Origin of the sequence: Paraflavitalea speifideaquila (genome assembly GCF_032395985.1) — a bacterium.
Lineage (GTDB): Bacteria > Bacteroidota > Bacteroidia > Chitinophagales > Chitinophagaceae > Paraflavitalea > Paraflavitalea speifideaquila.
In genome coordinates this window covers 3,773,299-3,886,137 of record NZ_CP135920.1, presented here as the reverse complement: position 1 = coordinate 3,886,137, position 112,839 = coordinate 3,773,299, and the positions used below count along the sequence as shown (strand labels likewise).

At 46.4% G+C, this 112,839-nt stretch carries 146 protein-coding genes and 4 pseudogenes (1 of these 150 only partly in view); 58 read left to right on the top strand and 92 right to left on the bottom strand.

Annotation, left to right across the window (positions count from 1 at the left end; all coding sequences use genetic code 11):
- Nucleotides 1-441: the 3' portion of a cation:proton antiporter gene (locus RS881_RS26395; RefSeq protein ID WP_315823835.1), read on the top strand. 807 nt of this gene lie to the left of the window's left edge; 441 of the gene's 1,248 nt are visible here — the last part of the coding sequence; the start codon falls outside the window, past its left edge; the stop codon is at nt 439-441.
- Nucleotides 442-451: 10 nt separating this feature from the next.
- On the opposite strand, the gene RS881_RS26390 is transcribed toward RS881_RS26395, so the two are convergent.
- The 3 genes from RS881_RS26390 to RS881_RS26380 form a co-directional block, all read right to left on the bottom strand.
- Nucleotides 452-604 (bottom strand): AraC family transcriptional regulator, encoded by a 153-nt coding sequence (locus tag RS881_RS26390; protein ID WP_315823834.1) that lies wholly within the window; start codon nt 602-604, stop codon nt 452-454.
- A 29-nt stretch (nt 605-633) separates the two neighbouring features.
- A complete protein-coding gene (locus tag RS881_RS26385) occupies nt 634-846 on the bottom strand; it encodes a hypothetical protein (RefSeq protein WP_315823833.1) in 213 nt (70 codons plus the stop codon).
- A gap of 65 nt (nt 847-911) precedes the next feature.
- Entirely contained in the window at nt 912-1,283 is a 372-nt protein-coding gene (locus RS881_RS26380) for a DUF6597 domain-containing transcriptional factor (protein ID WP_315823832.1), read from the bottom strand.
- 28 nt (nt 1,284-1,311) lie between these two features.
- Between RS881_RS26380 and RS881_RS26370 the strand changes: the two are divergent.
- Nucleotides 1,312-2,642: pseudogene (locus tag RS881_RS26370) on the top strand (sulfatase family protein).
- Here the strand turns inward: RS881_RS26370 and RS881_RS26365 are convergent.
- Together RS881_RS26365 and RS881_RS26360 are read right to left on the bottom strand one after the other, a co-directional pair.
- Nucleotides 2,633-2,992, bottom strand: a complete 360-nt coding sequence (locus tag RS881_RS26365; protein ID WP_315823829.1) for a SnoaL-like domain-containing protein — start codon at nt 2,990-2,992, stop codon at nt 2,633-2,635. The pseudogene RS881_RS26370 and the gene RS881_RS26365 sit on opposite strands and share 10 nt — an antisense overlap.
- Nucleotides 2,993-3,290: 298 nt before the next feature.
- Nucleotides 3,291-4,271 (bottom strand): bile acid:sodium symporter family protein, encoded by a 981-nt coding sequence (locus tag RS881_RS26360; RefSeq protein ID WP_315823828.1) that lies wholly within the window; start codon nt 4,269-4,271, stop codon nt 3,291-3,293.
- 283 nt (nt 4,272-4,554) lie between these two features.
- Between RS881_RS26360 and RS881_RS26355 the strand changes: the two genes are divergently transcribed.
- The gene (locus RS881_RS26355) at nt 4,555-4,830 is read left to right on the top strand and encodes an NmrA family NAD(P)-binding protein (protein WP_315823827.1); all 276 of its coding nucleotides are present in this window, start codon (nt 4,555-4,557) and stop codon (nt 4,828-4,830) included.
- A gap of 55 nt (nt 4,831-4,885) precedes the next feature.
- Complete coding sequence (locus RS881_RS26350) at nt 4,886-5,365, top strand: Rossmann-fold NAD(P)-binding domain-containing protein (protein ID WP_315823826.1); 480 nt, start codon at nt 4,886-4,888, stop codon at nt 5,363-5,365.
- Between the two features lie 60 nt (nt 5,366-5,425).
- Here the strand turns inward: RS881_RS26350 and RS881_RS26345 are convergent, their stop codons facing one another.
- The 3 genes from RS881_RS26345 to RS881_RS26335 all read right to left on the bottom strand — a co-directional run bounded on the left by RS881_RS26345 (nt 5,426) and on the right by RS881_RS26335 (nt 6,524).
- Entirely contained in the window at nt 5,426-5,764 is a 339-nt protein-coding gene (locus RS881_RS26345; protein ID WP_315823825.1) for a DoxX family protein, read from the bottom strand.
- Between the two features lie 179 nt (nt 5,765-5,943).
- Nucleotides 5,944-6,141, bottom strand: a complete 198-nt coding sequence (locus RS881_RS26340; protein WP_315823824.1) for a cyclic nucleotide-binding domain-containing protein — start codon at nt 6,139-6,141, stop codon at nt 5,944-5,946.
- A gap of 194 nt (nt 6,142-6,335) precedes the next feature.
- On the bottom strand, nt 6,336-6,524 hold the full coding sequence (locus tag RS881_RS26335; RefSeq protein ID WP_315823823.1) for a cyclic nucleotide-binding domain-containing protein: 189 nt from the start codon (nt 6,522-6,524) through the stop codon (nt 6,336-6,338).
- A 100-nt stretch (nt 6,525-6,624) separates the two neighbouring features.
- On the opposite strand from RS881_RS26335, the gene RS881_RS26330 reads away from it, so the two are divergent.
- From RS881_RS26330 to RS881_RS26300, 7 genes are all read left to right on the top strand, one after another.
- On the top strand, nt 6,625-7,002 hold the full coding sequence (locus tag RS881_RS26330) for a helix-turn-helix domain-containing protein (protein ID WP_315823822.1): 378 nt from the start codon (nt 6,625-6,627) through the stop codon (nt 7,000-7,002).
- Between the two features lie 80 nt (nt 7,003-7,082).
- Nucleotides 7,083-7,568 carry an AraC family transcriptional regulator gene (locus RS881_RS26325; RefSeq protein WP_315823821.1) on the top strand — a complete coding sequence of 162 codons (486 nt, stop codon included), beginning with the start codon at nt 7,083-7,085 and terminating at the stop codon, nt 7,566-7,568.
- Nucleotides 7,569-7,793: 225 nt separating this feature from the next.
- A complete protein-coding gene (locus tag RS881_RS26320; RefSeq protein WP_315823820.1) occupies nt 7,794-7,967 on the top strand; it encodes a hypothetical protein in 174 nt (57 codons plus the stop codon).
- A 494-nt stretch (nt 7,968-8,461) separates the two neighbouring features.
- Nucleotides 8,462-8,671 carry a hypothetical protein gene (locus RS881_RS26315; protein ID WP_315823819.1) on the top strand — a complete coding sequence of 70 codons (210 nt, stop codon included), beginning with the start codon at nt 8,462-8,464 and terminating at the stop codon, nt 8,669-8,671.
- 36 nt (nt 8,672-8,707) lie between these two features.
- Nucleotides 8,708-9,616, top strand: coding sequence for a helix-turn-helix domain-containing protein (locus tag RS881_RS26310; RefSeq protein ID WP_315823818.1), 909 nt, complete (start codon nt 8,708-8,710; stop codon nt 9,614-9,616).
- Nucleotides 9,617-9,750: 134 nt separating this feature from the next.
- The gene (locus RS881_RS26305; RefSeq protein WP_315823817.1) at nt 9,751-10,299 is read left to right on the top strand and encodes a carboxymuconolactone decarboxylase family protein; all 549 of its coding nucleotides are present in this window, start codon (nt 9,751-9,753) and stop codon (nt 10,297-10,299) included.
- A gap of 168 nt (nt 10,300-10,467) precedes the next feature.
- On the top strand, nt 10,468-11,463 hold the full coding sequence (locus tag RS881_RS26300; RefSeq protein ID WP_315823816.1) for an alpha/beta hydrolase: 996 nt from the start codon (nt 10,468-10,470) through the stop codon (nt 11,461-11,463).
- A gap of 47 nt (nt 11,464-11,510) precedes the next feature.
- On the opposite strand, the gene RS881_RS26295 is transcribed toward RS881_RS26300, so the two are convergent.
- From RS881_RS26295 to RS881_RS60030, 6 genes and pseudogenes are all read right to left on the bottom strand, one after another.
- Nucleotides 11,511-11,981: an RES family NAD+ phosphorylase gene (locus RS881_RS26295; RefSeq protein ID WP_315823815.1), complete on the bottom strand. Its 471-nt coding sequence runs from the start codon at nt 11,979-11,981 to the stop codon at nt 11,511-11,513.
- Between the two features lie 9 nt (nt 11,982-11,990).
- Complete coding sequence (locus RS881_RS60040) at nt 11,991-12,113, bottom strand: antitoxin Xre/MbcA/ParS toxin-binding domain-containing protein (RefSeq protein WP_350340181.1); 123 nt, start codon at nt 12,111-12,113, stop codon at nt 11,991-11,993.
- Nucleotides 12,062-12,268 (bottom strand): antitoxin Xre/MbcA/ParS toxin-binding domain-containing protein, encoded by a 207-nt coding sequence (locus RS881_RS26290; RefSeq protein ID WP_315823814.1) that lies wholly within the window; start codon nt 12,266-12,268, stop codon nt 12,062-12,064. Before RS881_RS26290 ends, RS881_RS60040 begins: the two co-directional genes overlap by 52 nt.
- A gap of 79 nt (nt 12,269-12,347) precedes the next feature.
- A complete protein-coding gene (locus RS881_RS26285; protein WP_315823813.1) occupies nt 12,348-12,605 on the bottom strand; it encodes a hypothetical protein in 258 nt (85 codons plus the stop codon).
- A 109-nt stretch (nt 12,606-12,714) separates the two neighbouring features.
- A complete protein-coding gene (locus RS881_RS60035; RefSeq protein ID WP_350340251.1) occupies nt 12,715-12,993 on the bottom strand; it encodes an exonuclease/endonuclease/phosphatase family protein in 279 nt (92 codons plus the stop codon).
- A gap of 120 nt (nt 12,994-13,113) precedes the next feature.
- Nucleotides 13,114-13,412 (bottom strand): annotated as a pseudogene (locus RS881_RS60030) (endonuclease/exonuclease/phosphatase family protein); the annotation flags it as partial.
- A gap of 250 nt (nt 13,413-13,662) precedes the next feature.
- Between RS881_RS60030 and RS881_RS26275 the strand changes: the two are divergent.
- On the top strand, nt 13,663-14,751 hold the full coding sequence (locus RS881_RS26275) for a TonB-dependent receptor (protein WP_315823811.1): 1,089 nt from the start codon (nt 13,663-13,665) through the stop codon (nt 14,749-14,751).
- A pseudogene (locus tag RS881_RS60025) lies at nt 14,736-16,126 on the top strand (TonB-dependent receptor domain-containing protein). Before RS881_RS26275 ends, RS881_RS60025 begins: the two are co-directional and overlap by 16 nt.
- A gap of 138 nt (nt 16,127-16,264) precedes the next feature.
- Here the strand turns inward: RS881_RS60025 and RS881_RS26260 are convergent.
- The 7 genes from RS881_RS26260 to RS881_RS26230 form a co-directional block, all read right to left on the bottom strand.
- On the bottom strand, nt 16,265-16,672 hold the full coding sequence (locus tag RS881_RS26260) for a hypothetical protein (RefSeq protein WP_315823808.1): 408 nt from the start codon (nt 16,670-16,672) through the stop codon (nt 16,265-16,267).
- 77 nt (nt 16,673-16,749) lie between these two features.
- Entirely contained in the window at nt 16,750-17,349 is a 600-nt protein-coding gene (locus tag RS881_RS26255) for a tail fiber protein (RefSeq protein ID WP_315823807.1), read from the bottom strand.
- A gap of 8 nt (nt 17,350-17,357) precedes the next feature.
- Nucleotides 17,358-17,582, bottom strand: coding sequence for a hypothetical protein (locus RS881_RS26250; protein ID WP_315823806.1), 225 nt, complete (start codon nt 17,580-17,582; stop codon nt 17,358-17,360).
- Entirely contained in the window at nt 17,582-18,958 is a 1,377-nt protein-coding gene (locus RS881_RS26245; protein ID WP_315823805.1) for a hypothetical protein, read from the bottom strand. Before RS881_RS26245 ends, RS881_RS26250 begins: the two co-directional genes overlap by 1 nt.
- Before the next feature lie 35 nt (nt 18,959-18,993).
- Nucleotides 18,994-19,173 (bottom strand): hypothetical protein, encoded by a 180-nt coding sequence (locus tag RS881_RS26240; RefSeq protein ID WP_315823804.1) that lies wholly within the window; start codon nt 19,171-19,173, stop codon nt 18,994-18,996.
- The gene (locus RS881_RS26235; protein ID WP_315823803.1) at nt 19,170-20,192 is read right to left on the bottom strand and encodes a hypothetical protein; all 1,023 of its coding nucleotides are present in this window, start codon (nt 20,190-20,192) and stop codon (nt 19,170-19,172) included. The genes RS881_RS26240 and RS881_RS26235 overlap by 4 nt, the downstream gene beginning before the upstream one ends.
- 34 nt (nt 20,193-20,226) lie before the next feature.
- A complete protein-coding gene (locus RS881_RS26230) occupies nt 20,227-20,847 on the bottom strand; it encodes a hypothetical protein (RefSeq protein WP_315823802.1) in 621 nt (206 codons plus the stop codon).
- Nucleotides 20,848-21,044: 197 nt separating this feature from the next.
- Here RS881_RS26230 and RS881_RS26225 point away from each other — a divergent pair, with 197 nt between their 5' ends.
- The 4 genes from RS881_RS26225 to RS881_RS26210 all read left to right on the top strand — a co-directional run bounded on the left by RS881_RS26225 (nt 21,045) and on the right by RS881_RS26210 (nt 24,053).
- Entirely contained in the window at nt 21,045-21,470 is a 426-nt protein-coding gene (locus RS881_RS26225) for a hypothetical protein (RefSeq protein ID WP_315823801.1), read from the top strand.
- A gap of 323 nt (nt 21,471-21,793) precedes the next feature.
- Entirely contained in the window at nt 21,794-22,603 is an 810-nt protein-coding gene (locus RS881_RS26220; RefSeq protein WP_315823800.1) for a tetratricopeptide repeat protein, read from the top strand.
- Between the two features lie 5 nt (nt 22,604-22,608).
- Nucleotides 22,609-23,286: a sensor histidine kinase gene (locus RS881_RS26215; RefSeq protein ID WP_315824623.1), complete on the top strand. Its 678-nt coding sequence runs from the start codon at nt 22,609-22,611 to the stop codon at nt 23,284-23,286.
- A gap of 11 nt (nt 23,287-23,297) precedes the next feature.
- Complete coding sequence (locus tag RS881_RS26210) at nt 23,298-24,053, top strand: LytR/AlgR family response regulator transcription factor (protein ID WP_315823799.1); 756 nt, start codon at nt 23,298-23,300, stop codon at nt 24,051-24,053.
- 149 nt (nt 24,054-24,202) lie between these two features.
- Here RS881_RS26210 and RS881_RS26205 read toward each other — a convergent pair whose 3' ends face one another.
- The 11 genes from RS881_RS26205 to RS881_RS26160 all read right to left on the bottom strand — a co-directional run bounded on the left by RS881_RS26205 (nt 24,203) and on the right by RS881_RS26160 (nt 34,606).
- Entirely contained in the window at nt 24,203-24,457 is a 255-nt protein-coding gene (locus RS881_RS26205) for a T9SS type A sorting domain-containing protein (protein ID WP_315823798.1), read from the bottom strand.
- On the bottom strand, nt 24,349-25,623 hold the full coding sequence (locus RS881_RS26200; protein ID WP_315823797.1) for a hypothetical protein: 1,275 nt from the start codon (nt 25,621-25,623) through the stop codon (nt 24,349-24,351). The genes RS881_RS26205 and RS881_RS26200 overlap by 109 nt, the downstream gene beginning before the upstream one ends.
- Nucleotides 25,624-25,802: 179 nt before the next feature.
- Nucleotides 25,803-27,362 carry an Ig-like domain-containing protein gene (locus tag RS881_RS26195; protein ID WP_315823796.1) on the bottom strand — a complete coding sequence of 520 codons (1,560 nt, stop codon included), beginning with the start codon at nt 27,360-27,362 and terminating at the stop codon, nt 25,803-25,805.
- Nucleotides 27,278-27,595, bottom strand: coding sequence for a glycosyl hydrolase family 18 protein (locus RS881_RS26190; protein WP_315824622.1), 318 nt, complete (start codon nt 27,593-27,595; stop codon nt 27,278-27,280). The genes RS881_RS26195 and RS881_RS26190 overlap by 85 nt, the downstream gene beginning before the upstream one ends.
- A gap of 140 nt (nt 27,596-27,735) precedes the next feature.
- On the bottom strand, nt 27,736-28,317 hold the full coding sequence (locus tag RS881_RS26185; protein ID WP_315823795.1) for a glycoside hydrolase family 18 protein: 582 nt from the start codon (nt 28,315-28,317) through the stop codon (nt 27,736-27,738).
- On the bottom strand, nt 28,314-28,478 hold the full coding sequence (locus tag RS881_RS26180; RefSeq protein ID WP_315823794.1) for a hypothetical protein: 165 nt from the start codon (nt 28,476-28,478) through the stop codon (nt 28,314-28,316). The genes RS881_RS26185 and RS881_RS26180 overlap by 4 nt, the downstream gene beginning before the upstream one ends.
- Nucleotides 28,475-28,834: a hypothetical protein gene (locus tag RS881_RS26175; protein ID WP_315823793.1), complete on the bottom strand. Its 360-nt coding sequence runs from the start codon at nt 28,832-28,834 to the stop codon at nt 28,475-28,477. Before RS881_RS26175 ends, RS881_RS26180 begins: the two co-directional genes overlap by 4 nt.
- Before the next feature lie 53 nt (nt 28,835-28,887).
- Nucleotides 28,888-29,019: a T9SS type A sorting domain-containing protein gene (locus RS881_RS60020; RefSeq protein ID WP_350340180.1), complete on the bottom strand. Its 132-nt coding sequence runs from the start codon at nt 29,017-29,019 to the stop codon at nt 28,888-28,890.
- Nucleotides 28,970-31,198, bottom strand: a complete 2,229-nt coding sequence (locus RS881_RS26170) for an Ig-like domain-containing protein (protein ID WP_315823792.1) — start codon at nt 31,196-31,198, stop codon at nt 28,970-28,972. The genes RS881_RS60020 and RS881_RS26170 overlap by 50 nt, the downstream gene beginning before the upstream one ends.
- 199 nt (nt 31,199-31,397) lie before the next feature.
- Nucleotides 31,398-32,984, bottom strand: a complete 1,587-nt coding sequence (locus RS881_RS26165; RefSeq protein WP_315823791.1) for a glycosyl hydrolase family 18 protein — start codon at nt 32,982-32,984, stop codon at nt 31,398-31,400.
- 179 nt (nt 32,985-33,163) lie between these two features.
- On the bottom strand, nt 33,164-34,606 hold the full coding sequence (locus tag RS881_RS26160; protein ID WP_315823790.1) for a carbohydrate-binding protein: 1,443 nt from the start codon (nt 34,604-34,606) through the stop codon (nt 33,164-33,166).
- Nucleotides 34,607-34,992: 386 nt separating this feature from the next.
- On the opposite strand from RS881_RS26160, the gene RS881_RS26155 reads away from it, so the two are divergent.
- The 13 genes from RS881_RS26155 (at nt 34,993) to RS881_RS60015 (ending at nt 43,302) form a co-directional block, all read left to right on the top strand.
- Nucleotides 34,993-35,379 (top strand): rhodanese-like domain-containing protein, encoded by a 387-nt coding sequence (locus tag RS881_RS26155; protein WP_315823789.1) that lies wholly within the window; start codon nt 34,993-34,995, stop codon nt 35,377-35,379.
- A gap of 7 nt (nt 35,380-35,386) precedes the next feature.
- Nucleotides 35,387-35,830 (top strand): LysE family transporter, encoded by a 444-nt coding sequence (locus tag RS881_RS26150; RefSeq protein ID WP_315823788.1) that lies wholly within the window; start codon nt 35,387-35,389, stop codon nt 35,828-35,830.
- 198 nt (nt 35,831-36,028) lie between these two features.
- Nucleotides 36,029-36,337 carry an FAD-dependent oxidoreductase gene (locus RS881_RS26145; protein ID WP_315823787.1) on the top strand — a complete coding sequence of 103 codons (309 nt, stop codon included), beginning with the start codon at nt 36,029-36,031 and terminating at the stop codon, nt 36,335-36,337.
- Nucleotides 36,292-36,801: a phytoene desaturase family protein gene (locus RS881_RS26140; RefSeq protein ID WP_315823786.1), complete on the top strand. Its 510-nt coding sequence runs from the start codon at nt 36,292-36,294 to the stop codon at nt 36,799-36,801. Before RS881_RS26145 ends, RS881_RS26140 begins: the two co-directional genes overlap by 46 nt.
- Nucleotides 36,802-36,880: 79 nt before the next feature.
- A complete protein-coding gene (locus RS881_RS26135) occupies nt 36,881-37,423 on the top strand; it encodes a phytoene desaturase family protein (RefSeq protein ID WP_315823785.1) in 543 nt (180 codons plus the stop codon).
- A 195-nt stretch (nt 37,424-37,618) separates the two neighbouring features.
- Nucleotides 37,619-37,870 carry a hypothetical protein gene (locus RS881_RS26130; RefSeq protein WP_315823784.1) on the top strand — a complete coding sequence of 84 codons (252 nt, stop codon included), beginning with the start codon at nt 37,619-37,621 and terminating at the stop codon, nt 37,868-37,870.
- A 318-nt stretch (nt 37,871-38,188) separates the two neighbouring features.
- Entirely contained in the window at nt 38,189-39,343 is a 1,155-nt protein-coding gene (locus tag RS881_RS26125) for a helix-turn-helix domain-containing protein (RefSeq protein WP_315823783.1), read from the top strand.
- Nucleotides 39,344-39,485: 142 nt separating this feature from the next.
- The gene (locus RS881_RS26120; RefSeq protein ID WP_315823782.1) at nt 39,486-39,917 is read left to right on the top strand and encodes a carboxypeptidase-like regulatory domain-containing protein; all 432 of its coding nucleotides are present in this window, start codon (nt 39,486-39,488) and stop codon (nt 39,915-39,917) included.
- Nucleotides 39,895-40,149, top strand: coding sequence for a TonB-dependent receptor plug domain-containing protein (locus RS881_RS26115; RefSeq protein ID WP_315823781.1), 255 nt, complete (start codon nt 39,895-39,897; stop codon nt 40,147-40,149). Before RS881_RS26120 ends, RS881_RS26115 begins: the two co-directional genes overlap by 23 nt.
- Before the next feature lie 37 nt (nt 40,150-40,186).
- On the top strand, nt 40,187-42,361 hold the full coding sequence (locus RS881_RS26110; RefSeq protein WP_315823780.1) for a TonB-dependent receptor: 2,175 nt from the start codon (nt 40,187-40,189) through the stop codon (nt 42,359-42,361).
- A 125-nt stretch (nt 42,362-42,486) separates the two neighbouring features.
- The gene (locus tag RS881_RS26105) at nt 42,487-42,909 is read left to right on the top strand and encodes a tyrosine-protein phosphatase (protein ID WP_315823779.1); all 423 of its coding nucleotides are present in this window, start codon (nt 42,487-42,489) and stop codon (nt 42,907-42,909) included.
- Entirely contained in the window at nt 42,881-43,228 is a 348-nt protein-coding gene (locus RS881_RS26100; RefSeq protein ID WP_315823778.1) for a tyrosine-protein phosphatase, read from the top strand. Before RS881_RS26105 ends, RS881_RS26100 begins: the two co-directional genes overlap by 29 nt.
- Nucleotides 43,162-43,302 (top strand): tyrosine-protein phosphatase, encoded by a 141-nt coding sequence (locus tag RS881_RS60015; RefSeq protein ID WP_350340179.1) that lies wholly within the window; start codon nt 43,162-43,164, stop codon nt 43,300-43,302. Before RS881_RS26100 ends, RS881_RS60015 begins: the two co-directional genes overlap by 67 nt.
- A 9-nt stretch (nt 43,303-43,311) precedes the next feature.
- Here RS881_RS60015 and RS881_RS26095 read toward each other — a convergent pair whose 3' ends face one another.
- Entirely contained in the window at nt 43,312-43,920 is a 609-nt protein-coding gene (locus RS881_RS26095) for a class I SAM-dependent methyltransferase (RefSeq protein WP_315823777.1), read from the bottom strand.
- Between the two features lie 139 nt (nt 43,921-44,059).
- On the opposite strand from RS881_RS26095, the gene RS881_RS26090 reads away from it, so the two are divergent.
- Nucleotides 44,060-44,311: a hypothetical protein gene (locus RS881_RS26090; protein WP_315823776.1), complete on the top strand. Its 252-nt coding sequence runs from the start codon at nt 44,060-44,062 to the stop codon at nt 44,309-44,311.
- A 378-nt stretch (nt 44,312-44,689) separates the two neighbouring features.
- Nucleotides 44,690-44,947 (top strand): hypothetical protein, encoded by a 258-nt coding sequence (locus tag RS881_RS26085; protein WP_315823775.1) that lies wholly within the window; start codon nt 44,690-44,692, stop codon nt 44,945-44,947.
- A gap of 35 nt (nt 44,948-44,982) precedes the next feature.
- Here the strand turns inward: RS881_RS26085 and RS881_RS26080 are convergent, their stop codons facing one another.
- From RS881_RS26080 to RS881_RS26060, 5 genes are all read right to left on the bottom strand, one after another.
- Entirely contained in the window at nt 44,983-45,705 is a 723-nt protein-coding gene (locus RS881_RS26080; RefSeq protein ID WP_315823774.1) for a DUF418 domain-containing protein, read from the bottom strand.
- A gap of 5 nt (nt 45,706-45,710) precedes the next feature.
- Entirely contained in the window at nt 45,711-45,842 is a 132-nt protein-coding gene (locus RS881_RS26075) for a hypothetical protein (protein ID WP_315823773.1), read from the bottom strand.
- Nucleotides 45,830-46,312 carry a DUF418 domain-containing protein gene (locus tag RS881_RS26070; RefSeq protein ID WP_315823772.1) on the bottom strand — a complete coding sequence of 161 codons (483 nt, stop codon included), beginning with the start codon at nt 46,310-46,312 and terminating at the stop codon, nt 45,830-45,832. The genes RS881_RS26075 and RS881_RS26070 overlap by 13 nt, the downstream gene beginning before the upstream one ends.
- Nucleotides 46,313-46,503: 191 nt before the next feature.
- Nucleotides 46,504-46,701 carry a helix-turn-helix domain-containing protein gene (locus RS881_RS26065; RefSeq protein WP_315823771.1) on the bottom strand — a complete coding sequence of 66 codons (198 nt, stop codon included), beginning with the start codon at nt 46,699-46,701 and terminating at the stop codon, nt 46,504-46,506.
- Between the two features lie 23 nt (nt 46,702-46,724).
- Entirely contained in the window at nt 46,725-47,255 is a 531-nt protein-coding gene (locus tag RS881_RS26060) for a cupin domain-containing protein (RefSeq protein WP_315823770.1), read from the bottom strand.
- 129 nt (nt 47,256-47,384) lie between these two features.
- Between RS881_RS26060 and RS881_RS26055 the strand changes: the two genes are divergently transcribed.
- Entirely contained in the window at nt 47,385-47,903 is a 519-nt protein-coding gene (locus tag RS881_RS26055) for a lipocalin-like domain-containing protein (RefSeq protein ID WP_315823769.1), read from the top strand.
- A 146-nt stretch (nt 47,904-48,049) separates the two neighbouring features.
- On the opposite strand, the gene RS881_RS26050 is transcribed toward RS881_RS26055, so the two are convergent.
- Nucleotides 48,050-48,334: an AraC family transcriptional regulator gene (locus RS881_RS26050; RefSeq protein WP_315823768.1), complete on the bottom strand. Its 285-nt coding sequence runs from the start codon at nt 48,332-48,334 to the stop codon at nt 48,050-48,052.
- A complete protein-coding gene (locus RS881_RS26045) occupies nt 48,331-48,912 on the bottom strand; it encodes a DJ-1/PfpI family protein (protein WP_315823767.1) in 582 nt (193 codons plus the stop codon). The genes RS881_RS26050 and RS881_RS26045 overlap by 4 nt, the downstream gene beginning before the upstream one ends.
- Before the next feature lie 110 nt (nt 48,913-49,022).
- Here RS881_RS26045 and RS881_RS26040 point away from each other — a divergent pair, with 110 nt between their 5' ends.
- Together RS881_RS26040 and RS881_RS26035 are read left to right on the top strand one after the other, a co-directional pair.
- The gene (locus RS881_RS26040) at nt 49,023-49,445 is read left to right on the top strand and encodes a VOC family protein (RefSeq protein ID WP_315823766.1); all 423 of its coding nucleotides are present in this window, start codon (nt 49,023-49,025) and stop codon (nt 49,443-49,445) included.
- Nucleotides 49,446-49,457: 12 nt separating this feature from the next.
- Complete coding sequence (locus RS881_RS26035; RefSeq protein ID WP_315823765.1) at nt 49,458-49,841, top strand: DoxX family protein; 384 nt, start codon at nt 49,458-49,460, stop codon at nt 49,839-49,841.
- A 94-nt stretch (nt 49,842-49,935) separates the two neighbouring features.
- On the opposite strand, the gene RS881_RS26030 is transcribed toward RS881_RS26035, so the two are convergent.
- Entirely contained in the window at nt 49,936-50,670 is a 735-nt protein-coding gene (locus tag RS881_RS26030) for a class I SAM-dependent methyltransferase (RefSeq protein ID WP_315823764.1), read from the bottom strand.
- 136 nt (nt 50,671-50,806) lie between these two features.
- On the opposite strand from RS881_RS26030, the gene RS881_RS26025 reads away from it, so the two are divergent.
- From RS881_RS26025 to RS881_RS26010, 4 genes are all read left to right on the top strand, one after another.
- Nucleotides 50,807-51,274, top strand: coding sequence for a hypothetical protein (locus RS881_RS26025; RefSeq protein ID WP_315823763.1), 468 nt, complete (start codon nt 50,807-50,809; stop codon nt 51,272-51,274).
- On the top strand, nt 51,196-51,789 hold the full coding sequence (locus tag RS881_RS26020) for a radical SAM protein (RefSeq protein WP_315823762.1): 594 nt from the start codon (nt 51,196-51,198) through the stop codon (nt 51,787-51,789). The genes RS881_RS26025 and RS881_RS26020 overlap by 79 nt, the downstream gene beginning before the upstream one ends.
- A gap of 31 nt (nt 51,790-51,820) precedes the next feature.
- Nucleotides 51,821-52,774: a B12-binding domain-containing radical SAM protein gene (locus RS881_RS26015; protein ID WP_315823761.1), complete on the top strand. Its 954-nt coding sequence runs from the start codon at nt 51,821-51,823 to the stop codon at nt 52,772-52,774.
- A gap of 76 nt (nt 52,775-52,850) precedes the next feature.
- Entirely contained in the window at nt 52,851-53,003 is a 153-nt protein-coding gene (locus RS881_RS26010) for a hypothetical protein (protein WP_315823760.1), read from the top strand.
- Nucleotides 53,004-53,441: 438 nt separating this feature from the next.
- Here the strand turns inward: RS881_RS26010 and RS881_RS26005 are convergent, their stop codons facing one another.
- From RS881_RS26005 to RS881_RS25885, 26 genes are all read right to left on the bottom strand, one after another.
- Complete coding sequence (locus RS881_RS26005) at nt 53,442-54,905, bottom strand: RagB/SusD family nutrient uptake outer membrane protein (protein ID WP_315823759.1); 1,464 nt, start codon at nt 54,903-54,905, stop codon at nt 53,442-53,444.
- A gap of 96 nt (nt 54,906-55,001) precedes the next feature.
- Nucleotides 55,002-57,524 carry a SusC/RagA family TonB-linked outer membrane protein gene (locus RS881_RS26000; protein WP_315824621.1) on the bottom strand — a complete coding sequence of 841 codons (2,523 nt, stop codon included), beginning with the start codon at nt 57,522-57,524 and terminating at the stop codon, nt 55,002-55,004.
- 94 nt (nt 57,525-57,618) lie between these two features.
- Nucleotides 57,619-58,392 carry a TonB-dependent receptor plug domain-containing protein gene (locus RS881_RS25995; protein WP_315823758.1) on the bottom strand — a complete coding sequence of 258 codons (774 nt, stop codon included), beginning with the start codon at nt 58,390-58,392 and terminating at the stop codon, nt 57,619-57,621.
- Nucleotides 58,393-58,448: 56 nt separating this feature from the next.
- Nucleotides 58,449-59,180 carry a hypothetical protein gene (locus tag RS881_RS25990; protein ID WP_315823757.1) on the bottom strand — a complete coding sequence of 244 codons (732 nt, stop codon included), beginning with the start codon at nt 59,178-59,180 and terminating at the stop codon, nt 58,449-58,451.
- Nucleotides 59,181-59,495: 315 nt separating this feature from the next.
- Nucleotides 59,496-60,752 carry an IS4 family transposase gene (locus RS881_RS25985; RefSeq protein WP_315823756.1) on the bottom strand — a complete coding sequence of 419 codons (1,257 nt, stop codon included), beginning with the start codon at nt 60,750-60,752 and terminating at the stop codon, nt 59,496-59,498.
- Between the two features lie 257 nt (nt 60,753-61,009).
- A complete protein-coding gene (locus tag RS881_RS25980; RefSeq protein ID WP_315823755.1) occupies nt 61,010-62,266 on the bottom strand; it encodes a YdcF family protein in 1,257 nt (418 codons plus the stop codon).
- A gap of 123 nt (nt 62,267-62,389) precedes the next feature.
- The gene (locus tag RS881_RS25975) at nt 62,390-63,349 is read right to left on the bottom strand and encodes a S41 family peptidase (RefSeq protein WP_315823754.1); all 960 of its coding nucleotides are present in this window, start codon (nt 63,347-63,349) and stop codon (nt 62,390-62,392) included.
- Nucleotides 63,334-63,525, bottom strand: coding sequence for a hypothetical protein (locus RS881_RS25970; RefSeq protein ID WP_315823753.1), 192 nt, complete (start codon nt 63,523-63,525; stop codon nt 63,334-63,336). Before RS881_RS25970 ends, RS881_RS25975 begins: the two co-directional genes overlap by 16 nt.
- A complete protein-coding gene (locus tag RS881_RS25965) occupies nt 63,522-63,839 on the bottom strand; it encodes a hypothetical protein (RefSeq protein WP_315823752.1) in 318 nt (105 codons plus the stop codon). The genes RS881_RS25970 and RS881_RS25965 overlap by 4 nt, the downstream gene beginning before the upstream one ends.
- Before the next feature lie 348 nt (nt 63,840-64,187).
- Nucleotides 64,188-65,378, bottom strand: a complete 1,191-nt coding sequence (locus RS881_RS25960) for a beta-helix domain-containing protein (protein ID WP_315823751.1) — start codon at nt 65,376-65,378, stop codon at nt 64,188-64,190.
- Nucleotides 65,379-65,475: 97 nt separating this feature from the next.
- Nucleotides 65,476-66,015 (bottom strand): T9SS type A sorting domain-containing protein, encoded by a 540-nt coding sequence (locus RS881_RS25955; RefSeq protein WP_315824620.1) that lies wholly within the window; start codon nt 66,013-66,015, stop codon nt 65,476-65,478.
- A gap of 224 nt (nt 66,016-66,239) precedes the next feature.
- Entirely contained in the window at nt 66,240-66,929 is a 690-nt protein-coding gene (locus tag RS881_RS25950; RefSeq protein ID WP_315823750.1) for a hypothetical protein, read from the bottom strand.
- Between the two features lie 92 nt (nt 66,930-67,021).
- Nucleotides 67,022-68,422, bottom strand: coding sequence for a beta-helix domain-containing protein (locus RS881_RS25945; RefSeq protein ID WP_315823749.1), 1,401 nt, complete (start codon nt 68,420-68,422; stop codon nt 67,022-67,024).
- A 94-nt stretch (nt 68,423-68,516) separates the two neighbouring features.
- A complete protein-coding gene (gene porV / locus RS881_RS25940; RefSeq protein ID WP_315824619.1) occupies nt 68,517-69,416 on the bottom strand; it encodes a type IX secretion system outer membrane channel protein PorV in 900 nt (299 codons plus the stop codon).
- A 41-nt stretch (nt 69,417-69,457) separates the two neighbouring features.
- Nucleotides 69,458-69,628, bottom strand: a complete 171-nt coding sequence (locus RS881_RS25935; protein WP_315823748.1) for a hypothetical protein — start codon at nt 69,626-69,628, stop codon at nt 69,458-69,460.
- A gap of 37 nt (nt 69,629-69,665) precedes the next feature.
- Nucleotides 69,666-70,763, bottom strand: a complete 1,098-nt coding sequence (locus RS881_RS25930; protein ID WP_315823747.1) for an MBG domain-containing protein — start codon at nt 70,761-70,763, stop codon at nt 69,666-69,668.
- Nucleotides 70,764-70,792: 29 nt separating this feature from the next.
- Nucleotides 70,793-70,987: a hypothetical protein gene (locus RS881_RS25925; protein ID WP_315823746.1), complete on the bottom strand. Its 195-nt coding sequence runs from the start codon at nt 70,985-70,987 to the stop codon at nt 70,793-70,795.
- Nucleotides 70,917-71,129: a hypothetical protein gene (locus tag RS881_RS60010; protein WP_350340178.1), complete on the bottom strand. Its 213-nt coding sequence runs from the start codon at nt 71,127-71,129 to the stop codon at nt 70,917-70,919. Before RS881_RS60010 ends, RS881_RS25925 begins: the two co-directional genes overlap by 71 nt.
- Before the next feature lie 161 nt (nt 71,130-71,290).
- The gene (locus tag RS881_RS25920) at nt 71,291-72,331 is read right to left on the bottom strand and encodes a hypothetical protein (RefSeq protein WP_315823745.1); all 1,041 of its coding nucleotides are present in this window, start codon (nt 72,329-72,331) and stop codon (nt 71,291-71,293) included.
- Between the two features lie 35 nt (nt 72,332-72,366).
- Nucleotides 72,367-73,098: a hypothetical protein gene (locus RS881_RS25915; RefSeq protein WP_315823744.1), complete on the bottom strand. Its 732-nt coding sequence runs from the start codon at nt 73,096-73,098 to the stop codon at nt 72,367-72,369.
- Nucleotides 73,099-73,191: 93 nt separating this feature from the next.
- Complete coding sequence (locus RS881_RS25910; RefSeq protein WP_315823743.1) at nt 73,192-73,389, bottom strand: hypothetical protein; 198 nt, start codon at nt 73,387-73,389, stop codon at nt 73,192-73,194.
- Nucleotides 73,389-74,435, bottom strand: a complete 1,047-nt coding sequence (locus RS881_RS25905) for a TonB-dependent receptor domain-containing protein (protein WP_315823742.1) — start codon at nt 74,433-74,435, stop codon at nt 73,389-73,391. Before RS881_RS25905 ends, RS881_RS25910 begins: the two co-directional genes overlap by 1 nt.
- Nucleotides 74,436-74,442: 7 nt before the next feature.
- A complete protein-coding gene (locus RS881_RS25900) occupies nt 74,443-76,332 on the bottom strand; it encodes a TonB-dependent receptor (RefSeq protein WP_315823741.1) in 1,890 nt (629 codons plus the stop codon).
- A 54-nt stretch (nt 76,333-76,386) separates the two neighbouring features.
- Nucleotides 76,387-76,566, bottom strand: coding sequence for a hypothetical protein (locus RS881_RS25895; RefSeq protein WP_315823740.1), 180 nt, complete (start codon nt 76,564-76,566; stop codon nt 76,387-76,389).
- A complete protein-coding gene (locus tag RS881_RS25890) occupies nt 76,533-77,369 on the bottom strand; it encodes a FecR family protein (protein ID WP_315823739.1) in 837 nt (278 codons plus the stop codon). The genes RS881_RS25895 and RS881_RS25890 overlap by 34 nt, the downstream gene beginning before the upstream one ends.
- A gap of 130 nt (nt 77,370-77,499) precedes the next feature.
- Nucleotides 77,500-77,919 carry a sigma-70 family RNA polymerase sigma factor gene (locus RS881_RS25885; protein ID WP_315823738.1) on the bottom strand — a complete coding sequence of 140 codons (420 nt, stop codon included), beginning with the start codon at nt 77,917-77,919 and terminating at the stop codon, nt 77,500-77,502.
- A gap of 333 nt (nt 77,920-78,252) precedes the next feature.
- Between RS881_RS25885 and RS881_RS25880 the strand changes: the two genes are divergently transcribed.
- The 4 genes from RS881_RS25880 (at nt 78,253) to RS881_RS25865 (ending at nt 81,434) form a co-directional block, all read left to right on the top strand.
- Entirely contained in the window at nt 78,253-79,359 is a 1,107-nt protein-coding gene (locus RS881_RS25880) for a calcium:cation antiporter (protein ID WP_315823737.1), read from the top strand.
- Nucleotides 79,360-79,526: 167 nt separating this feature from the next.
- Nucleotides 79,527-80,180, top strand: a complete 654-nt coding sequence (locus tag RS881_RS25875) for an AraC family transcriptional regulator ligand-binding domain-containing protein (RefSeq protein WP_315823736.1) — start codon at nt 79,527-79,529, stop codon at nt 80,178-80,180.
- Entirely contained in the window at nt 80,177-80,794 is a 618-nt protein-coding gene (locus RS881_RS25870) for a sensor histidine kinase (protein WP_315823735.1), read from the top strand. The genes RS881_RS25875 and RS881_RS25870 overlap by 4 nt, the downstream gene beginning before the upstream one ends.
- 4 nt (nt 80,795-80,798) lie before the next feature.
- Nucleotides 80,799-81,434 carry a response regulator gene (locus RS881_RS25865; protein WP_315823734.1) on the top strand — a complete coding sequence of 212 codons (636 nt, stop codon included), beginning with the start codon at nt 80,799-80,801 and terminating at the stop codon, nt 81,432-81,434.
- A gap of 135 nt (nt 81,435-81,569) precedes the next feature.
- Here the strand turns inward: RS881_RS25865 and RS881_RS25860 are convergent, their stop codons facing one another.
- Nucleotides 81,570-81,836, bottom strand: coding sequence for a hypothetical protein (locus tag RS881_RS25860; protein ID WP_315823733.1), 267 nt, complete (start codon nt 81,834-81,836; stop codon nt 81,570-81,572).
- A 92-nt stretch (nt 81,837-81,928) separates the two neighbouring features.
- Between RS881_RS25860 and RS881_RS25855 the strand changes: the two genes are divergently transcribed.
- Nucleotides 81,929-82,312, top strand: a complete 384-nt coding sequence (locus RS881_RS25855; RefSeq protein WP_315823732.1) for a DUF6597 domain-containing transcriptional factor — start codon at nt 81,929-81,931, stop codon at nt 82,310-82,312.
- On the top strand, nt 82,306-82,743 hold the full coding sequence (locus RS881_RS25850; RefSeq protein WP_315823731.1) for a helix-turn-helix domain-containing protein: 438 nt from the start codon (nt 82,306-82,308) through the stop codon (nt 82,741-82,743). The genes RS881_RS25855 and RS881_RS25850 overlap by 7 nt, the downstream gene beginning before the upstream one ends.
- A gap of 88 nt (nt 82,744-82,831) precedes the next feature.
- On the opposite strand, the gene RS881_RS25845 is transcribed toward RS881_RS25850, so the two are convergent.
- The 6 genes from RS881_RS25845 to RS881_RS25820 form a co-directional block, all read right to left on the bottom strand.
- Nucleotides 82,832-84,937, bottom strand: a complete 2,106-nt coding sequence (locus RS881_RS25845) for an ABC transporter permease (RefSeq protein ID WP_315823730.1) — start codon at nt 84,935-84,937, stop codon at nt 82,832-82,834.
- The gene (locus RS881_RS25840) at nt 84,862-85,197 is read right to left on the bottom strand and encodes an ABC transporter permease (protein WP_315823729.1); all 336 of its coding nucleotides are present in this window, start codon (nt 85,195-85,197) and stop codon (nt 84,862-84,864) included. The genes RS881_RS25845 and RS881_RS25840 overlap by 76 nt, the downstream gene beginning before the upstream one ends.
- 87 nt (nt 85,198-85,284) lie before the next feature.
- Complete coding sequence (locus RS881_RS25835) at nt 85,285-86,001, bottom strand: T9SS type A sorting domain-containing protein (RefSeq protein WP_315823728.1); 717 nt, start codon at nt 85,999-86,001, stop codon at nt 85,285-85,287.
- Nucleotides 85,998-87,164, bottom strand: a complete 1,167-nt coding sequence (locus RS881_RS25830) for a fibronectin type III domain-containing protein (RefSeq protein ID WP_315823727.1) — start codon at nt 87,162-87,164, stop codon at nt 85,998-86,000. Before RS881_RS25830 ends, RS881_RS25835 begins: the two co-directional genes overlap by 4 nt.
- Nucleotides 87,165-87,225: 61 nt before the next feature.
- Nucleotides 87,226-87,756: a golvesin C-terminal-like domain-containing protein gene (locus RS881_RS25825; protein ID WP_315823726.1), complete on the bottom strand. Its 531-nt coding sequence runs from the start codon at nt 87,754-87,756 to the stop codon at nt 87,226-87,228.
- Complete coding sequence (locus tag RS881_RS25820) at nt 87,753-88,193, bottom strand: hypothetical protein (RefSeq protein WP_315823725.1); 441 nt, start codon at nt 88,191-88,193, stop codon at nt 87,753-87,755. Before RS881_RS25820 ends, RS881_RS25825 begins: the two co-directional genes overlap by 4 nt.
- Nucleotides 88,194-88,531: 338 nt before the next feature.
- On the opposite strand from RS881_RS25820, the pseudogene RS881_RS25810 reads away from it, so the two are divergent.
- A pseudogene (locus RS881_RS25810) lies at nt 88,532-90,149 on the top strand (Na+/H+ antiporter).
- Here the strand turns inward: RS881_RS25810 and RS881_RS25805 are convergent.
- The 17 genes from RS881_RS25805 to RS881_RS25725 all read right to left on the bottom strand — a co-directional run bounded on the left by RS881_RS25805 (nt 90,143) and on the right by RS881_RS25725 (nt 102,717).
- Nucleotides 90,143-90,403, bottom strand: a complete 261-nt coding sequence (locus RS881_RS25805) for a hypothetical protein (protein WP_315823722.1) — start codon at nt 90,401-90,403, stop codon at nt 90,143-90,145. The pseudogene RS881_RS25810 and the gene RS881_RS25805 sit on opposite strands and share 7 nt — an antisense overlap.
- A 10-nt stretch (nt 90,404-90,413) precedes the next feature.
- Nucleotides 90,414-90,986, bottom strand: a complete 573-nt coding sequence (locus tag RS881_RS25800; protein ID WP_315823721.1) for a glycerophosphodiester phosphodiesterase — start codon at nt 90,984-90,986, stop codon at nt 90,414-90,416.
- Between the two features lie 683 nt (nt 90,987-91,669).
- Nucleotides 91,670-91,930, bottom strand: coding sequence for a RagB/SusD family nutrient uptake outer membrane protein (locus tag RS881_RS25795; RefSeq protein WP_315823720.1), 261 nt, complete (start codon nt 91,928-91,930; stop codon nt 91,670-91,672).
- Nucleotides 91,927-93,450: a RagB/SusD family nutrient uptake outer membrane protein gene (locus tag RS881_RS25790; RefSeq protein WP_315823719.1), complete on the bottom strand. Its 1,524-nt coding sequence runs from the start codon at nt 93,448-93,450 to the stop codon at nt 91,927-91,929. The genes RS881_RS25795 and RS881_RS25790 overlap by 4 nt, the downstream gene beginning before the upstream one ends.
- A gap of 69 nt (nt 93,451-93,519) precedes the next feature.
- The gene (locus RS881_RS25785) at nt 93,520-94,503 is read right to left on the bottom strand and encodes a TonB-dependent receptor domain-containing protein (protein WP_315823718.1); all 984 of its coding nucleotides are present in this window, start codon (nt 94,501-94,503) and stop codon (nt 93,520-93,522) included.
- A complete protein-coding gene (locus tag RS881_RS25780) occupies nt 94,500-94,910 on the bottom strand; it encodes a TonB-dependent receptor (protein ID WP_315823717.1) in 411 nt (136 codons plus the stop codon). The genes RS881_RS25785 and RS881_RS25780 overlap by 4 nt, the downstream gene beginning before the upstream one ends.
- Nucleotides 94,911-94,927: 17 nt before the next feature.
- A complete protein-coding gene (locus RS881_RS25775) occupies nt 94,928-96,040 on the bottom strand; it encodes a TonB-dependent receptor plug domain-containing protein (RefSeq protein WP_315824618.1) in 1,113 nt (370 codons plus the stop codon).
- A gap of 51 nt (nt 96,041-96,091) precedes the next feature.
- The gene (locus RS881_RS25770) at nt 96,092-96,607 is read right to left on the bottom strand and encodes a carboxypeptidase regulatory-like domain-containing protein (protein ID WP_315823716.1); all 516 of its coding nucleotides are present in this window, start codon (nt 96,605-96,607) and stop codon (nt 96,092-96,094) included.
- An 85-nt stretch (nt 96,608-96,692) separates the two neighbouring features.
- Nucleotides 96,693-96,932 (bottom strand): DUF4974 domain-containing protein, encoded by a 240-nt coding sequence (locus tag RS881_RS25765; protein WP_315823715.1) that lies wholly within the window; start codon nt 96,930-96,932, stop codon nt 96,693-96,695.
- Nucleotides 96,910-97,782, bottom strand: coding sequence for a FecR family protein (locus RS881_RS25760; protein ID WP_315823714.1), 873 nt, complete (start codon nt 97,780-97,782; stop codon nt 96,910-96,912). The genes RS881_RS25765 and RS881_RS25760 overlap by 23 nt, the downstream gene beginning before the upstream one ends.
- Before the next feature lie 79 nt (nt 97,783-97,861).
- Nucleotides 97,862-98,458 (bottom strand): sigma-70 family RNA polymerase sigma factor, encoded by a 597-nt coding sequence (locus RS881_RS25755; protein ID WP_315823713.1) that lies wholly within the window; start codon nt 98,456-98,458, stop codon nt 97,862-97,864.
- A 539-nt stretch (nt 98,459-98,997) separates the two neighbouring features.
- Entirely contained in the window at nt 98,998-99,783 is a 786-nt protein-coding gene (locus tag RS881_RS25750; RefSeq protein ID WP_315823712.1) for an ABC transporter permease, read from the bottom strand.
- An 82-nt stretch (nt 99,784-99,865) separates the two neighbouring features.
- A complete protein-coding gene (locus RS881_RS25745) occupies nt 99,866-101,080 on the bottom strand; it encodes an FtsX-like permease family protein (protein ID WP_315823711.1) in 1,215 nt (404 codons plus the stop codon).
- Entirely contained in the window at nt 101,052-101,339 is a 288-nt protein-coding gene (locus RS881_RS25740; RefSeq protein ID WP_315823710.1) for an ABC transporter permease, read from the bottom strand. Before RS881_RS25740 ends, RS881_RS25745 begins: the two co-directional genes overlap by 29 nt.
- 444 nt (nt 101,340-101,783) lie before the next feature.
- Nucleotides 101,784-102,143, bottom strand: coding sequence for a 3-keto-alpha-glucoside-1,2-lyase-like domain-containing protein (locus tag RS881_RS25735; protein ID WP_315824617.1), 360 nt, complete (start codon nt 102,141-102,143; stop codon nt 101,784-101,786).
- A complete protein-coding gene (locus tag RS881_RS25730) occupies nt 102,143-102,451 on the bottom strand; it encodes a hypothetical protein (protein WP_315823709.1) in 309 nt (102 codons plus the stop codon). Before RS881_RS25730 ends, RS881_RS25735 begins: the two co-directional genes overlap by 1 nt.
- 119 nt (nt 102,452-102,570) lie before the next feature.
- The gene (locus RS881_RS25725) at nt 102,571-102,717 is read right to left on the bottom strand and encodes a VOC family protein (protein WP_315823708.1); all 147 of its coding nucleotides are present in this window, start codon (nt 102,715-102,717) and stop codon (nt 102,571-102,573) included.
- An 892-nt stretch (nt 102,718-103,609) separates the two neighbouring features.
- On the opposite strand from RS881_RS25725, the gene RS881_RS25720 reads away from it, so the two are divergent.
- From RS881_RS25720 to RS881_RS25670, 11 genes are all read left to right on the top strand, one after another.
- Entirely contained in the window at nt 103,610-104,089 is a 480-nt protein-coding gene (locus RS881_RS25720; protein ID WP_315823707.1) for a histidine kinase, read from the top strand.
- A complete protein-coding gene (locus tag RS881_RS25715) occupies nt 104,050-104,397 on the top strand; it encodes a sensor histidine kinase (RefSeq protein ID WP_315823706.1) in 348 nt (115 codons plus the stop codon). The genes RS881_RS25720 and RS881_RS25715 overlap by 40 nt, the downstream gene beginning before the upstream one ends.
- The gene (locus RS881_RS25710) at nt 104,394-105,110 is read left to right on the top strand and encodes a LytR/AlgR family response regulator transcription factor (protein ID WP_315823705.1); all 717 of its coding nucleotides are present in this window, start codon (nt 104,394-104,396) and stop codon (nt 105,108-105,110) included. The genes RS881_RS25715 and RS881_RS25710 overlap by 4 nt, the downstream gene beginning before the upstream one ends.
- Nucleotides 105,111-105,170: 60 nt before the next feature.
- Nucleotides 105,171-106,514, top strand: a complete 1,344-nt coding sequence (locus RS881_RS25705; RefSeq protein WP_315823704.1) for a CocE/NonD family hydrolase — start codon at nt 105,171-105,173, stop codon at nt 106,512-106,514.
- Nucleotides 106,515-106,556: 42 nt separating this feature from the next.
- Complete coding sequence (locus RS881_RS25700; RefSeq protein ID WP_315823703.1) at nt 106,557-106,871, top strand: hypothetical protein; 315 nt, start codon at nt 106,557-106,559, stop codon at nt 106,869-106,871.
- Between the two features lie 86 nt (nt 106,872-106,957).
- On the top strand, nt 106,958-107,383 hold the full coding sequence (locus RS881_RS25695) for a DUF6157 family protein (RefSeq protein WP_315823702.1): 426 nt from the start codon (nt 106,958-106,960) through the stop codon (nt 107,381-107,383).
- A gap of 320 nt (nt 107,384-107,703) precedes the next feature.
- The gene (locus RS881_RS25690; RefSeq protein WP_315823701.1) at nt 107,704-108,102 is read left to right on the top strand and encodes a hypothetical protein; all 399 of its coding nucleotides are present in this window, start codon (nt 107,704-107,706) and stop codon (nt 108,100-108,102) included.
- A gap of 44 nt (nt 108,103-108,146) precedes the next feature.
- Nucleotides 108,147-108,293 carry a hypothetical protein gene (locus RS881_RS25685; RefSeq protein ID WP_315823700.1) on the top strand — a complete coding sequence of 49 codons (147 nt, stop codon included), beginning with the start codon at nt 108,147-108,149 and terminating at the stop codon, nt 108,291-108,293.
- A complete protein-coding gene (locus RS881_RS25680) occupies nt 108,239-108,460 on the top strand; it encodes a helix-turn-helix domain-containing protein (protein WP_315824616.1) in 222 nt (73 codons plus the stop codon). Before RS881_RS25685 ends, RS881_RS25680 begins: the two co-directional genes overlap by 55 nt.
- A 286-nt stretch (nt 108,461-108,746) precedes the next feature.
- Nucleotides 108,747-109,106 carry an EamA family transporter gene (locus tag RS881_RS25675; RefSeq protein WP_315823699.1) on the top strand — a complete coding sequence of 120 codons (360 nt, stop codon included), beginning with the start codon at nt 108,747-108,749 and terminating at the stop codon, nt 109,104-109,106.
- The gene (locus RS881_RS25670) at nt 109,087-109,716 is read left to right on the top strand and encodes an EamA family transporter (protein ID WP_315823698.1); all 630 of its coding nucleotides are present in this window, start codon (nt 109,087-109,089) and stop codon (nt 109,714-109,716) included. Before RS881_RS25675 ends, RS881_RS25670 begins: the two co-directional genes overlap by 20 nt.
- An 88-nt stretch (nt 109,717-109,804) precedes the next feature.
- Here the strand turns inward: RS881_RS25670 and RS881_RS25665 are convergent, their stop codons facing one another.
- Nucleotides 109,805-110,719: a TolB family protein gene (locus RS881_RS25665; RefSeq protein WP_315823697.1), complete on the bottom strand. Its 915-nt coding sequence runs from the start codon at nt 110,717-110,719 to the stop codon at nt 109,805-109,807.
- A gap of 837 nt (nt 110,720-111,556) precedes the next feature.
- Between RS881_RS25665 and RS881_RS25660 the strand changes: the two genes are divergently transcribed.
- Nucleotides 111,557-111,745 (top strand): hypothetical protein, encoded by a 189-nt coding sequence (locus tag RS881_RS25660; RefSeq protein ID WP_315823696.1) that lies wholly within the window; start codon nt 111,557-111,559, stop codon nt 111,743-111,745.
- The last annotated feature ends 1,094 nt before the right edge of the window (nt 111,746-112,839 follow it).

Genomic DNA, 112,839 nt, shown 5'->3' with positions numbered 1-112,839 from the left:
AATTATGGTAAAAGAACCGCCATGTCGCACACTACCAAAGATTACCTCAATAAATTTTGGGAGCTGATCGATGAGATCATGAATGCCATTCTATTCCTCTTCATTGGGTTTGAACTGTTACTGATCCCCAACCTCAATAACTACTGGGTCATGGGCGGCATCGCCATCCTGGTGGTATTACTGGCCCGCTATATTTCCATCTGGGCACCGGTAAGACTCATCCCCTTTCGCAACAAGTTCAGCAGTGGTACAATTAAAATACTGGTATGGGGTGGATTGAGGGGTGGTGTTTCCATTGCCCTGGCTTTATCCATCGATAATGGTCCTTACAAGCAGGCCATTATTGCCATTACTTACTTTGTGGTGGTGTTTTCCATCGTAGTACAAGGCCTCACCATTGGAAAAGTGGCCAATAAAGTATTATCGAAAGAAGAAGTATAGAACATACCGCTTAGCTGCCGGCCATACAGATCACCGATTGCAGTTTAAGGAACTGAGTGGGGGAAATACCCAGATAATAAGTAAAATCGTGTATCAGGTGGCTTTGGTCGTAATACCCACTGTGGTCAATTACATCAAACCAATCTACCGTATCATCTTTCACATAAACTGCTTGTATAAAGTGCACAGCTTTTAGGAAACGTTGGTAGCGGCCCATCTCTTTGGCACTGTAGCCCAGGTATTTTTATAATTGAGCTGTACACTTCTTTCACTCTGACCGCTTTTATCGGCAATGACCTTGACGGGACTCATGACCGTTTCGGGCAGGCCATCACGAATAATGGTTTCGGAAGCCGGTTCCCGGTCATGCAGACAGGCCGACGAAAAATCCAGGATGTGTTGCACCTTTTGTTCCAATGCCGGCATCTTATTCAGCTCCTGCCACAGGTCAGAAAAACAATGGGTTTTGATCAGCTCATCGGGATTTTTACCAGCTCCTTGCAGGTTTTCAGCGTAGCTCCAAAGAAGCGGTAAAAAGCATCAAACCTGAAATTGACCACCAGTATTTCACTGCCTGGCGCCAATTCATACTCCAGCACCTTCTTCAAAGGCCCCATTACTATGCTCCTGCCCGACAGTAGCGCCCCCTCTTCTCCCAATATGGCGGCAGGATTGCCAAAACTGAATACAAGAATGGTTTGAAAGGTGGGCAACAACTTCTTCTTAACTGGTTGCTCTGTATGATTGGCCGCATAATAGAAATAAGTAAACACTTGCTCCCATTCGGCAGGAATGGGTATGCGCTCGCTAATATATCCGGTATTTTCTAAATGAGCTTCCATCAAGTGCATTTTACTTATAAATTGCAGTATGAAGATAAGCACCTTATTGCTCACCTATATGCTGTTGCTCCAACTTGCTTATGCACAACAGCGGCCCAATATTATCCTGGTATTTGCCGACGATATGGGATATAGCGATCTGAGTTGTTTTGGCAACCCACTGATCAAAACGCCTTTCCTGGACAAAATGGCTACCAGGGGATTAAAGCGACCAATTTCCTGGTGGCTTCACCCACCTGTACCCCTTCCAGGGCCTCCTTGCTTACGGGGCGTTATGCCACCCGGATGAACCTGCCGGTACCCATTGGTCCCGGCGCTCCCAATGGATTACCGGATGAAGAGGTTACCATTGCCGAAATGCTCAAACAGGCCGGTTATCATACCGCGCTCATAGGTAAATGGCACCTGGGAGATACCAAACCCTATTATCATCCCAATGCCCAGGGCTTTGATCAATTTTTCGGCACCCTGTATAGCCATGATTACAGAAGTCCTTATGTGAAGACCGATACGGTGATGAAAATATTTCGCAATCGTACGCCAGAGATCATCCGGCCAGCCGACACCATCCTTACCGAACGGTATGCGCAGGAAGCGATTAAGTATATCAATACCCAGTCAAAGCAAAAGCCTTTCTTTTTATACCTGGCACAAAACATGCCGCACCTGCCCTTGGCAGTACCTTCTAAGTGGGCCGGGCATTCTGCCGCTGGCCTCTATGGCGATGTAGTGGAACAACTCGATGAAAGCCTGCAACGCATTTGGCAGGCACTGGAAGCAAAAGGAATGGCTGATAATACCCTATTCATTTTTACCAGCGATAATGGTCCCTGGATTGGTTTTCCCGACAGGATGGCGGGTGACGGTTATACCCAACCCTGGCATGTGGGTACTACCGGCATTTTCCGGGGCGCCAAAGGCAATACCTATGAGGGTGGTCACCGGGTGCCTTTTATTTGCTATTGGAAAGGGCATACAGCTTCGGGTAAAACCATTACTGATCTGGTTTCTTCACTTGATATATTGCCCAGTATTGCCCAATGGGTGGGCATACCTCTACCCAATGGGAGAACCCTCGATGGGCAATCGGTGACCAGTATATGGGAAGGCAAACCCGCAGTTCCGCACAGGCCCATCTATTATGTACACAACCAGGCGCAGGCTGTACGGGATGGCCAATGGAAATTGCGGATAATGGGTAGCGGCGCCACCGCTACCACCGAATTGTTTGATATGAGCAATGACCCGGGTGAAAAATATAACCTGGCCGGCAAGTTTCCAGAGGTGGCAGCCAGACTGGAGAAGCTTTTGCAAGCCTTTCCGGGTATGACCCCTGATCGGCCGTACCTTTACATATAGAATTGTTCCTCCACGATCTTGCCCTCTTTGACCTGGTACACGCAAAGCTCTTTCATTTGCATGCGGCCATGGCCTTTCATGGTGGCATCCATCACCAGCACAGCAGCAAAAGAATGTTCAGCTACCACCGGATCCGACATGGTGATGCTGTGCATGGTTTCTACCATGGAGTCAAATTTCTTTCCCTTTTCAATAATGGCGGGTAATCCCTTTGTTTCCTTGTCAAACGCAGGGGTAGCTTCCGGTTCGATACTGATGGCATTGGGGGCATATAACTCCTGCTGGGCTTTTCCCCATTCGCCGGTACGGCATATTTTCACCAATTGGTCGGCAATCTGTTGTATGGTCATAACTTGTAGTTTGGAAAATACCCGGCAAAAAGCGGGCCTGACCCTGTTAGGGAAATGAAGGTACCCGGAAAGGCTGAATGCGACATCTATTCAGCAATAATGTATTGTATGATTTTGGTAATTACATCTTCGGTGCCGTCAGGTCTGGAGTATTTAATCTTTACAGGAATGGTGTATTTACCGGGTTTTCCCCTTGGCTATAAAAAGTAGTTTGCGCATGGTTAACGGTGTGGGTTAAGCAACCTAACGGAGTCCTCAATCTTTTATTATGCCGACGATAGCCATCAAAATGTTAAAGCTAAAGATGTTGTTGTTGTCGCTTGGCCATGCCTTGGGCAATAATGCTAACAGCAATGAGCTGCAGCGCATGGTACAGCATAATAGGCAATAACAGGATACCGGTAAGGGAACTGTTTGCAAAGATCACTTTGGCCATCACCGTACCATGAATGATGGACTTCTTGGAACCGCAGAAGGTAGCGGTAATCCTATCTTCCCGATTAAAGTGCAGGAGCCGGGCAATATATCCAATGATAAAATAACCTATAAAAAATAAGACCAGCATACCAACCGCCAGCAACAGCAATTCGACCACCCCCAGGTTGCTGAACATATGTTTGTCAAACGACTCACTAAAGGCAGTATACACAATGGCCAGAATGGTCAACTGGTCAAAATACTTCAACTGTTTATTATATTTACCGGCCACCTTACCCAGCCTGGTGGGGTTGAGCAGCAAACCCAGTACTACCGGCAGCAGTATCTGCAACAGCAGCTTCATAATGATATCACTCATGTCCACGTGCTCATGATTGCCACCGGTAACGATGCTCATCCAAATGGGTGTTATAAAAATGCCCAGCATACTGGAAATGCTCGCATTGAAGATAGCCGCCGGAATATTGCCATTGGCAATAGATACCATCACCACCGAAGAAGAAACGGTAGAAGGCAGGGCCGCCAGGAAGAAGGTACCCAACCACAATACCTGTGTATCACTCCGGTCAAGCAAGGGTCTGATGGTCAGTACCAATAAAGGAAATAGGATAAAAGTACCGGCCTGTACCAGGATATGCAGCCGCCAATTGCTTAAGCCCGCTACCAGTTTATTCCGGTTGAGTTTTAGCCCATAAAAGAAAAAGATCAGGGATACACCAATATTGGCAATAGAGGATATGGAATAAGGTCCGTTGGCCACGCCCGGACCCGGGAATTGGGAGGCCAACACAATAACGCCGATCAGGGAAAGAATGAACCAGTCTAATCCGAAGCGTGCCAAAAATAGGATACCTTATTTGCCATACAGACTGCAAGATACGATGCCAAGGTTTATAATGGTCGCCTCGATGCCTTCCTTCCTCATCGCCCTCCTCATCGCCTTCCTTTTCGTTTTCTTACAATCCCAGGGATCGCACCCACGCTACTTTTACATCATTAATCACACAAAATACTAAGACCATGTCAATAGCAACAACACCCTCCATTTTGATCACCGGCGCTACCGGCACCATTGATCAGCACTTGCTACCCTATTATCCGCCCGCGGTTACACATTCCGGGCTATGGTACGGAATTTGGGCCAGGTAAATGGTCTCGACAAACTCCCCGGCGCAACCATTATAGAAGGCGATTTTAACAATGCTGCCAGTCTCGACGCTGCCCTCCAGGGCATTGACAAAGCTTTCCTGCTCACCAATTCTTCCCAGTTGGCCGAAAGTCAGCAGAAACAATTCGTGGATGCCGCCAAGGCAGCCGGTGTAAGCCATATCGTCAAGTTGTCACAGTGGGCAGCCAGTGCCAGGTCCCCGTACGATTTCTGCGTTACCATGCTGCCGTAGAACAGCACATCATTGAAAGCGGTATACCCTATACCTTTTACGGCCCAATTTATTCATGCAGGGACTACTAGGGTTGAAAGAATACATTGCCACCAAAAGCATCTTCTTTGCGGCTGTAGGAGATGCCACCATCAGCGCAGTAGATATACGGGATATTGCGGAGGTAGCAGCAGCGGCACTAACCGGGAATGGGCATGAAAACAAAATATACAACCTCACCGGACCGGCAGCCATCAGCCATTTCCAAATGGCCGACTACCTGTCGGCAGCACTACACAAAACCATTCACTTTGTTGACACCTCTGATGAAGTGATGCACAGTTCATTGTTGAAAGCAGCCTTTCCGAGGTGGCAGGCAGATGGTTTGATCGAAGATTATGCCCACTATCGCAATAATGAAGCCTCCCTCGTAACGCAGGACGTACAACAAGTAACCGGCCATGCCCCACGAAGCTTTGAGCAGTTTGCCCTGGATTATGCTTCCCTGTTTACAAATACCCCAAGCCCGACAGCCCAACCCCTGCACGCCCATTGAAAAAAGCAAAGGGAGCAGCCCAAGACAGGCCGCTCCCTTTCCAAAGCTATACTTTAGTGTTTAGGTGGTCTTTACTGAAAAATAATAGGTCCAGGCAATAAAAATGATTTGCAGGGGTACCCTTATCCACAGGTAACGCAGCCCTGGTCCGTCAAAAGTGGCTTTCTCGTAATTAACCTGGTGAATAGCAGCATAAATATTAGCCGGTAGCAATAAGACCAAAAACACGATCAAAGCAATACCGGCATACACCCTGACCGATGGGAAAAGCAACGCTATTCCAAGAATGATCTCGGCAATACCAGTCAGGTAGATCAGTTCTTTTTGAAAGGGATAAAACCAGGTACCATAAGCGTCATGCCCTCGGTAAACATAAAATGGCCCAAGGCGGTAAAACAAAACATAACCGCCATTGCCAGGTTGCCGCCAAACGGCAAATGCCAGTTTCCGGTCGTAAGTTTTGAAATGCCCGTACTGATAACAAAAACAGCCAATAATAAATAAAACGGTTTCATTGTTGATTTCTATAATTAGACCACAAAGTTCAACCCAATTGGCAGGCCTAAAAATGATGTATGTTAGGTTCTGGCATGTAATTTCCGGATACGACTTAAACTTTCTGGCTGAATACCCAGGTAAGAAGATAAGTGTTTGACCGATATTTGTTGGATCAATTGCGGGTTTTTCTCCATCAATCGCACATACCTTTCTTCGGCGGTATAAGACAGGAAGTCCATTTCCTTTCTTAACCGCTTCACATATTGCGCTTCTGCCATTAACCTCCCTATTCTTTCCCCACTAGGGTGCTCATTATAAAAATGCTGTAGTGTTTGATACGTAAACTCCACCACTTCCGCATCCTCCAGCCATTCAATAAATATCGAACTGGGTTCGCGCGTGATGAAGGAAAAATAAGCCGTTACAAAATCACCAGCAAACTGAAAGTCTACCGTAAACTCTTTCCCGTCCTTTAAAAATAATTACGTGTCGATCCTTTATTTATAAAATAGATACCATTTTCAACCTGTCCCTCCCGGATGAGGTAGTCTCCTTTCTTAAAACGTTTGAGTTGAAGTTTCCCGGCAAAAGTCGCCCAGTCCTCCTCGCTCAGTTTATGGAGTTGAGATATAGCCTTTCTGATTAGTAAAAATTCATTCATGGTCGATTATTGAAATACATAACAAGGTAAGAACTTATGCGCAACTGTCGCATTCCCCTTCTTTAGGAAATACGCTAATTTTAGGCAGCTTATTACCATTATGACAACCGACAACAAAGTACTGCTGGATGATTATACCTCCCGTATCAACCGGGTGATGGATTATATCGATGCCCATCTTGAAAGTCCTTTGACATTGGATGAACTGGCCACCGTTTCCCATTTTTCCAAATTCCACTTCTCCCGCATATTCTGGGGCCTTACAGGAGAAACGCCCTTTGAATTCCTAAGCCGCCTGCGCCTGGAAAAAGCCGCCTCCTTATTGAACATGCAGGCCCAAATGCCCATCCTGCAAATTGCCCATAAATGCGGCTATACCGACAAATCGGTTTTCTCCCGCAACTTTAAAACGCAGTTTAAAGTTTCACCGTCTGCTTATCGGAAGTCACGGCAACAAAAAGCAATAATAGTCAACTGATCAGCAACAGCAGTCAACAACAACCCAATGGTGCAGCCTACTTTTATGATGGATCACAAACATCAAAAAAGAGGTCAATTATGGAACTAATTCAACAAGTGGAAGTAAAGCTACTTCCTGCTATGACTGTAGCTTATATCAGGCATATAGGCCCATTCCAGGGCGATGGGGCGTTGTTTGAAAGACTGTTCAACAGAATGTATGCCTGGGCCGGAGCACGTGGCCTGATACAGCAGCCAGGCTTCAAAGCCATAGCCGTATATCATGACGATATCTGTGTAACCGATGAAAGCAAGACAAGATTAAGCGTTTGTGTCACAGTGCCACCCGATTTAAACGTGGATGGAGAAATTGGTAAAATGGAGTTGAATCCGGGTAAATGTGCCGTAGCCCGTTTTAAACTACAGCCCGAAGAATTTCCTGAGGCCTGGCGTTGGTTTTTTGGTACCTGGTTCCCTTCCAGTGGCTACCAGCCTGATGACGGAATTTGTTTTGAGATCTATCCAGAACAGCCCACCAACGAAGGGCTCACCGTAGATATCTGCGTTCCGGTAAAACCCCTATAGGTCAAATTTAGCGACTGTATTTAATACATATATGATTGCACATTTACATCATCCATAGGTTGTACCGGGAAGCAAGCGGCTATCCAGGTAGTTTATACCTGCTTTCTGTATACTGAAAACAACGGATTGTACTGTTAAATGCATTTCCTGTAGGGCTTTTGGCTACATTCATAGCTAAATAAACATTTCCATGAAAAATTTCTTCCAATCATTGCAAGCTGCCTCTTGCTAGTGGCAGGCTTTGCCACACCGGCCTCTACTACAGCTACACAGGTACAACCTGTGATCACCGGCGAACCGGAACCACATCCCAACAACCTCTACGTGAAATTGAAAGTGAATGGGCAGACCACCATCCTCTGGTTACTGGTTTTCCTTCCGACACTGTTGGTGATGTAAAAACGATGTAGAAAGTATGGTGGGTTTCTCTATTAATTATTTGTCCTATAAAGGACAGGTCCTGGCCGAACAGGCAACGCTGGCATCCTATGGAATTGGTGCCAATGTTACGCTGAATGCTTATTAAGCAAGTGCGTTTATAGCCAAAAACGCCGCCGGTTTACACCCGCGGCGTTTTTTTGTCCACCTCATTATCTTATCGAGAATATTTCCTTCCGTAGTTCACCTGCCCGGGGCGCACAATAGCTGTAACAAAACCGGACAACCTCAGTTTCTTCATTAGTCATAATTGACTGGCAGCAGGAATTACTTTTGCCATGCTCATTGGGTTGTGGATACAATATGAAACCAGTTTTGATACCTTCCATACCAATGGTAACCGTATAGCCCTGGTATTAAAAAAATACCCTTTTCAACAACCAAAAGAATACCCAGGAAGCTACTCCCCTTCCCTTATATGACGCTTTAAACAACGAATACCCCTCAAAGAGTTTATGTGGCTGGTATTTATCGCCTGCCTGATCGTTTCCCCCTTGGCATTCTGGCTAATGAATGACTGGTTAAATAAGTATGAATACCGGGTTAATATCAGTATTTGGATATTTGCAGGAGTAGGTATCCTGGCCATTGCCTTATTTGCGATTAGCATACAAACCATTAAAGCAGCTTTTGCCAATCCCGTTAAAAGCCTGAAAATAGAATAAGCAATACATACCTGGCTGTGTGCAATAAAGGCCGGGGTGCTGGGCCGCTCTTTTTGCTGTTTGGAGCGAAAGCTATCTATCTTTGGCGGTATGAAGTTGTTTTATAAAGATCTGGTAACTGGCGGCGAATTGCTGCTTACAGAAAAGGAAACCCAGTTTGACCGCTTTTTCTTTACCCGCGACCGGCAGAACAAATACCTTACTATTGTCTGGAATCAGGGCAACGAGCAAGAGGTGGTGATCGATGAAGTGTTGTATACATTTCCTGCCAATACCTTATTGCCCCTGGTAATTAACCAGTCATTCCACTTTGAACGGCCCGACCAGCTTATAGCCTGGCAGTTTAACCGTGAATTTTACTGCATCATGGATAACGACAAAGAAGTAAGTTGCGTGGGCTTCATCTTCCTGGGTTCTGCAGAAACAATGTTCATCCGGCTGGATGAAAAGGAGCACCAGAACTTTACCCGACTGCTGGAAGTTTTTAAAGATGAGTTCGAAAACAAAGACGATATTCAGGGCAGCATGCTACGAACGCTGCTTGTGCGACTAATTATTAAGTTAACCCGGCTGGCCAGGAAACAGTACCTGAACCCTTCCATTCTGGAAGACAATAAAATGGACATTGTACGCCAATACAACCTACTGGTGGAAAACCATTACCGTACCCAACACCAGGTACAATTTTATGCCCAGGAGCTTAACAAATCGCCTAAGACCCTTTCCAATCTATTTTCTCTCTACAATCACAAGTCGCCCTTACAGGTAATACATGATAGAATTACCCAGGAGGCCAAAAGGCTCTTTCACTATACTGATAAGTCAGCAAAGGAGATCTCTGGCGAATTGGGTTTTGAAGACGCGGCCCATTTCAGCCGTTTCTTCAAGAACCAAACGGGCATTCCGCCTTCTGAATTTAAAAGATCTTTCCAGGCAAGGGTCTAAGCTCAGTGGAGGCCTTTTTCCTGGCCAAGGGAAAAATCGACAAGTCTTCGGGAAGTGCGTCCATTTTTAGGGAATCGGAACGGCTGCATTTTTACATCGTCAATTACGACAGTAAAAATCAAAAACAATAAAAAATGAAAACGTTCACAGTTCCTACCAGAGAAGATGTTAGTCCCGCCAACCAGGTATTGTTCGACAACCTGAAAAAGGCCATCGGTAAAGTCCCTAACTTATATGCCACCATAGCTTACTCACAAAATGCATTGGGCACCTACCTGGCATTGCAAGGTGCTAAATCCTCGCTGAAAGCCAAAGAAAGAGAGGTCATCAACCTGGTAGTAAGTCAGGTTAATGACTGTGAATATTGCCTGGCAGCCCATACGGCCATCGGTAAATTAAATGGATTCACGGATGCCCAGATTTCAGAGATCCGATTGGCTTCCGTATCTTTTGATCCCAAACTGCAAGCCCTGGCTGCTCTGACCCAAAGCTTTCTTCAGAACAACGGTAAACCCGATCCCGTATTAACACAAAACTTCTTTACAGTAGGTTATACGGAAGAAAACCTGGTAGATGCTATCGTGGTTATAGGTGATAAGATCATTACGAATTACCTGCATGGCGTTACCAAAATTCCCATAGATTTCCCTGCAGCCCCAGCCCTAATTACCGAGAAAGCATAGACTAAGGTATTGGTGATAATTTGTACAACAAATGCCACGGTTTGTCAATTGAAGAGGCCATAGTGCCTGGCAGTACTTTTGTACTGCATAAGTAATACACCAGGGCAGTGGCCTCTTCATAATACAAAAATCATTATCAATACTTTTAAAACATCAAAATCCTTAGCAATGAGTACTACAACTATTTCCCAGCCAGCAACCATTATCCATTGGTCGGAAGATCCAAGGGTTGATTCGGGCACCAAAGCTTTCCTGAAAGTATTGAACTCGGGTGGCGCTCCGCTGGAAACCCTTTCCAAGGAAGATGCCCGTAATGTGCTGGTAGGTGCCCAGGCTGGTGTAAAGGTAGACCTGTCGGGTATTGAAGAATCCGAGAAAACAATCACTGCCGATGGCTATACAGTGAAACTGAATATTGTTCGCCCGGATGGTATTAATGGAAAACTGCCCGTATTTATTTTTATCCATGGCGGCGGCTGGATCCTGGGTGATTATCCTACGCACAAACGTATGGTACGCGACCTGGTAGTACTTACCGGTTATTCGGGTGTGTTTGTAAACTATACTCCCTCTCCGGAAGCGCAATATCCACAAGCCATTAATGAGATCTATGCAGCTACCAAATGGGTGGCCAACCATGGTGATGAAATTGGCGTAGATGGTACCAACCTGGCCATTGTAGGCAATAGTGTAGGCGGAAATATGAGTACTGTTACCACCATTAAAGCCAAAGAGAATAATGGCCCCAAGATAAAATTACAAATATTGATGTGGCCGCTGGTGGATGCCGATTTTGACAATGGATCTTACCAGCAATTTGGTGAAGACAGGTTTTTAACAAGAAATGTGATGATGTGGATGTTTGATCAGTATACTACCAATCCCAAAGAACGCAAGGAAATTTATGTTTCTCCACTGAATGCTTCTGTAGAACAACTGAAGGGCTTACCGCCTACTCTCATACAGGTAGCAGAAAGTGATATACTGCGTGATGCCGGTGAGGCTTATGGCCGTAAATTGGATTTGGCAGGGGTACCCGTAACTACTATCCGGTACAATGGCATGATCCATGATTTTGGCTTATTAAATGCATTGGCCGACCTTCCCTCCACCAAATCATTGTTTATACATGCAGCAGCTGAACTGAAAAAATACCTGGGTTAGTACACCTACAAAAGCGGGCTTCCTGAACGGGAAGCCCGCTTTTGTATTTATATGGCAGGGCTATTCAAGTTTAATACGAACATCGTAAACAAAGTCCCGGATATCGACGATCTCAAAATAATCACTGTTACGATGCAGTGGATTGAGTACATAATTATATTCCAGGGGATGACAGCGGAAGGAAACCGGATAACTGGGTAAGTGGCATCTTTTAATAAGCGGGTGCCAAAGTCTTTCGTAGAAGAAGAGGCAGGTACAGCTGCCCAGTCTCCAGGCAGGTCTGATTTTCTTAACAGCAGTATACCGTCATCGGGTATTTCATAAGTGGTAATGCTCAGTGCCCGGGGAACCTCATCTACATTGACGTTCACAGTATATTCCAGCACGGCCAGTGCGCGGCTTTCGGCTGTATAAATACAAGGCGTTAGTTTATGATTCCAGCGTCCTCCATGCAACCGGGCGCCTTCGCCAGAGAGATCTTTTGCGTATTTTGTTTTTCCAATCCGGTAAACAACCATATAATAATACTAAGAATAAACGCCATAATCAATACGGCCAATGATATCACGTACTTCCTCCCGACCAAACTGGCTATCCATTAAATCATAGGGGCCTGCCCACCCAATGCCATATTGGGGCGAAACATCCATTTATTGAAAAGGGCTTCATCTTCAAAAACTTCATAGCCATAAGAATAAAGGCTGGCCAGGTCAAGTATACGCTCACTAAGGGCGGGATTGAATTTTTCTGAACCTTTTTTGCTGATGAGGGTAGCCCTGGTAACAGCCAATGCAATTGCCAGCATATCGTAATCGAGGGATGTTTTTTCTTTAAGGCTTTCAAGATCTTTTTGCTGATGCCATCTCGCACAATACTTACTTTTTCTAAGGGGTCATTTGGCTTTCGGGCTTTTGGGTAGCATCCGAAAGTATCGGCTTTCCCAGGCTGCCGCTGCTTACATCTTGGGTTAAAACAACAGGCAGTTTTTGCCTGCTATTGCCATAGGCTACGGCATCTTCATTTAACATATGGGCAGGTGGAGCTTCAGTAGAATATGGCTTAACCTGGGTACTTTTAGTGCTCTTTTGAGGAGGAGCCTGAATGCCTCTTTTTATAGGGCTGGATTTGGTGCGCTTTGCCATAGTATAAATTTTTACTGTACCTAATCCAAATTTACGCTTTTCTTATAGAATAAAAAAATATATTTCCCTGCCCCCATAAAGCCAAAAGGCCCTTATAGGTAAATGGGATTTATGGAAGTCGTAAAATAGCCATTACTGGCAGATGATCGGATGCATATTTTTCATCTATGACCTTATGCGATAATACCGTGAATCCGGCTGAGGGCCTGTAGGCGATGAAATCAATGGTTTCAGATGGATTCTCTACGGGTATGGTAAATCCGCAATCCTGCACACAGGTGCGGGTAAAATGCCGGTCGAGGGTACTAATAACGGCCCCTCCTGCTGTAGCGTTGAGATCGCCCGCCAGGATAACGGCTCCCGTTTCATGTTGAAAATAGTCCGCAATGGCGGCAATCTGTAATAATCGGTTGGTATCACTGCGCTGAGCATCCAGGTGGGTACAGGCAAATACCAGTTTTTCCCATTCACTTCGATATGAGCAGAAGCCAATACCCTTGGCTCACCATTGCTGCCCGCTAAAGTGGGAAGTGGTAACGTAAAGCCTCCTGACAACGCATACTTCGATAAAATAGCCACCCCGTATTGCCCGCCGTCATAGTCAATGGCTCTGGCAAAATAGAAGTTCATTTTTGTTTTTTGCGCCAGCAGGAATGCTTCATTCAGGCCCGACCTTTTAGTATTTACATCCACTTCCTGTAAGGCTACTACATCGGGTTTGTACTTATTGATCACAGCAGCAATGGCATCCAGATCTATAACGCCTGCTTTGGAAGGGGGATTGGCATGGTGGATATTGTAGCTCATAATGGTGAGGTCCTGCTTTTGCCGCCTTCGCTGGCAACTCTATTCATACCACAAGCCGATATGACTAAACAAAATAGCACAAAAAGGAAGGTATTACGTAACTGCATAATGGTTGGTTTTATGATCTCAAAGTTCTGGATGCAATAATATATAATGTTAATTATATGAAAGTCATATCCCCTAAAGTAGGTTTAGTTCAGTATGTCTTTAGATTCTCCTTTTATGTTTGCTACTCTTCAAAACCAAACGCATGAGAAAATGGGTATTTCTGGGAGTATGCCTTTTATTGTGGACGGGTATCCGGGCACAGGAAGCCAGTACTGGGAAAGGGAATGGAAAGGTTACCGGAAAGATAATGGAATCGGGAACGATTACTCCACTTGAATACGCCACCATTACGGTTTTTGACAGGTTATCCGGCAAAACGATAACAGGAACCACTTCCGATAAGGCAGGTCAATTCAGCCTAACTGGCCTGGGCCCCGGCGATTATAGACTGGTAATAGAGTTTATAGGATTCAAACCATTGGAAATACCTGCCGTCCAGGTCAGGAAAAATGAAACGGTAGATATTAAAACCATCAAACTCAACAGGGATCAACAAAACCTGACGCCAGTAACTGTTACAGCACAGACCAAATTGATTGAGAGTAAGATCGACAAATTGGTATTCAATGCCGGGAAAGACCTTACCTCTCAAGGTGGGGTTGCCACCGACCTGCTCAGGAAGGTGCCCCAGGTATCAGTTGATGTGGATGGCAATGTACAATTGGCGGGCAATTCCAGTATTCGCTTTTTAATAAACGGAAAGCCTTCCACCGCCTTCGGCAGTAGCGTGACAGACGTATTGCAATCCATACCAGCCAGCCAGATCAAAAGTATTGAGGTGATCACCAATCCAGGCGCCAGGTACGATGCACAGGGTCTGGGAGGTATCATCAATATCATATTAAAGCAAAATACCGCCAGGGGTATTAATGGTAATCTATCGCTTACTGCAGGAACAAGAATGGAAAATGGCTCATTTAATTTCAATGCACGCAACAAAAATTTCGGGGTCAATGCATTTATAAGCAGTAACGCAAGGCTCACCGTAGCCACCCCTACTCCAGCCTGCGTCAATCAGTTGACACATCCAGCAAAAGCAAAGGAATACTGGGCCAGGATGGAAGTACCCACCTCAAAAGACATGGTATTGAATCTGGTATTGGCTTGGACTGGACTTACAAAAAACAAAACAATTTTACCGCTTCTCTTAATTATAACGTATTTGGCAACAACAACAACGGGCAGATCAATCAATCGCAGGCAACCACCGATTATGTGGGTAATATATTGAGCAAGACATTAAGCCTTAACAGATCAGCCAACTCAAACCGATTCCACAATGTGGATGCAGCCTTTAATTACAAACGAACCTTTAACCGGGAGGATCAGGAACTGGAATTTTCGGTCAATACCAGTATCGGGAGATCAACTTTCCAGTCGAATAATGAGCAGTGGAAGAAACCAGTAGATTCCCTGTTTTACGGTGTTCAAAACCGCAATCCGGGTAAGGAAAACGAAACACAGATCGTACTGGATTATACACAGCCCCTGGCAGAAACAATTATACTGGGTACCGGATTCAAAACTACCTTTATAGACATTAACAGCCATTCGACCGTCCTCAGCTACCAGCCAGGTGATAAACGATACCAATATGACGGTTCTTTATCCAATAGCCTGACCTACCACCAGCAAGTGTATGCCGCTTATGCCGAACTTACCTTTCCAGTGGCAAAGCTATTTGATATAAAAATGGGAAGCCGCTATGAGCGCACAGAAATCAATGCTGACTATTCCGATGCCCAGCAAGCGATTAAAACACCCGGATACAATACACTGGTACCCTCCATTTTTCTCTCTAAAAACTGAGTGATGACCAGGTGCTCAAGCTGAGTTATTCAAAAAGGATTGAACGACCCGATTATGGCGATCTGAACCCGTTTATCAACACCAGCGACCCCAAAAATATCAATGCAGGCAATCCATATCTGCTGCCGGAATTAAGTCATAGAATCGAATTGGGATATAGCTGGGATATGCACAGCTTTGGATCGGTGATGTTTACAGCCTTTTACCGGCACAATATGCAGGATATTCAACCCTACGTTAAATATTATCCTACATTAACTGTGGGCGATTCTATCTATCACAATGTATCCGTAAGCACCCGGGAAAATATTGGCACAGAAAACAATACAGGCATGAACCTATTTGCCGATATTCATCCCACCTCCAAACTGGGCATACGCGGTAATTTATTTATGTTTCACAGGAAGATCATCAATGCCATTGATGTGGGCAACAGCCGTACCAGCTTTAATTATCGCTTCAACCTGAATACCACCTACCAATTCACTTCCCAATTGGCAGCAGAATTTTTCGGTAATTTCAGTTCCGCCCGAAATGAGGTACAGGGGAAATATCCTTCCCTTACCACCTATAGCCTGGCCATTAGAAAACAGTTCTGGAATAAAAAGGCCAGCCTGGCGCTCACGGCAATTAATCCGTTCAATGAATACGTTACCCAAAAGCTTGAAATCGTGGGTCCCAATTTTGCCACCACCAGTATTCGCAAGATCCCCTTCCGGTCTGTGGGGATCAACTTTACCTGGAAGTTTGGATTGCTGGAATTTAAAAAGACAAAGAAGAAGGCAACAATGACATGAATATAGCTCCATAAATTATTCCACTGCCATGAAATGCTTATATTTAAACAAAACACACTATGAAACAGCTGATCTTCTTCCTGCTGATTGGCTTCACGGTACGCGGCCAGGTAATAGGCCCCTCTCTTCCAAAAGCCATCAAATCCACCGAAAAATACCAGCTCCGCCATTATTGACAACCTGAACGGCATTAAAAGTTTGCTCGCCAGCATTGTTGTAATTGATGTAGAGATGGGCAGGATCAACACCATAATAAACCGCCATATAAGCCAGGGCAGCGGACGGATTCCTATCGCTTGTTGGCGACTGGTACCGGTAATTCGCATGCAGGTTGGCCATATCCAGGTTCAGGCATCCGGTAACCTGGTAGATCTTCTGGGCCAATGCCTGCGGGCCGGGCAGATTGAACCCCTGCCCCAGGTCGGCCGTGTTCAATAAATTAGCAACCTGCGCCTTTCCCAGGTGGGTAAGTGCGGCTGCCAATGCAAAAGCGCCGCAACTGTTCGTAGTAGTTTGCACTACATTGTTGTAAGCTGCAAATGACATAGTGTTAAGTTTTAAAAAATGATGAAATCGGATTGGGTCTGATGAGGATCGGTAAAGGGTCATCGAACAGAGTGATGTTACATAAATTTGATAAGGTAGTTTACATATACGTTCTTAGCCCTTGTTTCGGTACTGGTACGTACTCCACCAGGCGGATCAGCCAGGTTATCGGTTGGTGTACCGGACAGCTGGCTGGATACGGCTACCACTGCAGGAGTAGCGCCTTGTCCTGCGGGAGAAGAAGGTGTGGCAGGTTGCTGGTAACTGTGTTGATGTACCTGCAGCGCGTCCTGCTGTATGGACCCCACCTCACTGCTGATAGTACCATTGGCCAATACCCGCTCTCCCGCATCAGGATCGTTCTTCGTGCCCGTACTGGTCATGCGCAGGAAATATCCCCTGTAATCAGGAATATTGAATTGACCAGAAGGCTCACCACCCGTATTATACAGGATGCCAATGGCTGCATACAGCATACCATAATCAGCAATCGCAAGGGTACGCCCGTCGCAAAGCATCCATCCGGCGCTTTCTGTTACGGTACTATAAGCCGATTGCTGCAGCGGGTTGACAGGCGATGTAGCCACCTGACCAGCAAAAGCGATTACTGCGCCCACAGGCATAGTAATGTCCACCGGATAGGGTATACCCGGCGTGTTTGGAAATGGAGGAGTCATAATAATACTTATTTAGATGTGATAAAATTGGGCAAATCGCTTCCTTCCTGTATCACCTGCATGGTAGTGGGCAGGGCTATATGCCATTGCTTTTCTTCCAGCCTTTGATGATGCCAGTGTAAAATACTCTTCAGGCGGGTCGCAATATCCAGTGCATTATAATCAGGGCTGCTGTTTACCGGTATATTAACCGGCACAAAGGGATAAGCGGGCAGCCATATCAAACCCGTCATTAAATAATAAAGTACCTGGAAGTTAAAGTCGGGCCGCACGGGTAAATAAACAGTTGCCGCACCTGCCTGGAGGAATGGCCTGAGAGAATCTTCGCCCCTTGCAGCGCATAATTGTATGGGGCAGGTTGATCATTAAAGCACCAGGTCATCTCATCCCATTCCAGTGCTTGCTCCATAAATTGGCGGTATCCTTGCTCCATCGCTTTTTCCGGGTTGGCTATCCCGCTACCAGTAAGACCTACTTTTTCTGCATACACCTGCAGCAACATCTTGATGCAATTATTGTGCAGTGCCGTTCGCTCAATTGTATTCAACAACAAGGGATTACTTGCCTGATCTTCTCTGGCAAACCGCGTAATCTGCTCATTGTATTGACGCATCAGCACCTGATAGGCTTCAGTAATTTCATTGTATACCGTTATTTTCCATTCATTGACCTTATTATCCGAAACATTACTAACAACAGTGGCCACCAGCACAAAATCTCCTGGTTGAACAGCCGGTACCCCCGGCACCGTTACAGCGGCAACGGCCAATGCTACCTGTGTAATCTCATTTTCCAATAAGATATTACTTTGTTTGGGTGCAGCATTGGTAACAGCAAAAGGAGTAGTGCCTATAATGCCCGTTATGGCCGTAATCAGCGCACCTGCGCCAACCTGCCCTGTTACGGTAGCCGTGGCTGCCCTGTACCCTGTGGGAATAGGAATGTACTTTTCGGTTTCACTTTGCCCCACCGTAACACTGGTGGTTAAGCTGCTTTCAGGAGGCAACAAGGACTTGGTAACCTGGTAATAACTCAGCAGTGCAATATAATTTTCAGGTGTTATATCTGTAAACTTGTTGATCTTTTGTTGTTGTGGGGATAGCGGTTTCTCGAGGTTGGTATTATTCAATGTTTGCTGCGTAGCAATAAAGTCCTTCGCCGGCCTGTCCATATTCAACTGCAAGAGAAAACGGTAACCGTAATTCTCCAGGCTGATGCGGTACACTTTATTGACCCAGCGGTATATACCACGAAAATTTTCCCGTCCTTGCTGGTTATCAAAAATACTGGATTGTGTTTCTTCCTGCTCGCCATACGTATAAGACGTTCTTGACTTTAGCACTGATTCCTGTATGCGGTTGAGGGTTTTATTGAGTATAGTTGTTGCAAAACTATTGGTATTCTCAACGCCGGGCGCTCCCGCAGTAAGGGTCTTTGTAAAGGAGCCATTATAAACAGCCTGCGAAGGCGGTCCATAGGTTACCGTGAAATTGGTATAATTGAACGACTTTGTCAATGCCGCGATCGTCTTTTGCACTTCCGATGCCAATTCATGGGTATTTTCACTGGTTTGATTGTTTTGCTCATTGGCAGTATGCGTATGGTGCACCGATTGCTCGCCTTGGTGGTTGAGTGAACGGCGAACTACTTTTTCTTTTCTCCCTTCAATACGTTCTCTATCTGGGCTATTTCGCCCAAGGTATAAGACTGTAAACGGTACCTGGTCATTTTCAGTTGACCAATGGCATAGGGTTTGATCTGATTGGAGATGAGTGCTACTTCCGCGTAGGATGGTAATGGGAAAAGTGTATTGGGCAAGATCACCGTAGCCTGTAAAAACCGGGCAGGATATGCGGTTCTAAGGGCAAATTGGATATTTCCGATTGGTAGAGCTGATCAATGAGGTTGGTCAACAATAATATCTTATTAATAGCTACAAAGAAATGCTCCTGGTAACCGGCAAAGATGATAAGGGCAAAATAATTTTGCCATACTTCGTCTGTTGAATCAACATAGTTATTGTCCACCAACCAGGCCATATACTCCCCAATACTATCAAAACCTACCATTTCCAGCAATAGATCTACCAATAGGTCAGGCGCATCGGATGCCCGCAGTACATCATAAATAGCCGGGTACTCCCTTATTGGAGCAGGAACATTGTCCAGGCTACCAAAGTACATACCAGTAAAAGGTGATTCGTTTTGCAGAAACTGCAATACAAGTGCCTCCATGCCAGCACGATCATTATTTCCTTTCGGCACCAGCAACATCGTATACAAAGAATTGGCTGTTGTATTTGCCGCATCATAACTTATAAATTGCCAGGGCAGCGGTGCGGTAGCCGAAACAGGCCAGGGCTGTACGTCAATATAGGGAAACAAAGGCGCTCCCAGTGAAATAACAGGCGCCAGGTCTTCGGTATCACTTACGGTCAAAGGGTCCAGCGGAGGTAGTATGGGCCTAACAGGTATTTTTTCATAAGGATAAATAGTAATGGTTCCTTCAAAATGACTTTGTAATGCTTCATTAGGGCTCGATCCATAGTACAGGTTACCAAACAGCACCATCTCACCCTGGCTGATCGTGGTAAGCAAATGGCCATGAATGTATCCTTCAGTTGCTTTGCAGCGCACCTCCTGTTTGTTTTCGCCTGTTAATAATCCACTCATGAGGGCCATTTGGTGATCGGCCGGATAATACAGGTCATAACTGATCACAGGCATATTTTCATCCTGACCAACTGTGGAGTAGTTGAAGGTGGTGACGATCCGGATGGTTTTATTGATCACAAACTCGTGCATGGCATACAATTGAAGGAATGAAGAAAAAGTGGGTGGCATATAACAGCCACCCAGTTAAATTAATATCGATTACTCAGGCATACACAATATTCTCCAGGGTGAATTTGAAGGGTGTAGAACCAGGGCCAGGGCCACCGCCTGTCATTAAGATGTCGGCACTCTTTATACCAAAGAGCGACAGCTCTGTATTGATCTGTGATAAGATGGCAGAGTTCATGACTGTACCTTCTTCAATTTGCGAAACCACCCCGATCCAGATAGAAGGTTTGAACTGGAATACTGCTTTCTGACCTGGCGCAATGCCAGTTTTTGTGGCCAATAACCGGCCATTCTTATAGATATTGGCATCAATAGCCCCCAGATCCAGCGCATTGAGTACTTCTACTTCATTCTGGCTACTGGCCTGACCGCCATACTTCAGAATATCGCCCGACTTGTCCTGTACTACCTGGAATTGTTGCCCGTTAGAAGCGCCCAACTGCTTACTGTAATTACCCCAGCTATCGCTGGATGACACATACATTTCCATGGGATAATTAAAAGGATGGTTCCAACCCTGTCCACAGTTTTGAATAACCATCCAAGCTACTGCCAACTCTTCATAACTAGTAGCCTGGTTCTTCTGGAAAATGACAATTTCAGAATTGTTCCTGTCATTGGACTGGTTAATGAAATTCAATTTAATGTGAGGCATGTCTTTAAATTTAAAAATGGTAAATTAGTTTTATGCAGCATTGTATACCGGTATTGCTTTATCGAAGTTACCACGGCACCATACCTTTTTGCAAACGGATGGCATAAGCGGACAGGTGATGGGAATAAATGGTAAGTTTTTAGCTATAAGATAAAAAGGTATATATTTGAGTATCCCATTACCATAAACCTAAACTTATGTCAAATCCGCTGACCGTGTCCGGTCCTCCGGCCATTAGCTTAATTGCATCTGGATTGGTAGATCGCTTTTCATTAGAGCCACTTGTTGCCATCACCCCCAATGAGACCGATCCAAACTCAAATCTTTTATTGATCCACTTTTACATTCCGGACGGCCCCACACCTAAACTCAATTCCGACTTTAATACAATAGAACACGTACCTACGGACGCAGGTGTCCTGGATTTACGGGTAATATCAATAGATTATGTACGTCCTCCCAGAATGTCCACCACCTTTTCCTTGTGGAAGATCCGTGTTGAATACACGGTTGAAGGGCCTTCAGCGGAGGCTTTATGGGTCAAGCTCATCCATCCTGTATCAGACTTCCCCGTTACTGCCCGTGGCACAGTGACCTCCGTTGCAATAACCAATAATGTATGACCTTTTACCGCTGGCTATCATCAGTAGTAATACTGTTATTTTCATTTTCCCTACGTAGTTCTGCGCAACCCCGCATGCTTCCTGGCATATCATTCAACACCTCAGGCTACAATGCAGCATTTGCCAGCAGAGACCGGCTGATTCTTTATTGCTTATCACAGGCAATACAGATCAATACGCCAACCATTTCCACAATAGCCTGGTAGCGCTACAACTGAACTACTTTGATGAGGCCTATACCTATAGCTTGCAAACTATTTCGGCGCTGGAGGAAAAAAAAAGACAGCACTCTTAATCAATATGCCTATTTTATCAAAGCAAAGGTGCTGTATAACAAACACCTTTACCAGGAATCAATTGCACAGTACCAATTGTTGCTTGACAGGTACGCAAAAGACTCCACCATCCTTTCGCAGATCTATTCCAACATAGGAGAAGCCTACCTGGAACAAGGCAATTACGAAAAGGCACTCTCCTATTTAACCAACTGGCAAAGGCTGTTCCTGACCAATGCCGATTTTGTAAGCACCAAAAACTATTACCACAATAGAGCGCTTTGCCTGTTTCACATGAACAAGTATCCCGAAGCCGAATCGCTCTTCCTGAAAAATATTGATCTGGAAATACAGAATAAGGACTCCTTAGGACTGGCTATTTCTTACATGAACCTGGCCAATTTGTATTACAACCAATTTCTGGACTATAAGGCCATCCCCTATTTTCAAAAATCGCTGGTATGTGCTCAGGCCGCAGGTGATCTGGGGATATTAAAAAACGCCTACCTGAATGCGGCAGTGGTGGATGAGAACCGGAAACTATTCCCTTCCGCACTCGCTTATCGCAAACAATATGAGCGCTTGCAGGATAGCAGCTGGAACCGCGACCAGGTGTGGAAACTGGCTGCCCAGGAACGAAAATTTTCTTTACAGCTCAATGAGAACAAGATCACCCTGATGCAGCAGGAAGCCAACCTGCGCGATGCCGCCTTACAGGCCAGGAGCCGGGAAAGGAACACCTTATTGGTAGCCACTATCATATTTCTCCTTTTCTCGGGATTTGCCTTTTATGCTTACCATGTAAAAGTGAAAACAAGCCGCATCATCAGCCAGCAAAAGACGAGCTCAGTGTATTGAATACGATGAAAGACCGGTTATTCTCCATCGTGGCACATGACCTGCGGTCGCCCGTACATGCTATCAAAACCAATGCAACCAATATTCAGTCGGCTATTAATGATCAAAATACAGAACAAGTACAATTGCTGACCGACCGGCTTTCGCGCACCGCCACCAGCACCTGGAGCCTGCTGGACAATATGCTGCACTGGGCCCTGGGTCATACCAACCAGCTTTTCTTCAGGCCGGAAAAGCTGCATTTGTTAACCATCATCAACCAGGTATGTTACGACTATACACCATTGGCCCTTACAAAAGGTATTACTATTCATAAAAATGTACCTGCCAACATTTTTATCCTGGCCGACCAAACATCGGTCAAGATCATCTTACGCAACCTGCTCGACAATGCTATTAAATACACCCAACCGGAAGGCACTATTTCCATTACTGTCACTCACCTGCCCAATCAATGCAATATACAGTTCAAAGATACTGGTATGGGCATGGATGATCAGGTGCTGGAAGCAGTCACCAATTGCAGCTGGCAACAGATACGGGAAGATACACAAGGCAATAGGAGTACAGGGTTTGGTTTAGAGCTTTGTAAAATGATGATAGACCGTAATCAGGGCGCCTTATCTATCACCAGCGAAAAGGGATCAGGAACTACCATTAATATTACGTTTCCCTTAGCATAAATGACTGCACCATGGAAGCACTAAAAATACTCGTTATTGAAGACAATGAGGCCGATGCAGGAATCATCATGAGTTTATTACAGCAGGCAGGATATAACCTGTGCGGTATTGCCCGCAGCCTGCGGGAAGCCATTCAACTGTTCAACAATACCCAACCCGACCTTTGTATCATAGATATTTACTTGCAGGGCAGGCAGGACGGTATTGAGTTTGCCCGGCAATTGAGCAATCATGAATCCCTAAAGCGCCCTTTTATATTTTTAACCAGCGCCACAGACAAACAAACTTTTGATACGGCCAGGATGACAAACCCTTTTAGTTATCTCCTGAAGCCCTTTAATGCACTGGAATTACAATATGCTATTGAACTGGCCGTGGAGAAGTTTGGCCGGGAAAAAGATGGTTATTTTGCTACCAGTTCAGAACCTGCTTCTATCCTATTACAGGATGTATTCTTTGTAAAACGGGGCAATATACTGGTGAAGATCATGGCTTCGGAGATCAGGTATATTGAAGTCGATGGTAAATATTGCAAACTGGCCTATGGCACCGAAAAGTTTGTGATCCAGAAATCATTGAAACAATTACAGGAACAATTACCCCTTAAAACATTTGTTCGTACACACCGCAATTATATTGTGAACGTCAAAGAGATTGTCAAGATCAATTTGCAGGATCATGAGCTGGTATTACAAGATGGCAACACCCTGGCCTTCAGCCGCCGCTACCTCGATGAATTGACACAGGCTTTCAGTGTATTGAAATAGGAAAGAGGTCAGAATTCAGAAGAAATACAAGATCTCGATCCAATATAAAAGCTGGCATCATAATACAAAAAACAGAATCCAGGAGCAAAAAACGCAGTATTCCGCGCAAAAAAGCTCCTGTATGCTGTTTCCTGTATTCTGGTATTCCCCTACTTCACAAATCGCTTCGTAACCGACTTACGATCTTTGGTATAAATGAGTGTATAGGTACCTGCCGTAAGCCTGGATACATCTACCCGGTTGGAAACCGGTTTACCACGCAACACCTGCCTGCCCGACATATCGTATACCTGAACTATACCGCCCGACAGGTCTTCTCCCGATACGATATACAGTTCGTTGCGTACAGGGTTGGGATATATCTCCAGTCCTTTGATGCCCGCAACAGCCTCATCCTGCGCCACCCTGGCGCTAAGGGGGTGGACGCCTGTGCATTGACAGTTACCGTAGAAGCTACCACTAACGAGGAGGCTTTGTCATTCCAACTATCATTTACCAGGCAATCGTCATCAGCTGTTTTTACCAGCGTTGTACCACCAAAATTATCATCCCAGTACAAGGTTACTTTATAACCACTTTGTACCCGAATAGAGGAAATATCATCATTGAGTATGCCTTTTGCCTGCAATTGTGCCAGGGTATAGCTGCCAGGCACCAATGGCACTGCATATCCACCATAACTACAATCCTTATATACTGTCACCGCCCCATCGGGATAGGTAAATGGGAAATCAATACGGGCCTGGTTGAACTGCGTTTCATAGGTAGCCGGCCAGCCAAAGGCGGTGGTAGCCATGGGTTTCAGGTTCACACCGGCAGCCCCACTCCAGAAATGGACAAACTCGCCCCAGTTCATACTACGGCTATAAGCGCTGCCCGATTTAGGGAAATACTGCGCCAGTAAGGTAAAATACCTGTTCAGCGTTTGCGTGCCGCCATAAGCATTGTATATAGGGTAAAACCAATCGCGGAACCAATAGGTATTGGCCCGGGGAAAACTGCTGGTGCCATTGATCATCAGGTTGTACCAGCGGGTTACATCACTCGTCCTGCCCAGGCCACGGTACACATCATAGATAAATATCTCGGCCCATTTACTATCGCCCCAGATACCAAATGCCGGCGAATTTTTAATGCCCTTGCTGGCGCCTTCCACAATATGCGCCACCTCATGGGTTACGATGTCAAGGTCATTACCCGCCCCACTGGTCCAGGGGCCGGGACCTACATCGATCACGTTCCGGTTATCGTGGCTCGCATCAAAATACGTGGAGGGGTGACCGCCACTGTATTTATTGGTGTGAAATACGGCAAATAGATGAGGATCACTACCAAAGGCGCCATAGATCGATTTGGTATAGCGCCATACATCACCTGCAAAGCTATAGGGCCAGGTAACTGAGGCACTCACATCATTGTCGTAATAGACGGCTACATCATTGTCGTAAAACTTCCTGTTCAACAACTGGTTATGTTCAAACCAATGCTCCTGCCAGGTAGCAGGGGGTGTTTGCGCGCTAACTACGCTGGCGAGGCAAAGTGAGAACAATAAAAAGGAAAACTGTTTCATAATGAGAATGGTTGAATGGTGAATAATGATGCTATGACAAGTGAGACAACCGCCACCATTAGTATAGGAAGGAAAAAGGTGGGCCACTCTGCGGCGTTGCATTCGCGGCGCAGCAGAGAGACTCACCTTAAAGGGGCCTGGCTTAACTAAAGACATTGATTCTATAGGCTCGTTTCCCCTTACTTCACAAATCGTTTAGTGATCACCTTCCCTTCTTTCATAAATACCAGCGTATAGATGCCTGGCGCCAGGGCCCATACATCTACCTGGTAGCTGGCCGCTCTGGCAGGTATTACATGACGGCCATTGATATCCAGTATCCGGATAGTGGCGCCAATAAGCGACTCTCCGGTTCGGATATTCAGTTGGTTGCGTACTGGATTGGGAGCGATGCTTAATCCACTACCTTCCGCAACATCATCAGCGCCTGCTTTGCCAATAGCTGTTTTGCTGCCTGCTGTGAGACCTGAACCGCAAGTACCCATTGTTTTCCACCACCATTCTGCCGTGCCCGGTGTTACATTGTACAGGTTATTGGATTGGCTTTGATACAATACATTGTTGTACACCACCAGGTCGCCATTGTTGTATATTTTGGGATAAGGCTGGTAAGCAGCTACACCCGTACAGTTCACACCTCCACCTGTAGTGGTTACAGTGATATTTACTGCAGCAGAAGTTGTTACCGCACCAGCATTGTCGGTGGCACGGGCAGTAAGGGTATAAGCACCGGCGGTTACATTGGTCCAGCTATAGCTGTAAGGGCTGCTGGCATCGGTACCCAACAACGTGCTGCCATTGTAAAAAGCAACCTGTGTTACAGCACCATCTGCATCGGCAGCCGTGGCCTGAATGGTAATAGATGCCGGCGCCGTAAAGCTGGCATTGTTGGCAGGTGCTGTAACGCTTACCGTGGGCAATGTATTACCACCGCCACCGCCACAATCGCGCACATAAGCCCAGGGTTTGCCATCGCCTGTATTAAGATCGGGCTGATTGCCTTGTGTCCACCATTTGGCCTGGTACACTTTGTTATTGTACACTACCAGTGCACCGCCATTATAAGGAGTGGTAGCATTCCAGGCAGGTATACCACTGCAATCACCTCCACCGGAGCTCACCGTGATAGTTACTGCAGAAGAGGTAGTAACGCCTCCCGCATTGTCGGTAGCCCTGGCCGTAAGACTATAAGTACCATTGCCTACATTGTTCCAGGCATAGCTGTAAGGACTGGTAGCATCGGTACCCAACAAAGTGCTGCCATTATAAAAGGCCACCTGCGTTATAGTACCATCAGCATCAGCGGCAGTAGCCTGAATCACGATGTTGGCAGGAGAAGTAAAACTGGCATTATTGGCAGGTGCCGTAATACTTACCGTAGGTGGAAGATCGCCACCCGTTACCGTAACATTGACCACACCCGATGTAGTCACAGCGCCTGCATTGTCAGTTGCTCTGGCTGTGATGGCATAACTACCATTTCCAACTCCATTCCAGGTATAGCTATAAGGGCTGGTAGCATCCGTACCCAGTAAGATACTGCCGTTATAAAATGCGACCTGCGATACCGTTCCATCCGCATCAGCCGCCGTGGCCTGAATGGCAATACTGGCTGGCGCCGTAAAACTGGCATTGTTCGCAGGAGCAGTGATACTTACCGTGGGCGGTATATTACCCGGCCCCCGGTAGCAAAAACCGCATTGATCTTGTTCACAAGCGGATGGGTAGTATTGGGACAATAGATAAGCTTACCTTTTGGCACCGTACTACTGGTCATATTGGTCATATCGCCATATACCTGCCAAATGATCACACCGGCCAATCCATTGTCCTTGATGTATTGCGCCTTCTCTCCTACCGAACGCTCATTGTCGTAGCTCAGGAAATAGTTGCCCTTTGTTTTGTAAGGCACTTTGGCCACATCATCCCAATGATCTGTCCAACCCGAACCAGCGCCGGTTGATAATTGGATGATGGCATAATTGGGGGTTCCGTCCCATAGGTCTTTGGCCCAATTGGTATAATCAGCGCTAGTCTGGATCGGACCGTCGGGCTGTACAGTCTCCGCCCTTTTTACAGTAGTACCATTCAGGGTCGCAGCCGCTGCAGTTACTACCCCCGGCCATAAAAGGGGGCACCAATATTTACCTTACTCATATTTACACCCAGTTGACGAAGTGCCTGTACGGTAGCATGGATCGAAAAGCCGCTGTATTCGGCGCCCGGATAATCATACAAGGGTGAATTGTGTCCGGCCTTATTCGACCAGCCACCATTGAAATCATAGGTCATCATGTTTAAATAGTTGAGTGTATTGCTCAACCGTGGCCAATCAAAACCCTGCAACTTGGAGGTGGAAGCCGAGAAACAGGAGGTCATGAGCCTGGAGGGACCGATGGCAGTGCGTACCTGCTCCAGCAGAATGGCAAAATTGGTATAGTCCGCAGCACTGTAATGTTCTATGTTCATACCTGCATCATTGGGATACTCCCAATCGAAATCAATACCATCAAATCCCATATTGATCAACTTCTGACAATCGGCCACAAACTTTGCCCGTTTGGTAGCATCGGCAGCAACTTCCGGATAATGTTTACACATACTCCAGCCACCCACCGAGGCCAATACCTTTACCCCTTTCTGGTGCGCCAGTTCCAGAATACCAGGCGCCCCACCCTGCTTGTGGATATTCAAGGGAAAGTGCCCGTTTCATTCGTATTCACATTCCGCCATCCACTGCCTTCATTGCGGTATCCTTGCTGGTAAGCATAACTGCCATCCGGAATATAATAGAGCGTTTCCAATTCCCCGTTGATGAGGTAGAGGTCCCAGCTACTATAAATATCAGTATTCAATAAGGGAGCCGGCGCCTGAACTGCCCCCACCTGGTAGATATTCTTATTCCTAAAATCGCCACTGTGCAACGAGCCGTCTTGCGCCACCCCAAAAAAAAGGAAAAATTAAGGATGGTGTATTGGGAGTAATCTACATTCAGTTGATTGTACCCGCCCTTGGGCACCAGGTTGGCCACTTCCTTCCAGGCATCCCATTGGGTGATGTAGCCTATCACTTGTTTGCTGTGCTGCTGAGTAGTAGCAGGCACTGTTGGACTTACCTGTGCAGTGAGCAGGCAGGTATGGAACAGGCATAGGCAGCACCACACCAGGCGCTGCAGCCGGCTTGATAGATAACGTTTCGCATTGCTAAGCATATTGTATATTTTGATTATTTTGGAAATCTTGTTGAGAATATCTTTACTCCCCCTCACTTCACAAACTGCTTCGTAATCACTTTTTCTTTCTTCGTAAACACCAGGGTATACATACCAGGCGCCAGGAAGGACACATCAATCCGGTAAGTGGCAGCCTTTGGCGCCAATACCTGTCGGCCATTCATATCCAGTATACGGATAGTGGCGCCGGCAAGGTCTCCCCGTACGAATATTCAGTTGGTCACGAACAGGATTGGGCGACAAAGTGAGCCCGGCCTCTTTCTCTATTTGGTCGGATACCATTTTATTGATGGCTGATTTACTGGAAGACAGCAAGCCAGTTCCACAAGTACCCATTGTTTTCCACCACCATTCTGCTGTACCCGGTGTTACATTGTATAAGTTATTGGATTGACTTTGGTACAATACATTGTTGTACACCACCAGGTCGCCATTGTTGTATATTTTGGGATAGGGCTGGTAAGCAGCTACACCCGTACAGTTCACACCTCCACCTGTGGTGGTTACGGTAATATTGACTGCACCAGAAGTTGTTACCGCACCTGCATTGTCGGTAGCACGGGCAGTAAGGGTATAGGCACCGGCGGCTACATTGGTCCAGCTATAACTGTAAGGGCTGCTGGCATCGGTACCCAGCAATGTGCTGCCATTGTAAAAAGCAACCTGCGTTACAGCACCATCTGCATCGGCAGCTGTAGCCTGAATGGTAATAGAAGCCGGCGCCGTAAAGCTGGCATTGTTGGCAGGTGCTGTAACGCTTACCGTGGGCGCTGTATTACCTCCACCACCGCCACAATCGCGCACATAAGCCCAGGGTTTGCCATCGCCCGTATTGAGATCGGGCTGATCGCCTTGCGTCCACCATTTAGACTGGTACAATTTATTGTTGTATACTACCTGTGCGCCGCCATTATAGGGAGTGGTAATACTCCAGGCAGGAATACCATTACAATTGCCTCCGCCTGACCCCACCGTGATCGTTACAGTGGCCGAAGTGGTTACCGCTCCGCCATTATCAGTAGCCCGTGCAGTGAGGCTGTAGGTGCCATTACCTACATTATTCCAGGCATAGCTGTAAGGACTGGTAGCATCGGTACCCAACAAAGTGCTGCCATTGTAAAATGCTACCTGCGTTATAGTACCATCTGCATCAGTCGCATTTGCCTGGATAGTAATATTAGCAGGTGCTGTAAAGCTGGCATTGTTTGCAGGCGAGGTAATACTGGCTGTGGGTGGTATATTACCAGGATTGGAACCGGAGAAGTAATTGTAAAAGTTGGTCACAAAATCATCATTATTCGTTTTATCCCAGTTTACCGACCAGGTCATAATACCCCGCAGGCCGGGATAACCCGCAGGTTTCCGGAGTATGTATTGTCCGCCAAAAGAGATGCCCTTCATCAGGTAGTTGAGTGCTTGTTTCACACTAGCGGGCGCCAGGTGTCCACCCGAAGGAGCAGCCGCCGGTACAGCGGGTAAACCAAACGCAACCTGGTCTTCGCGCAAGGCAGGGAAATTCATACCCGTACCTGCTACCGGAAAACCATAGAGCAGCATCTCGGTCATCGCCACAATAAAATCGGGGGTAGACTGGAAATAGACCTTATTGTCCATACCCATGACCGAACCCGTATTATAATATTGCGGGTGGATAAAGGTCAATTCATTGCGCAAGCCATCGATCAGGGGCAGGTAGGCGCCCACCAGCGGAGCATAAGTAGCCCCATACGCAGTTTGTACATAATACGTTTCCGGCGCCATCGTCAGCCAGCAATCCTTGCCCTGCCCTTTCCGGTAGTTAATGATCTCTTTCGCAGCAGCGATCATATTGACTACTTTGGGTGTGGTAGGACTGGTGAAATTATTATCTCCATTATTCAACTGGAGCGATAACCCGCCTTCAATGTCTATATCAAACCCATCGAAGTTGTACTGGTCCAGCAGCGATTTCATAGAAGTAACGAATGCCTGTTTCTGTGCAGCAGATGTCAATACAATTGTTCCATTTTGCCCACCGAGTGATAGCAATACCTTCCTGCCCTGGGAATGAAGGAATTGGATATCCGAAATAAAATCTGCCGTACTGATGTTTTCAGGAGCAAAACTAATGGTGGCATAATCGGCAGCACTGCTGCCAAAAGCTACCTGTATCACATTGTACTGGGGGTTCACATCCCGCAAGCGGATATAAGGTGGCGAACCGGTGGTGGAACCCCAGTTGTGCCAATAACCTACGATCACTTTGGCAGGGGTAACCTGTGCGAGGAGGGGCGGTGGCCCTCCCAATAATACAAATAGTAAGAGGAGGCATGATAGCCAATACGTGACTGTTCTTTTTCGCATAAGAAGGTTTTTAAATAAAAAAAGAATATAGTACCCAGCCTATAGCATCCGGAACGTAATACAGGCCACCGTGCACAAGCAGTTCCATACACACTTGTTGCTGTACACTGTATCTCCTATATTATATATTGAATGCTATTTGCTGAATACTATATTCTCCTGCTGAATCCTGAACACAGGATGCTGTATGCTGTCTCCTCTACTTCACAAACTGTTGATGCGTTACTTTCCCTTTCTTTGAAAAGATCAGGGTATAGATCCCTGGCGCCAGTGCCGATACATCCAATTTATAAGTAGCAGCCCTGGGGGCAATTACCTGTCGCCCGGCTATATCTACTACCCGCAGGGTGCCACCGGCCATATCTTCTCCGGCTATAATGTTCAGTTGGTCTTGTACGGGGTTGGGATACAATACCCATTTTCCAGAAGGAGTTGTTTCAGCAGCTTCCTTCGCTGCCGGGGTATTGCCTTGCGTAGCAAGCCGTGCGCCGGAAGGCCTGGTTATTTTAATCCAGTTCAGGTTCCAGCCGCCGGCTTGTGCAAATACGCCTACATTGTAAGTACCGGCCGTTACGTTCACATTATGCGTAATGGTCGTCCAGTTTTGCCAGCCACCGGTAGAAGGTACTGCCAAAGCACCCAGCTGAATAGCACCTGCATTCAGGTCAAGCGATAAGGTGCCACCGCCACTCAAACTGGCCACCCGGTATTCGACCTTATAGGAACCAGTAACCGGGAAGTTGATATTGTAAAAGGCCATCCAATCATTCGCATCAATCCAACCCACATTTTGTCCGCCACCTGCATCCGTACAGTTTTCAACTTGTACACCCAACATGCTGTTATAGCTTTCGGCCTGTATCGTGATGGTACTGCCACCGCCACCGGTTCTTTGTACCACCACTTCATTGATAGCCGACAATAATGAATTAGCGCCCGTAGCATCCTGCGAAAGCTCCCACATCATTATACCATTGCCCTGATCAAAGGCCAGGTTGGTCTTACTCTTGATCGTGGGTATTCCATTATACCCTACGCCACTGAATACATCGGCATTGGGACTGGCACCTCGGGCTAGCAGGGCTGCAAATGATTCCCAGGAAGGCCGGCCATAGAAAGGAACACCCAATACCACTTTTGAAGCAGGCAATCCCCTGCCCTTCCAGTAATTGATGGATTGAGTAGCATAACTATAAGTGGAATGATCAAAATTATTGGCATCATAAGCCATCAGGTTCAGGAAGTCAACCACATTGAACACACTGTTCAATATGCTTGATCCATTGATGGCTACTACCGCAGCAGTGAGCAACTTGCCCCGGTTGTGCATTTCGGTAGACAGCTGTTGCATCAGCGTTGCGTAATTGTTGGCCGATGTACCGTTGTCGGGATATTCCCAATCAATGTCAATACCATCAAGATTGTACTGGTTTACAAAATTGATCAAATTGTTGACAAAGGCGTTGCGGTAACTGGTATTGGCAGCCAGGCTTTCAAAAGCGCCATCATCGCCGTTGTTCCAACCGCCCACGGCAATTAGCACTTTCTTGCCATTGTTATGTGCTAAGGTTACCAGGCTTTGCAGCTTGGAAGGGTTTTCGATGGCCTGTAAACCACCGGTAGAAGTGGGCAGCAAAAAGGCATAATTGATATGCGTGAGTTTGCTGTACTGAATAGAATTAACACTGCCGGCCCAGGAAGGCATATAACCTACCACTTTAAATTGGGCCATGGTTAATTGAACGCTCAAAAACAAAAGGACAAAAAAGATAGTTGACTTCTTCATGTTATGATTTTTAAATGAGAGAATACGGGATCCTGGATTCAATACTCCTCCTGCCAGGCATGCGGTTAGCCATCCTGTGAAAACAATCGTTTTCCAGGAGACCCTTTTCCCTTCCGGTGGAAAAAAGTCTTTGGCTTACGCCTGGTCCAACAAGTTTGATACAGGACTCAGCAATTCACTTACTTAACAAATCTTCGTGTGATCGTCTTTCCGTCTTTGGTAAATAACAGTGTGTACACCCCGGTTGGGAGTTTCGCTACATTGACCCGGTTGGTAACCGTGGATGAGGTCATCACCTGACGGCCCATGAGGTCATAAATGCGGAGCAATCCTCCAGCGAGAGGTTGGTTTGTAGTAATTCTTAATTCATCCCTTACAGGATTGGGGAATAGTTCAAAATTGACATCCCCGGTAGCTGTTTTGCGTTCATTATCAGTCGTAGTGTTAGATGCTATTCGTGCCGCCCCTTGACGGGTAATGCGTATCCAGTTCAGGTTCCACCCAGCCGCCTGGGCAAAGACACCTACATTATAAGTACCGGCATTGACATTCACCGTGTGGGAAATCGTAGTCCAGTTTTGCCAACCACCAGTAGAAGGTACATTCAAGGCGCCCAACTGAATAGAGCCGGCATTCAGGTCAAGTGATAAACGACCACCGCCATTCAGACTGGCCACACGGTATTCAACCAGGTAGCTGCCCGTGGTGGGGAAATTGATATTATTATAGGCCATCCAGTCATTCGCATCGATCCATCCAACATTCTGTCCACCACCTGCATCCGAGCAGGCTTCCGTTTGCACCCCCAACATAGCACTATAACTCTCGGCCTGAATGGTTATGCTGCTGGGCGGGTTGCTGGTTTGCTGGTATACCCGCACATAGTCTACATACATATTGGCAGGCAGGGCGCCATTGTTCACCGTAAAACCAGGCCAGTTGCCGCCAATGGCCATATTGAGAATAAGAAAGGCATTATTGTGGAACTCACTGGTACCATTGACGCCATTCAAAATATTGGCCTCATGGAATTGAACTCCATCAACAAACCATTTGATAGAAGCCGCCGTCCATTCAATGGTATATACATGAAAACCAGTTACACTTACCGCGGTATTACCGCCGTAAGAAGCATAGTTATTATTGGGGTCCGACCAGTGAATGGTACCATAGGTACGCTGTTCCGTATTCACATGCTCCATAATATCAATTTCCCCACAGGCAGGCCAGCCGGCCGTACCTATATTATCGCCCAGCATCCAGAAAGCCGGCCATACGCCCTGGAAGGCAGGCATGGCTATACGGGCTTCTATTTTCCCATACTTCCAGGATTTGCGACCCTGCGTTTTCATACGTGCTGATGTGTAATTCATGCCGCCAAAACTTTCATTGCGGGCTGTGATCACCAACTGCCCATTTTGGACCGTAGCATTCTGACTGCGATAATATTGCAGTTCATTGTTTCCCCAGCCACCAGAGCCGGTGCCGGTCTCAAATACCCAGTCGGGTCCAATACTATTGGTAAACTCATCCTGCCATACCAATTGCCAGGTTTGTGCATTTCCAGGAAGGGTAAGGAATAAAGCAAACAATAAACTTCCGAAGTGTGTAATTCTTTTCATAAGCAAGGTTTTAATGATTGATGAAATAAAATAGCAGACAGGCAAGTTACAAACTTCTGTGTACTAGTTCCCGTTAGTAGTCATTATGTAATGGTATTTTGTATGTTTTTTTATGCACATCGTAGAATCACTACTCAACTTTAGTAGTAGCCGCAATAGCCTACAACCATTACTAATCAACGATAGTACTTCAATGATGTGATCAGTTATCACCCACCTACTACTACATTACTACTTCATCACCATTAGCTACCATAAGCCGCCTACGTCACTGCTTAGGCAACCCATTGTTACACAATACTCATTGGTTATACAATTGCTCCAATTCACGTATCTTTGACAAGGAACAAGCGAAAAACTAAGTACATATCCCAAACTGCGTTTTCATGAAGCAATTATTCAAAGCATTTATCCTTTTGTTTGTATCTGGCACTGCAGCCGCACAAAACAAGACCACCGTAGCGCCGGCCCAATTTGAAAAGTGTCTGCAGGCCAAAGGCGTTCAGCTACTGGATGTAAGAAGACCGGAAGAATTCAAGGAAGGACATATCAAAGGGGCCGTACTGGCCAACTGGCAGGACGAAAAGCAATTCCAGGAACAAGTTGCCAAACTCGATAAAAGCAAGCCAGTGTATGTGTATTGCCTGGCCGGTATCCGTGGCGACAAAGCAGCCAACTGGCTCGTCAAGAACGGATTTACCGCCGTAATAAACCTGGAAGAGGGTATCAAAGCATGGAAAGAGGCAGGCAAACCAATCGAAGTGGGGCATTGATCGAACCATGAGCGCATTCATCAATTTCCTGCTGTCATTTACTTTCAGCTTCACAGGATCACTTACACCCGGCACTGTCAACCTTAGTTCCGTACAATTAGGGCTCGACAACAAGGCTTACCTGGCCTGGCGATTTGCCTTGGCAGCAGCCATCATGGAATATATTTATGCATTCCTGGCCGTTACCTTTGAAAAGATCATTACTTCGTCGCCCATCATAGTACAGAATTTCCACCTTATTGCGGCAATCGTCATGCTTACCCTGGGTATATTGAATATCCGGTCGGCCTCTAAACCTACTAACCTGTCCATACGCCTGCAAAACAGCGGCTTCCGCCGGGGCTGGTACTTGGGCTCCTCAATCCACTGGCCATGCCCTATTGGATTGGTATTACCGCCTACCTCAAAAGCCAGCATTGGATCAACTTATCCACCCCCTGCAATTACATAGCTTTTTATTGGGCGTATCGACAGGAGTATTTACTTTACTGGTATTGGTAGCCTACCTTGCAAGTAGGGTAATGAAACTGTTGCGTGAAAATCAGCTGATCAAAAGATCCCGGGCTACCTGATGCTGTTACTGGGCATTTATGCCCTGATACGCTATATCGTATTGCTTTTATCCCCTTCCACGTAATATCTTTGGATTATGGAAAAGAAGGACTATGATGCCATCGTTGTCGGATCCGGCCCCAATGGACTATCAGCCGCCATCACCCTGCAACAGCGTGGCCTGTCGGTATTACTGCTGGAAGCCAGGAACTCCATTGGCGGCGGTATGCGTACAGAAGAATTGACCCTTCCCGGCTTTTACCACGATGTATGTGCCGCCATCCTTCCCATGGCTGCCACTTCGCCCTTTTTGCCACCCTTCCCTTACAACAATATGGACTGGAATATATTTACCCTGCTGTGGCAGCCGCCCACCCCTTCGAGGATGGCAGCGCTGCCGTATTAAAGCCGTCTCTCCAGGAAACCGCCCGGTTATTGGGCGTAGATGCCGGCGCTTATCTGTCGCTGATGAAACAGGTAGTGGAAGATTGGCCTTACATTGCCCCTGACATCCTGGGGCCTTTCCATTTTCCAAAATACCCCATGCGTATGGCGCGTTTTGGACTGAAAGCCTTGCCTTCGGCTGCGGCCATCGCCAAAAGGTTTACCACCGAAAAAGCCAAAGGGTTGTGGGGAGGTATGGCCGCACATGCTATCCAGCCACTCACCAATTATGCTACTTCGGCCATCGGACTGGTATTGTCGGCCGCAGGCCATTTATATGGATGGCCCGTTCCCAGGGGCGGCACCATTTCTTTGGCCCATGCACTGACCCGGTATTTTGAGGTCCTGGGTGGTAAAATACAAACAGGCTTTACCGTACAAACGCTTGCGCAACTCCCTCCGCACATGCTGTATTGTTTGATATAACCCCCAAACAATTGATGGCCATTGCAGGCGATCAGTTCAGCCCCTCTATAAATGGCAACTAAACCGCTATCGCTATGGCATGGGCATCTTTAAAGTCGATTGGGCACTGAATGGCCCCATTCCTTTTACCGCACCTGAATGCAGGGAGGCGGGCACGGTACACCTGGGCAACACGTTTAAAGAGATAGCTGCCGGTGAACAGCTGGCCGCCAATGGAGGGCATCCCCAACGTCCCTTTGTATTACTGGCACAACAAAGCCTGTTCGACAGCAGCCGGGCGCCTGCCGGCCAGCATACCGCCTGGGCCTATTGCCATGTACCCAATAGATCTACTGTGGATATGACAGGCATCATTGAAGCACAGGTGGAACGCTTTGCACCAGGCTTTAAACAAACCATCCTGGCCAGGCATACCTTCAATACGGTACAATTACAACAGTACAATCCCAATTATATTGGTGGCGATATCAATGGTGGCATTATCGACCTGGGCCAGGTGTATACCCGCCCCGCACTTCGCCTTTCACCCTATAAAACCTCCGCCAGGGGCCTCTATATCTGCTCTTCCTCTACCCCGCCCGGGGAGGCGTACATGGCATGTGCGGCCATCATGCCGCCCTGAAAGCCCTCCGCGACGTATTTAAAATAAGCTAATACACCCTCTCTTACACCCTGACCATCAACGACTAAATCCATCAGCCCCTTACTCCCCGCCTCGCGCCTGGCCTAAAAACTTAATATTGGAGCTTGAACCCATCTATTATCTTTATGTTATCCTTATATTATCATTTTGTAAATTGTAAACAAATCACTTCACATGTCCACCAGTAAGCACACAGAAGCGCAGAGCAATCATTCCAGGAAATCTACCCGTAAAGAGATCGGTCTTCAGTTAGCCAGTGCATTGAATAACCTGAAAGAGACCCTCGGAGAAAAGAAATTTGAACGCCGTATTAAAAAAGCAGCCCGTTTATTGACTGCCGGTATCAAAACAAAGCCTGTAAAAAAGAGAAGAAAGGAAAGGGAAAAACAAAGACCAACCAGTCCAACAAAGCTAAAAAAGCCGTAGCACCCAAGGCAGTAGCGGAATAGTAAACTGATTCCCAAACTACCGTTTTCCCCAGAGGCAGGTTACCATGCCCACACTTGTTTCCGTATTTGAATAGCAGACCGCCGCTCCCCTCATAACAACTGTACCAGCATCAACGAAAAATCATACATAGTTTACCTCCGATAGCCAGTAGGGTATCGATGGTAGGGTTGTTGTTGCCCACTCCTGCTTCCTATCAAAAAAGGCCTGTTAACCCATAGGTAATATTACTCCGATAGCTTTGTTGGGTATGGAGTATATCATTATCATAGGTGCTTTCCAGGCATTACTGGCACTTTGCCTGTTCGTTGTCTACAGGCAAAAAAGCCTGCCGACAACCTACTTACCTGGATACTGATCTGCCTTTTCACACATTTATCCATTAAGTTCTTCATCTATGCAGCCTCGGGAAATACCCTCCTCAAAACGGGCTTCAATACTTTCATAGACCTGGGCTATGGTCCATTATTGTGGATGTATGCGCGGAGAGTACAGTATGATCAATACCGCCCCGTACAACATTGGTATTTATTATTGCCCATGTTTGCAGCAGCCGTCATGTATACTGCAATTGCAGTGAAATTGATGATTGATCCCGCCGGTGTAGTCAACTGGTTATTGGTATACAATGAGGTATCCCAATACCTTATCGTTGCCTGTATGACGGTATTCCCCCTGCTAAGCCTACAAGTAAGCCGCCAATTACCCACCTTCTGGAAAAGCGAAAAACAATTGATCAAAAAAATAGCCTTTTGCTTTCTACTGATACCAGTAATATGGATTGTTACCAATATTATCAATGCCCTTCAAATAGCCGATGGGCCTTCCTTGAACATTGCCATTCGCATTATTGCCTATTCCAATATGCTGGTCATCTGTTTGTTCATCATCCAATACCGGTTGGAAGTACGCAGTTTACTAAATAGTACAGCCGCCCCTGAACAGCTACCCGCCTCCCTCACGCACTTCCCTATGCCGGCAGTATTGATCGAAGAAAAAGAATCGTTGATCCTAACAATACAAGCCGCGGCGCTACCTACCGAAGAACAGGATCAACCTGCCCAACGCAGATCTACTTTAACCACCTTGCAACAACAAGCAATTGCTGTGAAGCTGTTGACCATGATGGAGGAGAAAAAAACCTATACTGATCCAGAGCTCACCCTGGAGAAATTATCTTCCCTCCTCAAAACTCCCCGCCATCATCTTTCTGAAGTATTGAATCAGCACCTGCACCAAACATTCTATCAATACGTTAATGATTACAGGATCAGGGAAGTATTGCACCTGCTAGACCGTTGCCGCCAGCAACAAGTAACCCCAATATACTTTCACTGGCCTATGATGCAGGCTTCAATTCCAAGTCATCCTTTAATCAGTACTTTAAAAGACCACCGGACATACGCCTACCGAATACCTGAAGCAGCCGGGGAAAGTAGAAACAGGAAATAACATTGGCTTAATACCCACAACCTATTGACAGTCAATTTCTGTAAGTGCAAATGGACACATTGATTCCGGTACAGGTACGGTTCCGCCGGAATGGACGTTCACCTGCCTGGCCAATTGCAGCTTTGCCGGAAATTCTTTCTTCATGAGCATGCAACTAAGAACTAACTGTCGATTTGTATTCCTGCTTTTGTTGTGCTGCGTCGGGACCGTTTTCTCCCTGGAGGCGCAAACCATCAAAGGCATTGTATCGGGTAAGGACGGACAATTGCCCGGCGCCACTATCCAAGCGCCTGCTATCAAAAGATCAGCGTCGACCGACCTGAATGGGGCTTTTACACTTTCTCTTCCAGGTGCCGGGAAAATAACCATTACCATATCTTATATCGGTTATGAAACCAAAACAATGGACATCAACGTCCATGACGGTGTAACCAATGCCGGCATTATTGAACTAAGTCCCGCCCAAAGTGAACTGGGTCAGGTAGTGATCAAAGGCACCATGGCCCCTTCGCAGGCAAAAAGCCTATCACATCAAGAAAAATGCCCTGGCCATGATGGATGTACTGGCTGCTGATGCCATTGGCAAATTGCCCGATCGCAATGCTGCCGAAGCTGTACAGCGCATGCAGGGGGTAGCAGTAGCCAGGTATCATGGTGAAGCCGATGCCGCTACAGTAAGAGGAACACCTTTTGCCTGGACATCTACCATGTTTAACGGAAGCCGCCTCCCAGCTCCAATGTACTGGGTAATCGTTCTTCAGTTCTGGATGCAGTACCTTCTGAGATCATTCAATATGTACAGGTAGCCAAGGCCCTCACCCCCGACTGGGAAGGAGATGCCATTTGCGGATCCGTCAATTTTATTACCCGCACAGCGCCGGTAAAAGACAACTCAATGCCAGTATAGCCGGCGGTTACAATACATTTTCAAAGAATGGCACTTACAATGCCTCGCTGGTATATGGCGACCGTTTCTTCAACAACAAACTGGGTATCATACTGGCCGGCGCTATCTGGGACCGCCAGTGGGGAACGGATAGTTATGATGTAAGCTACAATACGGGCCTTGCCAACCCCGTACAACAAAAGTCTATCAACACCATTATGTTTAAACGCTATATGGGCAAACGACAAACCTATGGCGCCAACCTCGGACTGGAATATGCCTTCAACCCTTCCCATAAATTATTCTTCCGGGGATTGATGGATAAGTTTAATGATATACGCCCTGTTTATGAATCTTATATTGACTATACCAATAGTCGCTACCAATACAATTATCGTTACTCACACTACCAGACAAAACTTAATGGTGCAGAGTTTGGAGGCGAACACCAACTTACACAACGCCTGAAGCTGGATTGGTCGGTAAGTGATTATATATCCAGGTATTTCCTGGAAACGCCGCCCACCAATGGCAATAAGGGTTTACCCATTGCCACCTTCCGGCAAAAGATCACCGGAGGATTCGACAACCTGTCCGGTGATGGTAAGAGATATTGGGGTTTTGATTCGCCCGATGGCATTGGTGGCGATCCCCTTCAATTTAATGCCGGTTTAAAGAACAGCGGCGAGGTAATGGATCCTAGCAAGCTTACTTTGCAACAATTGGTAATAGCTCAGTTGGATACGAAAGAGGAAGACAAAACAGCCCAGCTGAACCTGAAAATAAACGCTACATCAAAAATAATCCTGAAATTTGGCGGTAAATACCGCCACAAATACCGGGAAAGCACATTTGGCTCCAACATGGTGTACCTACCAGGAGCGGCCCTGGGAATTCCCAACTCACCAGCCTTATTAGCCCTCAATAAACTGAACCGTGCCGATTTCCCCATGGGACATGGCTTCTTTAAAGAAATGGACGGCAATTACAATCAATACATTGTTGATCCGCTTTCCAAACAACAGTTGTTCGACCTATACCATGCCGATACACTGCGCAAGTATGGCTTTAGGGACCTGACATCGGCCGGTAACGCAACCAACTATTATACGGGTACTGAAGATGTACTGGCTGGCTATGCGATGGCAGAGGTAGACCTTACTGAAAAATTGAAACTGGTAGGCGGTGTACGTAATGAATACACCAGTTTTACATTGAATGGATCAAAGGCCACTACCATGGGCACACCTGCCACCACCACCATTACTCAGGTAACCGTCAAAAACAATTACAATGCCCTCCTGCCCATGGTACACCTCAAGTACAATTTGAACAAGCAGATCAATATACGCGCCGCCTTTACCCGCACCTTTGTACGCGCTAATTTCAATGATATGACGCCGGGAGAGTCGGTCGATAATACCAAGACACCCATCAACATTACCAAGGGTAATCCAGACCTGAAACCCACCTTTGCCAACAATTTTGACCTGATGGGTGAATATTATTTCAGCAATATCGGGTTATTATCCGGCGGGGTATTTTATAAACAGATCCAGGATGTGATCTTTAGTGACAAGGTTTTCTATACCGAAGGCGGCAACAACTATGTACTCACCCAATCGCGCAACCTCGATAATGCACGCCTCTACGGATTTGAAGCAGGCATTAACAAACGCTTCAATTTCCTGATAGGCTTCTGGGGTGGTTTTGGGGTGGAGTTCAACTATACCTGGATCAACAGCGAAGTAAAAATACCCCGGATGGTAGGCAGTAACAGGGTAATGGATAAAACCAGCCTGCCCAACCAATCCAGAAACCTCTTCAATGCCATTCTATTTTATGAACGCAACGAGGTAATGGTACGCCTGGCTGGCAACTACCGCGGGCAATCGGTAGAAACAATCAACCAGCAACCAGGCCCCGACTTCTACACCTGGACGGATAAGAATTTTACCCTGGATGCCTCTGCCACCATCAGTATTACCAAACACCTGAAAGCGTTTGTCGAACTAAACAACCTCACCAACGAACCATTGCGCACTTATATGGGTGATAAACGCCGCGTTACCATGACCGAATGGTACGGCCTGAGAGGTCAAGGTGGTATCCGCTGGGATATTATTAAATAGCATACAACATACAGAAGCAGGAAATCATTCTCCAGGCGCAGGTATGCAGCCCCTGCCTTATGCGTCAGCGTACTTGTGCCCGCAAAACAAACGATTCACGATTCATAACTAACAAACACACTATCATGAAACAACTCATTGTCATCACCATCTTCATACTCCCTTTGTTAGCCACCGCACAATTGGCCGACAGTTCCAAACGCCTGGTTCCCATGCAGGACGCCTTAAATTTCAGGGATGCAGGCGGTTATACCACACAAAATGGTAAACAGGTGGTTTGGGGTAAAGTTTTTCGCAGTGCCGATATCAGCAAGCTCACGGACACCGACCTGCAGTTGATGGCCGGTAAACATATTTATACCGTCATTGATTTTCGCGGTGTTAAGGAATCTGCAGCGGCGCCCGATAAGTTATTACCGGCCACGGATTATACTTTATGCCCGGCCGGTAGCGATGGCCTGCCGGATATGAGACAAATCGCTCAATTGATAAAGCAGGGTGGTTTCCTGGAAAAGTTTTATGGAGCGACCAGTCTCCCCCTATTATAGCGACCGGTATAAACCTTTATTCCAAAAATTGTTGGCATTGCCCGATACCGCAGCCATCTTGTACCACTGTACCGGTGGCCGCGATAGAACCGGTATGGCATCGGCCTTGTTCCTGTATGCCCTGGGTGTGCCGGAATCGACTATTGAAGCTGATTTTACCGCCTCCAATATTTACCTGGTACCCATGCACATCCGCATGTACCAGGGCATATCGCAGGGTATGGGGTTGGATATGGCAACCGTTAAAAGGAAATGGAACTGCGCCCGGAACTCCTCCATATTTTCTTTGGCGCTATTAAAAGTAAATATGGCACGGTAGAACATTTCCTGGAGCAGGAACTCGCTATGGGCAGTAAAGAAATAGCCATGTTGAGAAAGAAATATACGAGATAGATCAACCTCCTACTTTTTCTGCACACACCAGGTAGTCATACACCGTGCATTTTGCACATTGGTGGTTTTTATAGGCTCATAAAGTATCCCGAATTCTTCGGTATACTTTATGAGCATTTGTTCATTCACCAAAAATCGTTCAGACCCGTCTGGCAATAAATAACGGCTATTACCCAACGGTTTTACCAGTGTTTCCAGTCCAATATCCGAAGCCAACCGGGCAAAAAAGTATCCGCCTGGCTTTAACACCCTGAACATTGACCGCAACATCTTGTCAAATTGATGTTCATCTTTTGCAAAGTGTAATACAGCGCTGCAGATAACGAGATCGAATATGGCGTCACCGTACGGCAGCTCTTCTGCATTGCCTACCACAAAATTGTCCAGTGAGTTAGCAGGAGCAAGTACTATTGACAATTCCTTAACCGCATCCACTGCCCGGGGATCGGCGTCAATGCCAAATACCTCAAAACCATTACGCAAGAAGTAAAACAGGTTACGCCCACCACCACACCCTACGTCCAACACTTTTTGAAGGTGGTCGTACCGGCCCTTTAACAATTGGTCAAACAGATAAATATCAATATTGCCATAAATTTCCCTGAGCGTATTCCTCATATATGAAATTTAAATAAAACAAATTAAGTACAAAAGAAGAAAAATTAGCAAATACCGTATGTAAGACGGATCCTATTGGCCTCCCACTGCTAAAATACTGCAGTCATGTATGTTAACTTTGGGTACAAAGCCCTTTTACATGAGAAAGTTGAAACCCCTCATTTTATCCATCGCCGTTGTATTGGTGGTGGGAGCAGCCCTGGCCGCCAAACGCGTAAACGCTTGTCCACAGCCGGAATATTACAAAGTGGGCAACAATTACTTTCCCGCAGGTATTGAAGGAATAGATTACGACTGTGAGATAGGTACTGGTATTTGCACCTATTATTATGATCAGTCATTTGGCCAATACCGCCCTTGCAAACCGGGCCAATACAATGCGCTCAGATAAAGCACCTCCCCCTCAAATGAAAAAAAGTAAAGCACCTCGCTCTATCGATTGCTGTCATACTGGTTGTCGGCGCAAGCCTGGCAACCAATACAAAAAACCCATGCACTGACCTGCAACTTTACTACAAAAGAGATTCTCTTTATTATCCCGTCGAACCCGGATATAAATGCATAGAATCACCTGGCAAGATCTGCACCTGGTACAAAGACCCGGAGACCCAACGCATGCTTCCTTGCGAGCTGGGATTATATGTTTGGACCGGCTATCCTAAATCCATACACGATTAGTATTTCTAATAGTTTACTTCTGGTCACATCCTGCCACTGCAGGATTATTGCAGTACCTGTTGTTACCTTCAGCGACTAAAAACTTTATCACATGAGAAAAATAAAGGCTATTATGCTATCCATTGCCGTTATAGCGACAGTGGGAGCCGCCCTCGCTACTAATTCAAAAGCTCCCTGTAGCAGTTTGCCACAATTCTACAAAAGCGGCAACAACTTTTATCCCGCGGGCACCGAAAACTACGACTACGTATGTGAATTCAACCATTTTGGTACCTGCACGTACTATTATGATGCGGCTACCAACACCTACAAGCCCTGTAAGTCAGGTAGGATCTTGTGGCTTAGGTAGTACCGGCAGCCCATCGGAACACGTTAACATTACCATTACTCCCCATGCGCATTGGCGCCTTTGCGCATGGGTTGTTTTTTCCAATAGGTTAAACTGCGCCACAACCATTCAAAAGGGCCGAAGTGGAAATAGCGCAGCCACAGGTGGCTCCAGATGATCTGCACCAACCATACGGCCAATACAAAATAGTATACCTCTACCCGTTGTAATTTGCCATACATCCCAAGGCCAATACCATAAAAATAGATACCTCCAATGATCGATTGGGTGAGGTAGTTAGTAAAAGCCATTTGACCTACCGGCCGCATCAGGTTGAACAACCAGCTTACCCAGCCCGACTTATAAAGCAAGATGATAAAACCCAGGATGCCCAGCGAACGGGCTAAACGCGATATCGTATACAAGTCAAAAACATCGTGTTTAGCAATTTCATACCAATTGAATTGGTATTTGATCAACGGTTGTATTCTAACCCAGGATAGCCATATCCCAACGCCCAGACCTGCAATCGTCATGATCCAATAAACTTTGGCCGAAGCTTGTCCCGTAAGCACTCCCATCTTAAAGAGGGCCATACCCAGGAACATAAATGAAAGTACATCCCATATATTGAGGTAGATGAACCTGGCAATGAAACCCATGTAGAGATCCCCGCGGTACTCATACAGGTCTACCCAACTGCCCATTGTTTTCCGGATGGATCTCTCGGCCCTTTTTAGCTTTTTTTCCTGCGTACTCCTTTCCTTGAAATCCTTCATAGCCGTCAGGCCCTCTTTTGATCCTCCGTCAGTTTGGTCTTGGTAGTATCTAGGGAGGCAATTTTTTCGCCCTTGGTAATGATGGATTTTTCCTTGTACAGGTCCCTGCTTTCCCGGCCCAGCATCAGCAAAAACATATACCCGCTGCTATCAGCAGGCACTTACCCGATAGCCTGCGAAAGGTAAACAGGATCATACCCAGGCAGGCATAATCAAATAAGATATCGCCAAACCACAACAGTAACCATACATCCACCAGGCCAAAGACCATGAGCCACAACTGCCGGCGCAGAAAATAATCTGCCGGCCAGGTACCTTGCAGCTTTTTTTCGGCACGGCTGGTAAATAGGATAACACCCGCACCAAACAACATGGAAAAGATGGCCCGTTGGGTACCCTCTGGTATCAGGTTCACAAAATACCATACCTGAAAATTGACGCCCTGCTCATTCCATACAGAAGGGTCTTGGCCTACAGAAGAAGGAAGACTGAAGCCGGGAATATTCATCAATAAAATACCAAGGATAGCAAAGCCGCGAAGAGCATCCATAATACCAATTCGTTCCGATTGGCTTACGGGTGCGGCCAGGGAGGCAGCAGTAGTCATTAGATAAGGTTTGTGGTGGTTTAATGGTGGTAACGGCAAGCAATAATGCCCGCCGAACCGGGATAAGGGAATAAGATACTGAATTTTCCTTTAATTCCTATTGCCCTTTGTCTTTATTGCAACCGCAAACTGTTGATCGGAATATTTAAGCCGGCGCAAATTGCTTTCTATAGGCCGTAGGGCTCATTCCTTTATACTTTTTTGAATAGCCTGTTCAAATGGCTTTCATCAGTAAACTGAAGTTCGGCGGCTATTTCTCCGATCCGCCTATCACTGTGCAGTAACCGGGCTTCAATTAACCGTAATTTGTAATGCGTGATGTATTGTTGCAAAGTTTCGCCGGTTTGCTTTTTGAAATAACGCCCCAGGTAATGCAGGGAAATGCCCAACTGCTTACAGATATATGGTGCCTTTAATTTTTCCGGGTCACCAATATGCAGTTGTATATACTGAAGAATATCCAGCACCACCTCCCCGTATTCTCTTTTACTTTTTTAGGCAATTTCAACGCAATATTCCTGGCCACCACCATGATCAGCGTATTAACAATTTGCTGTATGATCTTGTGGTGGTACAATTGCTCCTGCTCCATTTCCTTCACAATACTTTCAATCAATAAGGCTACCATTGGCTTGTCTACTTTATTCTTTAAGATACACCCAGGCCGGTGGCTGGCATTCTGCAAAATAAACTCCATCCGTTGTATCCAGTCATTGTCATGGCCCGCCTTTGGTTGTACATATTGATTGCTGAAGTGAAGAAAGAAGAACTGGGTGGTAGTGCCAATCGTGAAGGAATAACTATCCTCAGGCGTTATTAAAAACAGGTTGCCTTTTCGGTATTGAAAACTAAGATCGTTTGTAATTTGCAGGCCTGTTCCTTCTGCTATGTAAATTAAAGTGAAGTAATTATTGCGGTAGGTGGTGCGTGGAAACTGGTCCATCCGTTTGTACTCAGTTCAAAAGGCAGGTATAGTGACTCCTTCATCATACCTGAAATTACTGATTTAGTGCAAAAATGTACAGGAAACCAGACGGGCAGCCCACCTAATTTTATAGCACAAATCAACTACATGCAAAAAATACTGGCCCTGCTCCTGTTTACATGGATTACCTTAACGGCATTTACCCAACAACAAGACCGGCCACACCCGCGCTACTCCTCGCCACATCCATTAACAGGCACCTGGACCCTCGTATCCGTGGCCAATATCTATCCCGATAGCAGCAGGATATACCCTTATGGTAAAGACCCAAAGGGCCTGCTGGTATTCGATGAACAGGGCAATTATGCCATCCAGATCCTGCAAGCAGGAAGGCCCTCCATTGCATCCGGAGATAAGAACAAAGCTACTCCCGAAGAATACGCCGCCCTGGTACAAGGCAGCAATGCCCATTTTGGCCACTATACCATCAATGAAACTGATCAAACCATCAGTTTCCGGATTGAGCATGCCAGTTTTCCAAACTGGGAAGGCACCCTGCAAAAACGCAAGTACACCTATACTGGCCAGGACTTAAAATATGTAGTTACCCAAACCACCCAGGGCGGACAGGCCGTTGTTGCCGAAGTAGTGTGGAAGCGATTGTAGGATTAAGCATATAACGGGCAACGAATAAGGGGCTTGAATACTTTTACTCCCTGGTATATTTATTCCGGTATTCATTAGGCATCATCCCTGTTATCTTTTAAACAGGTCACGAAAGGTCTTTATGTCAAGATATCCTACATCATACATCACTTCATTAATGGATTTTCTGCCCGTTTCCAGTTGCTTTTGGTGGCTTCTATCTTTACCCGTTGTATATATTCTACTACAGTATTGTTGGTGGCCAGTTTAAACCGGCGCTCAAAGGTCCGGCGACTGATATTAACCTTATCCGCCAGTTGATCAACCGTTATTTTCCCCGCATAATGTTCCTCAATGTATTCTTGTGCTTGCAGAATTGGTTCATCTTCATGGTACTTTTGTCCATTAAAGATGATAAAGGGCGATTGATCCCTGCGCTCCAGGTCGATCACAAAAACTTGGCCGTATGGATAGCGATCTCACGCGTCGTATACTTTTCTACCAGGTACAACAGCAGGTTCCAGTAGGCATTGTTACCCCCACTGGAATACAACCCATTCTGATGCGTCATTACCTTTTCATCCACCAGTTTCACCTTCGGATAATAATACCTGAACTCGTTGGCATAAGCCCAATGCGTAGTACATTGCTTGTCTTTCAACAAACCTGTATAGGCCAATAAAAAAGCACCCACACAAAGGCTGGCCACTTCAGCTCCCTGCTTGTAACGGTCAGCGATCCAGGGAGCAAAATCCTTATTCAAATACGTATTGCCTACTGCATCTCCTGTCATCGAGGGTATAATGATCAGGTCCGTTTCCTGTACTTCATCCAGCACTTTATCGGGTTTAAGCACAAACATTTCACTACCCGGCGCCACTTCCTTCGACAAGCCTACCAACTGCACTTTGAATAAGGGCTTTTTGCTGGCCTTCTTCAACAAGCCATTAACCACTTTAAATAGATAATCCGTGTCGGCAACAGCCGCCACCACACAGTTCTTAAGCGCTAAAACAGATATCGTAACCATCCTTAAATGTAATACAATTACCTGGCGCAATACCCCCTTAATATTGTCGGATTACCACTCCTTCCCATAGGATTATTGCCACTACTTTTATTTCAACAAACAAAACAATTATGATCAGCATCAATCCTTATTTGAATTTCCTGGGCAATACGGAAGAAGCGATGAATTTTTACAGACCTGTATTTGGCGGCCAGTTTGCAGCACTCGAACGGTTTAAAGACAGTCCCGGTTATGAAAAGATGCCGGAAGAAGAATGGGAGAAGATTATGCACATTCGCCTGCCCATGGGACCTAAAGATGTGATCATGGCCACCGACGCCCTCGCTTCCATGGGTCAGACGCTTACAAAAGGTAACAATTTTTATATCCGCGTGAGTACAGAAAGTGAAGCGGAAACAAACAAGTTTTTTAAAGCGCTTTCCGCAGGCGGCACCCTCGAAATGCCCCTGAACAATACCTTTTGGGGCGCCTATTGCGGCATGTGCACCGACAAATTTGGCATACAATGGATGATCAATTTTGACCTTCCCTAAACAACCTGCAACATGAAAAAGATAAATACATTCTACTGGATATGCACCGGCCTGATAACACTCGCCCTTGGCGCAGGCTCTATATTAGAGCTCTTTTCCAATAAAGATGCCACACAGCCGTTTATTGACCTTGGCTATCCCACCTATTTGGCACCTTTTCTTAGCTTGGCCAGGTTGTTGGGTCTTGCTGTAATTCTTGTACCGGGCTATCCGCGCCTTAAAGAGTGGGCTTATGCCGGATTGGCTTTCGATATGATCGGCGCCCTGTATTCACATTTGGCCCTGGCCAAACCTGCCGTGTTGTTTATCGGCATCATTTTACCCCTACTTTTCCTGATCGGCTCTTACATCCTGTACCATAAGAAGTTAGCACTGGCGCTATCCGGCAGATTTTGACCACGCCAGAAAATTTCGATCTCATGACATCAGCCAGCAATAATATTTGTAAGTAAACTTTGAATCCATCGAATGGATTTGCCGGCACAAAACATCATAGCACCTTTGGCTGATTTTTTGCTAAAACGAGTATGGAATAACCACCAAGGGTTTTACTGCAAAATCTCTGATTTATCCTGAACACCAATTTACGTGCACCGTTTACTATTTTTTGCTTGGTGTTTATTACTTCAAAGGTAGGCTCTGTATACATTTTGTCTATTATGGTAAAGCCATTGTCTTCCAAAATGCTTAAAATAAATTCTTCGGTAAAATTGTGAATATGTCCCACTCGTTTTTTAGATTCGATCAGCATCTTTTCCCTAAATAGGCTCCATACGCTCATATCCAGCGGGATATGAAAGATGGTGTGACTGCTTTTGTTTGCAATGCTTCTAATAAAGGCAAAATAGTTTTCAATATGCTCAATGACATCAATCACCAGAAGCAGATCGAAAAAGCTGTTGTCGCTGGCATCGGTTATATCTTTCCGTGCAAACTTTATCTTATCTGTTTCCTTTTGGGTCGCAATCTTTATCGCTTGTGCAGAAATATCATAACCTATTAGGCTGGTTATTTCGGGCATCGACTTGCCAAGCAATACCAGTATTTCGCCGCTGCCACAGCCCACTTCACACACTGTGTTAAGGGGTATCTTATTGCTTTGTAACAGCGTAATAATCTTACCTGTTTTAAAAGGTCCATCTTCCTCATGCCAGTTGGGATTATTGGCCAGGTAGGTATCGTCATTGTAAATATCTGGCATAGCTTTACCATTATTGACCTGCAATAATAGGCAAAAATATCTTTTTCTTTAGTCAGATCACTCATATCGAAAAGGGAACTACCACAATAACAATTTGCTCTGCCAACCTCACATCGTCAACACCAGCTTTTTCACCTAATTTTGTCCCAAATTCCATGATTTGAGTGCTACTGTGTTTTTGCTGACGCCGCCTTTTACGCAACTGAATACGCCCTACCCGGCAACAGCTTACCTGAAGGGATTTCTGAACACCCGCAACATAACGGCTTTCCAGACCGACCTGGGCATCGAAGTCACCCTGGCCCTCTTTAGCCGCCAGGGCCTCCAGGAGTTGTTTACGCGCATCAACAACCAACCGCCAGCAGCACTATCAGACAATATTACCCGCATCATCGCCCTGCAGGAGGATTACATCAGCACCATTGATGATGTCATACACTTTTACAAGGCCACAACCCTACCCTGGCCCACCGCATCTGCAAACGCGAGTTCCTGCCCGAAGCCAGCCGCTTTGCGCAACTGGAAGACCTCGACTGGGCCTTTGGCTCCATGGGCAATCAGGACAAAGGCAAGCACCTGGCCACCATGTACCTGGAAGACCTCTCCGACCTCATCCGTGAATGTGTAGACGAGCATTTTGGCTTTAGCCGCTATGCCGAACGCCTGGGCCGGTCGGCCAATACTTTTGATGAATTGCATGCCGCTTTGCAGAAAGAATACACCTATATCGACCAGTTATTGATCAACCTGCTGCAAAAACATATTGAAGCGGTTCAACCCAAACTGGTAGCCATCTCCGTACCCTTTCCCGGCAACTTATATACCTCCCTGCGCTGTGGGCAGTGGATCAAACAACACCATCCCGGCATCAAAGTGGTGATGGGTGGTGGTTTCGCCAATACCGAATTGCGATCCCTCTCCGACGCCCGGGTGTTTGAGTTCTATGATTTCATTACCCTCGATGATGGAGAAGCGCCTATCGAAAACCTGGTGCACCATATTGAAGGAACAAAAACCATTGAAGAACTGAAACGCACTTTCACCCTCGTTGATGGTGCCGTTACCTATTTCAACAACAAAGCCTGCACCGATTACAAACAAGGGCAGGTAGGTACACCGATTACAGCGATTTTTCCTGGATAAATACATATCGGCCATTGAAGTAGTAAACCCCATGCACCGCATGTGGAGCGATGGCCGCTGGAATAAGCTTACCATGGCGCATGGCTGCTATTGGGGTAAATGTACTTTCTGCGATATCTCACTTGATTATATCCGCCTGTATGAACCCATTGCCGCTTCGCTCTTGTGCGACCGTATGGAGGAGATCATCGCCCAAACAGGTCAAAATGGTTTTCACTTTGTGGATGAAGCCGCACCACCCGCACTGATGCGGGCCCTGGCACTGGAGATAATAAAACGTAAACTGGTAGTAAGCTGGTGGACGAATATCCGCTTTGAGAAAAGCTTTACCCGCGACCTCTGCCTACTGCTCAAACGTTCGGGCTGCATAGCCGTATCCGGTGGACTGGAAGTAGCCAGCGACCGCCTCCTGGAACTGATCCAGAAAGGTATTACCGTTGCCCAGGTGGCCCAGGTAAACCGCAACTTTACCGAAGCTGGCATCATGGTACATGCTTACCTCATGTATGGTTTCCCTACACAAACAGCCCAGGAAACGATTGATTCCCTCGAAATGATCCGCCAGCTCTTTGCTGCCGGCATCCTGCAATCTGCCTTCTGGCACCTGTTTACCATGACCGCCCATAGCCCCGTAGGATTAGAACCTGAGAAGTTCAATGTACGCAGGGAAAATAACCTCACCGGCAGCTTTGCCAACAACGACCTGGTACATATTGACGACTCCGGCACCGACCATGAAACATTTAGTTATGGCCTTAAAAAGTCATTGTTGAATTATATGCATGGCATTGGACTGGAAGATCCCTTGCAAAAATGGTTCGATTTCAAAGTACCCAAGACCAAGGTAACACCCGATTATATTGCCAAAGTATTGACCGAAGATCAGTATACCGCATCCCGCCCTACCACCAAAATTGTATGGCTGGGCAAACAGCCAGCGGTAGAGCATTTTACCAAATCGAAAAAGGCAATAGCTGGGAAATGACCTCCCTCACTTTCCAGGATAAAAGGAAAAATACAGCATCAGTGTAGATCGTGAACAAGGTGATTGGCTGGCCACCATGCTCAACCAATTATCCATCACCAATCCCAAAACACTCACCTTGCAGGAAGTAATGGACAGCTACCGCGCCGCCGGATTGGAGGATTTTGAATTGTTTTGGGATAATAAACCCGTCAATACCTTACACAAAGTCGGGTTGTTGAAGTTGTAAAGAAACATCCTACTTCCCTCAAATTCAACAGTTTAAAAAGCCAGGTGAAATACATACCTCACCTATTCTTCAGCCTCTCTTAATATCCTCATTGTCAGCCAAAGTACAAGGTAAAAGGTTCCCTCTCCAGGCAGAGGAGCCATAGGCCATCGACTTAAAGCCAACAACCTACCAATAGGGTAAGGTGAGCCCTGTACAACCTTATCAAGATAGTCAGATATTACGTATATATTCCGTATATATCACGTATATAATACATATATGATACGTTCTTGTAAAGGGACGGAATATCTACGAATTGTCTAACTATTGTATACCTTTTATAATCGTATTATCTCTGGTTTGCACCAGGAAATCCTGAACATACTGGATGCCTTCTAAACGGAAAGGGGCAGCCCGCCTTAGCGAGATGCCCCCGTTTTTAGAGGTTCATGTTGGTTATTCGTAGCCAGGATTCTGGGGCATTTTCGCAGGATTGAGCTTATACTCGTTTAAGGGAATGGGGAAATAATAATCCTTCGTCGTGATATTGCTTAAGGGTGAGTTGTTGTAATCCGCCTGGCTCTTGCCCTTAAAGTAAGCCACCAGCTCTTCCTTATTGAAAAAGCGCGTCAGATCATGCCAGCGGTGGTGCTCGAAGGCCAGCTCTATCCGGCGCTCGTGCAGGATAGCCAGTTTCAACGTAGGGTACCTGGCCGCATACGCTGCATCACCCAGCATGGTGGCATACAGCGGGCGGGCCGCCCGGGCCCGTACCATATCCAGGTACGAAATAGCCGTGGCATTGTCGTTCAGGTACATAAATACTTCCGCCAGGTTCAGGATCACATCCGCATAACGGATCAGGATCCAGTCATTACCGCCATAGCCCAGGTTGGTAGCCGCAGCACTGTTGTCCCTGAACTTGGTAATGAAATAAGCTTTTACCGAAGGGTCATTGGCATACTTGATAGAGAAATCCGTACGCAGGTCACCTGTTTCAAACTCTTTCAGCAGGTCATTCGTAAACGGACCACCAGCTCCTTGTGATACCGCCAGCGAATTGATCGTTTCCCCTTTCGCCTGGTTACTGGCAGCCAGCGAAGAACGGTAGGTAGGATCACCCTGCTTGTACACGATCTGGAAAATGATCTCCTGGTTGGTACTTTTCTTATTGACATCAAACACATCGGCAAAAGGAATATCCGACAGTTTACCAAAGCCGCGCATATTGTAACAGGCCAGCAGGTAAGTTTTGGCCTGGTTAAGGTTGGCCGTTTTATTGGCTGCATCCAGCGTAGTAGCCATGGTTAAATACACCTGCCCCAACAACCCATTGGCAGCTTGCAAAGAAACACGGCCTTTATTGGCTGCAGGTTGAACATTGGGCAAATTGCTGCCTACTACATCCACCAGGTCTTTAATGATCTGTGCATATACATTCTCCCGGGTTTCGCGGAAAGTAACCCGGTTCACATCATCCAGCGTATTCAACCTTTCTGTTACCAGCGGTACACCACCAAATTCGCGCACCAGGTTAAAGTACATAAAGGCACGCAGGAACTTCAGTTCGGCCACATATTGCGACTTCACCTTATCATCAGCAAAAGTGATCTTACCAATGGCAGACAGTATCAGGTTGGCGCGCGCAATGGGCAAATACAATGCCGTCCAGTGACTTTGCAGCCAGGTATTGCTGGCTACCAGCGAAAAAGCCGTGAACTGGAAAGGCTCCCCATTGTTGGATTGGTTGTCGGTAGTGTTGATATCATCCGCGCGGTCATCCGTCCACAACGAAGCACCTTCACCTACACAATTGGTACTCCTCAGCGCCTGGTAAACACCATTTACACCCAGGGCTATATCACCTTCTGTTTGTAATGATTTGTCTACGTTAACCGAATTGGGATTGCTTTGCTCCAAAAACTTTTCGTACAGGAAGAGGCAGTCACCACCAGGCCCATTCCCAATATTGATACAACTATATTACGCATACATGGTTAGTTTAATGTTCAACAATTAAAACTGCATTTTAATCCCGAAGCTGAAGGCGCGCATCAGCGGGTATTTACCGTAGTCAACACCTGGCGTAAGGTTGGTGCCATTGTTATAATCTACTTCGGGATTATAACCCAGGTATTTGGTGATCGTAAAGGCATTGTCCACTGCACCATATACCCGCAAACCATTAAAGCCCAGGTTGCGCACAAAAGCCAACGATCCAAGATTATAACCCAGGGTAATATTGGTACAACGTAAAAAGGAGCCATCCTGCAAATAGAAATCCGATAAGCGCGTACTGTTACTTTGCGTACCGGCACGTGAAGCGCGGTATATCTTACCATCGCCAGGCTCCGCTTCCGAACGGTACCTGTTTTTTACCACCGCATAGTTATTACCCGATCCTTCCATGTTTTTGATATAATAATCCTGTCCGTCCACCACATCATTACCCTGTGAACCGTTGAAGGATGCGCTAAGGTCAAATTGCTTATAACTCATAGACAGGTTGAAGCCATAGGTGAAATCAGGATAGGGAGAGCCAATCACTTGCTTGTCGGCCTCATTAACAATGCCATCGCCATTCACATCTTCAAAATAGAGGTCGCCGGGATTCAGTGGGGTGGCCGAATAAGAAGAACGGGGTGGCCCTTTTAGCTTATACCCTGAGGGGAAGGTATTATTGGGCAGCAGCGCGGCATTATCGGCCTTGATATTGGCCATATCCGATTCACGCACCATACCCGCCACCTTGATACCATAGAACATACCAATGGGCTGTCCTTCCATCGTTACGTGGGTGGTATAGCTCCTTTCGGCACCGATGGAATAAATAGTGCTGGCGCCACCAAGACTTCTTACCTTATTTTTATTGAACGTAATATTACCGCTTACATTCAGGTTGAAATCTTTACCTGTGATCACCTTGGCATCGATCTGTGCATCCAGCCCGGTATTGCGTACATCCGCATCCTTCAGGTTGGTCCAGATAGAAGTAGAACCCGATGCAGCCGTAATGTTCTGACGTACCAACAGGTTGTACGACTTACTGATATAATAGTTTAGGATCACCGACAACCGGTTGTTCAACAAATTAACATCTGCTCCAAAATTGTACTGCGAAGTAGACTCCCAGCCCAGTTTCTCATCGGCAATATTGCCGGCAGCATTAGCCGTATAGATATTGTTACCAATTACTACCCCAGTGGGTGTAGCCATGGCCTGCTCATAATTGTAGTTACCGATATTGTTATTACCACTCAAACCCCAGCTGGCGCGCAAACGGATGGTTGATCCGGCGCCCAGCCAATCGCCATAGAACTTTTCATTCGACAGGTTCCAGCCGGCTGATACAGAAGGGAAATTACCCCAACGGTTTTGCGGACCAAAACGCGAAGAGCCATCCGTACGGAATGAAGCCGTTAAGTAATACTTGTTGTCGTAGCTATAAATAGCCCTGGCCAGGTACGATACCAGGGTGGTGGTAGACTTACCGGTAATCGTTTTATTAAGGCCAAAATCGGCCGCATTGGCGCCACCAGCAGTAAGCTCGGGCACCAGGTCATTAGAAAACCCTTTGGCCGTTACACTCAAAATATCACTGGTGGTTTCCTGCGCTGTATAACCAGCTAATACATTCAGATCGCCCTTGCCCAGTTTCTTTTTATAGTTCAACGTAAACTCTGCCAGCTTATCCAGCGTAGTGATCGTTTGCGCCGAAGCATTGGCCGCAGCGATGGCCTGTGGCGAACCGGGAGGGTTCGCGCCACTACTTAGGTTGGTAGGATAATAATACTCGTATTTCTCATTATAAGTTTGAGCACCGATATTCACCTTACCCTGCAAACCAGGGATAAAATCATAAGTGGCGCTGGCATTATAGGTACCCCGCGTAGCTTTGCGCGTAATATTAACCCGCTCTGCCAGGGCTACCGGGTTTTCAATACCCTGGAAAGAATAGTTATAACCATCAATGGGTGAAGCAGCAGCACCCAATGCCAGTGATCCATCGGCATTGTATAAAGGGAAGAAAGGCATGTATACCAGGGCGCCCAGAATAGGGCCATTGTTAAATCGCCCTTCCTGTACCTCCCGGTTATTGGTATTGGTAACAAACATGCTGGAACTTACTTTCAGCTTCTTGGTTACATCTGCATCAATATTGGCGCGCAGATTGATCCGCTTTTGAAAAGTACTCACCATAATACCGGGCTGATCCTGGTAGCCACCACTCACCATATACCGCGTACCATTGTTACCGCCAGAGAAGGATACATTGTGGCGTTGTACGATTGCATTGCGGTACAGCGCATCCTGCCAATCAGTATTGTACTGCGGCTGTAGCACCTTCTGGTTCTGAAAATCATACAAGGATTTGATGATGGTAATATTGCCGGGATTGGAACCCAGCCGGGCAATACGTGCCGCATTATCGTCCGAATAAAAAGCATCATTCCAGGTAAGCCCCTTGGCTATGATTTGGTCTTTATAAGCTCCATTACGGCCATCTACAAATAACTGCGCAAACTCATAGGAATCCAGTAGCTCTACTTTTTAGCCAATTGATTCACCCCTACCTGGTAGTCGTAAGCAAGCGTACCCTTGCCTTGTTTACCCCGTTTGGTGGTGATCAGCACTACCCCACCGGCAGCCGGGAACCATAGATGGCAGCCGAAGCCGCATCCTTCAATATTTCAATAGACTCAATATCATCCGGGTTGATGAAAATATCATTACCTGCCGTAGCCGGGTTATACCCACCTGTGCCATTACCACCGTTACCAGGACCCGAACTCACATTGCCACCTACCGGGTAGCCATCCACCACATACAGGGGTTCAGAGCTGGCATTGATAGAGCCAATACCCCGCACCCGGATCTTGGTGCCCGAATAAGGAGCACCACTTACCTGCGATACCTGTACCCCTGCCACCTTACCTACCAGGGCCTGGCTCAACGTAGGTGTACTAAGGTTCAATTCCTTCGATTTTACACTGGAAACAGCACCCGTCAGATCACTCTTACGCAAACGCTGGTAACCGATGGATACTTCTTCCAACATCCTGGCCTCTTCCTTCAGTTTTATGTGTACCACCGTTTTATCTCCTACCGCAATTTCCTGCGCACCATAACCCGAAAAAGTGATCACCAGTGTTTCACCGGCTGCAACTGCCAGCGAAAATTTTCCGTTGACATCGGCCACCGTCGACTTACCCGACTGCTTAACCACTATACTGGCGCCCGCTAAAGGTTCATTACCATCCGAACTCACCGTACCCGTTATAACGCCTGTTTGCGCCCGGACCGGCAAACTGATCATGATGAAAAGCGTCATCATCAAAAACAATAGCTTTGGGATCATCCCTTTACCACTGGATAAAGGAATGGCATGTGCAAATTTCTTTTGCATTAGTTATTTTTGGAATAAGAAAATGAAATCCGAGACAGCAATCGTGTAGAAATGTTTTACCACCCCACTTCCATCAAATTGGCATTGTTCCTTCGTGATGAACTTACTGCAATACCCTTCTGTATATCATTGAGCAACGTGAACCCTTCCAACTCATCGGGCCGTTCATTGATATCTATTACTTTGATCACCTGTTCCGTTCCTGCCGCCAGCGACTTTTCAAGATCAAGAAAAGTGAAGCGCCATTTCCTGCCTTCTACCTGGTTCTGGATCAGCACCAGCATATTCTTGTCCTTTACAAAGTGCAGGTTTTGTACCCAGGGCGAGCAGGTAAACTTTTTTACCAGGATGCCTTTTTCTGATGTTTTCTTCGCCTTTTGTAACAAGGCAGCATCATACAACCTCACTTCATTGTTTTTACCGCCATAGTCAGCAGTGGCTACATACCATTTGCCTCTGTACTGTACATACTCGGGGCGCGTACCCTGTATGCAGGCATCGTCTTCTATTGTATTCAGCAGGTTGCCATCCAGCGTACCCGTACGCAGCAACCCTTCCCAATTCACACAATAGATCATCGCTTTCCACAAAGTGCCTTCCGGGTTCAGGCGAATACTATTACCAATAAAGGTGGGCTGTTTTGCTCGCCAGGCGATGCCCGTAGGGTGATTGATCACATCCGTATCATGTTGGGTAAGTTTGTATTCCTTGTTTACATACACCAGCGAATCATGGTCCATTTTATATTCCCTGATCATACCCACTTCCCGGTCGCCATACAGGAACAATCGCCCCTTTGCCAGGATACTCCCTGACAGGCGCCCAGTGAATCCACCGACCAGGTGCTACTGATCTGCATATTCACGTCCCTGCGAGGAGCTGCCATTGCAGTGAAAAAACAGGCAATAAGAAAGGTTAGTATTTTCATTATTGAAGTATTAGGTCGGCAATCGTGAATCAATGTCGTTTAGTTAGCTACAATTGTTTGTAATTCATAGCAGGAGGTTTCTTGGTGCGTTTTTTTCTGGGCGCTTTTCTTTTGGGCCGGATGATTTCGGTCGTTACCCTTAATATTTTATCAAAGGCTGCTAATGCAGGCCTGATCATCTTTTCAATGAATAATTTATGGGCAATTTCCTGACCATAGCCAGGGCATTGGTGCGATTTATTTTATGAGGATGTTTTCTTCTACCCTGCGCTTGTTCTTGCTTTAGCTTTTCCTCCAGTGGGAAGGCTAACACTGCCATCATAGACATCATGAATACCTTGGCATAAAAGTCCTGTTTGACTGCAATGGCAGTTTTGCCAGAGAAAGATTCAAATTGAAGCCGGCATTTGTACAGTTTATAACCTTCCTCAATATTCCATCGATAATTATATAATTCCCCAAAGTTCTCGTATGGAAGTTTTTGATTATCCAGTACAGATGTACAAAGCACTTCCCGGCTTCCATCTGGCAATTCTATCACTACTAATCGGCATCTTATTTCCCGGTCATTGGTGTTATATTGACTGAGCAGGTCATTATGATTTGCTGGTAATTTAAATGTGACTTCTTTATCCTTTTCCCCTTCATGTAACATCTTCCTCACCTCCAGCCACCAATCATCCCGCATTCGAATACAATAATCGATGCCCTTCATCTTTAACTCAAAAAGCAACGCCAAGCTCGGATATCCTCTGTCCATGATCAGCAGATCTTTTCCTGATTCTACCTGCCCTAAATGTTTGCGGGCCAGTTTTGTTTCTGGTACATCATAGCGATCTATACAGGCATCCAATGTGGTAAAGTTTAATACATCATACAGCATCGATATCCTCGCTACACTTTGGGGTGAGGATGCCTGTGGGCCAAAATTGGTAATGCCGAACTCCTCCGTTACTGTTTTATGTTTAGGCAATACTATAGTACTGCCATCTATGCTCAACAATCGCCATCCTCGCCAGGTCAGGTAAGGCGCGTTTTTATAGAAGGATCTGATGCCAACCTGATTCAACTCAATAAATGCCTCAGGTTTTAACTTCACCCGTGCTTGGCTAAAAGCACCCTTGGTTACATGTTGTATACTAAAATCCTTTGATTTGATCTTCTGGTAGAAGCTATTGAGTTCCCGTTGTATAGAGCGGCTTAGTCCTTGCGTAAGTAATGTTATTAGATCTATGAAGTGTAATTTTCGTTTACGGGAAAATCCATTTCCGCCGTCTTTCGAACGGCTTCTTTCAACAAATTTCTCATCTTCTATGGTTTGAATTACGTCATCAATACAATTTTCCCGAAAATCGATTAAAGGAGTTGGATCGTTTAAACAGCCCCTATAATCTATATCCCAAAATAACGCCCACAATTGAATTACAACCAATTGTCAAAGAACTTTTAATTTATTGCATTTCGAATGCTTCGAGCATTAACTAAACGACATTGAATCGTGAATCATGAATTTATTCGACACAAACGCATTTGCCGGCTCCCGATTCAATGTCGTTTAGTTCAACTCGTCGCTCCTTTAAGGTAAGTCACGCTGCCGCCCGGCAGATGCAGCGCTGCAGCGTGGCCACCTTTGTAACTGGCTATAGTTTTCTTACCTAAACGATTTTGACACAAGATTCCCAATTGTCCTCAAGGGTCCATCGGTTCTGTAGGATCTATATGCAAGGCCTCCAGCAGTGGGTAAAATACTGCTTCTGTTTCGCTCAACCGTTCACCCGGTTTATAGGGTACCGCATCCAGCTCACGTTTACATCTTTCTACCAGGCTGCCGGTGATCCAGGCGCTTTGACCTCTTTCCGTAGCAGTAAGGGCAGGTTTATTCATAGGGAACCCATACCGGTACATCAACCTTACCGCATTACGCATGTTGGTAGTGGTATGCCTGGCATGAGGCTCCATGATTATGGCATTTTCCGGCACCTGCAGTTTGTTGATCAGAAAGCGCTTCATCTCTTCTGCCTCATTGTATTTCGTTTTATAGGGATGTACTTTCCCACCCGATACCATGATAAACGGGGCGAGTCCCTTGAAATATTGTATAGCGGCCAGCCGGCAACGCAGCATACCGCCCGCACTCAATGGTACAGCCGGATCATCGGGCCCCGCGCCGGGTACCAGGATCAGCGAGTATTTAAAAGTATTCCAGGGCAGCGTTTTAATACGTTGATAAGCGGCTTTATTTACCGTACTTTCCATGGGTTCATAATCCGCCGCCTGGTCTCTTTCATTCAACTCAATGAATTGCAGCGAAGCCGTGAGTGACAGGTGGAAGAACAAGTGGGTATTGGCACACTCCTGTCCCACTACATAAGCAGGCGAATACAACATGCTGCCATAGCGCGGATGGTTTACATTAAAACTAATGGAATCAATGAGTGGGTAATTGGCTTTCTTTCCTTCGGCATACACCCCAATGGCAAAATTGATGCCCATAGCATCCTGTTCCCAGGCTTTGCGGAGTAATACAGCCGGACTTTCGTTGTGGAAAAGAATATAAGTGCCGGAGGGTACCAGGTGTAGCTTTACCAGCTTGCCCAGCGCATTATTATCCTCGTATAAGGCCGTTAAGCGTTCCCCGGCCAGTTGGATCTCCTGATCCGACAATTTCAGGGCCTCCGTATAACAGCCTGCATTATTATTACAGGTCTTTAAGGCATTGCTAAGGTCCGCGAGTTTACGCTGCGCCATATTGCTTAGCGCTGTATCCGATTCTATCAGTTTTCGTGCGCCTTTATCTTCCAATAACAAAGTAAGCAGGTAATAATTCTTTGACCGTACAACATTTTTTCCCGTTACCAGTTTATAACGTGGATCAGGCCCAGCCTGTTGGGCAAAGAGATGACAGGCCATGAGCACCATGGCAGTAGTGAGAAGTACCTTAACCATTAATCAGAGTTTGCTATTGGACCGCAAAACTCCTGTGTACAGGTTAACAGAATATCACCCCTATATTACCGCATTGTTACGATTATCATAAAATCACGATACACTTTTGTCAATTGAGTCGTTTCACCTCAATGCCCATAGCGGCGGCACCGGCCGATTGATATTGTTCTTTAATATCACGGAAGGGATATACCTTATTGCGCAAGGGGTAATTCCTACCACCGTACTGCCATAGATCAATTCCAGTGCTTTGTCAACCGAAGCATCACCAGGATAACCCATTTCCTGTAAGGGTAGACTGCTAAATTCATTGATCGTATGATCGGGTTCCAGTCCATTGCTGTAATCACCTTTGTTGTTGGCGTCAAAAACTTTATAGATAGTAGGCATCATGATCCAGTCTACTTTCCGGGGATTGCGTTTGTCTTCAATAGCAAAAGAAGCTTCATCCTTTCCGAAGGTCCTGGTACCAATGCGTATGGCCTGCATATAAGGTTTAATATTATTGCACAATAGCTCTGCGGCCGAAATGGTAGCATTGGAAGTAAGTATGAATACCCTGTTAAGCCGCAGGTTAAGCCCCTGCAATTCATTCATATCCTTGCCACTATTACTGGAAGAAAATGAAATGGCCCGCCTGAAACTTTGGTTTACCGTACCGCCATGCCGGTTGCCTTTAAATACAATAAAGGTTTGGTCGGGATTAAAAGAAGGCACCAGCACCGCCGCCAGTTTGGCGGCTGAAGCTACACTGCCACCGGGATTAAAACGCAGGTCTAAAATGAGTTCCTGGATACCCGCTGCTTTAAACTTCTGAATGCGATCTATTAGTTGGTTATCGTACCCTTCCACACACTGAAAATAGGCCAGGTGCCCCGTACGTACACCATTCTTCTCAAACACATGCGAAGCATAAATGCTTTTAGGAGGCACCATCCCCGGGTTGATCGTTACCTGTGATGAATCAACCAATGCCGTTCCCTGGCTATTCAATACCGCCAGTTGAAGCACCGCCGACTCTTTCGTATTTAATATTTCAATTACCCGATTCATATTGGCCTGGGTAATCAGGGCTCCCTCCACTTTGGTAAAGAAAAACCTCTTTTCAATCCTATGATATTGGCATCACTGCCCGGAATAACCATCGTAATAATGCCCACCAGTTGTTGGGAATTGAACGGGTGCGTGATCAGCGAATAATGAAACCCGAATATATCAGCTGTAAAACCAGTAGGACCAATGTCTTTCCGGTTGCTCACCCAGGAAAACCTGTCTTTGGTCGACAGTAATTGCTTAAAAAGGTTTCCGTAGGGAGCGAATAATCAGGGGAGCCCTTTATTTCATCACTCCAGTAATAATAAAATGTCAGGCTGTCGTAGATCCATTTATTATCAATACCCAGGGGCGTGGTAGGCTCAAAGGGAAGCGTCTTTTTGCTACAAAACAGGTTTTGACTGGATACCACTGCTAATAAGATGATATACAGCCATATCCGCAAACCATAAGGTCGGTAGCCCGTATGAGGAAGTAGTACCTTGCTTACATAACGCCTAAGTCCATCGTGCCAGCTCAAAAGGCCATAACAACGCTGTTTTAAGGAATTTTTATTTTTTCGTTACCTTTTGAGATGTAGCTTTGTATTGGAATTAAACAATTACAAAGACATCAGGGTAGCCGTTTGCGCGGTTGCCCTTTTGCATTTTAAGAAGGGTACGGAATCATTCACCTGTCTATTTCGTCCAGCCGGCAAGCCAGTTAGCCCCTACACCACTTCCTGCAAAGGCGCCACGGTAAGAAACAGTTGTGAAAGTAAAGTTGTTACCGGTAGGCAGTAAGGGAGCTGTGAAATTGTCGGCGCTTCCCAGTGCCGGAGAACCTATATCCGGCCTGAAATCAGGATTCGGGTGGGCAAAGGGATTCTTTAGCTTAACATAGGAGTTGGCATTTGTTGCACTGGATTGACAGCAAATATTGGAAGGAGGCAAACCACCAGGTATAAAACAGGTAACAAAATAACAGACCAGGTTAGATTGAATATTATTGACAAACTGGTAAATATTGGGATTGCCCCCATATTTATACCAGTGAGGAAACCCATCGTAATAGAATTACGCAACATATAATTGGAATTCCTGCGTAAAAGAGCAGCATTCAACAGCCCTTTCTGCCTGGCTACAATACTGTCTTGCACACCAACAACGGTTAAATTGCTAAGGATTGCCATTGTTTGTGGAGTATCAGCAGAACCAGTGCTATCATTATCACTTTCAATACCATTAGGATTCGTCGAATATAAGGCATTACTATTTAATACTGAAACAGCAAACTGTATCCGGCCTTTGTAACCCAAGTCAAAATCGAATGCATCATCATAAGGCTGATAGGCATATAAGTGTTTAGCATTCACCGCGCCACCAAAGAACTCAAAAGCATCATCCCCTCCTTTAAATACCTGGATAAAATCCAAAACCGTAGCATTACCTACACCTCCACAGGTTAATCCATTCAGCTCGTTATCAAGACCAATAGCCGCACCGGCATATTCAATACGTACAAATACCAATGAACCTGAATTATCAGCATTATCAGTTCCACCATACCTGATATCAACGCCAGGAGGCACAAGACCTGTAGGAATACCCTCAATAACTGGATTGTTCTTATTGACAGGTGCTTTACCCAGCAACACAATACCACCCCAATCACCGGCTTGAGGAGCAATTTCGTTGGAAGTAAAGGCTATAGGGCAGGTCTGCGTTCCATTGGCTATGATCTTACCACCACGGGTAACTACAATAGCAGAAGCTTCTGCAGGAGTACCTTTCTTAATGGCTTTGATAGTTGTACCGGCATCAATGGTTAAAGTAGCACCACTGTTTATATAATACTTGCCATCCAGTATATAAGTGGTATTACAGGTAAGCGTTCTGCTAGTGGTCAATACCCCTCTCAATGTATCTGTTCCGGTACTCACACAGGATGTACAATTAGGAGTCGTGGTAGCGTTGGTGCCCCGGTCTTCAAATTTATCATTAAAACCCCTCTTACAGGCGATGAAGGTAATGACTCCAACCGCAATGGAGGCAATACTGATTGCATATATCTTTTTCACAGTAAATAAGGTTAATTGGTTAACAATACCAGGTTAAACAACAATTACCTGTGAATCAAACTCCACAGGTAATTGAGTAATTACATAGGACGATATGTTATTGCTTCACAAATGACTTACTTTGACGTTTGCCATTTACACTATACACCACGAAATAATTACCAGGCAATAATTGACGCACATTTACCGTAGTCTGAACAGCACCGGGTGTCACATTTTGTGATACCAGCCTTCTGCCATCCATACCTACTACCTGAACCGCAGCACCGGCTTCAGCTTGCGGGTGTTTTACCAGCAACTGATCGCGCACGGGGTTCGGGTAAGCACTGATCTTTATTACGCCATCTACTTTCAGCACTTCACTAATCGTTTTGGCGCCATCTTTACTCGTCATCACCACCCGGTAGTGTATAGCCGTCTCTTCACGTGTATCATTCAGTTCATAGAATTGTTTGTTTACACCCTTTCTGATCGTACGTACAGGTGTAAATGTTTTACCACCATTGGTTGATCTCTCAATCTGGTACTCTACCGCATCTTCTTCGGCAGGCGAACCCCACTGCAGCGTGATCAGCTCGTCCGAAGCTGATTCACCCAACCAGAAATTGATGCCCAATACCCTGCCACCATCAATCACCAATACATTGTCAAGGCCACCGGTAGGATTCCGGGTGTCAATAAGCGTATTGTTTACAGATGGCCAGCGGAAACCAATGGTCAGCGGGTGCCAGGATTCAATAACAGGGTAAGGATAATAAGACCTTTTGAAAGCGCCATCTGTCAGGCCAAACTGCTCAATACGCCTGATACCATTGGGCAGCGTGTTGGGAATGATGGTGCCAAAGGTTTTGTCGATACCGTTTACACTGTCGGCATAAAAGGAGCATACCCATTAGCCAGGGTATTGGCAGTGCCATCACTTTCCATGAAAGTGCCGGCTACCGGCCTGCCCGATGCTTCAAAATTGTCATACAGGAATACAAACTGCTTAGCCGCTCCTTTATTGAGCGGCGTAGCCCGTAAACCTGTACCACTGATCGCATCTGTACCGAAGTTAATTACCGTTACAGGGCTGGGAGCAGTAAGGCGGTGAGCAATAAAAGCGCCGCCAATGCCATCATTCAGGATCAAACGGAAATAGATAATACCTGTAGTTTCAAATACAGCAGCCACATTGGGCTCTGTAATAAACCAACCGGTATAAGAACCAGTGGCGTTGGTAGTAAATTCACCATAGCTACCAGGCGTAGCCAGGGAAGGTACTGCAGAACGAACGAAATTGCCAGAATCCTTTACCAGGATATAATTGCCTTCGCCCTGTGTGAGTGGATCAGTAGGATCATACACAAAGCGATTGTAATACCGGTAAGTAGTGTTGGGGGTAAGACCGCTTACCGTCATACGACAGGCAAATGGCACCCGGCGTTCATCTTCAAAATTGAACGAACCCACACCCTGGATGTATTTGGGAAAGTATACTTCAGTAATGGTTTGCGCCATCGATACCGAGCACACCAAAGAGAGAATCAATACTATAAAATTAGCTCTCATAAATTAAGTTTGACATTAAATGGATGATATGGCACCCGAACTGTAAAAATTACCTGTTTCACAGTCTGTTCAATCAACCAATGATCAGTACCTTATTTCGTCCAACCGGCAATCCAGTTAGCACCTACACCACTACCAGCGAAGGCGCCACGGTAGGTAACAGTAGTGAAAGTGAAGTTGTTACCAGTAGGCAATAACGGACTTGTTGTAAAGTCAGCAGAAGCCAGGGCAGGAGAACCAGTGTCGGGTCTGAAATCAGGATTCGGATGTACCCATGGGTTCTTTAATTTAATGCTACCATTGGTAGACAAGGAGCGATAGAAAGCGTTGGTAGTTGACCATCCACCAGCAGTTAATGCAGTATCCACAAAACCATGCACCAGGTTAAAACGGAAATTAGCTTTATCAGCTTGTGTACCTGCAGATTGCAGATTTACGCCTGTTGGGAAACCCATAAAGATTGAGTTACGCACCTCAAAGCTGCTATTCCTGCGGAAAAGCGCGCCGTTCAGTAAACCCCTTTGACGGGCTATAGTACTATCGGTATTTCCACTATTACCACCAAATCCAATAACTGTCATATTAGAAATGATAGCTTTTGTACGTGGGGAATCAACAGAACCGGTAGCATCATTATCGCTTTCGATACCATTAGGGTTGGCTGAATAGATAGCAGTATCTTTCAATACCGATACCGCAAACTGGATCCTTCCGGCAAATCCGAAGTCGAAATCGAATGCATCATCATCGGGCTCATAAGCATACAGGTGCTTGGCATTTACCGTACCACCAAAGAATTCAAAAGCATCATCGTTGCCTTTAAATACCTGGATGAAGTCCAGCGTAGTACCATTACCTACGCCACCGCAGGTTAAACCATTCAGTTCATTATCAGTAGCAATGGCCTGGCCTGCATATTCAATACGAACATACACCAGTGAACCTGAATTGTCAGTATCATCAGTACCACCATAATGAACATCAACACCAACGGGAACAGAAGGAAGGTCAATACCTTCAATAGTTGGGTTGGCGGCATTTTTATTGGTGGTAGCTTTACCCAGCAATACAATACCACCCCAGTCGCCAGGAGCAGGATTGGCTTCGTTAGAAGTGAAAGCTACAGGGCAGGTTTGTGTACCATTGGCAATGATCTTACCACCACGGGTAACCACAATAGCAGATGATTCTGCAGGTGTACCTTTCTTGATAGCCTTGATGGTTGTACCGGCATCAATGGTCAACTGAGCACCATTGTTTACATAATACTTGCCATCCAGGATGTAAGTAGTGTTACAGGTAAGCGTTCTGTTACCATTTAATACACCTCTCAGCGTATCAGTACCAGTGCTCACACAAGAAGTACAGTTGGGAGTAGTGGTTGCAGTTGTACCACGATCTTCAAATTTGTCATTAAAGCTTCTCTTACAGGCAATGAAGGTTATTGCACCAATAGCAATGGTAGCAACACCGAAAAAGATTTTCTTTTTCATAGTAAATAAGAAATTTTGGAATTAAACAATTAAAAAAACAATTACAGAAAATATGAAACAGGTAATTTCTTATGGTTTAATGGTTAATACGGTCTCACTTCAATCCAAACAACAATCCAAACCGTACCGTATTGGTCAAAGGATTTCTATTGATCTTATTACCCGTAGGTACCAGGTATGAGAAATTGATCGTAGCAAAACTAAAATGGACACCTGCACCCGCAGTAATATTCTGCCAGTTGCCCGATTCATAGGTTTTACTATTGTATCCCAACCGAAGATGCAACTGATCATTATAAGTATATTCCATACCAAAGCCAAACTGCCAGGCTTTATTGCCAAAAGAATCGAACCAGCTTCCTGTCACCCCTTTATCGCGGTACGCTTTCATTCCTTCTCCATTATCCGGCAATTCAGGGACCAACAATTTATTTATGTCCACGCCAAATGTCATCTTATTGTTATCATCCCAGGCCTCCGTATAAGCCGCACCGATACCCAGGTTGGCAGGCAGAAAATCTTTTTCATCGGCATTATCCGTATACCCTATTTTACCTCCCAGGTTCGATAAAGAGAGGCCGGCAGTCCATCCCACTTTTTTTTCATTCAGTCCATTGTAGAAAATGGAAAGATCTCCTGCCACCGTATTGCCGGCCTTGTAACTAACGCCATTCATATTGCCCGTTGCCAGGTTGGAGTAGATATACCGGATGGCCGCAGCAATACCCAGTTTATTCGACAGCTTCCTGGAATAACCAAGATCAAAAGCCCATTCCCGGGGACGGGCTGTTTGCAGTTTATTGCCATTATAATCTACCAGCGTAAGATCACCCATGCTGAAATACCGTAAGGAGGCCGACAATGCCTGGTTTTCATCCAGCTTATGATAACCCGCCAGGGTGGCCAGGTATACATCATCTGCAATTTCCTTCAGCCAGGGTGTATACGTAGCACCAATACCTGTTTTGCCTTCAGCAAAAGGCGTTTTGGCCAGGTTATAAAAACCACTGTTGGCATCCGCACTTAAGCCAATCCCTACATCCCCATCCCACCGCTACGTGCATCTGGTGATATACGCAGGAAGGGTACCGCTGTGGTAGTAATATTGATGCTGTTATTATTGCCTTCCTGTGCCTGCAGGCTCAATCCTATACCGATCAATAAGAACAAGAAAATAATTTGCTTTGATTTATAGTTCTGTTGCATTGCCTGAATAATTTAAAATTGAAGGGGTATCTTTTAATTACCGGATAGCTACTTTGGTTTTCAATAAGAAACCAGGACCAGCTACCCGTACATGATAAACACCCGCTACCACATTACCGGTTGAAAGCTGATAAGTATTGGCCCCTTTATTAAGCGTTACATTTACCTGTAGCATACGTGTACCATATTGATCAAATAGCTGAATGGCAGCCTTGCCTGCTTCTACCGAGTAAATATTCACCTGCAATTTGCCCGGGCTGCTGATATAAGCGCCAATATGATCCTGCGAGGCGCCTTGCGGTGGTAATACCGTAAGCGTACCATTCAATTGAGCAATATTGTAGTTGGAAGAAACTGCCCCCGTAACAGTGATCGTATACCTGCCTGCCAGAGAACCGGCATTGGCTACCGTACTAACCACTGGTGACGTTGTAAGCCGGCTGGCATCATCGCCGTTCACAAAACCATTATAAAGTAATACCAATGGAGGATTGCCCTGACCTTCCATTTTGGAAGTGTCTTTGGCTTGTATCACCAGGTTTACTTTCTGTACCGTCAGCGTTCGTACCACATCCGGGGCAGGTGCATTGAATGCATTACCAGCCTGCGAAGCCGTAATAGTAGCATTGCCTGCTCCTACGATGCGGATGTTGCCATTCTCAATAACAGCTACCGAGGTATTATTGCTGGCATAGCTTACCGGTAATCCCGAACTGGCCGTACCACCTAAACCGAAAGCCGCATCTCCATATTTCTTTACCGGCAAGGCATCAAAAGTGATCGTCTGGGCAGGCAGGGGTGTAACAGTCAAATTGCCATTAACATAAGTCAACGTATAATTGGCTGCGGCTGCCCCGGTTACTGTAATGGCATAATCGCCCGTTGGTGAAGCAGGCGTAGCCAACGTACTGATAACAGGCTGTGTGGTGAATACTGTATTGGTCTCATTATTTACAAATCCTGTGTAGCTGATCGTCAGGGCCGGATTGGCTTGTCCCACCAGCCTTGTTTTATTATCCGCCCTGATCGTCAGGGGCGCTTTGTTAACCGTCAGCAATTGAGTAACATCAGAGGCCGGCTCGTAGTTGGCGTCGCCGGCATGAGCCGCTGTAATAGTAGTCGTACCCACACCCACAATATGTATTTTTCCGGCCACAATGGTAGCTACCCCAAATTACTGCTGGTATAAGTAATGGGCAGTCCCGAAGTAATGGTGGCGCCGGGACCATAATCAGCTTCCCCGTATGTTTTCGCCGCCAGCGGGTCGAAACGAATAGTCTGTTGTTGTTTATTGGAAGTAACCGTTAAAGTGCCGGGTACATAAGCCATATTGTAATTGCCTGCAGTGCCGCCACCCACTGTAATTGGATAAGTGCCGGCCGGCGATGTAGCCGTAGCCGTAGTACCTGCCAGGGGCAGGCTGCTTTAGGTCACCCGCATCATCCCCATTCACAAAACCAGTATAACTAATGGTGAATACAGGAAGCGGGTCATTCTGCACTTTTACCTTATCATCGGCAGTAATCGTCAGGTTGGCCTTATTGACAGTAAGCGTTTGTATAACCGGCGTTGCAGCACCAAAATCAGCATTGCCGGCCTGGGAGGCTGTAATATCTGTAGTACCCGCCCCTACTATATGTATTTGTCCGCTTACAATCGTAGCTACAGCTCCATTGCTGCTGCTATACGAAACGTCAAACCCGAACTGGCAGTGGCGCCAGCAGGGTAATCAATATCCCCATAAGTCTTGGCCGCCAGGGTACCAAAGCTAATCGTCTGCGGTTGCTGAACAGCAGCTCCCAAGGTTACAACAGCACCATCCAGTACGATCACATCACCCAGGCCGCCCGTTGCGTTGGCCGTCCCTACCGTACCTCCTCCGCTTTTGGCCCAAAAACCATCAGTAGAAGTTTTACTGCCAATTTCACTTCCATCTGCCAAACCATATTGCACTATCTTTTGAATACCGCCGCCCAGGTTATTGGGAATGATAACACCCCAGGCTTTGTCAACCCCATTTACATGATTGGCATAAAAATCAGCATAGTAATTGGCCAGGCTATTATCCGTTCCATCACTTTCTATAAAGGTGCCGGCAACCGGGCGGCTACCAACTGTCGTATTATCGTATAATAGCACAAAGTTCTTTCCTACACCTCCCGCAGCAGTCGTACTGCGCAAGGCTGTACCACCCGAAGCATCACTGCTAAAATTGATCACATGCACCGTATTATCGCTGGTAAGGCGGGTTACTACATTGGTACCGTTATTCCCATCATTGAGGTTAAGCCGGAAGAAAATGTCGACCCCTGTCTCAAAATAAAAACTTACCGAAGGTTCTACCACAAACCAGCCTTCATAACTGCCCGTTCCATCCGTAGTCAATTCACCATACCTATTGGCTATTGAAAAGGAAGGGAGCGCAATCCGCACAAAATCACCACTGGGCCGGGCAATGATACAAGTACCTTCGGTTGAAATATCGCCGGCCTCACCTGTAAAACCATGGTAATACCGGTAGGTTTTATTAGGTTGAAGGCCACTTACCTTCATGCGGCACGCAAAGGGAACCCTGCGTTCGTCGCTAACATCAAAAGTACCCGCCCCTTGTATTGTTTGGGGAAAATATACCTCCGTAATTGTTTGTCCAAAGGAAGATCCTGCCAGTAATAGACCCAAAAGCAGTGCGTAAACGTATCGCATGTATTGCATTTTTATGCTGGTTATAGATAGAATTATTAGTATAATTTTTCCTTGCTGAGATTCTTTATACAGGTGCCACAACTGGAGGAACCCGCAAACTGGTAGATCGAAAAGTCGGTATTCATATCCGTAAAAGCTCCTATGGAGGTAGTAGCCACCAATTTCTCTGGCAACGAGGTAGTATAAAATTTCAATTGTACTTCATTACCTGTACTCTTACACTCAAAATAACGGGAGAAAGCGCCTTTCGCTAACTGGAAATTGTCCGTAACTACATAGCTATTACCCACCTTATTTTCTACCACCACTTTTACCAGGTCGGGTAATAGATCATAAGTATAAATGACCGATATTTTACCACTACCCGCAGCAGGCGCAGGTTCATTGACCGGAGGTCCCAGCCATCTCACCGGCGCGCCGGCAGCCGGTTGATAAAAAGTAACCGCATTTACATAACCAGGCTTGTAAGTGATGATCGTATCGGCAACTACCTGCCTTGAAAAATTATCTATAAGATTGATCCGATGCCTGGGATCAAAGTATTGAACAGAAAAAGTGTATCGGTCTGTACTGGGAGCAGTAGCCTGCCCTGACAGAATAACCTCGTTGGATCTTATCGTTAAAAAGGACTGATCAACTGTCATTAGTTTGATGGAAAGCACCGTAAATACAGCTTCAGCTACTGGTTGCTCATTCTTGGAACATCCGGTTAGCAACAACAGGCATATCAAAACTGCCTGCAGGGAAAAAAACTTCAAAGCATTCATATTCTTATTGCTTGTATACAGGCAATGAAGCCTGTGAGGTTTGTTATTAATTCAATTTCCAGGTGGCACTGATGCTGAAATTGCTCCCACGTTTCACCTTATAATTAATAAGGTCCGTTTCTCATTGAACCCATCTCCCTTGGGATCATTATTGGGTTTATTTGAAGTAATGATACCCTGGCTCACATCCGTATTGGAATAAATAATAAAAGGCTGATTAAGTATATCTCCCATATTGATCCGGATCTCTACCTTTTGCTTCATGATACGGGTACTCAGTTGAATATCCACTACATCGCGGGTATGCTCATATTGAATAAGCTCTGGAATAGTCCCCCATTCACGATTCTCCGGCCAATCTTATTATACCCGATATTAAAACCCCAGGTCTTACTTTGGTAATTGAGTCCGGCATTAATAATATAGGGCGACAAGCCCTGGATGGGTCGCTTGGCATCTGCCACATAATTGGTATCCTTCTGCGTAACAGGGCTGGTAGTAACCAGGTATTTGATCTCACCTTGCAGGTGCGTATAGTTGGCACTAATGATAAACCGCTGTAACCAGCTGCTTCCAGGATTCAGAAAAGCCAGCGATTTGCGCACATCAATTTCAAATCCCCTCGCTGTTGCCTGGTATAGATTGCGGTATTCTACCTTATTCGTAGTGGGCCCAATTTCATAAAACCGTTCAACCGGGTTAGAGAAGTCTTTATAGAAAAGAGATGCAGATAGTATTTCATCTCCGGAAGGATAATATTCAAAACGCAGGTCATAGTTTTTGATCCGCGATACTTCCAGACCCTTTTGACCAAATACCTCGGCCAGCTCTGTAAAATCGTAATACAGGTAGGGAGACCTTTCCACAAAATCTGGCCGCGCCAGGGTTTTACTATACGCCAACCGGATATTCACTTTATCCGTAAGACTATAGATCAGGTTTACAGAGGGCAGCCAATCCTTTTCATGGTAGGTAGTATCATCAAATTTCGGGAGACCCGTGGTATAATTGTAGAACGTGGTGGAAAGCGTCATCGAATTGTCCTCATGCCGCACCCCACCTGTTAATCTTAGATCCTTTAAGGGTTTCAGGTCAACCATGATATAGGCGGCCTGCAATTTTTGCGTACCCTCATAATTATCTCCGGCACTTTGTCCCCTCGTAGAAGTGGGGTGATAGAATAAATGCCCCTTGGCAAATGCCTCCTGTGTGGTGATCTGGTAATAAGGCGCTCCTTGCATCGATTCAGCATAATCACTTCCGGTACTCACGATCCTGAAATTGGCGCCGGCAAAGTTGGCTTCCCTTTCAGACCAGGCATACCCCAACTTCAGCAATTGCTTTTCATGGAGTACTGTAAAGGCAGCGAAAAATTACCCCGGCATTTTTCCTGTTCTCTTTAAGCAATGAAGAATAAACACCGCCCAGCGTTAACAGAACATCACTGAAATTGTAAACATATTTTCCTGCAGAATTAAGTCCCTCTTCCTGCCTGGCAGTAATGAAACGCGTATCTGGCTGGTCGCGCTGCAACCTGATATAGTCACCGAACCAATCCACTTTCATGCCTTTCGCCGTGATCCGGTGCTCTCCCTCCAGGCGGGTTTGCCACAATTGGTTATCCAACGTCACTTCTCCTGTACGACGGGCATTCCAGCCAGATGCCGCATAATTACCTGTACGCCAGTCCAGTTGATTACTGTAGCGCTTATTATAGAGGTTTTTCCAGGCTATGCGATGGCCCACGGTTTTATAGGCCACATTCAATAAACCGCCAATAGTAGTATTGTACCGGTAGCGCTCACTATCAAATTCGTATTGACTGATGATCTTGGCAATGCCTTCCTCCTTAAATTGTTCATTCAGGTATGTCAAAGCTGCTACAAAACCCAGGGAACTTTTACTGAATCTTTTATTCATGCCGCCTGCTAATTGAACATTGCGGCTGGGCTGGTAAGCGTAGCGGTGAAACTGCCAGCGATTGGGTATCTGTCCGCCAATATTAAACAAGGCTGCCGAATTGCCCTCCTTACGGTATTGCAGGTATTGCACAGGGTCCATCAACCTTCCCTCACCAAACCACTTACGGTTTTTATCCACGATACCCAGTGCCGCCTTTTCATCACGCTTATAACCAACCATCTCCTGGTTCATACTGGCCGTATTGAAACCCGTACCCAGGCTCACACTCAAAAAATTTTCCGCCGGCACATCCTTGGTATTGATCTGTACCATACCTCCTGTAAACTCACTCGGCAGGTCGGGCGTAGCCGTTTTGTTCACCACGATATTATCTACCAGTTGACTGGGCACAATATCAAAACTAAAATTGCGACGGTTAGGTTCCGTACTCGGTAAAGAAGCTCCGTTGATCAATACATTATTGTAACGATCACTAACTCCACGGATCGTTACAAACTTATCATTCTGTACCGTGATACCGCTCACCCGTTTTAGCACCTGTCCCGTATTATTATCAGGCGTTACCCGGATCTGCTCTGCACTGATCCCATTCGTCATATTCGCATTATTCTTCTGCGCCATCAACAACGACCTGGTCGATTCCCTGCGCGCACCACCGGTTACTACTACTGCATCCAGTTGCCGCGCATCACTTTGAGACAATGTCACACTAAGGTCCGTCACCTCACCTTCTTTCACCACTACTTCAGTGATCTTACGTGATTGATAACCAATAAAAGACACCAGTATAGTATAAGTGCCTGGAGCAACCGCCACCGTATAATCGCCCGATACAGAACTGGTGATCCCTTTTTCTATGCCTTGTACCGTAATACTTACTCCGGGCATCGTTTCATTCTTATCATTGCGGATAACCCCTGTTATCTTTCCAGGCTTTGCACCTGTTGCAGCAGGTGGAACTACAGGCAGCGCTGTAACCCGTACCGCTATTATCTTTCCAGATACCTGGCATACCAGGCCCGCCTGTGTACTCAACAGGTCCAGCGCTTTGCCTAAGGCTATATTATCATGATTAAAAGCAGCAATACTAATTTTATCTAACTGCGTTTGTGTGTAAGAAAAATCATAGGCGCTTTGCCGGTCCAACTCCTGTAGTATCTTTAAGGCAGTGGTATTCCTAAGTTTAATACTTACCTTTTCAGTAAGTCCGGAGAGTTGTGCATGCGTAAATAAGCTAAACAATAGAAACAATGGGGTACAGCACAGCCATCGCATTGCTACGCGGCCGCGTAAACGGTTAGTTAAGGTCATATCAAACATCCTTGTATTTTATATTAGATCCGGAAAAACGACTTCCTGTATCAGCTAAGTGGTGATCATTACCTTGCCTTCTTTGATCTTAAATTCCAATCCATGTACAAACAACATATTGCGGAGGATCGATTGCCAGTCATTACCCGTAAAAATGGCTGTGATCCGTTTATTGTATATTAACTTTTTGTCGTACTCCATCACCAGGTTAAACCGGCTGCCAATGCGCTCCAATGCTTCTTCAAGGGTACTTCATTAAACACCAGCGCCCCGGTTGTCCACGCACTGATATTACCAACAGCCACAGGCATCAATTCCCACTCCCTGGTTTCACGTGAATAGCGGATCATTTGATCGGGATGCAGGATCGCCGTATCAGAGGTCGCCTTGTTTTCCAGTGCAATCTTTCCATGCACCAGCGACACCCTGATCTCCGACTCCTGTTGATACGCTTCAATATTAAATGCCGTACCCAGCACACGCGTATGCAGTTGGCCCGTTTCTACAATAAAAGGCCTCGTGGCATCTTTGGCCACTTCAAAGAAACCTTCTCCCGAAAGTTTCACATACCGTTCTGTTTGATTGTATTGTTGATCGTCAAACTCCAGCCGGGAGTTCCTGTTAAGCCATACGATCGTGCCATCCGGCATCGTAACCTTGCGTACTACATTACGATCATTTTCAATGACTGATAAAGTGCTGGCAGTCTGAGCTACAGCAGTACCCTGCCTGCTTTTGAGATACCATATTAAGATACCTGAGCTAAAAGTGAGTACAATGGCCGCCGCTGCCGCATACCGGCGCAGCAAACGGATTCTCTTTATTGCAACAACCGGCACACCCTTAATTTGCAGCATCAACTGTTGATGCATGCGGGCTTTTACTTCCGCCAGCCACTCAGGTGATAAGGTTTCACCCCCATCAGTCAGATCAAGCTCTGCAATCCATTTCCTGAATAAGCGTATTTCGTCCTGCGTACAGTCGCCATTTTTCAGGCGCTGCATGAATGCTTCAATCGATTGTCTGGAGCGCTGCATGTACTAGTAGTAACATGCGGCCAAAAAGTACCAGACCTTTTGTATTACCAAAATGTTAAGAGCATCAGACAATAGGATACACGCTTGAAAGCTACCCGCAATCGCTTGGAAGCCAGGTGCAATTGGTTTTTTACCGTTTGTTTTGACAACAACAATTCCCCGCGATCTGGTCAATGGATTGCTCCTGGTATACATTACGTATAAATATATCCCGCATCTTGCCGGGCATATCAGTAATGGCTACCGAAAACGCCTCATCTATCGATTCCCATTTTTGCTTTTCTTCTTCTGTAAAATGGTATTCATTAGGGTTGGCCTGTTGCACCAAAAAAGCTTCAAAGCTCTTATAATGCTTTTCCTGCAATCCTTTGGAACGGAAATAATTAAATACTTTATGGTATAAAGATGCCACCAGGTAGGAACGGACGGCATCCGGCGGGGGCAGCAGATGAAAGTTTTTCCAGATATCGGCTAAAAGATCATGCACCAGGTCATAAGCATCTTCTGCCGACCCGGTCTTTTGCAGGCCAGCCTGAACAGAAATTCCCAATAAGCATGGTACAGCTTATTAAAGGCCGCCTCCTTTTCATTTTGGATAGGTAACTGGTGGTTCATAACCGGTACCAGCAAATGTATATGCTAATTTCCCGAAAAGCCCCCTTTACCCTGTTATCAAAATATGAAGAGGGTAACCATTCCCCACGGCACAGGAATAAATCAATGATGAATGCAAACAATTGAATAGAGATATATAAATAATATACCAACATTGCCCAATAATCATTATCTTTCAATCGGTTACAAACCCTATCCGGCACAGGTCCCTGCTTTGCATTTTTAGCCCTCAAACCTATCCCATTTCAAAATTAATAATCACCATTGCATGGCTCAGCACAAATATTTGCATCCCCGGTTGAAGATCGCACTGCCTTTGTGGACCCTTATTACCCCCGTCATAGGACTGGCACTTATATTATTCATACCCGCTATGCATCATGGCGCTTATGATCTGTTGATGGGTATATCCCTGATCTCCGTCGTATTAAGCGCTGTACACCATGCCGAAGTAATAGCTCATAAAGTAGGCGAACCTTATGGCACCCTCATACTGGCCCTCGCCATTACCATTATAGAAGTATCCCTCATCGTTACCATCATGCTCAGCGAAGGTACCGGCGGTTCTACCCTGGCCCGTGATACCGTATTTGCAGCCATCATGCTCATCCTAACCGGCATCATTGGCGCCTGCCTCCTGCTGGGTGGATACCGTCATAAAGAGCAATTGTTTGTAAAACAAGGCGTCAGCGCTTCACTGGTAGCCCTTACCACCATTGCCATCCTCACCCTTGTATTGCCCAATTTTACCACTACCATACCCGGCCCGTTCTACTCTACCAGCCAGCTCATTTTTGTAGCCATCGTATCACTCGTTTTATACCTGGGTTTCGTAATGGTGCAGGCCGTGCGCCATCGTGGCTATTTCCTGCCCAAGGAAGCGCCCGACACCGATGAGACCACTTCCGAACCGCCTTCCATGCTCACCACCATCACCAGCCTGGTATTTCTGCTCATCTCCCTTACCGTGGTGGTGGTCCTTTCCAAGATACAATCGCCCGTTATAGAATCCATCGTCCTCCGCCTGGGCGCTCCCAAGAGCCTCGTTGGCGTTATTATCGCTTTTGTGATCCTGTTACCCGAAGGGTTGGCTGCCCTGCGCGCTGCTCATCGCAACCAGCTACAAACAAGCCTCAACCTGGCCCTGGGCTCAGCCCTGGCCAGCATCGGCCTCACCATACCTGCCGTAGCCGTCGTAAGCTATTTCACCGGCTTTACCATCACATTGGGCATCGACAGTAAGTCCATCCTGCTCCTGGTGCTCTCCCTGTTTACCATTACCATTTCCTTTAGTGGAGGCCGCACCAATATCCTGCAGGGTATTGTATTGCTCGTCATACTGGCCACCTACCTGTTCACTACCATTGTGCCGTAAAACCACCTTTTACAGGAACGGGGCATTCCCTATAACCCAATGGGTTATTTTTGCCCCATATTTGCAGGCTGCACAATGAACCACGACATACATACCAACGCTGTTACCACCGAGTCCATCAGGGTGGTCCTGTTTTATTATGAAAACTGGGGTACGATGCAGCTCTTTTGTTGCAGGAAGGCGGCATTAGTCCCGATACCCTGTCCATAGACCGCCACCCCATCAGCATGGCCGCATTCAGTCATTTTTTTACCACTGCCTGCCGCCTTTCCGGCGATCCCCGCCTGGGCCTCCATATTGGCAATATCTCCAACCTCGATGCCATGGGCATCATTGGTCAGCTATACCGCTACAGCAGGAACATGATCGAAGGCACCCGCCTCATCACCCGCTACCTGCCTTTAATGCATACCGTATTTACTTATGAGCTCCAGGAAGGTGATGAGCAGGTCCAGATCATCCTTACTCCCGGATTCACCTCGCCCGAAGCAGCCTTTGCCTCCCGTCAACTAATCGAACTGGCCATGGCCTTTACCCGCCACGGTATCCAGGATGGTACACAAAGCAATATCAACCCCGCGGCTGTATCCTTTACCTGGCCTTTGACTACTGCCGAAAAGGAGCATGATGAAACCATTTTTCAATGCCCCGTATTGGACAACCAGGAACAAAATACGCTGCTGTACGATCGGAAAACAATAGACATACCCCATGTATTTCATGATTCCACCTTGCTAAAAGCCCTCGAAGCCAGCGCCAATGCAGGTCTCCAGTTTTCACCCTGGAGCAGCGATGACCTGCAAAAGCGCTGCTCATCATGAATGCCGAAGAAAAAGAACGCAGCCGCATTGCCCGTAACCTCCATGATGGTATCTGTGGTACCCTGGCTGCCGTGAAAATGCACCTAAGCGTTGTGCAGGCACAATACCCTTTCCGCGAATCGGCCGACTTCTGCCAGGCATTATCCCTGCTGGACCAGGTATCCAATGAGGTGCGTAAAACCGCCCATAGCCTTATGCCAGAAGTATTGCAGAATTATGGATTGGATGAAGCCCTGAAACGCTACTGCCAAAACCTGGCCCCCTGCTGCACCGCCAGGATCAACTATTTCCGCTCAGGTACACCCCTGCGTTTTGAAGGCGGTTTTGAGCTGGCTGCTTATCGCATTGCACAGGAACTGATGCACAATGCCATCCGCCATGCACAGGCCCGGCAGGTACTGGTACAGCTTAACCTCGATGAAGACCTGGTGCTGACCATCGAAGATGATGGCATCGGTTTTAAACAAGAACAACTAAGCCCCGGATCAGGGCTCGATAACCTCCGGCAACACGTAAACAGCCTGGGCGGTGCTATTCACTGGGAAAGCAATGAATCAGCAGGCACTGCCGTAACCATTACCTTTCCCGAACAACACCTACCTTATAAAAATTAGCTGAATGGGATTGACCATTGCCATCACCGACGATCACCTGCTGGTTATAAATGGCCTGAGGTCCATGTTAAAACAACTGCCCGAACTGGAATTGCTTTTTGCCTGCATCAACGGCAATGACCTGTTGCAGGAAATGGAAAAAGCGCAGCCCGATGTACTATTACTCGATATCCAATTGCCCGATATTCCCGGCACCGAACTATGCCGGCGCGTAACCAAACAATACCCCGATGTAAAAGTGATTGCATTGACCAGCCACGATGATGCCAATTACGTAAAACAGATACTGCGCAATGGGGCATCAGGCTACCTGCTGAAGAATACCGACCTCCCCACCCTCCATAAAGCCATCCTCACCGTATATGAAGGCGGCAGGTTTGTGGATGAACAGATACAAAAGAACCTGCTGCACGAAGCCATCACCGGGCAACGATTAAGCAATAATGATATTCCACTGACCAAACGCGAAAAAGAAATACTCACCCTGATCGCCGGAGAATTGAGCAACCAGGAAATTGCCGATAAATTGTTTATCAGCCTGCGTACAGCCGAAAACCACCGGTTTAATATTGCGAAGAAACTGGATGCCAAGAATACCGCCAGCCTCGTTAAAGAAGCCATCCGGAGAGGATTGATCTGATAGCCGCAGAGATCAGCATTCGAGCCGGCAGTAGCAGTATAATTTTATACAAAAAGCAGAACGAAAAACTACCCCATAGCCTCCAATGGCTACCTGGTCAGTTTTCCGTTCTGAAAAGCAGTTAGTAAATCGGTCTTATTTGGGTATCATGCGGAACTTGGCCGAGAGATACAGCGTAAGCGTCACGATATTCAACAAAAACGTAGCCAAACCACAGGCAAGCATGAGCTGCTTACCCTCCATCCAGCCAAAGATGGTCCAACAAAGCGTGGCCGGCATCATCAGTACCAATATCCCTACAGAGAGATAACGGGCTTTTCTTCTTTTCAGTAATCTGATCGATTGAAATAATAACAGGCTGCTAACAAGCGAATTGGCAAAAATAGCTACCAGGGTGTCCATTGATATTAGATTTTAGGGGTATAGATAAGCAGTTTAATAGGTTTTACGCGTATCAGATTTTTGTAATTTCATAGTCAGCACCATTCACCGCCATGAAATACCAGCAATTACCACCACCGGATTTCCTGAAAGACTATGTCCAATCATTTTGGACATTGGAAGTACCTGCCGATAGTGCAGCACCACAGTCCTTCCGCACTTTTGTCGACGGTAATCCAGGGCTCATTTTCCAACAGGTAGAACAAGGATCATTATACCAGTTCGAGAAAGAATTGCCAGACCTCTTTTTGTATGGTCAGGCTACCACCCATGCCCAGCTCAACGCAACAGGCAAACTAAGTATGGTAGGCGTTTTCCTTCGTCCCAATGCCTTGAAAGCCGTATTTGGTCTCAATGCCGGCATCCTTACCGATACCTGCATGGATGCCAGTACCCTGGCAAAGGGAAAACCATTTCACTTCCGGAACAATTGCTGAATACAAGAACTACTACAGCGCAAATTGAATTACTGTCTGACTGGATTAAGGTTCAGGCTGATAAGAACCATGCGCTAAAGGACGACATCATGAAATATGCCGTTTCCGTTATTGCACGGTCTAAAGGGAACGTAGCTTTGAAAGGGTTACAGATTGAGTTACAACTATCCGAAAGAAGCTTTGAACGTAAATTCAAAGAATATATTGGGATCTCTCCTAAATTATTTTCCAGGATATGTCGTTTTCAGGCTTCACTCCAACAATTAAGAAATAACGACTTCTCCAAACTCTCCGACATCGCTTTTGAAAATGACTACTCCGATCAATCACACTTCATCCGGGCTTTCAAGGAGTTTGCCGGCTTCTCCCCTTTTCAATACCAAAGATCATCGTCAGAGGTAGTTGATAATCTCGCCACATTACTAAAATGATTAAACCGTGCTTTTTATTGTAAGCCGGTTAAAAAAGACCCCAGGGTTAGCTGGGGTCAGGTATTTTACCGATACAAATGAAAACAGTTTATTCCGTGCGTAAGCTTTTAACCGGGTTGCTCAGCGCGGCCCTGATGGCCTGGTAACTTACTGTAGCAAACGCAATCAATACCGATAGTACGCCGGCCAGGACAAATACCCACCATTGAATGGGTACCCGGTAAGTATAATCACTCAGCCAGCTATGCATGGCCCACCACGCGATCGGCGAAGCCAGCAGGAACGATATCATTACCAGTTTCAAGAAATCTTTCGACAGTAAGGTAGCCAGGCCCGTAACCGATGCCCCCAACACTTTGCGTACCCCAATTTCCTTGATCCTGCTTTCGGCCATATAGATGGCCAGGCCAAATAAACCCAGGCAGGAAATGAATATGGTAAGACCCGCAAACAAAGCAGCCAATGTACCCGTACGTTTTTCGTCGTCAAACTTCCGGGCAAACTCCTCATCTACAAACTTGTATTCAAATGGATACTCCGGATTGTATTTACGGAAGATCGTCTCTGCTGTTTTCAGGTTACTGGCAGTAGAATTAGCAGGGTTAAACCTGATCAGGATCGTATTAAACCAGGCTGCGCCACCCGAAATAAGCATGGGCCGCGTTGGCTCATAAGGATTGGTCAAAATGAAATCCTTGATCACCCCTACAATATGCCACTCCTTTCCATTGTCCTTTACAATTTTTCCAATAGGATCTTTAAACTTCATCACCTTTAGCGATGATTCGTTAATGATCATACCCAATGAATCCGTGGGGTATTTCCGGAGGTCAAAATCACGCCCCTGCACAAAGGTCAAACCCGCCGTAATACCCAACCCCTGATCGGCATTGTAACGGAAGAAATCCGTTTTATCATTAGGGTCCTTACCCTCCCATTCCTGGCCCCAACCATCACTCCAGCTTTCCGTAATAGGTGCACTCGTTTTGGTGATCGAAGAAGCCACACCGGAAGACAGCAAGTCATTTTTGATCAATTCAAAATTCTTCTCCATATCACCCGTGAAAATATGGTACACAAGGTTGTTCTTATCGTAACCCGTATGCCTGCTTTGCGCATAATCGATCTGCTGCTTTACTATGATGGTACAAATGATCAGAATAATGGCAAAAGTAAACTGGAGCACCACCAACACCTTGCGGGGCGCTATCAACGCCTGCGTTTTCTTGAAAGTGCCTTTCAACACTTTTACCGGTTGAAAAGAAGACAGGAAAAATGCCGGGTAACTACCCGCCAGCAATCCGGTAAACAATACAAACACCACACCTCCCAACCAAAACCAGGGATTACCATAAGGTACATAAAGCTGTTTATCCGTAAGTTTATTAAACCCGCCCAAACTACATTGTACTACAATAATAGCAATGAATCCCGCTATGAATGCCAGCATCATCGACTCACCAATGAACTGGCTGATCAGTGATAACTTTTGCGCCCCTACCACTTTTCGAATGCCAACCTCTTTAGCCCGTTTTTCACTGCGCGCCGTGCTGAGGTTCATAAAATTGATACAGGCTATCAACAAAATGAAAGCCGCTACGATCGCAAACAACCGTACAAAGGTGATGCGCCCTGTGCCATCCTCCTTGCCATTGGTAAAACTCGAATACAGCCGCCACTTGTTCAAAGGATACAGGAACATTTCCCACTTGGGCTCATCCTTTGCATACCGCTGCTTCATCACTTTTACCTTCGGAGCCGCCGAAGCCAGTGTAGTATTGGGCTTCAACAACACATACGTCCGGGTACTATTATTACCCCAATACTCATCATCATCACCCAAAAAACGTTTATAAGCCCAAGGCACCAGGTATTCAAACCGGCTGAACCGTGTATTATTGGGCATATTTTTCAGTATCCCCGTTACCGTAAAATTTTCTTTATTATCGATCTTGATGATCTTGCCCATGGGCTCCTCATTTCCAAATAATTTCTTGGCCAGCGTTTCCGTCAACACAATCGAATGCATGTCCTTCAATACCAAACCAGGACTCCCTTTCACCAATGGGAAAGTAAATACCTGCAAAAAGTTAGAATCTACCATCGTACCCCGCACCGTCAATTTCTTATCGCCCACTGTAAACAGGAAATTGGTGCCCCAGTCAACCCTTGTCGCTTGCTCCACTTCCGGCACATCCCGCCCAATGCCCGGGCCAGCACCTTGGGCGTCGTATTCCAGCAATTAAGTTCCCCGCTGAACTCAGCCCGGTTCCAGGCTTCATAAATACGGTCTTTCTTTTCATGAAACTGGTCATAACTCACCTCATTCTGTATCCATAACAAAATGAGGATGGCGCTTGCCATCCCCACTACCAGGCCAAGAATATTGATAGCCGAAAACCCTTTACTGCGCAATAGGCTGCGCCAGGCGATCTTGAAAAAGTTTTTTATCATAAACGCTGGTTAACTGATTATAACCTATGTACGCTTAAGATCGGAAAGTGTTACAACTTCCGGAAAACTTTTTTAGGGCGGCCCCTCTTATTGCACCAATATTTTGAAAGTTTGCCTGCTGCCATCTGCTCCCTGCACCGTAAGCCAATACATCCCTTTGGCTAGATTTGCCGCCGGTACCAGCACATCGCCCGAACTGATCGCCTTGTAATTATCTTGAAATACCGTTTGTCCCTGTACATTGGCCAGTTGCAGCCGGAAGGCGCCTGCATTGCTCACCCGTAAGCGGATCGTGCTGGTAGCCGGGTTTTCCAGTACATAGAACAGCACTTTACCTGGAATATCCGCCGGCTTCTGCGCTATCCGCGCCGTACCTCCTTGTAAATAAGTGGCCGATTGACAAATGAGGTTATTCCGCACATTATCACTCGTAATCCCTTCAATAGGAAAGCCAAAATACAATACATTAAAACTGCCCTGGTACCCCACACCAGCGCCGCCGCCCGATCCGCCTGAATAATTCAATACCAGTTGCGATCCACCACTAATATTCACCACATCCGGATAATCCGCGTCATAATACCCGTTGAATCCATTGCCAAAAGTGCCCGTAGTACCATTCAATAAAGCCGGCGTACCCGTAAAATTATACGTGCCCGCATCATCCCCTACATACACCGCTTTCAGGTAATTATTATAAAAACTAAGGTCTGCATTGGGCGAAGCCGAACGACCCAGATCCCATCCAATCTCTGCCCCCGATATCATCAGGCGGCCACCGCCATCCAGGTAATTTTTGATCAACAACTTTTCTGTAGCATCCAGCGTATATTCCGTCGTGCTTTCTTCCCTACAAACCAATCCACACCAATATAACTGCCCAGACTTACCACCCCGGCACCTACCGCTTCATTCTGTACCCCGTCAAAAGCAATATTGCAACTACCAAAACCATTCCCATGCTCCACCATATAACTATAGTTGTTCATTTTATCCAGCACCATCCTGCGCACATTACCCAATACCGCACTTTCATTCTTCAGCAACATGGCCGAAGCGTCCAGCCGGTCAAATCCGTCCACTAACAGGTATTTGTCAGTTACCCCGCTGGCAGGTGTACGCGCCGCCACCACACTCGAAGCAAATGATTCTCCACCAGTATTGTAGGCTGTTACTTTAAAGAAATAGGTAGTGCCTGGCACACCACTAAAGGTGTAAGAGGTTGTAGCTACCTCTACCGGGTTACCATAACCACGGCCATTTTCACTGATATATACCCTGTATCCCGTGGCAGCATGACCATAAATACCTCCTGTTACAGGTGCTATCCAGCTCACCTGTATTTGCGAGCTGCTGGTATTTTTCGCTGCCAGCCGTGTAGGCTCCTCCGGTAAAAATACCAGCGGCACACCATCCCGGTAGCGAAAGAACTTTAGAATCCCTTTGTACATCGCCCTAGCTGCTATCCGGCGAAATTCCGGCGCTTTCAGGTCCGTGGCATCAGCCGCCAGATCATGAAAAGCCAGCTCCACCAGCGTACCCGGAATACTGTACAACTCACGCAACTCGCCAAAATTAGCTTCCTTCACCCCACGGTCAGTCCAGGTATTCCGCCACCCCAACCGCAGGTCCGCAATGATTTGTTTGTGGATACTATCCCGCAATTGCGTACTGCCTGGCGTAATAGAGGGATTTGAAGACCCCAATCCATTATAACGATACGTTTCTGTGCCCGTACCACCACCGGCATTCGTATGCAACGCTACGTATACCGCATTGTCAATTTCAGCAGATACCCCTTTCCCCAGTTCCCATTCAGCATACGTCGGCCTTACCGTAACATCTTCACGGCATACCGGATTGCCCTGGTACCGGGCATATTGCCGCGCCGACTCCTCAAACCGGGGCCTGCTGCTGGCAGATCCGCCATTTATACAATCCGGATCGCCACCTATTCCGCCACCCAATCGCACCGCATCCGCAATAATCGCCTGGCCTGCCTCGGCCGATTGATTGCTGATGGCAACACTATAATTGCCTCCCGCAAAAAATAAAACTGCCCCAGGTAGATCCAGGTATCCCCATGCACTTCCTGGTTAACCGTATAAGTGGCCGTCCCCCCGCATGAGTAATCGTATATTTTGAATCCGTAGTACGGTTGGCCCCACTGATAAAACGCACCGATACCCAATACAAACCACTCGTGGCCACTGTAGGTTTAAAAGTAGCAGTAGCCGTGGCCGTGGTTGCCGCCGTACTAAAACGATAGGTGCCGCCATAACCCGCAATCGAGCCCGTAGACCAGGTACCCGTTTCCGTATAGGCAGGCCCTCCCTGGTCATTATTTACAATGACCTCACTCGTATTAATATCCCGCTCCCGCACACTCCACACATTGGCCCCCGCATTCATCAGGTAATGCAATAAATAATAGTCTACCGTTTCCGCAGTAATAAAGTCTTCCACCAGTTGATTCGTCGTACCCCGCTGCGTAATAAAACCTGTGCCTGTATTATGCCATCCATGCCCCGGACTAAGCCACACCGTTTTACCCGTCAATGCCCCCGTAACCCCAGGCTTACCACCCCGGGAAATATCCGCGCCTGCACGGGCCCCGCCTTACCTGCTATTTCCGGAAAAGGATCACCGTTCTTCGCAGCTACATACTTTAATACCGGCAACTGGTTTACGAAATAGTCCAGCGTTTTCCAGCCTTGCGATGCCCCCTCCCTGGCCAGTAATACCACATTCTGAGTACCCGTTTCAGTAGTCAGGTGCGCCAATAGTTCGGTAAGCGTTTCAGATTCCATCTCCCCCACCTCTCCTTTATTAAAAGCTTTATCCGTATTAAAATAGACCTGTAGCAGGCCATCCGTTTTTACAATACGGTCTGCCCGGAAACGGGCCACCTGCCCATCACCGATCAGCTTATTAATATGAAGTAAGAGTGTGGAATCATGCTGCGCAAGGGCAGCCGTGGCTGGCAGTAAAAACATACCAGCAGTAGGATGTTAGGTTTTCTCATGTTTGTTACAGTTAGTTGGTAACTAAACTTACTAAAAACAAACATAATTTCCATAGCATTCTTTTGCGGTTATTCTCCCCTGTAATGCCTGTTAATTCGAGTAAAAACTACTTCCATGCCTGCCATTGATTCAAGTTTCCCGTCAACACTTATTGCAGAACCCTTGAAAATGAATCGCATCAACCTGTACCTCGCCCCCGACCTGTCAATTGCGTTTTTTTGCAATCCCCTACCTCAAAAGAATAAACACAAGGGTAAATAGTGGATAAGTTCTTTATTTTTGCGGCCAATACCAAAGCTATCCGGGCCATGCACAATAACTTTATCATCTATATCATCCTTGTCTTCGTCATCCTTTTCCTGGTCATGCTGGCTCAAAAGATCAAAGTCTCCTATCCCATCGTACTCGTCCTGGCCGGGCTTATAGTCAGCTTCATACCTGGATTGCCCGCCATCACCATCGATCCGGAACTCATCTTTGTCATTTTCCTGCCGCCCCTCCTGTATGAAGCCGCCTGGAAAACCTCCTGGAAAGAGCTCTGGAAGTGGCGGCGCGTCATTACCAGCTTTGCCTTTCTCATCGTTATACTTACTTCCTGCGTAGTAGCAGTCATATCCAACTGGCTCATTCCCAGCTTTACCCTGGCCCTGGGCTTTTATTGGGGGTATTATATCGCCTCCAGATGCTGTTTCCGCTTCCTCCATTATGCAATCCGTAAAAGTGCCCAGGAGAACCATCTCAATTGTAGAAGGCGAAAGCCTGCTCAATGATGCCGCCTCCCTCATCGTATTCAGGTTTGCATTGATAGCCGTTAATACCGGCACTTTTGTTTTCCGCGAAGCCGCCTTAAACTTTTTGGTCGTTATCGTCATGGGCGTGGCCACCGGCATCATCATAGCCCTCATATTCTTTGCCATCCATCGCTGGCTGCCCACCACCCCACAAATGAATATAGTGCTTTCCTTTATCGCTCCCTATACCATGTACATCGTGGCAGAGCAATTCCACTTTTCAGGTGTCCTCGCAGTCGTAAGTGGCGGCCTCTTCCTTTCTTTACGCAGCCATCTGTTCCTTGATCACCGAAGCCGCATACAGGGATGGACCGTTTGGGAAACCATCACCTTCGTATTAAATGGATTGGTATTTATGCTCATTGGCCTTGAACTTCCCGTAGTGATCAATGACCTGGGGGCCAACAGCCTCCGCACAGCCATCTGGTACAGCGCCATCATTTCACTACTTATTATTGTATTGCGACTGGCCTGCACCTTCGGCGCCTCAGTGTTCACCGTATGGATAAGCAAGTATATCACTACCGCCGATAACCGGCCAGGATGGAAAGGCCCCCTCATTTTAGGATGGGCTGGCATGCGCGGTGTGGTATCCCTTGCCGCCGCCTTGTCTATTCCCATTTACCTCGATAATGGCAGTCGCTTTCCCGAACGAAGCCTTATCCTCTTCATTACCTTCTCCGTGATACTCGTTACCCTCGTCCTGCAAGGGCTCACCTTACCCGCCCTTATAAAATGGGTTAATATGGAAGATCCCGACTATACCATGCCCCAGGAAGAACAGGATTCAATCGTTAAAAAGAAGATGTCACAGGCCGCTCTCAGGGTACTCCAAAACAACCATGCTGATAAACTACAAACCAATCAACTCCTTCAAAGCCTTCAATCAAGACTTGAAGCCGAGATCAATATCCTGGGCCATAACAACGATCCCGCCCTTGATGCCGAAACGATCGGGGCATTCATTCCCCATTATCAGCAGGTCTACATTGAACTCCTCAACGAACAGCGCCAGTTACTCCACCAACTCAACCACAAGGCCGGGGTAAATGATTCCATCATTCGTAAATACCTGTCCTTGTTGGATATTGAAGAAGAGAAACTATATGTACAATACCACAACCCCGATCACTGATGATACCGGTTCGTGCTTAGCAGGTAGGCTTTCAACAAGGCCGGCTGATCCGTTTGGATAATATTGGCGCCTTCCTTCAATACCCCTTCAAAAGCAGCTGTATTGCCCGCGGCAACCTTCATATCCACCTCACCCAACGCATTGATCCAAACCCGGGCTCCATGCCCTTTAATAATATTGACTACCGTAGCCGTATGGTGCGAGGGATCAATATGTACCGCTTCCGTTTTTACCATCCCTAAGGCCGTATCCACTTCGCCGGCACTATTGGTCCTTAACAGCGATTGGAATGCCGCGTTCTTGCCTTTCAAAACCTGTACATACCTGGGCTCGCCCAAAAGAAAAAGCAATTATCCGCCGTTTTCGTTTTTCCACCGTTGCCATAATCCCCTCGATGCAGTTGGCCGCTTTAATATCCAGGTCTACCAATATCTTTCCTTTTGCCAGTAACAGCGCTTCTTCCAACGTAGGAATTTGTTCATCCGTCACCTGCCCATTGTGCTTGAGCCGCAATTGCCGGATCTCCTCAAAGGTGAAACTGTCTACAGCGCCTTTCCCATTCGTGGTACGGTTCACCGTTTTATCGTGCATACATACCAATACCCCATCCTTCGTACAACGTACGTCCAGCTCAATGATATCAATACCCAGATCAATGGCTTTGCGGAAAGCCGCCATCGAGTTTTCCGGTGCTTCCAGGTGCGCTCCCCGATGGGCCGCCACCAGCACCACCCGTGAATGCGTATTCAAAAATGCCGATTGGATCTTCTTAAAATGATCTGTTGCTTCCTGTCCAGATCCTGTAGCCACCTGCATCAATAATCCGGCAACCACCATACAAAGTTTTTTATACATCCTGAATTTGTTTTTAAGTTGATTGATTTAATATTTCCTACTCTCGAAGCATAACTTGCCCCGCCCTGCGGGAAGATTGCTGACTACCAACTACCGACTGCCAATTGCCGTTCCCCCACATCCTGGCGCAAGCCGCCTCTTAAAGGCGGGTCGCTCTGCAGCCGGGCTGATGCAGCGCCATAGAGCGGCTCACCTTGATCAGGAAAGACCTAACACCTTTCCCACGAAACCCCTGGCGCAAGGAACTGTCATCCAAATTTTATTTGTTTGCCCCTGGCGAAAGGTGGGTCGCTCTGCAGACTGGCAAATGCAGCGTTGTAGAGCGGCTCACCTTCATCAGGAAAGAGGTGACACCTTTCCCTTACCACGAAAACGAAAAGGTGTCACCTCTTAGCCCCTGGCGCAAGTAGGCAGACCAGCTCCGTGCGCTGGCGTACTTGCGTCCCACCGATAGCCTGCTAGCCATTCAAATCTAAAGGCTGCTCAATGTAAAATAAACAATGCTGCACCTGGGAGGGGTTGGCTCGCCAGGCCGCGCGGAGCGATCGGGCCTGGCTTGATTTTTGGTTCTTTTGCATCAAGGCAAAGAACAGAAAAGCCGCCCTGCCTGCCAGGGTACTTATGCCAATCCCTCGAAGCTAAAGATTGCCAATTGCCGTTCCCCATCAATAATATCCCTTATTCTGTTCCACTTCCATCGCCCCTTTCGGGTCCAGCCGGTCGATATGCGTTTGCGGTATCGGGCGCAGCACATGAAAATCACGGATATTACCGGCGTCTGGATTGTATTTTTTTACCCGTTCTACCAGCTTTTCACAACGTGCCAGGTCTTCCCAGCGGCCAAATTCACCCAGCAATTCACGGCCGCGTTCTTCCAGTATAAAGTCAGTAAATCCATTGCTGATCTGTGCTCCGGTGATCATCATCTGCGGTACCGTAGAACTCGTCCTGTCCCCATAATTCCCCCTTCAAATGTCCAGTACTGAGTTGTTTTTAATTCCCCTTCTTTATAAGCCGCCCGCTCCCGCACCTGGTTGATGTATTTGGCGGCATTAACAAAGTCATTCTTCCGCCCATATCCTTCCGCCAGTATCAGCAGCGTTTCTGCATAACGCATCATCACCCAATCCCGGCTTCCGTTCGTCTCATTCGTAGTAGGCCGCAAGGGGTCCAGCCATTTCCGCAATCCGGGAAAAATGAAATTATACCCAAAAGGCAGGTAAGTATTCAAAGGCATGTACACCGCTATACCTTTATTGTTTTGGATAGCCACATTCAACTCCGCCTGCGTATTGTAGTATACTGGCGAAAAATAAATAGCCGTATCTCCCACCTTCACATTGATCATATTCCCGGCTGTGGTCAAAATACCATTGGCAGCCTTATTCGCAATATATCCCCATACGAACGACTTGGCAAAACGCGAATCATATTTACGCGTATCCCCAAACAGTCCATTGTATACATAAGGCGTTGGCCGCACCCGGCGATAAGGACGGCCATATTCAACCGAACGTGCCAGTATCTTCGTATTGATTGCATCATATTGCGGTACATGGTATAAATGCTGTTGATTGCCACTCCCATTATTGAGTAAGGTGCCCGTAAATTGTACCGCAAAGATCACTTCACTGTTAACCTGGTTGGCAATATCAAACAACCTGGCATAATCAGGCACCAGCGAAAAATTGCCCAGCTCCTTATTCACAATCTTGCTGGCATAATGGATCACACTGTCCAGGTCCGTAACCTTGGTACCCCGTATCCCTTGCTGTTCCGTCGATACCGCACTTGCCCGCGCCAGGTATACCTTAGCTAGGAGGTGTGCAGCCGGCGCTTTGTAGGCCCTGCCAGGCGCTTTGCCTGTAAGCGGCAACCATTCATACGCATAGCGCAGGTCTGCCAGCACACTGTCATAGATCACCTTTACAGCCGTCCGCTTAAAATCCGTCTTTATTTTATCATACGCTTCCATCACCAGCGGCACCGATCCATAATGCTGTACCAGGTTAAAGTAATAATAGGCCCGTAACAACCGCGCCTCTCCGGCCATCTCCAGCTTTCTCTTTTCATTCATAGCTACCTTAGGCAGGTAGGCAAGCGTAATATTACAGATCGAAATACCTTTATAATGATAGTCCCAGAAGTCCGCTATCCGGCCCTCCAGCGAAGACAAAGTGGCCAGGTATTGATTGAAAGCCGTATTGCCGTCCGACCCTACCGTAAAAAGGTCAGTACCCGCATCACTGAACGTAAGCATCCGTTCAGACCCCACCCCTAGCCGAAGCTGATTATAGGCAGCCACCAGTGCCCCTTCCAATCCGTCCTCCGTTTCATACAACTGGTACGACACCTGCGATACCACCTTCTCCGTTAAGTATTTTTTACAAGCCATAAAATGTACCATCACTACCAATGCTATAATACAAAGCAATATCTTTTTCATAATTACCGAATTAACTGATTCTGAATTCTAATTTCTGTATTCTAAATGCTGTCTCTTGTATTCTGTATTCTAAAAAGATATATTAACTCCCAATAAGTAAGTCGTTACACTCGGTTCATCAAACCCTGTCGCTCCTTCCGGGTCAGTACCGGGGAAATTGCTGAACAGGAACGGGTTTTGCACACTGGCATACACCCGGCATTTTTCCATATATCCTTTCCGTAATAAAACGGGAGGCAGTGAATATCCTACTGAAATATTCTTCACCCGTACAAATGAACCATCATAATAATTCAACGTGCTGAGATAGTTAACACTGGCCGTACCCAATAATGGACGGGGATATTTATTACTGGCATTTAGGGGCGTCCAATAATCCAGCTGTGGCTGATTATAACGTCCATCAAACCGCATATCCAGGTCATGATTAAGCGTTTGTCCAAACATACCCACCAGGAATACCGAAGCGTCAAATTGCTTATAACGTACATTATTGGCCCAGCTCGCCGTCCATTTGGGGTCCTGCTGTCCTATGATATACCGGTCACTTGCGTCGATCTTGAAATCGCCATTCCGGTCAAGCGGCCGGATATCTCCTGCCTTGAAAGTAGACCCATTGGCATTGAATTTCTTCATGATCCCTTTGTCCTCCTCAGTATCCTGCCAAATTCCATTGAAGCCCAGGTCATAATATACTTTCACAGGTTTGCCAATAAACCAGTTGGCCCCTACATCATCCTGTTTGCCATTGTACAGTTCTATCACTTCCTGCTTGTTCAGGGAGAATATCCAATCAGAGCTCCATTCAAGATCCCGCTTGCGTACATTCACCGTACGCAGCGAAAACTCAATTCCCTTATTCTGCGTCTTGCCTACATTGGAAATAATTTTATCGAAACCCGAAGCCGTGGGCAATTGCCGTTCCAACAGCAGGTCATGCGTTCGCTGTAAGTAAAACTCCAGGTTACCCGTAATACGGTTATTCAGCAATCCGAAATCAATACCTGCATTGTATTGCCCCGTGGTTTCCCAGGTAAGATTGGGATTGATCATTTTATTCGGCACAATCCCCAATGCCGTGGCCTCTCAAATACATAACGGATTGTTTGCAACTCACCCCAGGTCGTGTACGCCTCGACTCCCGAATTACCCGTTCTGCCCCAACCCAGCCGCAGCTTAAGTTCACTGATCACCGAAGATCCTTTCAGAAAGTTCTCATTCTTCAGTCGCCAGGCAAGCGCTACCGAAGGAAACAACACCCATTTCCTGCCTTCCGCCAGCCGCGAGGAGCCATCATAGCGCGCAGAAACCGTGGCCAGGTATTTACCTTTATAACCATAATTCAAACGCCCCATGAAAGAACCAAGGGTCCATTTCGCCAGCCCGCTATTCACCCCATTGAGCGTTAAAGCACTCCCTGCATTGTAAAACAGTTGCTCGTCATAGGGCAACTCCTTCACCGATATATTGGACGATTCTATTTTTCCGACTGTACCGATTGTACCAGCGTAGCATACACCGAATGTCCATCACCAATGCTTTTATTATAACTTAGAATGTTTTCAAGCGTATACATGAGTTTCCGGATACTTCCATTGGATGCAGCCGAAGGCGCCTGCCCACCGGCAGCAGCCGTATTCTTACCATTGAAATCCAGGTTTTGTAACGCCCGGTAATCCAATCCCAGGTTGGTACGAAAGTTAAAATCATGCAGAAACGATACTTCTGCATAGTAATTACCTAAAAAACGGTCCAGGTTCCTCACCCGCTTCGTTTTGTAGAAATTCGTTACCGGATTGGGCGTACGGGTATTGTTCGTAGGAAACAACGCCAGCGTTTTACCGTCCTCTTCATAAGGCGAAGCCAGCGGATTAAAACTCTTCAGTCCATACCCATCAAACACATCTCCCCAGCCTGCATTTTGCTGACCACGTGAATACACCGTTTGCGTACCGATCTTGATACCCTTGTTAATATTGTGTTCCGCATTGATCCGTATCGAATACCGCGTATAATCCTGGTCTCGCACCACCCCTTTATTGTTAAAATAATCCGCCGACAACAGAAATTTCGTAGGCTCACTACCACCCCGCACACTTACCTGGTGATCTTGCATGATCCCCGTACGCAAACCATAACTAAGCCAGTCTGTACTGGTTAATTTAGAAGCATCGTATACCCCGCCTTCCCAGGCTCTTTGCATATTGGCCAGCATATAAGGCGTGGCCACCAACTGCTCATTCTTAAGATCCAACTCCTTATTCGGTTTGTTATCATAAGCGCCGCCCAGTGAGTTACGTTGGGCTTCCCTCGAATATTCCACAAACGCGGCGGCATCCATCAGTGCAGGCAAGGGTTGGTTTTTCTGGATACCGTAATACCCATTGTATTCAACAATTGTTTTTCCCTGCTTCCCTTTCTTGGTCGTGATGAGGATCACTCCATTGGCACCCCGGTTACCGTAAATCGCCGTAGCTGAAGCATCTTTCAATACCTCCATCGATTCAATGTCATTCGGGCTTATCTGGCTGATCGCATCCACAAAAGGGATCCCATCTACTACATACAAGGGCTCATTATCAGCCGTGATCGACCGGTTGCCCCGTATCCTTACCTGCGAGGGGTTACCCGGCTTCCAGGATTACGTTTGTACCATTACCCCCGACACCCGGCCCTGCAAAACCTGTGTGGCGTCTGCCGCTGCCACCTCCATGATCTTATCCGATTTTACCGAACTGATGGCCCCCGTCACATCTTTTTTCTTTACTGCCCCATATCCAATCACTACCACTTCATTAAGCCCCGACGAAACCTCCTTCATCCGCACGATCAACGAATTATTGACACCCGCCTTGATCCCAAACCCCTTTACATAATAAGGCTGGTACCCTACATGCGTGAAGGTAAAATGGTACTTATTCCCCGCAACCAGCCCATCCAACGTAAATACCCCTTTGTCATTCGTCGTATGGTTTTGTTTTTCTTTACTGCCTTCTCCTTGTACCGCAATCGATACCCCTGCCAAAACAGCCCCATCTTCGGCAGTAATCATCCCTTTCAATTCCACCTTTTCCTGGCCATAGGCCGCCATCGTGCATAACAAAGCCAGCAGGCCTGGCCAACACCATTTTACAATTGAATCCTTAAGTGCTATCATATACTTTGTTTGTTGCTTTTTTTTAAGGCAATACATTCCCCTCCACCCCATAGGCAGGTGAATCAATGGTTTTGTGATTGCCGGATTATTTTAATTTGCTGACAACAATCACCCCGTTTTGAGTTTTGAAGGATAGACCATTCACAGTGCCAAGAATAGACAATACCCCCTGTAAGGAATCAGTTGCCAGGAACTTCCCTGTCACCTCTTCATTGTTTAATTCCGCTTGCTGATAGGTAAATTGGACTTTATAACGTTTGCCAATCGCAGATAGAACATCGATCAATAGCTCCTGCGTAAATTCAAGAGCAGGCGCCTGTTCCATAGTAACGGTCGACGGATGGCTGTTCGCAATAACACCTTCTTTTTTTCGGTGCCACCTCATTAAACCGTTTCACCAGAAAACCTTCCTGTAGTTGGTTCACCACACACGCTTCACCAGGCTGCAGATATACCTCTTTCTTTGTCATGTTTTTACCCATAGTTCTTACTACTACTTTTCCTTCAAACAGCCTTACCTCTACCTGATCTTTCACCAGCGTACTCACCATGAACTGCGTTCCCAGCGCTGTAGTAGCAATATCATTGGCATACACCGTAAATGGCCGTAAGCTATCTTTAGCCACCGTAAACCAGGCTTGCCCCAACAAACTAATATCGCGCCGTCCTCCCCTAAATGGTTCATAATAACGGATAGAGCTGCCCGGTGACAACCTGATCGATGAACCGTCTTCCATTACCAGGTTTTGGTGCTGTTTGCTGCTATTCGTCTGCAACCGTAGCTGACTCACCAATTGATCAGTTGCTTGTTCAGCCTCCCGTCCTTTCTTTTTTTGTTGTACCTGGTCGTACCCAATAAATACCATCGCTGTAATGATAGCTGCGGCGGCGACCCATTTGAATGCAAAACCCAGGCTAATTACACCGCCCTTCTTTTGTTCCCGACCCATATCCTCAACAGCAACGATCTGCTTATGCAATTGTCCAAGCACCTGCTCAGCCCGCTCACGCTGCAGGTACACCCGGCCACTATCCACATCCTCCCGGTATTCCTTTTCCAGTTGCACTTTCCATTCCACTTCCTCCTCCAGGAAACACTGCAGCAAGGCTTGCTTTTCTTCAGCTGGTAAACCTTCCTTCCAAACTTGCTCCAGTTGCTTTTTATATTGCTCCATATTAATAATGTCCCGCAGGGCCCTCAATATAAATACTCAGCCAGCCCAAAAGGTGATGCCTGTTTGTATTACCGAATTGTTAAGAAAAATAGATTAACAACAATGAGAGAGAACTGATCTCAAAATGAGGATATCGATTATGCACATATTGCCTGATAAATTGGGTAGATTGTTTCAGGTAGTCTTTTACCGACAGGACCGAGATGCCCAGCTGAACCGCAACTTCATCGTGCGATTTTCCTTCAAAGCGGCATAAACGGAATACTTCTTTTTTACGTGCAGGCAGGCGATCAATGGCTTCTTCCACAATCAACAAACGCAACTGATACAACTGTTCATCAGGCGCCTCCGGAGCAACAACATGCTCAGTTGAACTGTTCTCCGCCACAAACACCGTTGACTCTTTCAGTTTTCGCTTCAAATACGTGGCCGCCTTATTGTAACTGACTACAAATAACCAGCCCGCCACTTTTTCCAGGTCAAGCTGTTGCCTGTTTTCCCACAACGATAAAAATACTTCCTGTAAAATATCTTCGGCATTTTGTGCATCACTTACCAACTTGTAGATATTGGCGTAAACCGCCTGGTGGTATTGGTAATACAGCCTGTCGAAATGAGCCAGGTCGGCAGACAGGTCTGTACTGTACAGTGAATTGTGTAATTGCGCCTCCTTCATCCTGAACGTTTTGAAGCAGCCTTAACCTGGGCCGGATGATATAAATCTGTAAATCCGCGCAAAATTACAGTCCACCTCCATCTGCCTGCGTTATATAATTGTGAACTCAACAACGCCCGAACAAAGTTAGTCGTCAGCCTTCCCACCCCATGCCGGGACGACGCCTACTTCCCCCACCGGCTTTGTTGTGCTAAAATCAAAAAAAGGGTGAGGCTTTTACAGCATCACCCTTGTACAGAATCTTTTGGACGTGATCAGGAAAACTTAACCTTGGTTTTCAGGACAATTGGATTCAAACTATTGATAAGGTTTTTAGTTGTTAAATGATATGGTGTCCCGTGGTTTTTCGGATATTGGCATCCCTATTTAAGACTTGGTTTTTCATGGACATACTGGACTTTTGGAAACCGTATCATGTAATCAACAATACAAACCTACACACCAAAGGCCGCGGCTGCAAGCGCAAAACCGCCCTTTCACAGCTCTTCACCAACTACGGAACACCTCGTAAAATTACGGGCATCCCCATGGGATATTATTTACTCTGTTCTTAGTGACTTCACCGGGTTTACTACGGCCGCTTTAATGGCTTGAAAACTAACCGTTATAAGGGCAATAGAAGCCGCTACAAGGCCCGCCAGTACAAATACCCACCATTGCATCGGTACCCGGTATGCAAAATTCTCCAACCAGTTATGCATAGCATAATAACCTATAGGAATCGCTACCAAAATAGCCAGCAACACAGGCTTCAGCAGGTCTTTCGACAACAGCATTACAATACCCGATACAGAAGAACCCAAAACCTTCCGTACCCCGATCTCTTTGGTACGCTTGGCAGCCGTAAAGGAAGCCAGCCCAAATAAACCAAGGCAGGCAATGAAAATAGCTAAGCCCGAAAAGATCGTCAGTATCCTTTGCTGCCGCACATCCGTTTTATACATTTCATCAAATTTCTGATCCAGGAAACTATATTCCATTGGATATACCGGCGCCACCTTAGCATATTCCTTTTTTACCATGGCCAGCGACGATTGAACATTACCGGCCTTCAGTTTGATAGCTACAACCCGCCAATCCTGGCCAGTTGATATAACCAGTGCATCCATACGCTCTTTCAAAGAAAGAAAATTAAAATCCTCTACTACCCCTACAATCCTCCGCCTGGCATCATCGCGCACCGTATTCTTGATCCATTTGCCCACCGCTTGCTCGGGAGTAAATCCCAGTTTGCCGGCAGCCGTACGGTTGATCAGGGCCGATTCAGAACTATCCGTAGCAAATTGCGGTGAAAAATCCCTTCCTGCTATGATCTTTAGTCCCAACGTTTTTACATATTCGAAATCGGCAAATTCAGACCTCGATTGCCATACATCACGCTGCCCTTCTACTTCAAAAGCCTGCGTATCAAAAATCCCCCGGCTCGCCCGACATCAACGATACAGATGCTACACTACTATTCGCTTCCAGTCCACGCTTAAAAGCAAACATATTGTCATAAATATCATTATTATCTACCGGTATCAGTACCGTATGCTCCTGTTCATAACCCAGCTCTTTGCCCTTTACATACTGCATTTGCCGCATGATAATGATCGTACCAATGATCAGCAATACCGAAATACTAAACTGCACAACCACCAATGCCTGACGAAAGAATGCTCCCCCTTTTCCCAATCGCAGTTTTCCTTTCAACGCTTCAATAGGCGAAAAAGCCGACAGGAAAAACGCCGGATAACTTCCCGCTAAAAAGCCCACCACGATAATGATTCCACCCAGGAACAAATAAATAGGCAAACTATGCCACGATACCGTTAAGGTAAAGCCAAGCAATTCGTTATAGAAAGGCATCAGCAATTGCAAAAGCGCAAGGGAGAACACACAGGAGATCAGCGTCAATAATACAGATTCTCCAATGAACTGCCATATCAGGTGATTACGTAAAGCTCCCATCACCTTGCGCAGCCCCACTTCCTTTGAACGCTCCACTGCCCGTATCGTGGCCAGGTTCATAAAATTAATACACGCAATCACCAGGATCAGGATAGCAATTGACAGAAATACAATTACCACCTTTTGGTCTCCATGCCTCACATCATCGAATGAAGACCTTGGCTCAAAATAAACATCAGACAAGGGCGTCAGTGCCAGATCAAAACGGTAACCTGTTCGCGCCATATCCTTCCCCATATATTTATCCATGAACTTCGGAAATCGCTTTTCGATCTTTGCTTCATCAGCCTTCTTGTCCAGGAGCACATACGTATAGAAATTATTATTGATCCATACATTGAACCATCCCCTGTTGTAATAATTGGAAAGCGGTACTACCAGGTCAAATACCAGGTGCGAATTAGAAGGTATATCCTTTACAATACCCGTTACTTTTAACTGGTAATTCTTATCAAACACTACGACTTTACCCATAGGGTCTTCCTTACCAAAATATTTTTTAGCAGTCGACTCCGTCAGCACCACACTACCCGGCTCTTTTAAAGCCGTCGCTGCGTTACCCTTGATCAGCGGAAAAGTAAATAGATCAAAAAAGCCATCATCTGCCAGGTACAGCTTCTTTTCATTGAAGGCTTTGTTGTCAAACGAGATCATACCATTGGTGATCATGATCCGCACTGCTTTTGATCTCACCCGGAAAGTCATTCAATAAAGCAGGCGCATAAGGCCCCGATAAATAGGGTACCCTGCTCTTGGAGCTGTCATAGCCACGCATTACCCGGAAGATCCTATCCTCCTGCTTATGAAAGTTATCGAAACTGTATTCATTCATGATGAACAGGTAGATCATCATGCAGCAGGTAATGCCGATGGTTAAACCGAAGATATTAATGAACGAAAAACCTTGTTCTTGCGCAGGTTTCTCCAACCCGTCTTTAAATATGCTTTAAACATAGATGTATCAATTGAGGGAAATACAACGATCATCATATCGAACCAAGAAAATGCCGGTTTTACAACCCATTCAGGATCAGCCTAAAGAGAAGAGTTTCCGCCCGTATGCCTGTCCGTTTTTGATACACTGCCTGTACTGTTTTGCTAATTGCTGCCACACTGGGCAATGCCCCCTGCCTAAGGCTTCTTGGGGTGGGTCGCCCTCCCAGGGCGGGTCGCCCTTCCTACCCCTACAGTCGCCAGCCTCTGGCTGATGACGCCTATTTCAAAGCCTCCGGCTTTGTTGTCATCGTCTAAAAAGAATTCCTACTTCAAAGGTTTGATCTCCACATTCCTGAAATTCCTACAGTCGCCAGCCTCTGGCTGGTGACGCCTATTTCAAAGCCTCCGGCTTTGTTGTCATCGTCTAAAAGAATTCCTATTTCAAAGATTTGATCTCCACCTTCCTGAAATCAATCGGAGCTCCCTCATATTGCAATAAGATACGTCCACTTTGAGAGGAGGCCTGGCTGCCCTCATTCACCAGCACCCCATTGAGGTATTGAGTACAAGCCCCTTTAATATGCCTGATCAAAATTGTATTCCATTGGCCCAACGGCTTTTCTTGCTCACCCAACCGGGGTACCGCCACACTCTTGCCCGGTCCCTTGGTTTCTCCTCTCACCGCAAGCGTTACATTTTCCAGTAAAATAAAATCACCCGTAGCCCCTTCCTTTACCTGGAATTGGATACCCGCCGGCCACAATACATCCCGCGCCGTATCTGGTACATTGTACATCACCCCACTGTTCTTTTTCCTGTACCCCGCTGATAAGCAGGTTCCATATTCCATCGGTATTCCAACCTCAACTCAAAATCCGTATAGGATGTGGTAGACATGAGATAACCCAGCTTATCACCATGCAAGCGGATCATACTATCTGTTAGCTGGTACAAATCGCCAGGATGATCGTACTTATGATCTTTGGTATAACCATACCAGATGATGCCTGTATTACTGTTGGAGTTTTGGGCCTTATGGAGCTGATGGCTGCAGCCTGCTAACACCAGCGTGGCCAGGCAGGCTATTGAGAAACTTCTGATCATGTAATTGGTTGGATGGATAAATACCCAAAATAAAGCATTTTACCCAATAGCTGTTGTTACAACTATCGCCCATCCTGGTAAAGACTAAACACATTGCCTGCAGGATCACTAAACAACGCTCATGCGCCACTCACTTCTCCTACCCCATCATCAAAGGATACCGATCCATCCGGACGTTCCCGGATTTGCCAACCAAAAACAGTGTTGTAAAAAGCAGCGGAAACCGCAATGGCTAGTGCCGGCAATTCTAGTACATATTTTGCCATAGCCAAAGGTGGGATGAGATGGACTGTCCATTTTTACTTAAGGTACATAAAGAAAAAGCCCTGAAAAATCAGGGCCTCATTAACTTTTTGGACGGTCATCAGGAAAATAAATCACACAGCTTTTCCCGGATAATTGGATATTGACATTGGACTTTAATGGTCGTTAATTGATATTGTTTCCCGGTTTTTGGATTTGGATATTGGTTGCTATCAGAGCCTTGGTTTTCGGATATCTCGGTGTTGTTACACCTTTGGACTTTTTTGGAAACCGTATCAACTAATCAACAATACAAAAATAGTTATCAACAAGTGTGAATACAAGAGCAAAACTGCCCGATCTCAAAACTGCATCAACTACGCAACAAATCGTAAATCTACGAACATCCGCATAAGCTTTTCAGCCTGAATCCCTTATTCGCTGCCTATTCATACCTGAACAGCATTCAACTTACTGACCTTCCAACTTCCCAACTTTCCGACTTCCCAACTTCCCGTCTTTCGGACTTTCCGACTTCCCGACTTTCCGACAAGCTCTTATCACCTCAAATATTACGCTCCTGTACTTTCTTTTTACCGTCCAACGTATATTTTGTTGGTTTGCCCTACAAACAGGTAGTACTACCATGCCACACAAAAGAGCACTGTCACTTTATTGGAAATGCCAACTCATTGGTTGGTCCGTGGCTTCACTCTATTGGAATTTCATTGGACTGATAGGCACCCAATTCAGCCCCTGGCTGGCAATCCTCCATTTCCTGGGCGATTTGCTCATCTATATTCCCATCACCCATCTCTACCGTAACTTTTCAGTACACTATAAGTGGCACCGGCTTAGTCCCCGGCAATTACTGCCCAGGCTCATGCATGCCATACTGGTATTGGGGTTCCTTTTATGCTGCTCACCATTGGCAAAAATTATCTTATCCGTTACTGGTTCGAATATGGATTCAACACTACTTTAAAAGAGGAGTTCAGAGAAAGGGCCTTAATCACTTTTGTTACCGGCACACGCCTCATGAGTATCTGGCTACTGGCTTATTATGGTTATCATTTTGCCCAAAGAGAGATCCTGGCCACCCGCGAAACCGCCCGCCTGGCCATTATTGCCAAAGATGCACAACTGAATAACCTCACCGCCCAACTGAACCCCCATTTTTTCTTTAACTCCCTCAACAATATAAAGGCATTGGTGATCGACAATCCACAGTCCGCCCGACGTGCTATCGACCTCCTGTCAGAAGTATTGCGCACAGCCTTGTACAATAGAGATACACCCCTCATTACCGTACAACAGGAATTGAGCCTCATCAGCGATTACCTCGAACTGGAAAAATGCGTTTTGAAGAACGACTGCAGGTACACATCGAAGTAGATCCCCAATTAAACAAGGCACCCATCCTGCCCTTAAGTATACAAACACTGATTGAAAATGCCATCAAGCATGGCATTGCCCGGCGCAAAGCCGGCGGCGCCATCAACATCCAGGTCCAAAAGAAAGAACACTACCTGCAGGCTACCGTACAAAATCCCGGCGCCTTACATTCCACCAACACGGGTGGACTGGGACTGAAGAACCTGGCCGAACGCCTCCAATTACAGTTTAATGGCAAAGCCACCCTGGCGCTTACCCAACCTGCTGCCGAAACCGTTTTAGCCACCATCACAATCCCATTGCCATGAAACCATTTCCTGTAGTGATTGTTGACGACGAACGACTGGCACGGGAAGAAATAAAACGCCATCTTCTTCACTATACCGATTTTGAAGTGGTTGGTGAAGCTGCCGATGCCGATGAAGCCGAAAACCTCATCAAAACCCTACAACCCCACCTAATATTTCTCGATATACAAATGCCCGAAAGATCGGGTTTCGACTTACTCGAAACGCTCACAGATTGTCCCGAGGTCATTTTTACCACTGCATTTGATCAATATGCCGTACAGGCATTCGACACCAATGCCCTCGATTACCTGGTAAAGCCCGTTCGAGAAGAACGCTTTGCCCGCGCCATAGAAAAGATCAGGACAAAACTAAACGCCAACACCAACAACAACCTGCCACCAACCTCCCAAACCTTATTTATAAAAGAAGGCGAACAATATCATTTTATACACATAACAGATATCTACCTGGTTGAATCAACCGGCAATTATGCCAGGATATACTACCATAATAAGAAAGTATACTGGAAACGTAGCCTGAACCAACTGGAAAAAGCATTTGATCCCCACCTCTTTTTCAGGATCAGCCGCACTACCATGATCAATACCAGCTTTATCAAACAAGTAGCCACCATGCCCGGTGGAAAACTGGAAGTAACCCTGCAAAACGGGCAAACCTTTCCCATGTCAAACCGTCAATCAGCTGCTTTTAAAAACAGGAGCATGTCCTAACCTCGTATTCATACAACTTTAAATTATTTTTATGAGAATCATTTTCTCACTGGCATTCCTTTGCCTTTTTATCAACATCCGGCCGCAAGCCCAATCAATCCCTACCAGCGACAGCATGCTCAACGCCGCCTACATCGTCAACGACAGCGTACTGATCAAAACCAGCGATGGCGTCCATATCTCGGCCCTGGTTGTCAGGAAAAAGACCAACTGGTCCCACAACCTGCCATCCTGGTATTTACCATCTATGCCCGCAAAACAGATATTAAAAAAGCCATCGAAGCCGCCGATAAAGGTTATGTGGGTGTAGTAGCTTATACCAGGGGCAAAAGATTCAGTCCCGATCAGGTAGTGCCCTATGAATACGATGGCGCTGATGCCTATGATGTAATTGATTGGATATCCCGGCAGCCCTGGAGCAATCAACAGGTAGGTATGTATGGAGGTAGTTACAATGGTTTTACCCAATGGGCAGCAACCAAACGGCTCCATCCTGCCTTAAAGACCATCGTACCCTCCGCATCTGTTGCGCCCGGTTTGGATGTTCCCATGACCAATAACGTACCCATGAGCTTTACCTTTCCCTGGACCTGGTATGTGTCCAATAATAAATGGCTCGATGAAACCGATTATCGCAGCAACTTGTGGGGAGATGTATACCAACAATGGTTTGAACAAGGCAGGCCTTATCGCGCATTGGATACCCTGGCCGGCAGGCCAGGTAATACAGTATTTCAACGTTGGCTTAGCCATCCTTCCTACGATCAATACTGGCAGGCCATGATCCCTTATAAGCAGGATTTTGCCCAGATCAATATCCCTGTATTGACTACCACCGGGTATTATGATGGCGGACAAATAGGCGCTACTTATTACCTGCGCGAGCACCTGAAGTACAATCCCAGCGCCAACCATTACTTCTTAATTGGTCCCTATGGCCATTTTGGTTGCCAGGGCTACCCCGACTCCGTATACAACGGTTACCCGATTGACCCTGTCGCCCAAATACCCATTCACGATATTATCTTCCAGTGGTTTGATTATACCTTGAAAGGAGGTACTAAACCCACCATCCTTAAAGACAAGATCAACTACCAGGTCATGGGCGCCAATCAATGGAAACATACCCCTACCCTCAAATCCATGGCCAACGATACACTCACCTTTTTCCTGGCTCCTGCTGCCAATGGCACAAAACACCTGCTAACCACCCAGCGTAACGCCAAACAAACCTTTACCAAACAATCTATCGACTTTGCCGACCGCTCCCGCCGACTCAGTTATTACTACGTCAATAACATCCTGTATGATACCCTCTTCACTTCCGGCCTTGTATTTACCGGCCAGCCATTGAAAGCACCCTCCAAATTGCAGGAAACTTTTCCGGTGCAATGGCGGCCATGATCAATAAAAAGATATGGACTATAGCATTGTACTTTTGAACAAATGCCCGATGGCCGTTATTTTTACCTCTCCTATTTTATGGGCCGCGCCAGTTATGCCAGCAATGCCTCCCACAGACATTTACTTACCCCAGGCACAAAGCAGCTCATTCCTTTTACCAATACCTATATCACCAGCCGCCAACTACAAAAAGGAAGCAGGATCGTAGCCATTCTAAACATCAATAAAAGCCCTTTTGAACAGATCAACTATGGCACAGGGAAAGATGTGAATAGCGAAACCATGAAAGATGCTACTACTCCCCTCCACATCCGGTGGTACAGTGACAGCTACCTGAAAATACCCGTGTGGAAATAACTGGCCACCAACAGCGCACCAGTCATATAACACACCCATGATGCTAAACGAAAAATGTGTTACCTTGTATCATAGCCATATAAGTCATGAAAGATACCAGGACACACACCACCAATTACCAAAACACCTTTATTGAGATCGCAGACGATTGTCCGGTTAAAATAGGTGAAATACCTCCGCAAAAAGGAGATAATAAAACGGTAGCCAATAGCCAGTTTGAGCTCATCGCACAAAACCCTTACAAGTATACCTCCGATGAAGTATTGTTCCAGGTTTATGTCGAAAAGAATAAGATCAGCCGCATCGAACAGCCCGCTGCCCGCGCCGAATTCTTTTCCAAAGGGCAACCTTGCCTGCGCTCTTCCCCACTTGCCAAACGTTATGGATGGGGCGTACACAACGATGCCGAAGGAAGGGTGGCCATCTATGCTGTCGATTCCCCGGAGTATAAACAATACGTCAAAGACAAAAGCCTGCAACATGTAAGGGCCATGCGTACCAAACGCGTTTAGTAACTGTCTATTTTACTTATCTTAGATCAAACTCCCAAGGGTACAGGAAAAGAACCTCCACCCTTGGGAGTTGACATATACACCCCCTGCCACATGGCCTCCTAAAAATACAGGAAGATCTAAATTCTTTCGTCGGGAAATAGCATATAAAAAAATAAAATACCTTAACTTAGGATACGACATTTATCTCCTTCCCACGCAAACCTTATCCCCCCGTCTCTTACCCTGTTTAAACCCTTCAGCTACAAGACCAATTGTCTGTATTCATTATTCTAAAACGACAAGACCGGCTGTTTCCTCAAAACTTCGCCCAACATTGATTGACGTACCAAAACATGCTTATGCAAGTGATCTATACACCTGCAGCTATTTTCTGTTTGATCGCCATGGTCATTTGCCTGCTCACCGGCAGCTTGCTACTCATTATTCCATCCCCTGCCAGTAACAACAAGGCCCATCGACTATTGGGTGCCGCCTTTCTCTGTTTTGGCATTACCTTATTGGTTATTTTTCTCCTCTTTACCAGGCTCCTATGGTTTAACAACCTGGGTAATATTGGCTGGCTTCTCTACATTCCCCCGCGGCAGGCCTGCTACTGGCTGCTATCACTTTATACCTTAACCCACAAATATGGGTTGGCCTTAAAAAGAGGGAAGCGCCTCCTTCCTTTGACACCAATAACCAGACCCTTGTCCCCATCCGCCATCGTTCACAATTAGATGAAACATTTGTAAAGCAGCTCAACCAGGCTTTAGAAACACTTATGCAGGAACACAAACCATTCCTCAACAGCAATTATTCCCTCAAAGAGCTGGCCATCGACCTCCAGATTCCCTGCACCAGGCATCGGCATTCATTAACCAAACCACCGGTAAACACTTCAATGACTACCTCAATTGCCAACGTATAGCCTACTGCCTTGATTTTATAAGGTCCGGACAAGCAGAACACCTTAACATGAATGGCATTTCACAACACTGCGGATTTAACAACAGGAATACCTTTGCCCATGCCTTCAAAAAAGTAACGGGTAAACTCCCCTCCGAATACATTACAGGATCCAATGCCAATACCTGACCCTGGCCCTTTTCCCCACCAACACCCCATCTGGCTTTTTATCCGTAATATTGCCATACAATTCACTCAAATGAACCACACTTATTTTTCTTCCACACCTCCGCCGCCGGTCAATTTTCAGGCATAAGAACCGGCAGGTAATTCATCAGTAGTATTCTCTGTTAATGGAATAGTCGTTACTTTTGATGCTCCATGGGGCCCCGGTTGTTATTGCCCATCAGCAATCCCCTTTTCATTCAGGCAACACCTGCCTGCAGATCATTTATTTTCTAAACAACCGGAAACAATGACTAAATATATATGGATGGTTTTTGCCGGAGCATGCAGCTTTGGTATACTCTCAACTTTTGTAAAACTGGCTTATCGCGAAGGATATACCCCAGCCGAAATAGCCGGTACACAGGCTTTCACCGGCATGTTCGTATTGTGGTTATGGGCATGGTTCAACCGTAAGCAGCAAAAAGAACCGGGTACTTGTCAACCCCTCAGGAATGCCTGGTGGCCCGTGTTGGGCACTGGCGCCGCCATTGGATTGACCACCTTTGTGTATTACGTATCTGTAAAGTACATCCCGGCTTCTATAGCCATCATCCTGCTCATGCAGTTTACCTGGATGGGCGTACTCCTTGATTATATCTTTTTTTAAGAAGAAGGCCAGCTCCTCTCAGCTCATTATCATTGCAGTGATATTGGCAGGTACCGTAATGGCCAGTGGCATGACCCAATTGCGAATGGATGCGTCATTTATCAAAGGCTCCCTGTATGCATTGGCATCTGCCTTTTTCTACGCCCTTTATGTAGTTGCCAATAGCCGTTTTGGCAATACAATACTGGCACCTCATAAAAGCGCCTTGATCATGACCGGCTCAACCCTGGCTATTGGCATGGTAAATATCCAACAATTAGCCACCAACAATCATTTTGATGGTGGATTGGTTAAATGGGCCCTTTTCCTGGCCTTGTTTGGCACCATTATTCCGCCTATTTTATTCACCAGGGGCATCCCCAGGATAGGTGCAGGCGTCAGCGCCATTATTATGACTGCCGAATTACCCGTAGCCATCCTTTGTGCACATATAATATTGGGTGAAGCCATCAGCCTTTTGCAATGGGCTGGTATGGTGGTGATGCTATTGGCCATCGTTGGCATGAACTGGCCAAAGGCCAATAAAACAAATCAATATCCCAAAGACAGGATAACAAGGCTGAAAGGTAGGCTCCTTTCAAAAGAGCTAGCTAAGAAAAATAGTGAATAACAATCCGGTATTCAGTACCCATACAGAACACTGCATTTTGTATGGGTACTGTTTTTACTCCCTATGCTACATGCTGGATTCTGTATTCTCATTTACACAGCCTGCTGATATCCTCCAGCACATAAGAAGCTTTTACCCATTTCACTTGAAACTCACTACTGAAGAAAAGGTATTGCCCATCGGGCGAAAAGTACGAACAGTATTCATACGTGGGCGTGTTCACCCGGCTACCCAGGTTGACGGCTTTGCACCAGCCTTGTCCGCCTTTGTTGGATGAACCATACAAGTCCGCCTCTCCAAACCCTTCTTTACGGTCGGCTGCCGTAAATACCAGGTATTTTTCATTGGACGAAATACTGGGATCATGTTCTGTAAGCGGCGAGTTAATGGCAGGGCCCAGGTTTTCGGGCTTCGTATATTGCCCGTTCACCAGTTTGCTTACATAAATATCCCCTTCTCCATAGCCGCCCGTGCGGAACGAGGCAAAATAAAGATTGCCATTGCCGGCAAAGGAGATATAATATTCTGTGCTGTCTGAATTAACCGCTGTTACATTCTCTGGTTCACTCCAGCCGCCATTGGCCAGTGGACGTCGGCGCCAGATATCATAATCGGCCAGCGTATCTCCTGCTTTGCGTGGCCGGTTCGAGATAAAATATACCGCCCCATCCGGCCCAAAAGTAGCGTCGGCTTCTGCATAAGTCGTATCAGCAAAAGGAGCCAGCGTAGGCGCACTCCATTTCGTGCCGTCATAATGCGTCACCAGCATCACCCACTTTTTAAGGCGACGGGTAAAATAGAACGATCGTTTATCGGGAGAGAAGGCCGCATTGAAGTCGAGCGAATCACTACATACAATACCCGGCATATAGGCCAATGCAATAGAATCCGGGGCTGGTGAGGGATAGTCAATGACTGGGGCTGATGGCATGGGACTGCAATACGTCAGCAGGCCAATGCCCGTCAGGCAGGCTAAGGTTTTAATCGTGTGCAGCGAATTCATGGCAAGGTGCTTTCCTATAAAGATAATGCCTGTAGCTCATTATTTTAGGCTACAGTTGCTATCCCCATAAAACCTTGTATTACAGCATAAAAAAGCCCCCGTGTTGCGGGGGCTTAAAATCTTTTGGACGTGATTCAGAAAACATTAACCATGAAGATTTTCCGGGATAATTGGATATGATACTGGAATTTTAAGGGTCGTTAAATGATATAGCTTCCGTTGGTTCTTTTTGGATGTTGGATGGTTGGTTTTTCCTGGGATATTTTGGTCTTTCAGGATGATTGGATTTTTCGGAAACCGTATCGCTTATCAACATCATAAAAGTAGTTTTAAATCAGATTTAACACAAGAGGAAAACTGCTCGATTCTAAAATTTCGGTAAATACACCCGGCATCGTAAAAATACGAGGGTCCAATATTGAAGGAATACACCCGAGCTTTCACGTCTCAAATCAATTCTCCATAGAGGTAATTTTGGCAGCCAAAGCCATTCTATATATCCAGCCAGTCCTGCAACAGTATGCCGCATCGCCCTCTAAGCACACTGCCCTGCTCCTTCCCGCCGCTGCACCTGGCCACCATCCCTTGCCAATACAGCAGCAGCAAAAGCAGCACAGCAAAGGTAGGGCGGCATCCTTGCCCGCAGAAGCCGCCAAAAGGTTCGGCATAAAGCCCCTGTGCGCGTATTCGGCTATACAGCCTGCACCAGCTTCAGCAAGCCATTCAGCTGCATCCATCCACCCATTTATTCCGCGTGCCTTTTGGCCCGCGCCCATGCCGCCCTGGTTGCTGCCCTGCAGCTTGTGCTGCTTATTTTTTTACTTAACTGTATTGTCTATGCAAGTTTATTTAGTTGCCAGTTCCAGTTGTTGCCTCATCGGTATTGAGCAGTGCCGCGCTTACATCGTCTTTCCCGCCCAGCAGGCCGCCTTCCTGCGGCAGTATGCCGGCTGCATTCTGCTGGCGGGCTGTTCCTTCAGCTCCCTGCCTCCGGTTACTATCTATGTGTACAATAAGGGCTCCTAGCCCTTGTTGTATTTAGTTGACGAAAAAGAGGGGGTACATCTGCCCTGCCTAGGATGCATGGACCCATGTCAGGATACGCATTGGCTGGATCAGGCCATTAGCTGCCTGATAGACAAAAAATGGCCCCGTTCATGAGAACGGAGCCATTTCATAGAAACACCAGGTCAATACAGGTGATTGCATGCATTGCTGTATATACGTACCCTACATTGAAATGTTGAAAAACAGACTACACAACCGTTAGATCCTAACAGTTCAAGCCAAGGCCCTTGTCCCGGCCAAAACCTGACTTCAATTCCCCGCTGCATCCAGACCCTGGTGGCTGGCTCACCAAAGCCTTTCATAGATCACAGCAGCAAAATGAAAACCAGTGGCAATAGCCCTCAGCCGGTAGCCACCAACAAACTGCTAATGGCTAGACTTTAAGGCCAACTGCTACAACCCAACCGCTCATAGCCAACCTGGCCGTTAAATCCTGGCTGCTAATAGCTGATAGCTAACATTAAACCTTCAACCTTTGATGGTTGCTTGTTCAACGCTCGTAGTTCACAGCTATCTTCGCCCATACTGAAATCCAAACGCCTCAATTCGTGTTGCACAACACTCATCATTCATCAACCGTGCTTAGGGGCCCCGTCCACACAGTCGATCAGCTTCTTTATTTTATTCTTCCCCTGGTCTACTCAAAAGAAACCCGGCGAAGCAAAAATTCATATATCCTCCGAATCCATTAAATCCCAAAAATCATGGTCCAGACAACAAACATACAACACCCACCTACCCGTTTCCAATACCCCATTGCCGATTTATGTCGTTAGCGCTATAAATCGACATCAATTACGTCAATTTATAGCGGTTTCGATCAAAAATAGCGGAATCGACAAGCACACATTTGGAAATGCCATTTCCTTCATCGTACGTTTGTGCGGTCATGTTATTGAAAGAAGAACCCAAACCGCTCAAAAGAGACCCAGCCAAGCAAAAGTTCATATATCCTCCCAATCCTTTAAATCCTACAAATCATGGTCCCGACAACAAACATACAATACGCAGATACCCGTTTCCAAATCCACGTTGATTGATTCCGAAAAGTT

Excerpts from the sequence above, each read along its gene's own strand:
- RS881_RS26350 (WP_315823826.1), top strand. The coding sequence starts at position 4,886 with ATGCAGGGACTACTAGGGTTGAAAGAATACATTGCCACCAAAAGCATC.
- RS881_RS26295 (WP_315823815.1), bottom strand. The coding sequence starts at position 11,981 with ATGGTTGTTTACCGGATTGGAAAAACAAAATACGCAAAAGATCTCTCT.
- RS881_RS25695 (WP_315823702.1), top strand. The coding sequence starts at position 106,958 with ATGAAAGATACCAGGACACACACCACCAATTACCAAAACACCTTTATT.
- RS881_RS25790 (WP_315823719.1), bottom strand. The coding sequence starts at position 93,450 with ATGAAAAAGATATTGCTTTGTATTATAGCATTGGTAGTGATGGTACAT.
- RS881_RS26020 (WP_315823762.1), top strand. The coding sequence starts at position 51,196 with ATGGGCAATCAGGACAAAGGCAAGCACCTGGCCACCATGTACCTGGAA.
- RS881_RS25800 (WP_315823721.1), bottom strand. The coding sequence starts at position 90,986 with ATGGTGGTTGCCGGATTATTGATGCAGGTGGCTACAGGATCTGGACAG.
- RS881_RS26075 (WP_315823773.1), bottom strand. The coding sequence starts at position 45,842 with ATGTTTTTGCTGATGCTGGGCCGGGAAAGCAGGGACCTGTACAAGGAA.
- RS881_RS60040 (WP_350340181.1), bottom strand. The coding sequence starts at position 12,113 with ATGGATGTTTCGCCCCAATATGGCATTGGGTGGGCAGGCCCCTATGAT.
- RS881_RS26070 (WP_315823772.1), bottom strand. The coding sequence starts at position 46,312 with ATGACTACTGCTGCCTCCCTGGCCGCACCCGTAAGCCAATCGGAACGA.
- RS881_RS25880 (WP_315823737.1), top strand. The coding sequence starts at position 78,253 with ATGGCTCAGCACAAATATTTGCATCCCCGGTTGAAGATCGCACTGCCT.
- RS881_RS26260 (WP_315823808.1), bottom strand. The coding sequence starts at position 16,672 with ATGTCATTTGCAGCTTACAACAATGTAGTGCAAACTACTACGAACAGT.
- RS881_RS26315 (WP_315823819.1), top strand. The coding sequence starts at position 8,462 with ATGTGGCTGGTATTTATCGCCTGCCTGATCGTTTCCCCCTTGGCATTC.
- RS881_RS26055 (WP_315823769.1), top strand. The coding sequence starts at position 47,385 with ATGCAAAAAATACTGGCCCTGCTCCTGTTTACATGGATTACCTTAACG.
- RS881_RS26365 (WP_315823829.1), bottom strand. The coding sequence starts at position 2,992 with ATGACCATACAACAGATTGCCGACCAATTGGTGAAAATATGCCGTACC.
- RS881_RS26355 (WP_315823827.1), top strand. The coding sequence starts at position 4,555 with ATGGTACGGAATTTGGGCCAGGTAAATGGTCTCGACAAACTCCCCGGC.
- RS881_RS25820 (WP_315823725.1), bottom strand. The coding sequence starts at position 88,193 with ATGTTTTTACTGCCAGCCACGGCTGCCCTTGCGCAGCATGATTCCACA.
- RS881_RS26035 (WP_315823765.1), top strand. The coding sequence starts at position 49,458 with ATGAAAAAGATAAATACATTCTACTGGATATGCACCGGCCTGATAACA.
- RS881_RS26330 (WP_315823822.1), top strand. The coding sequence starts at position 6,625 with ATGACAACCGACAACAAAGTACTGCTGGATGATTATACCTCCCGTATC.
- RS881_RS26335 (WP_315823823.1), bottom strand. The coding sequence starts at position 6,524 with ATGAATGAATTTTTACTAATCAGAAAGGCTATATCTCAACTCCATAAA.
- RS881_RS25900 (WP_315823741.1), bottom strand. The coding sequence starts at position 76,332 with ATGACCTTAACTAACCGTTTACGCGGCCGCGTAGCAATGCGATGGCTG.
- RS881_RS25735 (WP_315824617.1), bottom strand. The coding sequence starts at position 102,143 with ATGTACAATGTACCAGATACGGCGCGGGATGTATTGTGGCCGGCGGGT.
- RS881_RS26285 (WP_315823813.1), bottom strand. The coding sequence starts at position 12,605 with ATGGCAAAGCGCACCAAATCCAGCCCTATAAAAAGAGGCATTCAGGCT.
- RS881_RS26290 (WP_315823814.1), bottom strand. The coding sequence starts at position 12,268 with ATGCTGGCAATTGCATTGGCTGTTACCAGGGCTACCCTCATCAGCAAA.
- RS881_RS26380 (WP_315823832.1), bottom strand. The coding sequence starts at position 1,283 with ATGGAAGCTCATTTAGAAAATACCGGATATATTAGCGAGCGCATACCC.
- RS881_RS26175 (WP_315823793.1), bottom strand. The coding sequence starts at position 28,834 with ATGCTTAGCAATGCGAAACGTTATCTATCAAGCCGGCTGCAGCGCCTG.
- RS881_RS26015 (WP_315823761.1), top strand. The coding sequence starts at position 51,821 with ATGCACCGCATGTGGAGCGATGGCCGCTGGAATAAGCTTACCATGGCG.
- RS881_RS25840 (WP_315823729.1), bottom strand. The coding sequence starts at position 85,197 with ATGATAAAAAACTTTTTCAAGATCGCCTGGCGCAGCCTATTGCGCAGT.
- RS881_RS26305 (WP_315823817.1), top strand. The coding sequence starts at position 9,751 with ATGAAAACGTTCACAGTTCCTACCAGAGAAGATGTTAGTCCCGCCAAC.
- RS881_RS25685 (WP_315823700.1), top strand. The coding sequence starts at position 108,147 with ATGCAGGAACACAAACCATTCCTCAACAGCAATTATTCCCTCAAAGAG.
- RS881_RS25720 (WP_315823707.1), top strand. The coding sequence starts at position 103,610 with ATGCTGCTCACCATTGGCAAAAATTATCTTATCCGTTACTGGTTCGAA.
- RS881_RS26100 (WP_315823778.1), top strand. The coding sequence starts at position 42,881 with ATGGAGCGACCAGTCTCCCCCTATTATAGCGACCGGTATAAACCTTTA.
- RS881_RS26150 (WP_315823788.1), top strand. The coding sequence starts at position 35,387 with ATGAGCGCATTCATCAATTTCCTGCTGTCATTTACTTTCAGCTTCACA.
- RS881_RS25665 (WP_315823697.1), bottom strand. The coding sequence starts at position 110,719 with ATGAATTCGCTGCACACGATTAAAACCTTAGCCTGCCTGACGGGCATT.
- RS881_RS26010 (WP_315823760.1), top strand. The coding sequence starts at position 52,851 with ATGCTCAACCAATTATCCATCACCAATCCCAAAACACTCACCTTGCAG.
- RS881_RS26120 (WP_315823782.1), top strand. The coding sequence starts at position 39,486 with ATGAGCATGCAACTAAGAACTAACTGTCGATTTGTATTCCTGCTTTTG.
- RS881_RS25755 (WP_315823713.1), bottom strand. The coding sequence starts at position 98,458 with ATGAAGGAGGCGCAATTACACAATTCACTGTACAGTACAGACCTGTCT.
- RS881_RS26200 (WP_315823797.1), bottom strand. The coding sequence starts at position 25,623 with ATGAAACAGTTTTCCTTTTTATTGTTCTCACTTTGCCTCGCCAGCGTA.
- RS881_RS26340 (WP_315823824.1), bottom strand. The coding sequence starts at position 6,141 with ATGGCAGAAGCGCAATATGTGAAGCGGTTAAGAAAGGAAATGGACTTC.
- RS881_RS25995 (WP_315823758.1), bottom strand. The coding sequence starts at position 58,392 with ATGCAAAAGAAATTTGCACATGCCATTCCTTTATCCAGTGGTAAAGGG.
- RS881_RS25785 (WP_315823718.1), bottom strand. The coding sequence starts at position 94,503 with ATGATCAATCCCAATCTTACCTGGGAAACCACGGGGCAATACAATGCA.
- RS881_RS25730 (WP_315823709.1), bottom strand. The coding sequence starts at position 102,451 with ATGATCAGAAGTTTCTCAATAGCCTGCCTGGCCACGCTGGTGTTAGCA.
- RS881_RS25675 (WP_315823699.1), top strand. The coding sequence starts at position 108,747 with ATGACTAAATATATATGGATGGTTTTTGCCGGAGCATGCAGCTTTGGT.
- RS881_RS25725 (WP_315823708.1), bottom strand. The coding sequence starts at position 102,717 with ATGGCAAAATATGTACTAGAATTGCCGGCACTAGCCATTGCGGTTTCC.
- RS881_RS26040 (WP_315823766.1), top strand. The coding sequence starts at position 49,023 with ATGATCAGCATCAATCCTTATTTGAATTTCCTGGGCAATACGGAAGAA.
- RS881_RS26045 (WP_315823767.1), bottom strand. The coding sequence starts at position 48,912 with ATGGTTACGATATCTGTTTTAGCGCTTAAGAACTGTGTGGTGGCGGCT.
- RS881_RS26115 (WP_315823781.1), top strand. The coding sequence starts at position 39,895 with ATGATGGATGTACTGGCTGCTGATGCCATTGGCAAATTGCCCGATCGC.
- RS881_RS25950 (WP_315823750.1), bottom strand. The coding sequence starts at position 66,929 with ATGAGAGCTAATTTTATAGTATTGATTCTCTCTTTGGTGTGCTCGGTA.
- RS881_RS26080 (WP_315823774.1), bottom strand. The coding sequence starts at position 45,705 with ATGAAGGATTTCAAGGAAAGGAGTACGCAGGAAAAAAAGCTAAAAAGG.
- RS881_RS25745 (WP_315823711.1), bottom strand. The coding sequence starts at position 101,080 with ATGATCACCAATGGTATGATCTCGTTTGACAACAAAGCCTTCAATGAA.
- RS881_RS25855 (WP_315823732.1), top strand. The coding sequence starts at position 81,929 with ATGAAATACCAGCAATTACCACCACCGGATTTCCTGAAAGACTATGTC.
- RS881_RS25765 (WP_315823715.1), bottom strand. The coding sequence starts at position 96,932 with ATGGAACAGGCGCCTGCTCTTGAATTTACGCAGGAGCTATTGATCGAT.
- RS881_RS26210 (WP_315823799.1), top strand. The coding sequence starts at position 23,298 with ATGGAAGCACTAAAAATACTCGTTATTGAAGACAATGAGGCCGATGCA.
- RS881_RS26155 (WP_315823789.1), top strand. The coding sequence starts at position 34,993 with ATGAAGCAATTATTCAAAGCATTTATCCTTTTGTTTGTATCTGGCACT.
- RS881_RS25700 (WP_315823703.1), top strand. The coding sequence starts at position 106,557 with ATGCCCGATGGCCGTTATTTTTACCTCTCCTATTTTATGGGCCGCGCC.
- RS881_RS26090 (WP_315823776.1), top strand. The coding sequence starts at position 44,060 with ATGAGAAAGTTGAAACCCCTCATTTTATCCATCGCCGTTGTATTGGTG.
- RS881_RS25710 (WP_315823705.1), top strand. The coding sequence starts at position 104,394 with ATGAAACCATTTCCTGTAGTGATTGTTGACGACGAACGACTGGCACGG.
- RS881_RS25945 (WP_315823749.1), bottom strand. The coding sequence starts at position 68,422 with ATGAAAAAGAAAATCTTTTTCGGTGTTGCTACCATTGCTATTGGTGCA.
- RS881_RS26130 (WP_315823784.1), top strand. The coding sequence starts at position 37,619 with ATGTCCACCAGTAAGCACACAGAAGCGCAGAGCAATCATTCCAGGAAA.
- RS881_RS26235 (WP_315823803.1), bottom strand. The coding sequence starts at position 20,192 with ATGCCACCCACTTTTTCTTCATTCCTTCAATTGTATGCCATGCACGAG.
- RS881_RS26230 (WP_315823802.1), bottom strand. The coding sequence starts at position 20,847 with ATGCCTCACATTAAATTGAATTTCATTAACCAGTCCAATGACAGGAAC.
- RS881_RS26085 (WP_315823775.1), top strand. The coding sequence starts at position 44,690 with ATGAGAAAAATAAAGGCTATTATGCTATCCATTGCCGTTATAGCGACA.
- RS881_RS26300 (WP_315823816.1), top strand. The coding sequence starts at position 10,468 with ATGAGTACTACAACTATTTCCCAGCCAGCAACCATTATCCATTGGTCG.
- RS881_RS25980 (WP_315823755.1), bottom strand. The coding sequence starts at position 62,266 with ATGGTTAAGGTACTTCTCACTACTGCCATGGTGCTCATGGCCTGTCAT.
- RS881_RS26170 (WP_315823792.1), bottom strand. The coding sequence starts at position 31,198 with ATGCGAAAAAGAACAGTCACGTATTGGCTATCATGCCTCCTCTTACTA.
- RS881_RS25795 (WP_315823720.1), bottom strand. The coding sequence starts at position 91,930 with ATGATGATCACCGGAGCACAGATCAGCAATGGATTTACTGACTTTATA.
- RS881_RS26215 (WP_315824623.1), top strand. The coding sequence starts at position 22,609 with ATGAAAGACCGGTTATTCTCCATCGTGGCACATGACCTGCGGTCGCCC.
- RS881_RS60015 (WP_350340179.1), top strand. The coding sequence starts at position 43,162 with ATGGAACTGCGCCCGGAACTCCTCCATATTTTCTTTGGCGCTATTAAA.
- RS881_RS26225 (WP_315823801.1), top strand. The coding sequence starts at position 21,045 with ATGTCAAATCCGCTGACCGTGTCCGGTCCTCCGGCCATTAGCTTAATT.
- RS881_RS25715 (WP_315823706.1), top strand. The coding sequence starts at position 104,050 with ATGCGTTTTGAAGAACGACTGCAGGTACACATCGAAGTAGATCCCCAA.
- RS881_RS26250 (WP_315823806.1), bottom strand. The coding sequence starts at position 17,582 with ATGACGGGTTTGATATGGCTGCCCGCTTATCCCTTTGTGCCGGTTAAT.
- RS881_RS25870 (WP_315823735.1), top strand. The coding sequence starts at position 80,177 with ATGAATGCCGAAGAAAAAGAACGCAGCCGCATTGCCCGTAACCTCCAT.
- RS881_RS26145 (WP_315823787.1), top strand. The coding sequence starts at position 36,029 with ATGGAAAAGAAGGACTATGATGCCATCGTTGTCGGATCCGGCCCCAAT.
- RS881_RS26135 (WP_315823785.1), top strand. The coding sequence starts at position 36,881 with ATGGGCATCTTTAAAGTCGATTGGGCACTGAATGGCCCCATTCCTTTT.
- RS881_RS26255 (WP_315823807.1), bottom strand. The coding sequence starts at position 17,349 with ATGACTCCTCCATTTCCAAACACGCCGGGTATACCCTATCCGGTGGAC.
- RS881_RS25770 (WP_315823716.1), bottom strand. The coding sequence starts at position 96,607 with ATGATAGCACTTAAGGATTCAATTGTAAAATGGTGTTGGCCAGGCCTG.
- RS881_RS26095 (WP_315823777.1), bottom strand. The coding sequence starts at position 43,920 with ATGAGGAATACGCTCAGGGAAATTTATGGCAATATTGATATTTATCTG.
- RS881_RS25920 (WP_315823745.1), bottom strand. The coding sequence starts at position 72,331 with ATGCGATACGTTTACGCACTGCTTTTGGGTCTATTACTGGCAGGATCT.
- RS881_RS26275 (WP_315823811.1), top strand. The coding sequence starts at position 13,663 with ATGAGAAAATGGGTATTTCTGGGAGTATGCCTTTTATTGTGGACGGGT.
- RS881_RS25935 (WP_315823748.1), bottom strand. The coding sequence starts at position 69,628 with ATGCAACAGAACTATAAATCAAAGCAAATTATTTTCTTGTTCTTATTG.
- RS881_RS25860 (WP_315823733.1), bottom strand. The coding sequence starts at position 81,836 with ATGGACACCCTGGTAGCTATTTTTGCCAATTCGCTTGTTAGCAGCCTG.
- RS881_RS25890 (WP_315823739.1), bottom strand. The coding sequence starts at position 77,369 with ATGCAGCGCTCCAGACAATCGATTGAAGCATTCATGCAGCGCCTGAAA.
- RS881_RS26165 (WP_315823791.1), bottom strand. The coding sequence starts at position 32,984 with ATGAAGAAGTCAACTATCTTTTTTGTCCTTTTGTTTTTGAGCGTTCAA.
- RS881_RS26105 (WP_315823779.1), top strand. The coding sequence starts at position 42,487 with ATGAAACAACTCATTGTCATCACCATCTTCATACTCCCTTTGTTAGCC.
- RS881_RS26160 (WP_315823790.1), bottom strand. The coding sequence starts at position 34,606 with ATGAAAAGAATTACACACTTCGGAAGTTTATTGTTTGCTTTATTCCTT.
- RS881_RS25865 (WP_315823734.1), top strand. The coding sequence starts at position 80,799 with ATGGGATTGACCATTGCCATCACCGACGATCACCTGCTGGTTATAAAT.
- RS881_RS25660 (WP_315823696.1), top strand. The coding sequence starts at position 111,557 with ATGCAAGTTTATTTAGTTGCCAGTTCCAGTTGTTGCCTCATCGGTATT.
- RS881_RS25760 (WP_315823714.1), bottom strand. The coding sequence starts at position 97,782 with ATGGAGCAATATAAAAAGCAACTGGAGCAAGTTTGGAAGGAAGGTTTA.
- RS881_RS25915 (WP_315823744.1), bottom strand. The coding sequence starts at position 73,098 with ATGAATGCTTTGAAGTTTTTTTCCCTGCAGGCAGTTTTGATATGCCTG.
- RS881_RS26060 (WP_315823770.1), bottom strand. The coding sequence starts at position 47,255 with ATGGACCAGTTTCCACGCACCACCTACCGCAATAATTACTTCACTTTA.
- RS881_RS60020 (WP_350340180.1), bottom strand. The coding sequence starts at position 29,019 with ATGAATGGCCGACAGGTATTGGCGCCAAAGGCTGCCACTTACCGGATT.
- RS881_RS26325 (WP_315823821.1), top strand. The coding sequence starts at position 7,083 with ATGGAACTAATTCAACAAGTGGAAGTAAAGCTACTTCCTGCTATGACT.